Genomic DNA, 112,856 nt, shown 5'->3' with positions numbered 1-112,856 from the left:
GCGTTATGCGATCTGGCAAGCGGGGAGATCTCCCGTGCTAAGACCTATTCCGGGCTCGATTATCCCAGTCTTGAAGCCGTTGTTCAGGTCTATCTGGAAGAGCATAACGTCCAGGTAGAAGACGGCTGTATTGCCATCGCCTGTCCGATTACCGGCGACTGGGTGGCGATGACCAACCACACCTGGGCATTTTCTATCGCTGAGATGAAAAAGAACCTGGGTTTCTCGCATCTGGAAATCATTAACGATTTTACCGCGGTATCGATGGCGATCCCCATGCTAAAAGCTGAACATCTGATTCAGTTTGGCGGCGCGGAACCGGTGGAAGGCAAGCCGATTGCCGTCTACGGCGCCGGTACCGGGCTGGGCGTTGCTCATCTGGTACACGTTGATAAGCGCTGGGTGAGCCTGCCGGGTGAGGGCGGCCATGTGGATTTCGCCCCTAATAGCGAAGAGGAAGGCATTATTCTCGAAGAGCTGCGCAGCGAGCTGGGGCACGTCTCCGCTGAACGCGTCTTATCTGGACCGGGGTTGGTCAATCTTTACCATGCGATCGTGAAGTCTGACGGGCGTCTACCGGAAAATCTGCAGCCTAAAGATGTGACCGAACGCGCGCTGGCCGATACCTGCATCGATTGCCGCCGCGCGCTGTCGCTGTTTTGCGTCATTATGGGCCGATTTGGCGGTAACCTGGCGCTGACCCTCGGCACCTTTGGCGGCGTGTATATTGCTGGCGGTATCGTGCCGCGCTTCCTTGAATTCTTCAAAGCCTCCGGCTTTCGCGGCGGTTTTGAAGATAAAGGCCGATTTAAAGCCTTCGTCCAGGATATTCCGGTCTATCTGATTGTCCACGACAATCCGGGACTGCTGGGCTCCGGCGCGCACCTGCGTCAGACTCTGGGACAGATTCTGTAAGCCCCGTCTCTTACCCGAATAAAATGATTATTCGGGTAAATCCTCTACAGATGCATGAGCTGGCGAAACTCTTTCACCTTGCTGCGGCTTACCGGAACCTGAAACTCAAGGTCGCGTAGCCGCAGAATATAGGTGTTGTTGAACCAGGGTTCGATTTCGCGAATTTTGCTCAGGTTGACGCAGTACGAGCGGTGACAGCGGAAAAAGTGCGCCGTCGGTAGCTTGTTGCAGAACTCCGTGATATTCATCGGCATCACGAAGGACTCCTTGCGGGTATAAACGAACGTCATCTTTTCATGCGCTTCCGCGTAGTAAATATCGTGGATGCTGGTGACGATAATTCGTTCATCTTTAACCAGATTAATCGTGTCGTTTTCCCTGGCTGGATTGGCCGCTGCCCCGCTACCGGCGCTGACCTGCTGCTGTTGCTGCCAGGCGCCGGTCAGCTTTTGCAGCATGTTGATAATGCGCGATTCCTGGTAGGGCTTGAGAATATAATCAAACGCCTCCAGCTCAAAGGCTTCCACCGCATGCTCTTTCCACGCGGTAATAAAAACGATAAAGGGCTTATGCGCGAACTGGCTGATGTTTTGCGCCAGCAGTACGCCATCCAGAGATGGAATATTGATATCGAGAAAAATGGCGTCGACTTTGTTGTGCTGTAAAAACTTCAGCACATCCAGACCGTCGTCAAAGGTGCCAACAATCTCCATTTCGCTATGGGTGTTAATCAACCAGGTGAGCTCTTGCTGCGCGAGGAACTCATCTTCCACAATGATGACCTTCATTTTATCTCCGCTCATGACAGCAGCGACTCCGTAGCCACCTGGGGCGCGTGTTGGGTTGGCACATAGAAGGCAATTTCGGTCCCCGGCGTCAGGCGTCGGATATGCAGTCCTTCCCCGTACAGTAGCTTGACCCGGTGATGAACATTGAGTAAACCGATTTTATTTCCCGGCATTTCGTCAGCCTCTACCCTCGCTACCACCGCAGGGTCGATACCGTTCCCCGTATCGCGAACGCTAATTCGTACCCGATTCCCGCACTCATTGATGCCAATGGTCACCACGCCTTTTCCTTTGCAGGGCTGAATCCCGTGGACGATAGCATTCTCCACCAGCGGCTGAATTAGCAGGCTGGGGATCATAAAGCTGACTTCATCATCAATATCATAAATCACCGTCAGCTTGTCGCCGAAGCGAGCCTGTTCAATCGCGATGTAATCCTTGATTTGATACAGCTCCCTTTTGATATCTATCTGTTCATCATCTTTTAATTCAATGTTGTAGCGTAAATAGCGCGACAAATTAAAAATTAACTGACGCGCGGTGTCCGGATTCATGCGAATCGACGATGAAATGGCGTTCAGCGCATTAAATAAGAAATGGGGATTGATTTTGCTTTGCAGCGCCCGCAGCTCGGCTTTATTGGCCATTTCACGCAGCTGTTCAGCGCGGGAAACCTCCAGCTGCGTAGAGATGATTTGCGACAGGCCTACCGCCATTTCCTGCAATGAGGAGGTGATGCGGTGCGCGTGGCAGTAATAGATTTTTAGCGTACCGGTGACGACGCCTTTTTCCCACAGCGGAATGACCAGCATAGAGTGTATTTCCGGCGTCCGATGAGCCTCATCATTGTTTTTAATAATGATTTTTCCATAGCGGATCGCCTGTTGCGTCGTCGGGCTGATAAAGTCATCGTTATCGCGGTAGTTGATTTCCCCGACGCCGACGTAGGCCATCACGTGTTGGGTATTGGTAATCGCGACGGCATCGGCACTGATATCGCGGCGGATAATGTCGCATACCTGACGCAGGGACTCGCTGTTGACGTGGCGAAATAGCGGGAGCGTTTTGTTGGCGATGTCGAGCGCCAGTTTTGCCTGACGGGCGGCGCTGGCTTCCTTTTCCCCCTCAACGCTCTGCACCAGCAAAACGATAAAGCCGATACATACGCTGCCAAGGATCATCGGAATACCAATCTTAGACACGATGTCTATCCCCAGCGCGAATGAAGGCGCCCACACGATCACGAGAATCATGGTTAAGGTTTCGCATAGCATCCCGGCGAGGATCCCCGCTTTCCAGCGCTGGGCTTTCGGCACTTTACGACCAATAAAACCAGAGAGCAGACCGGCGACAATGCTGGTAATAAAGCAGGGAACGGCGGTGACGCCATCAATATCAATCAGGTAGCGATGTACGCCGGCGATCGCGCCGACAATTGCCCCAACCCACGGGCCGAACAGGATCCCGCCGGACATGACCGCGATAATACGCACGTTGACCAGCGATCCCTCGACCGGTACGCCTGACCAGGTGCTAAAGAGGGCAAAGAGAGAGAAGATCGCGGTAACGGCCAGCAATTCTTTAGGGGTGTGCGCGGATTTATGCAGAAGTTCACGAAACAGGCGCAGGCGAATGAGGAAAAAGAGACAAATCAGCATTAATGCCGCGCGGTCAAAAACCGCCAGCAGCATAGTAAATATTTCGTGCATGTGTGCGCCGTGTTAATCGCGAGAAAGCAACATGATAGAAAACCTCGCGGCAGAAGGCCAGCTGAAGGCATGAATAGGGAAAAGTCTTACAAATAAAAGGGGATTAATAACAAACACCCGCGATTCAATAGCGTCTACGGATGAGCAAGCATTTAAGTAAAATTAAAGATATCAGCATGTTAATTTTGATGGAGTAGGTGAGGAGAGGAAAGAACGTTGCTGCCGTATTTAGTCGTACTGATGCCCGTTTTTATCGCCAGAAATTATTTTTCTCTGCCCCTCTCGACAGCAGGAAAATTTTCGGGTTATTTTCTAAACGTGCTGCACATGCAGCAGCGTCGCTCGGACGGTCCGGGCGCTAACGTTAATCCGAGGAATCTATGGCTGAATTCAGTCCTGAACGCCGTTTTACGCGTATCGATCGTCTCCCCCCTTACGTTTTTAATATCACTGCTGAACTAAAAATGGCTGCGCGGCGCCGCGGCGAAGATATTATTGATTTCAGCATGGGTAACCCCGATGGCGCCACTCCGCCGCATATCGTTGAGAAACTCTGCACCGTTGCCCAGCGTCCCGATACCCACGGCTATTCTACTTCCCGCGGCATTCCGCGCCTGCGCCGGGCGATTTCTCGTTGGTATCAAGAGCGCTATAACGTTGAGATCGATCCGGAATCAGAAGCGATAGTCACCATTGGTTCAAAAGAGGGGCTGGCGCATCTGATGCTGGCGACGCTCGACCATGGCGATACCGTACTGGTGCCAAATCCCAGCTATCCCATCCATATTTACGGTGCGGTGATTGCCGGAGCCCAGGTACGTTCGGTACCTCTGGTCGAAGGCGTGGATTTCTTCAACGAGCTTGAGCGCGCGATTCGTGAGAGTTACCCGAAGCCGAAAATGATGATCCTCGGTTTCCCCTCCAACCCGACCGCACAGTGCGTCGAACTGGAGTTCTTTGAGAAAGTCGTGGCGCTGGCGAAGCGTTATGACGTGCTGGTGGTGCACGATCTGGCCTATGCCGATATTGTTTACGATGGCTGGAAAGCGCCCTCTATCATGCAGGTCCCCGGCGCGCGCGATGTCGCCGTCGAATTCTTTACGCTCTCTAAAAGCTATAATATGGCGGGCTGGCGTATCGGCTTTATGGTCGGTAACAAAACGTTGGTTAATGCGCTGGCGCGTATTAAAAGCTATCACGATTACGGCACTTTCACCCCTCTACAGGTTGCGGCGATTGCCGCGCTTGAAGGCGATCAGCAGTGCGTTCGCGATATTGCCGAGCAGTATAAACGTCGTCGCGATGTGCTGGTGAAAGGGTTGCATGAGGCCGGATGGATGGTGGAATGTCCGAAGGCGTCAATGTATGTCTGGGCGAAGATCCCAGAGCAGTATGCGGCGATGGGCTCACTGGAGTTTGCTAAAAAGCTGCTGCAGGATGCAAAAGTCTGCGTTTCTCCGGGCATTGGCTTTGGAGACTATGGCGATACCCATGTACGCTTCGCGTTAATTGAGAACCGCGATCGTATCCGCCAGGCGGTGCGCGGCATTAAATCGATGTTCCGTGCTGACGGGCTGCTTCCCGCATCGGCTAAGTTAACCAGCGAAAGCCACGAATAAAAAAAGGAGCCGAGAGGCTCCTTTTTTTAACACCGTTAAAGCTAGATCATCAGGGCGAAAGTACCGGCCCAAACGATGACCATAAAAGAAATGCCCATTAAGAAATATTTCACGACTCATCACTCCGCGCTCTCGGCGAGACGCCTTAAATGAATTTGCTCTTCATTGCCTGCTCAGCTATCGCTCACGAAAACGACGCTTTTTCAGCGGGCGGTAGCTGTAAATTCTGAGCGTAAACGGCTCCAGATGGCGCTAATGTACGCCTAAAAAATGAGGGAAACAAGAGCCATTTTTTTATTAATTTTTAGTTACTTACGAGTGTCGTGATTCGGCGACACATTAATTTCATTCGGTATTAAATTTCATTCTGGCGACGGTCATTAACAACAGTTTTTGTACTGATATAGTTATTTGATTTTGTGCTTTTTTTTGCCTGAATGCGGGAGGAGTTAACTATCCCGCATGAGGAGATAACGGGTTTAGCGAGCGGCTGAATCCTGATGTTGCCACTCTTGCGGGTAGCGTGCGGGAGCGAAACGCAGCGTTAAGGCCATTAAGGCCAGGACGCAGGCGGCGTGAAGCATCCAGTCGAGCTGGTAATTGCCGCTTAAACTCCGCAGCAGTCCCGACAGCCAGGGGGAAAGCCCGGCGACAATAAAGCCTACTCCCTGCATAAACGCGACCAGTCGGCCCGCAATGGCGGGGTGCCTGGCGTGATCGAGCGCCAGGACCAGACACAGCGGAAATGCGCCGCCAAGCCCAATACCGCAGCAGATGGCCCAGACAAGCGGTACCTGCTGCGGTAGCCAGATAAAACCGCAGAAGCCGACAAGCTGTAAGGCCAATGCCAGCATCAGAAGCGTTCGTCGATCCTCATGTCTGGCCAGGATGGGCAGCAGGAGCGCTCCGCCGGTCTGGCCGATGGTCATTAACGCCAGCAGGGTACCGCTGAACTGCGCGCTGTAGCCCGACTGCATATAGTAAGGCGGCAGCCAGGCAATCAGGCTGGCATAGCCGCCGTTGATCAAACCAAAATAGAGGCTAAGCGTCCACGCGCGACGATGGCGAAAAAGCGTGACCCGGGTTGTTGATGGCGTCCGGGCGGGTAACGTTCGGCTTAGCGGCCACCAGCAGAGGAGCGCGGCGGCGGCGGGTAACGCCCACCACGCAAGCGCGTGATACCAGATAGCGCTATGCTGCGCCAGCCACGGCGTGAATGCGGCGCCCAGGCCGCCGCCGCCCATCAGCGCCGCGGACCAGAGCCCCATCACCTGCGGCGTCCGACGATGAAAAAGACGCTTTATCACCGCGGGAATGAGCGCCTGAATAATACCAATGCCGATTCCGCCAAGGAGCGCGCTGCTGAGTAATAGCGCGCTCTGCGGCGCCAGTTCGCGAAGTAAAGCCCCGGCGACGATCGTTAACAGGCTGAGGGAGATACTTTGACGCTCGCTGAAATGACGGTTAATCCAGCCGCCGGCTAGCGCCAGCAGACCCATGGCGATCACCGGTAGCGCGGTGAGCAGAGAGGCAAGCGTGAAGCTCATGCCGCTTGCCTGCTGGATCTGCGGAAGGAGCGGTCCAACGGAGGTCAGCAGCGGACGCATATTGATACCGATAAGCACCAGCACCAGCAGCATCGTGCCATTACGTTGCGTCAGGTTCATCGTTGAGTAGCCGGCGTTTGTTTCGCTGTGGGGAAGGTATTGAGGCAACTCATGCCGATCTCCTGTGGCGTTTGGTAAAGAATCGCGAGCAGAGTACGTAACTTATTTCATAAGTTAAAATACTTAATTATGATTGAGTTCATTTGAATTTCTTATGGATGAATTCATGCTGCCGCGACACCTCAACTACTTCATTGCCGTTGCTGAACACGGCGGCTTTACGCGAGCGGCAGCCATCCTGCATGTTTCACAGCCGGCTTTGTCGCAGCAGATTCGACAGCTGGAAGAGACGCTGGGAGTACGGCTTTTTGATCGCAGCGGGCGCAACACTTGCCTGACGGACGCCGGCAAGGTCTGGTTAATTTATGCGCGCCGGGCTTTACGGGAACTGGCCGAGGGGCAGCGCGCGCTCCATGACGTTGAAGATTTGCAGCGCGGTACCCTACGTGTAGCGATGATGCCAACCTTTACCCATTATTTTATGGGGCCGCTGGTGGCTTCGTTTTATCAACGTTACCCGAATATAACGCTGGATATACAAGAGCTGGCGCAGAATCGAATGGAGACTCTGCTGCTCAATGATGAGCTGGATATCGGGATCGCTTTCGACGGTAGCGATTCACGGGATATTGTGTCTCAGCCGCTGCTCTCTGAAACCCTGGCGCTGGTGGTTGGCCGCTCTCATCCTCTGGCGGCGACCCGCCGTGTGGCGCTGACGGCGCTCAATCAGGCGTCACTGATTCTGCTAAGCAGCGCTTTTGCTACTCGCGAGCAAATCGATCGCGACTGCCGACAGCGCGGTATTCAACCGAAAGTGCAGATGGAGGCCAACTCGATTAGCGCAGTGCTGACCGTGGTTGAACGCACGTCGTTGGCAACCTTGCTTCCTGCTGCCATTGTTCAGGGGCGTGACGATTTAACCGCGATCGAACTCGCGCCATCATTACTGGAAAGAACCGCGTGTTTGATACAGCGAAAGGGGGCCTGGCAAAGCGCCGCGACCCGAGAGTTTATACTAATGGCACATCAGGCTGCGTCAATATTGAGCGCAGGACAGGGATTTAACGAATCGACTGAGAGAGATTTAACGTTACGTTGATTCGCTGTATATAAAGTATTTCATATACATCAGGAGCGTTTATAGAGAACGATTTTATTATGAAGCCAGATTCATCTCTGAATTCATATTGAAATGCATTTCACATTTGCTACTGCATTGCGCGCCCTGTACCTATGGCGTTGTAATGATTCATTCTGATTTAATTAAATTAAAGAAGTATTATTCGAACGTATATTCTGACGCCGGAAGATTAATGCTGCCGTAGCTGGAAACCACGCCTTCAGACCTGAGTTTATCCATAGCTCTATTAAATATTTTACTTTTTTTGTTTTCAGTCGCGTTAAGCATGTTATCGCCAAAATGGGGATTGGATTGAATGATGTGATTGATAAATTCAATGAGCAACTTATTTTGCATAATCGTTGAGGGCGTCGCTATATCTTGCTCCTCAGATAAATGTAAGGTTTTTTCAGAAAGTTCGAGAGGGCGACTGCTGATGGTATGTTCATAAATTTTCTCAATCGCCTGACTCGTGATGTAAAGCTTACTCAGCGTGATGGTTGGCCTCTCATCCTCGTCGGGTATGAAGTGGCAGAAGAGGACATTGGTGGCCGGTGATATGATGCTTATCCTCTGCTCAGTAATAATGTCTTCAGGTGTTTCTAAGATCTCCATCAAATTTCTCGTGTGGCAGTACCATAAGCCAGAGACGGAAACCCGGAGTTTTAGCTGGGTAACAGGTATACCATATTGGGCTTCCTGATTTGCTTCACTATCATTAAATTTAAAAATTTTGTTAATTTTTGAATGCCGTGACCACGATCTTTCGCTTATGCTCAACTCATCAATATTGGGGGCGTTAAGAAAATAGAGATTATTACTGCTCTGGTCATGTTGGAACGCACCTTTTAATGTTCCGTTAGTTTTACCTACTTTTATGCACAGGCTTATCGCGCCAATATCATGCCAATGAAGCAGATCTTCTATTTCACAATTCAATAGTTTTTTAGCGCGAGATATTGAACAGTATTCCAGGGGGGGAAGATTGTTTAGTTTCCATATGTTTCTTTCTTTTCTTTCCATGGTCTATATCATCTTATGAAAAATAGGGGGTTATGGTTTTCTTAAATTGACCTCTATCGACGCTGCGACGATTTAGATTCATACAAAATATTTATCAAAACAGATGTTTTATATCAAACTTTGATATTGGCGTGTTGTGTTGAATCTGGTCAGAATATTATCTCTCAAACATCCTATCAGCTTTCCTGTAATAATTAAATGTATCGCTGCTAAAAAAATTAGCCTGATCCCCTGCCTTGCAGGGAATTAATTGCTTTTGATTATTTTGTTTGTGAATTAAATTTATGGTGATTATATGAATTGCTAATAATGCAGGAAGCGGGTATTGAATCAATAAGCAGGTGATTTATTGAATGCGCAGCCTGCTCGAAAAACGTCTGTTAGCCGATGTGACTGTCGATCGGACAGACGAGGGAGCGCCGCCATGGGTCAGGCCTGTATCGTGTAACTGCTTGTTTTGATGCGGGCTCGTGCGCAAAGAATCCTGCTATATCTGCCATAAGCAAAACAGAATCTGCCCTGCGGGAGTCACGCTGGCGTACGGTGGGGAGCATATTTTGAAAGTAGGGTGGGGTTATACCCCACCCTACTGTTGTTACTTTTTCACTGCGTTTTTGGCCGCAGTTTTTGCGTTGTCGCAGGCTGCCTGGTTTTTAGCACAGGCGTCTTTGGCTGCTTTTGCTTCTTTCTGCGCATCCGCTTTCGCCGTGGACTTAGCCTGGGCGCACTGCGTCGCGTTATTCTGGCAGGCTGACTTAGCCTTTGAAACGATCTGACCATTTGCCGCGCTGGCAGCGCCACAAGCCATAAGCGCACAGATACCCAGTGCCATTGCGAGTTTTTTCATCATATCTATCCGTATAACCAATTTAGGTAAAGCAACAGGCTGTCCGCAAGTCCCGTACAGAACCCGATTCTTGTCGCAGACATCCTGCCGCAATATGAAGCGGATGGCTGAGAAGATAGCCTTTCATCCGCCATAAACCGCCGGACGCGCTGCTTTTAAGCAACGCTGATACTGAAAGAACAGCAGTTCAGCGCATCCGGCAGCGGCAAGAATACGTGACGGCAGGGATTTATCTACCGGCATTGTTTTGCGAATCGTAACGCAAGGAAACAATCAACAATGATAACTACTGTGAATGATAGGGTTTAATTTATTACATTGATTTTAAATGAATTTATATTTATTGATGGGAAGTCAGGCCAGGCAAAAATATGAAAATCGCTGCGCGAGAAAAATATTCCCCCTCGCTGGCAAGCAATGCCGTGACCCGCTCTGATGCAATTCTGACCAATAATTCAGCCAGGCTGTAGGGCGCATCAGCGTCGGGGAAAAAGATATTGCGGAAGGCGCGCGGTTCACCCAATGGGAGCCTTAAGGTGGATTAACTATAATTATCGACAGCACGGATAGTTCAGAGCGTCAGTGTGTCAAAAGCTTACGCTGGGCTTCGTAGCGAGGGGCACTCGTTATAAACGGGTAGCACAAATGGCGGGAGTGCGGAAATGGAGCGCATATGAAGATAAGAGAAGTACTGATGACTATTGCTGTGCTGTATCCGGTAGCGGGGTACTCCGCGAGTTTTGATTGTCAGAAAGCGACGCAGGCGGATGAAAAGGCTATCTGCGCTAACCGGAGCCTGAACGATATGGACGTGGCGATGGCGACGAAGTATGAGTTTCTGCGGGGGCTTTTTCCAATGGGGACGCGTGGCGAGATGATGGACGCACAAAAAACATGGCTCCATAGCCGGCAGAAATGCGGCAGCGACAGCCGCTGTTTGACGAAATCATATGAAGACCGGCTACAGCAACTTGATGAGATCTATGCAGGAATCGATAAACCTCTGTGATTCATCTGCTTCGGGGCTGGCGTTGTTCTGCGGTGGTGATGATTAAACGAATGCTGTGAACGGAGGTGAATAATTCAAAAGTGTCCCCTGCAGGAATCGAACCTGCAACTAGCCCTTAGGAGGGGCTCGTTATATCCATTTAACTAAGGGGACGAAGCGCCGGGATTATAGCGTTATTTTCGGCGCTCGTTAAGCTTGTACGGGCCAACTGCTTAATCTATAGCCATTTAGCGCTTTTTTGCCTCCTCGGCTGCACGAGCCTTCTTCTCATGACTCATGTCATTGCGAATCTGGGCATGGCTTAGTAAAGCGAAAATAAAGGTCCCGCCGCATATGTTGCCGGCAAGCGTTGGCAGAGCAAAAGGCCAGATAAATTCCTGCCACGGTAGCGTCCCGTTAAATACCAGGTAGAAAATCTCGACGCTGCCAACCACAATATGCGTGGTGTCCGCGAGGGCGATAAGCCAGGTCATCAGAATGATGACGACAATCTTTGCAGAACCTGCGGCAGGAAACATCCACACCATGGTGGCGACCAGCCAACCGGAGATAATTGCATTGGCAAACATCTCCAGCGGCGGGTTTTGCATCACCTTCAGGCTAATTTTAAGAAAGGCTTCGCGAGTGGGCTCATCGAACACAGGCATAACATCGAACGCCCAAGCCGCGATAGCGGTCCCGATTAAGTTACCTGCCAGCACAATCCCCCATAAACGTAACAGCAGGCCGATGTTGCCTGGCGTGGGTTTATGCATAATAGGCAGGACGGCGGTGACGGTGTTCTCGGTAAACAGCTGTTGGCGAGCGAGAATGACGATCACAAAACCAAAGGTATAACCAAGATTTTCCAGCAAGAAGCCGCCGGGAAGTTCGTTCAGATGGACATGGAAGATACCTTTGGCGACCAGCGAGGCCCCCATTGAAAGCCCGGCAGCAATCGCTGACCATAATAGCGCCATGGCATCGCGTTCGAGCTCTTTCTCGCCCTCCTGGCGAATCACTTCATGAGTGGCCATCGCCTGTGAAGGCAGGCGTTCTTCATCAACCTCAATTTCTTCACCATTCTGCTTTTCTTCACTCTCTACTTCAACATCCTCATTATCATGGTGAGTTTGCGGTTTCATAACTTTTCCTCAACGGCGGGTCTTTATTATAATCCTAGAGCGGTTTCGGCTGTTCGGGTCGGATAAGCTCCTAAATTCTTCACAATGACAAGATTAGCAATACGGAAATTGCAAAATGTGTATAGAATCGGGACACCAACAATGATGCTAAAAAAGGCTATGCTGAAAGCAGGCACATGCTTACGGGCGATATCTTTATGGAGGCTGCTGTCCCCCGATAACCCCCAGCGATAGCTTAAATTAACAGGGAGACACCTATGAATTTTCGCCTGTCGGCGCTTGCGCTTGGCGCCACATTGCTGGTGGGATGCGCCAGTTCTAGTTCTGGCGATCGGCCGCAGGGGCGTTCAGATCCGCTTGAAGGCTTTAACCGTACCATGTTCAACTTCAACTTCAACGTTGTCGATCCCTATGTCCTTCGCCCCGTCGCGGTGGCGTGGCGTGATTACGTTCCGCAGCCGGCGCGTAACGGGCTGAGTAATTTTACCAGCAACCTCGAAGAGCCGGCGGTAATGGTGAACTCCTTCCTGAAAGGCGATCCCTATAAAGGAATGGTGCATTTTACGCGTTTCTTCCTGAACACCATCCTTGGTATGGGTGGCCTGGTTGATGTGGCCGGGATGGCGAATCCGAAACTACAGCGCGTTGAGCCTGCCCGCTTCGGTAGCACGCTGGGTCACTATGGCGTCGGCTATGGTCCATATGTGCAACTGCCTTTCTACGGCAGCTTCACCCTGCGTGATGAGGGTGGCGATATGGCTGATGACCTGTATCCGGTTCTTTCCTGGCTGACATGGCCGATGTCTATCGGCAAATGGATGGTTGAGGGCGTTGAAACGCGCGCGCAGCTGCTGGATTCAGACGGCTTGCTCCGTCAGTCCTCCGATCCGTATATTTTAATGCGTGAAGCCTACTTCCAGCGTCACGACTTTATCGCCAACGGCGGTAAACTTTCCCCGAATGAAAACCCGAACGCGCAGGCGATTGAGGGCGATCTCAAAGATATCGATTCACAGTAACCGACGGGTAGAAAGTAAAAAGGGTGAACATGATGTTCACCCTTTTTTGTGGCTTCACATTATCAGAAACGGTAGTTGAAGTTCGCGCCGTACAGCCAGGCTTTACCTTCTGATTTAAATGTATACGGCCCTTCTGTAAATTCAACGTGCTGACCGTGCATATAAGACACACCGACGTCGACTGAGGCATCTTTATTAAAGGCGTAAGTCGTACCGGCGCTGAGCCACAGGCGATCCTGGTCCGGAATAGAGATAGAGCGATTGGAAGCCGGGACCGGGCTATCATCAAAGGCGATACCGGTACGGAAGGTCCAGTTATCGTCGTGGTAATAGGTCGTACCCAGCGCGATACGGTAGGAATCTTTAAAACCTTCGTCCTTGTAGAACAGCGTTTCACCACCGCTGGTTTTGGTCGCTTTCAGCTCCTGGAACTGGCTCCAGCTGGTGTATGCCAGGCTGTAGTGAACGGCCCATTTTGGCGCCACGCGGTTATAACCTGATACTTCCCACATTTCTGGCAGATTCAACGTCAGAGAACCGCCAATCGTGGAGCCGCCGGTGCCGTACGGCAGGCCCAGTCCCAGAGCGGAGTTGATGGGGTTAAGGGACGACGGCAGGCTGCTCTTGTAATCCCCGTCAAAATCAACTTTGACTTCAGAGCGGTAGGTTAAGCCATAGCGGTTGTTTTTATCGACTTCATATAAAATACCGGCATTCCAGCCAAAGCCCCATTCATCACCCTTCAGACGAGCAATTTGGGTGTCGCGGCTGATACCGCCGGCCTGTTGACCGATGGCCGCAGCCTGAGCCGGGGAGAGTTTGCCGGCTTTCACCATTCCCGGTAGCTGTGCGCCGATAATTTCCGGTAAATCACCCGCATAGCGCTCTAATTTTGCTCGAGCGTACACGGCGTCAAAGCCCAGACCAAAACTCCAGTGGTCGTTGAGACGATAAGCGCCGCTCAGGTTCAGGTTAAGCGTTTCGAGATCGGTGGTACCGCCCATCGAGCCCGCGGCAAAATCGTTGTTGAACTCGGTGGCTAAACCATAGTTAGAGGTCAGGGAAGCTCCCCAACCGAACTGGTCGTTAATCGGCGCCACGAAGTGCAGATTCGGCACCCATGCGGTAGGCGCAATATTGTCCTGGCTGGCGTCATTACCGATAACTGAACTACCGGTGACGTTGACATCAGGATCGACGAAAATAGCGCCGCCGGAGAAGGTTGGACGGTCGAACATCATGATTAACGCCGGGTTACGACTGGCGTTTCCCGCATCATCAGCAATAGCGCCTTCACCTGAATAGGCGCGACCAAGGCCCGATGAAGAGAATTCGTTTAGCTGAAAGCCTGCTGACCAGGCCTGGGTTGAAACGAGTGCTACAGCCACTGCAAGGGCAGATTGGGTAACGCGGGTTTTCTGGCTCATGCCCATAACCTCATAGAGTTATTTTTATTTAAACAATGTTACATGCTGTAACAGGAGCGCGAAGTGTAGGGTCTGCTTTACGACAGAGAAATCAGACCAGTGCGCTGAGTATAGGTCTGACCAGATGATATGTTGCAAGTTTGTTTATAAGTTTTTTCAATTGTGATCTAAGAAACGCGATCCAGTTGGCAAATTTGCCCGGGTACCTGTTACCCAAAGTAGGCGCTTTTTGTTTTGGATCATTTTTAAGTGTGATTTCGGTCACTTATCCCGTTTGTCGCCATTAACGACTGGAGGCAGGCATGCCCGGGGCGTAAAATACGCACATTATTTGTCTGGCACCTTGAGTGCATATACAGAGGAAATCTACGATGAGTAAATGCAGTGCTGATGAAACCCCGGTTTGCTGCTGTATGGATGTTGGCACCATTATGGACAACACCGATTGCACCGCCTCTTATAGCCGCGTGTTTGCGAACCGTGCCGAAGCCGAAGAAACGCTCGCCGCATTAAGCGAAAGAGCGCGTAACGTTGAATCAGAGCCGTGCAAAATCACCCCGACCTTTACCGACGTTGATGGCGGCGTGAAGCTGGATATCGATTTCGTGTTCAGCTGTGAAGCTGAAACCCTGATTTTCCAGCTCGGCTTGCGTTAATCCTTCCCTTAATGCCCCTCATGGCAGGGGCGTTACCTTTTCTAATCAATGTGTTTTGGCTCCCACTTTTTCGGTTCCCCGATTGGCTTAATGTAAAATATTAGTTAAAACTGTTATCAGGTCAGACCACTTTGTTTTATCGGTTAACAGGGGAGCGTTATGAGTCAGGCATTACCGCTAGTCACCCGCCAGGGCGATCGTATCGCGATAGTCAGCGGTTTACGTACTCCGTTTGCCCGACAGGCGACGGCTTTTCACGGCGTGCCGGCCGTTGATTTAGGTAAGCTGGTGGTCGGCGAAATGCTGGCTCGCAGCAACATCCCCGCGGACATAATAGACCAGCTGGTATTTGGCCAGGTGGTGCAGATGCCGGAAGCGCCGAACATCGCCCGGGAAATTGTGCTGGGGACCGGCATGAGCGTGCATACCGATGCCTACAGCGTCAGCCGCGCCTGTGCGACCAGCTTTCAGGCGGTAGCCAACGTCGCGGAAAGCCTGATGGCAGGCACTATTCGCGCGGGTATCGCCGGCGGAGCCGACTCCTCTTCCGTATTACCTATTGGCGTCAGCAAAAAACTCGCCCGAACGCTTGTTGATGCCAACAAAGCTCGCACCCTGGGACAGCGTCTGAAGCTATTTTCTCGGCTGCGTTTTCGCGACCTTCTGCCCGTACCGCCAGCGGTTGCCGAATACTCAACCGGCCTGCGGATGGGCGATACCGCCGAGCAGATGGCGAAAACGTGGGCTATCACGCGCGAACGGCAGGATGCGCTGGCGCTGCGTTCACACCAGCTTGCGGCCAGAGCCTGGGAGGAAGGTAAGCTCTCGGCAGAAGTGATGACGGCGTACACGCCGCCGTTCCGTGAGCCGCTGGAACAGGATAATAATATTCGTAAAAATTCAACCCTGGCGGATTACCAAAAGTTACGCCCGGCCTTCGATCGTCAACACGGGAGCGTAACCGCCGCGAACAGTACGCCGCTAACCGATGGGGCGGCGGCGGTGATCCTGATGACCGAATCCCGGGCTAAAGAGCTGGGCCTTGTTCCGCTGGGCTATCTGCGAAGCTACGCTTTCACCGCGATTGATGTTCGCCAGGATATGCTGCTGGGCCCGGCGTGGTCGACGCCGCTGGCGCTGGAAAGAGCGGGGCTGACGCTGGCTGATTTGACCCTGATTGATATGCATGAAGCTTTTGCCGCGCAAACGCTGGCCAACCTGCAATGTATGGCCAGCGATCGCTTTGCCCGCGAAGTGCTTGGCCGCTCTCAGGCTACCGGGGAAGTGGACGAGAGCAAATTTAATGTGCTTGGCGGCTCGATTGCCTACGGTCATCCCTTTGCCGCCACCGGCGCGCGGATGATTACCCAAACGCTGCATGAACTGCGGCGGCGCGGCGGCGGATTTGGTCTGGTCACCGCCTGCGCGGCGGGTGGGTTGGGTTCAGCGATGGTTCTGGAGGCCGAATAATGGAAACCGTATCGGCATTTACGCTTGAGGTTCGCCCGGACAATATCGCCGTCATCACCATTGACGCGCCCGGTGAAAAAATGAATACCCTGAAAGCTGAGTTCGCCAGCGAGGTACGGGGGATCATCCGCCAGATCCGCGACAATAAGGAACTGCGCGGCGCGGTGTTTATCTCGGCAAAAGCGGATAACTTTATCGCCGGGGCGGATATCAATATGATTGCCCGCTGCCATTCCGCGCAGGAAGCGGAGGCGCTTGCCCGTCAGGGCCAGCAAATCATGGCCGAGATCCACGGTCTGTCGATTCCGGTGATTGCCGCTATCCACGGCGCATGCCTGGGCGGCGGCCTTGAACTGGCGCTGGCCTGCCACGGGCGGGTATGCAGCGATGACGATAAAACCCGGCTTGGCCTCCCGGAAGTACAGCTGGGGCTGCTGCCCGGCTCTGGCGGAACTCAGCGTCTACCGCGATTAATTGGCGTCAGCGGCGCGCTGGAGATGATCCTGACCGGTAAGCAGCTTCGCCCGCGTCAGGCCCTGAAGGCAGGGCTGGTTGATGAGGTGGTGCCGCAGACTATCCTGCTGCAAACCGCGATTGAACTGGCGCTCAAAGGTCGCCCGGCAAGCCGCGCTGTTCCGGCGCGCGAACGTATTCTCGCAGGCCCGCTTGGCCGCAGCCTGCTGTTTCGTCTGGTCGCGAAAAAGACGCATCACAAAACCCAGGGGAACTACCCGGCAACTGAGCGCATTCTGCAGGTGATTGAAACCGGACTGGCGCAGGGCTGCAGCAGCGGATACGCCGAGGAGGCCCGCGCTTTTGGCGAGCTGGCGATGACGCCGCAATCGCAGGCGCTACGGTCGATTTTTTTCGCCAGCACCGATCTGAAAAAAGATCGCGGCGCGGATGCTGATCCCGTCGTGCTGCGCAGCGTGGGCATTCTGGGCGGAGGACTTATGGGGGGCGGTATCGCTTACGTCACCGCCTGCAAAGGCGGATTACCGGTACGCATAAAGGACATCCAGCCGCGCGGGATAAATCACGCACTGAAGTACAGCTGGGATCTGCTCGATAAACAGGTGCGTCGCCGCTATCTGCGCGCCAGCGAGCGCGATCGCCAGATGGGGTTAATATCCGGTTCGCTGGATTATCAGGGATTCGCACATCGCGATGTGGTGATCGAAGCGGTGTTTGAAGATCTTGCGCTCAAGCAGAAGATGGTCAGCGAAGTTGAACAGCACTGCCGCCCGGAGACGATCTTTGCTTCTAATACGTCGTCTTTACCGATCGGCGAGATCGCGGCGCATGCAAGCAGGCCGCAGCGGGTCATCGGGCTTCACTTCTTTAGCCCGGTAGACAAAATGCCGCTGGTGGAGGTGATTCCGCATAGTGGTACGGATCGGCAAACAATTGCGACGGCGGTTAAGCTGGCGAAACTGCAGGGTAAAACGCCGATTGTCGTCGCCGATAAAGCGGGCTTTTATGTTAACCGCATTCTGGCCCCCTACATAAATGAAGCCATGCGCCTTTTGCTGGAAGGCGAGCCGGTAGAGCATATTGATAACGCTTTGGTTAAATTCGGTTTTCCGGTTGGCCCTATTCAGCTCCTTGATGAAGTGGGAATCGATACCGGTACCAAAATTATCCCGGTGCTGGAGGCCGCATGGGGAGAACGTTTTAGCCCGCCTGCAAACATCATTAGTTTGATTCTGAATGACGATCGCAAAGGGAGAAAAAATAACCGGGGTTTCTATCTTTATGCGGCAAAAGGGCGTAAAAGCAAAAAACGGCCCGATCCTGCGATCTACGCTTTACTGGGTATTTCCTCACCGCAGGCGCGCTTGTCCGCGCAGCAGGTGGCGGAACGCTGCGTGATGATGATGCTTAACGAAGCGGCGCGCTGCTTCGATGAGCGAGTGGTTCGCAGCGCCCGCGATGGTGATATCGGCGCCGTATTTGGCATTGGTTTTCCGCCGTTTCTTGGCGGCCCGTTCCGCTATATGGATACCCTGGGAGCGGGGGAGGTCGCCGCGATATTGCAGCGCCTGGCTGCTCAGTACGGCCCGCGTTTTACACCATGTGACACTTTGTTACACATGGCCGAGCAGGGGGCGACCTTTTGGCCCGCTGAGGAACGTACGACCTAAGTTGTGGTCAAAGAAGGTAAATCCGGTAATGAACGGCGCTGCGCTTTGGCGATTTTGTAAGCAATAGTTGACTATACTTACGCCATTGAGGTAAAAAACAGCGTTTCATTCGTTGAATGGATCAGGCACAATGCCCGGCCACCGGGTCACCTGCGTATCGTCTACGTGGGTAAGACCGCGGTGCTTCTGGTTAACAAAAGCGGTGCAATATGCAAGTTTTTATCATGCGTCACGGCGACGCTGCCCTCGATGCAGCCAGTGACTCGGTTCGTCCATTAACCGTCTGCGGTTGCGATGAGTCTCGTCAGATGGCTACCTGGCTGAAAGGTCAAAAAGTGGATATTGAGCGGGTTCTTGTGAGTCCCTACCTGCGTGCAGAACAGACGCTGGAAATTGTTGGGGAGTGCATGAATCTGCCAAAAGATGTCGACGTGATGCCGGAACTCACGCCGTGCGGCGACGTTGGCATGGTTAGCGCTTATCTGCAGGCGCTGGCGAATGAAGGTGTGGCGACGGCGCTGGTCGTGTCTCACCTCCCTCTGGTGGGGTACCTCGTCTCAGAGCTGTGCCCGGGGGAAACTCCCCCGATGTTCACCACTTCGGCGATTGCCTGCGTCACGCTTGATGCCAGCGGCAAAGGCGAATTCAACTGGCAAATGAGCCCCTGCAATTTGAAGATGGCGAAGGCTATCTGATTCCCTCCCGGGGCTGACGTTTACGGAAGCTCCGGCGGTTGCCACTCTTCAACTTCAATCAGAACCAGCAGTGCGGCGTCTCCGCCGTACTCTTTTGGTGCCTGATGAAACGCCATAATATGCGGGTGCTGGGCCAGCCACAGCGGCGTTTGCTGTTTGAGAATATGCTTTCCATGCCCGTGCATCACGCAGGCGCAGAATACGTGCTCGCGACGGCAGGCGGCAATCAAGGCTCCCAGTTCCTGCTTGGCCTGCTGCTGGGTTAAACCGTGCAGGTCGAGAAACAGCTCCGGCGAATAATCACCCCGACGCAGTTTTTTCAGCTCAAAATGGCTGACGTCCGAGCGCACATACTTAACCGACCCTTCGGTATTCAGCAGCGGCTGAAACTCATCGGAAAAATAGTGACTGTTATCCGCCTGCTCCTGGAGCAGCTGCTTGGGTGGTACTTCAGCGATTTTTTTACGCTGCGGGCGATGAACGATGGTGTCCTGCTTAATCTGACGCGTGCCGGTCATCAGCTGCCGGAACAATGCCTGATCCTCCTCGCTTAGCGATGTTTTCTTTTTCATTACCTGATCTCATTTTTTCTTTGCCGGTAGTTTACCCGACTCGCCACGCATCCAGGCAAGGAAAACCTATTTTTCCCCCTCAGCCTGACGTAAGAATGCTGATTTATCCCCGTCTTCGTGGCAAACTAGCCGCCGAATTTATAGCAGAGCGTGCCCTGGGGGATAGCGTGGATAAAATTTTTGTTGATGAAGCCGTTAATGAGCTTCATACCATTCAGGACATGCTGCGTTGGGCGGTAAGCCGCTTCAGCGCTGCAAATATCTGGTACGGACACGGCACCGATAACCCGTGGGATGAAGCCGTACAGCTGGTGATGCCTTCACTGTATCTGCCGCTTGATATTCCGGAAGATATGCGTACCGCGCGTCTGACTTCCAGCGAAAAACATCGCATCGTTGAGCGCGTCATTCGTCGTATTAACGAGCGCATTCCGGTCGCTTATTTGACCAACAAAGCCTGGTTCTGCGGCCATGAGTTTTACGTCGATGAACGCGTGCTGGTACCGCGCTCGCCGATTGGCGAACTCATTAACAACCATTTTTCCGGCCTGATTGACCACTATCCGCAGCACATCCTTGATATGTGCACCGGCAGCGGCTGTATCGCTATCGCCTGCGCTTACGCTTTCCCGGAAGCGGAAGTCGATGCGGTGGATATTTCCCCTGACGCGCTGGCCGTTACCGAGCAGAACGTGGAAGATCACAGCTTAATTCATAACGTTACGCCGATTCGCTCCGATCTGTTCCGCGATCTGCCGAATGTGCAATACGATCTGATCGTGACCAATCCGCCGTACGTCGATGAAGAAGATATGTCCGACCTGCCGGGTGAATATCGCCATGAACCGGTCCTGGGGCTGGCTTCCGGTAGCGATGGTCTGAAGTTAACCCGCCGGATCCTCGCCTGCGCGCCGGATTATCTCAGCGATGACGGTATCCTGATTTGTGAAGTCGGTAACAGCATGGTACATCTGATGGAGCAATATCCTGACGTGCCATTTACCTGGCTGGAGTTTGAAAACGGCGGCGATGGCGTCTTTATGCTGACTAAACCGCAGCTGATTGCCGCCCGCGCGCATTTCGGTATTTATAAAGACTAAAACAACACGCAAACATAACGACAAAAACGGAGCCGTGATGGCAGGAAACACAATTGGACAACTCTTTCGCGTCACGACGTTCGGCGAGTCGCATGGCCTGGCGCTGGGCTGCATCGTTGACGGCGTGCCGCCAGGCATTCCGCTAACCGAAGCCGATCTCCAGCACGATCTCGATCGCCGTCGTCCGGGAACCTCACGCTATACCACCCAGCGCCGCGAGCCGGACCAGGTGAAGATCCTTTCCGGCGTATTCGAGGGGGTGACCACCGGGACCAGCATTGGCCTGCTGATTGAGAATACCGACCAGCGTTCTCAGGACTACGGCGCCATTAAGGACGTTTTCCGCCCGGGACACGCTGACTACACCTACGAGCAGAAATATGGCCTGCGCGACTATCGTGGCGGCGGTCGTTCCTCTGCGCGTGAAACCGCCATGCGCGTGGCCGCAGGGGCGATTGCCAAGAAATTCCTCGCCGCGAAATTTGGTATTGTGATTCGCGGTTGCCTGACCCAGATGGGCGATATCCCGCTGGCGATAAAAGCGTGGGATCAGGTAGAGCAGAACCCGTTCTTCTGCCCGGATCCGGACAAAATCGAAGCGCTTGATGAACTGATGCGCGGCCTGAAAAAAGAGGGCGACTCCATCGGGGCGAAGGTCACCGTGGTGGCCGATGGCGTACCGCCGGGACTGGGCGAGCCGGTATTCGACCGTCTCGATGCCGATATCGCGCACGCGCTGATGAGCATCAATGCGGTGAAGGGCGTGGAAATTGGCGATGGTTTTGAGGTGGTGAAGCTGCGCGGCAGCGAAAACCGCGATGAAATTACCAAAGCGGGTTTCCAGAGCAACCACGCGGGCGGCATTCTCGGCGGCATTAGCAGCGGTCAGCAGATCGTGGCGAATATCGCGCTGAAGCCGACCTCCAGCATCACCGTCCCGGGTCACACGATCAATCGCTTTGGCGAAGAAGTTGAGATGATCACCAAAGGGCGTCACGATCCTTGCGTCGGTATTCGTGCGGTACCTATTGCCGAAGCGATGCTGGCGATCGTGTTAATGGATCACTTTATGCGTCAGCGCGCGCAAAATGGCGACGTGACGACATCAATTCCACGCTGGTCATAGATGAAAAACACCGTTATCGCACTGCTGGCGCTCCTCGCCAGCGGTACCAGCCTGGCGGCGACGCCGTGGCAGAAAATTACGCAGCCCGTTAGCGGCAGCCCGCAGTCCATTGGCGCGTTTGCCAATGGCTGTATCGTTGGCGCGCAGGCGCTGCCGTTAAACGCCACCGGCTATCAGGTGATGCGTACCGATCAGAACCGCTACTTCGGCCATCCGGACCTCGTGCAGTTTATTCAGCGTCTGAGCAATCAGGCGCACAATAAAGGCATGGGAACGGTGCTGATTGGCGACATGGGTATGCCGGCCGGTGGACGCTTTAACGGCGGCCACGCCAGCCATCAGTCCGGACTGGACGTCGATATTTTTCTTCAGCTGCCGCAGGCGCGCTGGAGTTCAGCTCAGCTGCTGAAGCCGCAGGCGCTGGACCTGGTGGCCCGCGACGGCAAACGCGTAGTGCCGTCGCTGTGGAGCCCGCAAATCAGCCAGCTGATTAAGATGGCGGCGCAAGATAGCGACGTTACGCGTATTTTCGTCAACCCGGCGATTAAGCAGCAGCTGTGCCTGGATGCCGGTAGCGATCGCGACTGGCTACGCAAAGTTCGCCCATGGTTCCAGCACCGAGCGCATATGCACGTGCGCCTGCGCTGCCCGGCCGGCAGCCTCGAGTGTGAAGACCAGGCCCCGCCTCCGGCGGGCGATGGCTGCGGTGCGGAATTGCAAAGCTGGTTTGAACCCCCTAAGCCAGGATCAACCCCTCCTGTGAAGAAGACGCCGCCTCCGCTGCCGCCTTCCTGCCAGGCGCTACTGGATGAGCATATTCTTTAATGGATAGTTTTATCGACGTTTTTATGGTGTCACCGACGGTACTGGTCGTACTGTTTTTCGTGGCCATTCTGGCGGGATTTATCGATTCACTGGCGGGCGGCGGCGGGTTATTGACCGTCCCGGCCCTGATGGCGGCGGGTCTTCCCCCTGCGCAGGCGCTGGCAACGAATAAGCTGCAGGCCTGCGGCGGGTCGCTGTCCGCCTCGCTTTATTTCATCCGCCGCAAGGTGGTGAATCTGGCCGACCAGAAGCTCAATATTCTGATGACCTTTCTCGGCTCGACGGGCGGCGCGCTGCTGGTCCAGCACGTCCAGTCCGATATTCTCAAGCAGATACTGCCAATCCTGGTTATCGGCATTGGCCTCTATTTTCTGCTGATGCCGAAGCTCGGCGAAGAGGACCGGCAGCGACGTCTGTACGGTCTGCCGTTTGCCCTGGTGGCTGGTGGCTGCGTCGGTTTTTACGACGGTTTCTTTGGTCCGGGCGCCGGATCTTTTTACGCGCTGGCTTTCGTCACCCTCGCGGGGTTCAATCTGGCGAAATCGACCGCGCATGCAAAATTGCTTAACGCGACGTCTAACGTTGGCGGCCTGCTGTTGTTTATTATTGGCGGCAAGGTGATATGGGCTACCGGCTTTGTGATGCTGGCCGGGCAATTTATCGGTGCCCGCGCGGGATCGCGGCTGGTGCTGAGCAAAGGACAGTCACTGATTCGACCGATGATCGTCGTGGTGTCGGCGGTGATGAGTGCAAAACTGCTTTATGACAGCCATGGACAGGAGTTCCTCCAGTGGCTGGGGATGAACTAATGAACAGCACGCATAAATATGAACAGCTGATCGAAATCTTCGACGGCTGTTTTGCTGAAGATTTTAATACCCGTCTGATTAAAGGCGATGACGAACCGATCTATCTTCCGGCAGATGATGACGTGCCTTATAACCGTATCGTCTTTGCCCACGGCTTTTACGCCAGCGGACTGCACGAGATATCGCACTGGTGCATTGCCGGGAAGGCGCGACGTGAGCTGGTAGATTTCGGTTACTGGTACTGTCCGGACGGTCGTGACGCGATGACCCAGTCTCAATTTGAAGACGTTGAGGTGAAGCCTCAGGCGTTTGACTGGCTGTTTTGCGTGGCGGCGGGATACCCATTTAACGTCAGCTGCGACAACCTGGAAGGGGATTTTGAGCCCGACCGGATCGCTTTTCAGCGGCGCGTGCATGCCCAGGTGATGACCTATCTGGAGCAGGGGATCCCTGAGCGTCCCGCGCGTTTCATTCAGGCGCTGCAAGAATATTACCAAACGCCGCCCTTGACGGCAGAACAGTTCCCGTGGCCGGAAGACCTGCACTAAGGCCACACTTTACATACTATGAGGAAAGAAGATGATCGCGGAGTTTGAATCACGCATTCTGGCGTTAATTGATGATATGGTCGACCACGCCAGTGATGACGAACTGTTTGCCGGCGGTTATCTGCGCGGCCACCTGACGCTGGCGGTGGCCGAGCTGGAAGGAGAGGGCGAGCATACTGCGCAAGCGGTACATGACAAGGTATCCCGGAGCCTGGAAAAAGCCATCAGCGCGGGCGAACTGTCGCCGCCGGATCAGGTTCTGGTGCAGGAAATGTGGAACAGTTTGTACCAGAAGGCGATGCAGAAATAGTTCTGCCCTCCGCCAAAGCCCGGCATTCGCTCAGCCGGGCTCTATTTCCCGCAATTATTTCACCGCTTTCCCTTTCAGCAGTTTTCTTACCCACAGCCGGTTAGGATTCAGCGCCGCCAGCGTTTCTTTATCCATGGGTAATGGCTCATTGCTCATTTGCGACGCCAGAATTTCAGCCGCCAGCGGCGCGGAGCACAGGCCGCGCGAGCCCAGAGCTCCCAGCATATACAAGTTGCGGTAAACCGGCGCTTCTCCGGCCTGCTCCTGACGTTCAGCCAGAGAGGCATATTCGCGTAAGGTGGCCTCATAATCAGGCACGCTGCCGACCATCGGCAAATGATCGCGGGTTGCGCAGCGCACGCCGCTGCGGGCCTGATTAGCGCTCACGTCTACCTCCCGCGTCCATTCCGCCTGCGGGAAACAGTCAATCAGGCGCTGGCGATTCTGCTGCTGATCCTCGGCGCTAAACGTGGCCTCTGCCTGTCCGCGGTGGTAGCTTGCGCCAATGCAGTGTTGCTGATTATGCGGGTTTTGCGGCGTCAGGTAGCCGTTGTAGCACAGGACCTGGCGCAATTTCGATAGCCCTGGCGTCGTCGGAATATGGCTAACCTGACCGGCAACCGGGTACATGGGAAGATGCTCCGTCTGGCTAAAGCGGGTCAGCTGATGGCCGTTGGCCAGCACCACGACCTCGTGGTACTGCCGCTGGTTTAATTGCCAGCCGTTGTTGTCTGCGCTGAGCTCCGTGACCGGATAATCGTAGCGCACGCGCAATCCGCGAGTGGCGGCGAGGGCCAGCAGTTCAGCGGTTAACTGCTGCGGACAAAGCCAGCCGCCGGCAGGATAGGCGATGCCCCCGCAGCCGGTTTCCACACCGGTTTGTTGCGCAGTGGTTCGGGCGTCCACGGCGACGGCGATTTCCGGCGGCAGGTTAAGCGCAATCATCTGGGCGATTTTCTGCGCGCTTTTCGTATCCCAGCCCAGCTGCGTCACGCCGCACCAGTCATGATCGAACATCACCGGCAGAGCGTCATACACGCGGCGGGCGAAAGTAAATGCCGCCGGGAAGAAGCGGGCCAGGGCGGGATCGTGCTGGCTGAGCAGCGGATAGAGCGCGCCCTGGCGGTTTCCGGATGCGCCAGCAGCCGGCGCGCTGTCGGCGCAGTATAACGTTACCTGCCATCCGCGGCGCAGCAGCGCCAGCGCGAGCAGGGCGCTGGCGATCCCCCCGCCGATAATCGCGGCATCGCGCTGTTCCGTACCGCTGCGGGCAAACCACGGCGCGCGCGCGGGGATCTCCGGCGTTTCACGCATTTCGCCGGTCAGCATTTCGCGCTTGCGGCCAAAACCCTTGCGCTTCTGCATGCTGAAACCGGCCTCCTGCAGGCCGCGGCGGACAAAGCCGGCGGAGGTGAAGGTGGCCAGGGTACCGCCGGGTCTTGCCAGACGAGCCATCGCCGCAAACAGCTCCGCCGTCCACATGTCCGGGTTTTTTGCCGGGGCAAAGCCATCAAGAAACCAGGCGTCCACCTGCTGATTAAGCGAATCATCGAGCTCGTTGGTCAGTTCATTAATATCGCCAAACCACAAATCCAGCGTGACCCGCCCTTCATCCAGCAGCAGACGATGGCAGCCCGCGATGGGCAGAGGCCACTGCGCCTGCAGCTGCTCGGCCCAGGTTGCAAGCTCCGGCCAGCGCTGGTGGGCAAGGCGCAGGTCCTCCGCTTTCAGCGGAAATTTTTCGAAACTGATGAAATGTAATCTTTGCAGGGTAGCTTCTGGATTATCGCGGTGAAAAACGTCAAACGCCTGCCACAGCGTGAGGAAATTCAGGCCGGTACCGAACCCGCTTTCGGCAACCACAAAGAACGGACGTGCATGCTCAGGGAAGCGTTCCCTGAGCTGGTTTCCGTCGAGGAAAACGTAGCGCGTCTCTTCCAGACCGTTGTCATTGGAAAAGTAGACATCGTCAAAATCTCGGGAAACAGGTGTACCCTCAGCGTTGAATTCCAGGTTGGCGGGTTGTATGGCGTTTTGTTTCACGTAAGTTACTCGAATCACAAGGCGTAGAACGATCTTAACGATGTGTGCCTGAGGGCGCAAATTTATACACAAATTGGCTGATCGGACTTGTTCGGCGTACAAGTGTACGCTATTGTGCGACTCGAAACTTAATATAGTGCGACTTACAGAGGTATTGAATGAAACGTGCAGTGATTACTGGCCTGGGCATCGTTTCCAGTATTGGTAATAACCAGCAGGAAGTCCTGGCATCTCTGCGTGAAGGACGCTCCGGGATCACTTTCTCTGAAGAGTTTAAAGATTCAGGAATGCGCAGCCACGTATGGGGCAACGTCAAACTGGACACCACCGGCTTGATCGACCGTAAAGTGGTTCGTTTCATGAACGATGCCTCTATCTATTCCTATCTTTCCATGCAGCAGGCAATTGAAGATGCTGGCCTGAAAGATGAAGTCTATCAGCAAAACCCGCGCGTGGGCCTGATTGCCGGTTCTGGCGGTTCTTCTAAATCTCAGGTTTTCGGCGCTGATGCAATGCGCAGCCCGCGCGGTCTGAAAGCGGTTGGCCCCTACGTGGTGACCAAAGCGATGGCGTCCGCGGTATCCGCTTGCCTTGCAACACCGTTCAAAATCTACGGCGTGAACTACTCCATCAGCTCCGCCTGTGCGACTTCCGCACACTGCATCGGTAACGCTGTTGAACAAATCCAGCTGGGCAAACAGGACATCGTGTTTGCCGGCGGCGGCGAAGAGCTGTGCTGGGAAATGGCGTGTGAATTCGACGCGATGGGCGCGCTGTCCACCAAATACAACGAAACGCCAGAAAAAGCGTCTCGTACCTATGACACCCACCGTGATGGTTTCGTTATCGCGGGCGGCGGCGGTATGGTTGTGGTTGAAGAGCTGGAACATGCTCTGGCGCGCGGCGCGCACATCTATGCTGAAATCGTTGGCTACGGCGCAACGTCCGATGGCGCAGACATGGTTGCCCCGTCCGGTGAAGGCGCGGTTCGCTGCATGAAGATGGCGATGGACGGCGTTGATACGCCGATTGACTACCTGAACTCCCACGGTACTTCTACCCCGGTAGGCGATGTGAAGGAGCTGGGGGCGATTCGTGAAGTCTTCGGTGATAACAGCCCGGCGATCTCCGCGACCAAAGCGATGACCGGCCACTCCCTGGGCGCCGCTGGCGTACAGGAAGCTATCTACTCCCTGCTGATGCTGGAACACGGCTTTATTGCGCCGAGCATCAACATCGAAGAGATGGACGAGCAGGCAGCCGGCCTGAATATCGTGACCGAGCCGACCGAACGCGCGCTGACGACCGTGATGTCTAACAGCTTCGGCTTTGGCGGGACTAACGCCACGCTGGTCATGCGCAAATACCGCGCATAACGAACACGCTTTACAAGGGGAGCCAACGGGCTCCCTTTTTTGTATTCTTGACAGACCCCCGGGAGAAAAGGCAAACTCCTGCCACAACATTATTCTCTCAGATAATGCGTAAGCGTTTAACGTCATCCAACGCGCCTTAACCCTGATAATCAGGTGGAGAGGGCGTGGTCTCACCTCGCCTTACTCTGCGAACTGGAGTAAAGCATGTCCGCAGTCACTGAAACAAAACGCACTCCTTCAGCGAATGGTTCGCTGTTTCGGATCACGTTCGCCGTTTTTCTCACCTATATGACCGTCGGCCTGCCGCTACCGGTTATCCCTTTGTTTGTCCATCAGGAACTGGGATTTGGCAATACCATGGTTGGCGTCGCCGTCGGTATCCAGTTTCTGGCGACCGTATTAACCCGCGGCTATGCCGGCCGCCTTGCCGATCAGTACGGCGCCAAACGCTCTGTCCTGCAGGGGATGTTGGCCTGCGCGCTGGCGGGGGGCGCCTGGCTGTGCGCCGCGCTGCTGCCGGTGCCGGTCATGGCGAAGTTTGGCCTGCTGGTGCTTGGCCGTCTGATCCTGGGTTTTGGTGAAAGCCAGCTGCTCACCGGTAATTTAAGCTGGGGGATGGGGCTGGTGGGGCCCATGCGCTCCGGTAAAGTCATGTCGTGGAACGGTATGGCGATATACGGCTCTCTGGCGGCCGGGGCGCCGCTGGGGCTGCTGATCTACAGCCATTACGGCGTCGCGGCGCTGGCCTGCGTCACCATGGTGCTGCCGTTAGTGGCCTGGGCGATTAACGGCACGGTGCGTAAAATTCCTGCTCACGGCGGCGAGCGGCCGTCGCTGTGGAGCGTGGTGGGAATGATCTGGCGGCCCGGTATCGGTCTTGGCCTTCAGGGCGTCGGCTTCGCGGTAATTGGCACATTTGTCTCTTTGTATTTCGCCAGCAACGGCTGGGCGATGGCCGGTTTTACGCTGACCGCGTTTGGCGGGGCGTTTGTCCTGATGCGCGTACTGTTTGGCTGGATGCCGGACCGCTTCGGTGGGGTGAAAGTGGCCATCGTTTCGCTGCTGATTGAAGCGATAGGCCTGGCGCTGCTCTGGCAGGCGCCCAATGCCTGGATCGCGCTGGCGGGGGCGGCGCTCACCGGCTGCGGATGCTCGCTTATCTTCCCGGCGCTGGGCGTCGAGGTCGTGAAGCGGGTACCGCCGCATGTACGAGGAACGGCGCTTGGCGGCTATGCCGCGTTTCAGGATATCTCTTACGGCGTCACCGGCCCGCTTACCGGGCTGCTGGCGACGTCGTTGGGCTACTCTTCCGTCTTCCTGGCCGCGGCAATATGCGCCGTGCTGGGGATCCTGGTTAGCCTGGTGTCGCTGCGTAAGTAGCGCTTCATTCGGCCCGGCATGCGGGCCGATGATATCTCCTTAAATCACCAGCCACAGCAGGGCAAGCACCACGATAGCTGCCAGCGCGATAACCCACGGTTTTTTCAATACCAGCCACGGTGAGGCGGGAGGCGCCTGAACCGGCGGGATCGCCAGCGTCTCCTGGGCTCTGGCGACCCTGAGCACGAAAATTTTGTTGAGCAGCGTCAGCAGCTGCGCCGCGCTGAGCGGCGTTTGCGCCGTCGCGTGCCAGTGGGTTTGGGCAAAATCCATCACTCTTTGCCATTCCGCGGCTTCAAGCGGCTGTTTTAATGCGGCCTGCAGCGAGGTCAGCGTCGGCGCAGCCTGCGAACTGAGCGTTTGCCGCGCATGTAGCCAGTACGAGAGGGGAGTGAAGTGGGTCGCCGGGATCAGCTCTCCGCTCTTGACGCCGCTTAGCTCCAGCATGGATTGCCAGATAAGCTTGCTGGACTCGCCGGTGGCCGCCGCGAGTTTGGTCACCTGCTGATTGAGCGTGTTGTGCTCCGCGGGCAGCAGCGGACGATGCGTTGGCGGGCGCTGCTGCGGCTGAGGAATCGAGAGCTGGCCGCTTTGCAGGAGCTGCAGAACATTCTCCAGCTGCGGCTGGGACAAGGCATGCAGGGCGGTTTGACCGTCATGCTGACGAATATAATCGCTGACCGCCTGGCGATTGTTGCCCTGATTCAGCAGCTCGCTCAGCTGCGCCAGGATTTGCCGACGGTGATGATTTTGCTGGGCGAGGATTAGGCGCTGGTTCAGGCTGTTCTCGGCGGCGGCAAAATGGCTTGCCAGCAGCGGCGCGTCGTTTTTCAGGCTCAGATCGTGTTTTACGCAGGCCCACACTTCCGCATTTTGCTGGGATGTTAAAGCCACCAGGCGCGTAATGAGCCGCTCAAGCGCGGTACGCTGCTGAGTGGTGAGCGGAGGTTCGCCTGAGCCCGGAGGGCGATCGGACATACCTGAAACGGGTTGCGTCATGATTAATCCTTTGCGTATTGCTGTACTAAATTACTGTACTAAGGGCCGGGTGGTGATGTTCCTGGCGGGCAGATTATGGCACACTTCCCCGGTTTACTCTCGCTCTCAGACAGGTACTGAACCGTGAAAATCCTCGTTGATGAAAATATGCCCTATGCGCGCGAGCTTTTTAGCCGCCTGGGGGAAGTGAAGGCCGTTGCAGGTCGCCCTGTCCCGGTTGAAGCGCTAAATGACGCCGATGCGCTGATGGTGCGATCCGTCACCAAAGTTAACGAAGCGCTACTTTCTGGCAAAGCGATCAAATTTGTTGGCACCGCGACGGCGGGTACCGATCATGTCGATCAGGCGTGGCTACAGCAGGCGGGAATCGGTTTTTCCGCGGCGCCGGGCTGCAACGCTATCGCGGTGGTGGAATATGTGTTTTCCGCGCTGCTCATGCTGGCCGAGCGTGACGGTTTTGCGCTGGCCGACCGTACCGTCGGGATCGTGGGCGTCGGCAACGTGGGCGGGCGTCTGCAAAAACGCCTTGAGGCGCTGGGAATCAAAACGCTGCTCTGCGATCCGCCGCGCGCCGATCGCGGCGACGAGGGGGATTTCCGCTCTCTTGACGAGCTGGTGCAGGACGCGGACATTTTGACGTTCCATACCCCGCTCTATAAGGAAGGGCAGTACAAGACGCTGCACCTGGCGGATGAGGCGCTGATTCGCCGCCTGAAGCCGGGGACGATTTTAATCAACGCCTGCCGTGGTCCGGTGGTGGATAACGCCGCGCTGCTGCAGCGGCTGCAGGCCGGGCAGGCATTAAGCGTGGTGCTGGATGTCTGGGAGCCGGAGCCGGATCTGAATACCGAATTGCTCAAGCGGGTGGATATTGGTACGCCGCATATTGCCGGCTATACCCTTGAAGGCAAAGCGCGCGGTACGACGCAGGTTTTTGAGGCCTACAGCGCGTTTATTGGTCATCCACAGCAGGTGGCTCTGGACACGTTGCTACCGGCGCCGGAGTTTGGCCGCATTACGCTGCACGGGCCGCTCGATCAGGCAACGCTAAAACGGCTGGCGCATTTGGTGTATGATGTGCGCCGCGATGATGCGCCGCTGCGAAAAGTCGCGGGCGCTGCGGGCGAGTTCGACAAACTGCGCAAAAATTATCAGGAACGCCGTGAATGGTCTTCGCTGTACGTACAGTGCAGCGATGCGCAGGCGGCGACGCTGTTGCGCCAGCTGGGCTTTAACGCCGTTCATCATCCTGTTCGTTAATATCATCTTAATGCTCCTGCTGGATAATCCGGCAGGGCCGCTTTTTTCTGGAGTACACCACCATGTCTGAAGGCTGGAATATTGCCGTACTGGGCGCAACGGGCGCCGTAGGCGAAGCCCTGTTCGAAACGCTTGCCGATCGTCAGTTCCCGGTGGGGGATATTTATGCGCTGGCGCGTAGCGATAGCGCCGGTGAACATCTGCGTTTTTCGGGCAAGTCGGTTATCGTTCAGGATGCGGCGGAATTTGACTGGACCCAGGCCCAGCTGGCCTTTTTTGCCGCCGGTGTAGAGGCCTCCGCCGCGTATATCGAAGACGCCACTAACGCGGGCTGCCTGGTGATTGATTTAAGCGGTCTGTTTGCGCTGGAGCCGGATGTGCCGCTGGTGGTGCCGGATGTTAACCCGTTCGTACTGGCGGATTACCGCAATCGCAACGTTATCTCGGTCGCGAATAGCCTGACCAGCCAGCTGCTGTCGGCGTTGAAACCGTTGATCGATCGGGGCGGCCTGGCGCGTATCAGCGTGACCAGCCTGCTTTCCGCTTCCGCTCACGGTAAAAAAGCGGTCGATGCCCTCGCGGGGCAGAGCGCCAAATTGCTTAACGGTATTCCGATCGACGAAGATGATTTCTTCGGTCGTCAGCTGGCGTTCAATATGCTGCCGCTGCTGCCCGATGGTGAAGGAAGCGTGCGTGAAGAGCGCCGTATCGTCGATGAGGTCCGCAAAATCCTGCAGGATGATGGCCTGATGATCTCCGCAAACGTCGTTCAGTCGCCGGTGTTTTACGGCCATGCGCAGATGGTGAGTTTTGAAGCGCAGCGTCCACTGGCCGCCGAAGAGGCGCGCGATGCCTTTAGCCTTGGCGAAGATATCGAACTGTCCGAGGAGGGCGAGTTCCCGACGCAGGTCGGCGATGCTTCCGGTAACGCCCGCCTCTCCGTCGGCTGCGTGCATAACGACTACGGTATGCCTGAGCAGGTGCAGTTCTGGTCCGTCGCCGATAACGTCCGTTTTGGCGGCGCGCTGATGGCGGTAAAAATCGCTGAGAAGCTGGTTCAGGAGTATTTGTACTGATGTCTGAGATGGAGCAGCCGCCGGTCTACAAAATCGCGCTGGGCATCGAATACGATGGCAGCAAGTACTACGGCTGGCAGCGGCAGAACGAAGTCCGCAGCGTACAGGAGAAGCTGGAAAAGGCGCTCTCGCAGGTAGCGAACGAGCCTGTTAACGTTTTTTGCGCGGGCCGTACGGATGCCGGCGTTCACGGTACCGGTCAGGTCGTGCATTTTGAAACCCGCGCGCAGCGTCAGGATGCCGCATGGACGCTGGGCGTAAATGCGAATTTGCCCGGCGATATTGCGGTGCGCTGGGTAAAGCCGGTTCCACCGGATTTTCATGCCCGCTTCAGCGCCACGGCGCGTCGCTATCGTTATGTTATCTATAATCATCGTCTGCGACCGGCGGTATTGAGCCGCGGCGTAACCCATTATTACCTCCCGCTGGATGCAGAGCGGATGCAGCGCGCCGCTCAGTGTCTGCTGGGAGAGAATGATTTCACCTCGTTTCGTGCGGTACAGTGCCAGTCGCGCACGCCGTGGCGCAACGTGATGCATATTAACGTCACCCGTTATGGTGCATATGTGGTGGTGGACATCAAAGCGAATGCCTTTGTACATCATATGGTAAGGAACATTGTCGGCAGTCTGATGGAAGTAGGTGCCGGTAACCAGCCAGAGAGCTGGATTGCAGAACTTCTGGCGGCAAAAGACAGGACGCTTGCCGCCGCAACGGCAAAGGCGGAAGGATTGTATCTGGTGTCGGTGGACTACCCGGCCCACTACGACCTCCCGGTCATGCCGATGGGCCCGCTGTTTCTGGCGGACTAACCGGGTTATTAAGGGCTAACGCAAACTATGGACCTGATTCACTTTTTAATTGATTTTATCCTGCATATTGATGTGCATCTGGCTGAGCTGGTCGCGGAGTACGGCATTTGGGTATACGCGATTTTATTCTTGATTCTGTTCTGCGAAACCGGCCTGGTGGTCACGCCGTTCCTGCCGGGGGATTCGCTGCTGTTTGTGGCAGGCGCGCTCTCCGCGCTGCCGACCAACGATCTCAACGTGCATTTAATGGTGCTGCTGATGGTCATTGCCGCGATTGTTGGCGATGCCTTGAACTACACGATTGGCCGGCTGTTTGGCGAAAAGCTCTTCAGTAATCCCAATTCGAAAATTTTCCGCCGCAGCTACCTGGATAAGACCCATAGCTTCTACGAACGCCACGGCGGTAAGACCATCATCCTGGCCCGTTTCGTGCCGATCGTCAGAACGTTTGCGCCGTTTGTGGCGGGAATGGGGCATATGTCCTATCGTCATTTTGCGATGTATAACGTTGTTGGCGCGCTGCTGTGGGTACTGTTATTTACCTACGCGGGTTATCTGTTCGGCGATTTGCCGATCGTCCAGGAAAACCTTAAGCTGCTGATCGTGGCGATTATCGTCCTGTCCGTATTGCCGGGCGTGATTGAAGTCATCCGCCACAAGCGGGCGGCGGCGAAACAGGCGAAATAACGCGGCGACGATCTTCGGGCGGTATGCCGCCGCCCGAAGAGTGAAGTGTGAGCGGTTCGACCACTTTTTTATCCCATGTTACGGGATGTTATGATTTAATGTGCAACATTCATGGTCTGTGAGGGGCAAAAATGGCATTATGCGCCCCTTGCGACAAAACTGGCATCGACCAGGTTCAGGTAGAAAGGTTATCAATGAGCTGGATTGAACGAATTAAAAGCAATATAACCCCCACCCGTAAGGCAAGTATCCCTGAAGGTGTATGGACCAAGTGCGACAGCTGCGGTCAGGTATTGTACCGCGCAGAGCTGGAGCGCAACCTGGAGGTTTGCCCTAAGTGCGATCACCACATGCGTATGTCGGCGCGCAACCGCCTGCATAGCCTGCTGGACGAAGGTTCCCTCGTGGAGCTGGGAAGCGAGCTCGAGCCGAAAGATGTGCTGAAGTTCCGCGATTCGAAAAAGTATAAAGACCGTCTGGCGTCCGCCCAGAAAGAGACCGGCGAAAAAGACGCGCTGGTGGTCATGAAAGGCACCCTGCATGATATGCCGGTTGTTGCCGCCGCTTTCGAATTCTCCTTTATGGGTGGGTCGATGGGCTCCGTGGTCGGCGCGCGCTTTGTTCGCGCGGTTGAGCAGGCTCTGGAAGACAACTGCCCGCTGATTTGCTTCTCCGCATCCGGCGGCGCCCGTATGCAGGAAGCGCTGATGTCGCTGATGCAGATGGCGAAAACCTCCGCTGCGCTGGCGAAAATGCAGGAGCGCGGCTTGCCGTATATCTCCGTGCTGACCGACCCAACCATGGGCGGCGTGTCTGCGAGCTTTGCGATGCTGGGCGATCTCAACATCGCTGAGCCAAAAGCGCTGATCGGCTTTGCCGGCCCCCGCGTTATCGAGCAGACCGTTCGCGAGAAGCTGCCGCCGGGATTCCAGCGCAGCGAGTTCCTGATTGAGAAAGGGGCGATCGACATGATCGTACGCCGCCCGGAAATGCGTCTGAAGCTGGCCAGCATTCTGGCGAAGCTGATGAACCTTCCGGCGCCAAATCCGGAACCTGCTCACGAAGGTGAGGTGGTGCCACCGGTACCGGATCAGGAACCAGAGGCCTGATAATGCAGAGGGCAGGCCTGACGGCGCTGCCCTTTTTTTTACGCGTAGTTATCCTAACTCTTGCCGGACATCATGGAAAAACAACCTATTCCTCAGGCCACGTCGCCCCTGGCTACGTGGCTTTCTTATCTGGAACATCTGCACAGCAAAACTATCGATCTCGGGCTGGCGCGCGTCAGCGAGGTCGCGCAGCGGATGGCGGTAATGAAACCTGCGCCGTTTGTCTTTACGGTGGCGGGGACCAACGGCAAAGGCACCACCTGCCGTACCCTGGAGTCGGTGCTGATGGCGGCGGGCTATAAGGTTGGCGTTTACAGTTCGCCGCATCTGGTGCGCTACACAGAGCGGGTGCGGGTGCAGGGCGAAGAACTGGCGGAGCTCGCGCATACGACCTCTTTTGCCGAAATTGAAGCCGCGCGCGGCGAGATTTCCCTGAGCTATTTCGAGTTTGGCACCCTCTCCGCGCTGTGGCTGTTTCAGCAGGCGCGGCTGGATGTGGTGATTCTTGAGGTGGGCCTGGGCGGTCGCCTGGATGCGACCAATATCGTCGATGCTGACGTGGCGGTGGTGACCAGTATTGCCCTCGACCATACCGACTGGCTGGGGCCCGATCGCGAAAGCATCGGCCGCGAAAAGGCGGGGATTTTCCGCCCTGGTAAACCGGCTGTCGTCGGCGAACCCGATATGCCGTTGACCATTGCTGAGGTGGCGAGCGAAAAAGGGGCGCGGCTCCTGCGCCGTGACGTTGACTGGCAGTATGACGCCAGTGAACAAGGCTGGTCTTTCCGCGATCGTCAGGGGGCGTTAAGCGATCTGCCGCTGCCGCAGATCCCGCTGCCGAATGCGGCAACGGCGATTGCGGCCTTGCGCGCCAGCGGGCTTAAGGTAAACGAGCAGGCGATGCGCGATGGCGTTCAAAACGCGATGCTGCCGGGGCGTTTCCAGATAATCAGCGATGCTCCCCGGACGATCCTGGATGTTGCCCATAATCCGCATGCGGCGGCCTATCTCGCCGGGCGTCTCAAAACCTTATCGAAAACGGGGCGCGTGCTGGCGGTTATTGGTATGCTGCATGACAAGGATATCGCGGGAACGCTGGCAAATTTACAGGCCGAAGTTGACGACTGGTACTGCGCGCCGCTGGAAGGTCCGCGCGGAGCCACGGCGGAGCAGCTGCTGGAACATTTGCGCGCAGGTAAAGTCTATACTAGCGTCGCTGAGGCGTGGCATGCCGCGATGGCGGACGCCGGGCCTGAAGATACGGTGCTGGTGTGTGGTTCATTCCATACGGTGGCGCATGTAATGGAAGAAATAGACGCGGGGAGAATCGGTGGCGAGTAAGTTTCAGAACCGTTTAGTCGGGACGATTGTGCTGGTGGCGCTGGGGGTGATTATCCTGCCAGGGCTGCTGGATGGTCAGAAAAAACATTATCAGGATGAGTTTGCCGCCATTCCGCTGGTGCCAAAACCGGGGGATCGCGATGAGCCGGATATGCTGCCAGCGGCGACCCAGGCGCTGCCTTCGCAGCCTCCTGAAGGGGCGGCGGAAGAGGTGAGGGCCGGCGATGCCGCTGCGCCATCGCTGGATCCGTCGCGGATACCGGTGAACAACAACAGTTTTGATGTGGTGCAGGAGCCGGTGGTCGCACCGAAACCACAGCCGAAACCTCAGCCGAAGCCGGTAGAGAAGCCGCAACCGCAACCACAGCAGCAGCAGGTTACGGCGCAGACGCCGCCCCCTAAACCGCAGCAGCAGGCTGAAATTCCGGCGCCAACCGGTAAAGCCTATGTGGTGCAGCTTGGGGCGCTGAAGAACGCCGATAAGGTTAACGAGATTGTCGGTAAGCTGCGCGCTTCCGGCTTTAAAGTTTACACGTCGCCTTCGACGCCGGTGCAGGGTAAAATTACCCGTATTCTCGTGGGGCCGGATACCTCGAAGGATAAGCTGAAAGGTCAGCTTGGTGAGCTGAAGCAGCTTTCGGGACTTAGCGGCGTGGTCATGGGCTACAGCCCGAACTAACTCTCTCTTTTTTAAAGGAGTAGAGTGCTGAAACCCCTGTCTGACGCGCCCTGAAGAGGCGAAAGACAGTATGGCGTTGAATGTTTTTTCAGCGCCATTTTTATTTCTGTAGGGCACGGAAATCCCTACGCAAACGTTTTCTTTTTCTGTTAGAATGCGCCCCGAACCGGACGACAGGGCGTAAAATCGTGGGACGTATATGGTCTGGATTGATTACGCCATAATTGCGGTGATTGGTTTTTCCTCACTGGTTAGCCTGATCCGCGGCTTTGTTCGTGAAGCTTTATCGCTGGTAACCTGGGGATGCGCTTTCTTTGTTGCCAGTCATTACTACACTTACCTGGCTGTCTGGTTCACGGGCTTTGAAGACGAACTGGTCCGAAATGGGATTGCTATCGCGATACTGTTTATCGCAACGCTTATCGTCGGCGCTATCGTTAACTTTGTGATAGGTCAGCTGGTGGAAAAAACCGGCCTGTCGGGAACCGACAGGGTGTTAGGGATCTGCTTTGGCGCCCTGCGCGGGGTGCTAATCGTCTCGGCGATTCTGTTCTTTCTCGATAGCTTTACCGGTATGGCGAAAAGCGAAGACTGGCAAAAGTCTGAGCTTATCCCGCAGTTCAGTTTCGTTATCAGATGGTTCTTTGACTATCTGCAGAGCTCGTCAAGTTTCTTGCCCAAAGCATAAGCGTTGGGATGTAGCTTAACGAGGAAAAGACGTATGTGCGGTATTGTCGGTATCGCCGGTGTTATGCCGGTAAACCAGTCGATTTATGACGCGTTAACGGTGCTTCAGCATCGTGGCCAGGATGCCGCAGGCATCATCACCATTGATGCGAACAACTGTTTCCGTTTGCGTAAGGCGAACGGTCTGGTGAGCGACGTTTTTGAAGCTCGCCATATGCAGCGTATGCAGGGCAATATGGGTATTGGTCACGTTCGTTACCCGACGGCTGGCAGCTCCAGCGCCTCCGAGGCACAGCCTTTCTACGTCAACTCGCCGTACGGCATTACGTTGGCGCACAACGGTAACCTGACTAACGCTCACGAGCTGCGTAAAAAGCTGTTTGAAGAAAAACGCCGCCACATCAACACCACCTCTGATTCCGAAATCCTGCTCAATATCTTCGCCAGCGAGCTGGACAACTTCCGCCACTACCCGCTGGAAGCAGACAACATTTTTGCGGCGATCGCCGCCACCAACCGCCAGATTCGCGGCGCTTATGCCTGCGTGGCGATGATTATCGGTCACGGCATGGTCGCTTTCCGCGACCCGAACGGCATTCGTCCGCTGGTGCTGGGCAAGCGCGATATCGGCGATGGCCGCACCGAGTATATGGTCGCTTCGGAAAGCGTGGCGCTGGATACGCTGGGCTTTGAGTTCCTGCGCGACGTGGCGCCTGGTGAAGCGGTATATATCACCGAAAAAGGCCAGCTGTTTACTCGCCAGTGTGCGGAAAACCCGGTCAGCAACCCGTGCCTGTTCGAGTACGTCTATTTTGCGCGTCCAGACTCCTTCATCGACAAAATTTCCGTTTACAGCGCCCGCGTCAATATGGGCACGAAGCTGGGCGAGAAAATTGCCCGCGAGTGGGAAGATCTGGATATCGATGTGGTCATTCCCATTCCGGAAACCTCCTGCGATATCGCGCTGGAAATTGCCCGCATCCTCGATAAGCCGTATCGCCAGGGGTTTGTTAAAAACCGCTACGTTGGCCGTACCTTTATCATGCCGGGCCAGCAGCTGCGCCGTAAGTCCGTGCGCCGTAAGCTTAACGCCAACCGCGCCGAGTTCCGGGATAAGAACGTGCTGCTGGTGGATGACTCCATCGTGCGCGGCACCACCTCTGAGCAGATTATCGAGATGGCGCGCGAAGCCGGGGCGAAGAAAGTGTATCTGGCCTCCGCTGCGCCGGAAATTCGCTTCCCGAACGTGTATGGCATCGATATGCCAACCGCCAATGAGCTGATAGCCCACGGGCGTGAGGTAGATGAGATCCGCCAGATCATCGGCGCCGATGGCCTGATTTTCCAGGATCTGGACGATCTGATTGACGCGGTGCGCGCGGAGAATCCGGATATTCAGCAGTTTGAATGCTCGGTGTTCAACGGTATCTACGTCACTAAAGATGTCGATCAGCAGTATCTGGACTATCTCGACTCTCTGCGTAACGACGACGCGAAAGCGGTTCAGCTGCAGAATGAAGTTGAAAACTTAGAGATGCACAACGAAGGGTAATCCTCTGTTTTGCTGAGAGCCCGCGGTCTGACGGCCGCGGGCTTTTTTATTTTCTCGCGCCAAATGCGGGTCCGCGGTTGCGTCGGAGACTATAATCCGGCAAAGTCTGCGCCATTGTGTGAAAGGGGCAATCATCGTGAAGCGACTCATTATCGGTATTTCTGGCGCCAGCGGCGCGATTTACGGCGTACGCTTGCTCCAGGTTTTGCGCGAAGTTTCGGATGTCGAAACCCATCTTATTTTAAGCCAGGCCGCGCGCCAGACGCTGGCGCTGGAGACGGATTTCTCCCTGCGCGAGGTGCAGGCGTTAGCCGACGTGGTGCACGATGCCCGCGATATCGCCGCCAGCATCTCTTCCGGCTCTTTTAAAACCGCCGGGATGGTGATTTTGCCATGCTCAATGAAGACCCTCTCCGGCATCGTTCATAGCTATACCGACGGGCTGCTGACCAGGGCGGCGGACGTGGTGCTTAAAGAGCGCCGGCCGCTGGTGCTGTGCGTACGGGAAACGCCGTTCCACCTTGGCCATTTACGGCTGCTGGTCCAGGCGGCGGAAATGGGCGCGGTGATTATGCCGCCGGTTCCGGCGTTTTATCATCGCCCGAAAAGCCTGGACGATGTGATCAATCAGACGGTCAATCGCGTGATCGATCAGTTCGATATCTCTCTTCCGCAAGACCTCTTTTCCCGCTGGCAGGGCGCGTAGGGCGCACTAAGATAGTGCGCTTTGTTCACATCCGCCTCCCTGCAGTGCAATTTTGTCGCCTCGATCAAATCCTCAACATTTAATTTGTTTTTTTGCGCTGCGGCACTGCGGTTTATCCGTTATTGCTGGTATCTTCCCTTTTAAGACAAACTTGCAACCTTTATTTAACATATTTAACGCCATTTCCAGCACGCACTGAGAAAATGGCATAAAACGTGCAAGATTTTGCCGGCAGTACAAATAACAAGATAACGCATCGCATAACAACATCACGACACTTAAGGGTAACCTATGAAGAAGACGGTCCTGGCTCTCTCTTTAATGATGGGAATTTGCAGCGCCTCCAGCGCGTTCGCCGCGCTGCCGCAGAGTATCCGCATTGGCACCGATGCCACCTACGCGCCTTTCTCTTCAAAGGATGCGAAAGGGGATTTCGTGGGTTTTGACATTGATTTGGGTAACGAGCTCTGTTCGCGCATCAAAGTAAAATGCACCTGGGTCGGCAGCGATTTCGACTCCCTGATCCCGTCGCTGAAGGCCAAGAAAATCGACGCCATTATCTCTTCGCTGTCGATTACGGAAAAACGCCAGCAGGAAATCGCCTTCTCTGACAAGCTCTACGCGGCCGACTCCCGCCTGATCGCCGCCAAAGGCTCGCCGATTCAACCGACGCTGGAATCCCTCAAAGGCAAGCATGTTGGCGTACTGCAGGGCTCCACCCAGGAGGCCTATGGTAATGAACGCTGGCGCAGCCACGGCGTGGACGTTGTGGCCTATCAGAATCAGGATTTGATCTACTCAGACCTTGCTGCGGGTCGCCTGGACGCCGCGTTGCAGGATGAAGTGGCCGCCAGCGAGGGCTTCCTCAAGCAACCTGCCGGTAAAGATTTTGCCTTTGCCGGTCCTTCCGTTAAAGACAAAAAGTTCTTCGGTGATGGTACCGGCATCGGCCTGCGTAAGGACGATAGCGAGCTGAAGGCCGCGTTTGATAAAGCGCTGGCCGACATGCGTAAAGACGGCACCTACGACAAAATGGCGAAGAAATACTTCGACTTCAACGTTTACGGTGATTAAGACGCCCGCTGGCCCGGACGCCGGGCCATGCGCATCCCTTTCTGTCTGATTTTGGTGCAGCTGCGCTTTTAGCGGATCAATTTGGTGCAGGAAATTGCGCACGCGATGTTAAAAAGTGCATAGTTAAGCGTTTCCGATGCGAAAAAATTTGCTTTCCGGCGCAGAATGCTTTGCCTTACCGGGGCGAATAATGGCACGATAACTGCCGTAAGTACTTCTAATAAATCCGTTAGAATGACAGTCTGTTGAGGATAGTTATGAAAAAACTGGCGTTGTCTCTCTCTTTAGCGCTGGCCCTTTCCAGCGTTTCCACTGTATTCGCAGCCATTCCGCAAAAAGCCCGTATCGGCACCGATCCTACTTATGCCCCGTTCGAATCGAAGAATGCGCAGGGTGAACTGGTGGGTTTTGACATCGATCTGGCAAAAGAGCTCTGTAAGCGTATCAATACGCAATGTACCTTCATTGAGAACCCGCTGGACGCGCTGATCCCTTCTTTAAAAGCGAAGAAAATCGACGCCATTATGTCTTCGCTTTCGATCACCGAAAAACGCCAGCAGGAAATTGCCTTCACCGACAAACTGTACGCGGCTGATTCACGCCTGGTCGTGAAAAAAGGCAGCGATATTACGCCAGACCTCGCGAAGCTGAAAGGCAAGCGCGTCGGTGTTCTCCAGGGTACCACCCAGGAAACCTACGGCAACGAGCACTGGGCGCCAAAAGGCATTGAAATCGTTTCCTATCAGGGACAGGACAATATTTATTCCGACCTGACTGCCGGACGCATTGACGCGGCGTTCCAGGATGAAGTCGCCGCCAGCGAAGGCTTCCTCAAACAGCCTATCGGCAAGGATTATCAGTTCGGCGGTCCGTCGATTAAAGACGAGAAGCTGTTCGGCGTCGGCACCGGTATGGGGCTGCGCAAAGAGGATAACGAACTACGTGAAGCACTGAATAAAGCCTTTGCCGAGATGCGCCAGGATGGCACCTACGACAAGCTGGCGAAGAAATATTTCGATTTTAACGTGTACGGCGACTAACCATCCCGCGTACCCCGTCGCGCGTTATTTTGCGCGCGATGGTTGATGACAGACAGGGCAGACAGGGCAGACAGCATGCTGTACGGGTTTTCACAGGTTATTTTTCAGGGCGCGCTGGTCACCCTTGAGCTGGCGTTAAGCTCGGTCGTTCTGGCGGTGCTTATCGGTCTGGGGGGCGCCGGGGCGAAACTTTCCAACAATCGTCCGTTGGCGTTGATTTTTGAAGGCTATACCACCTTAATCCGCGGCGTGCCCGATCTGGTGCTGATGCTGCTGATTTTCTACGGGCTACAGATTGCGCTCAACGGCGTAACCGATGCGCTTGGCCTGGCGCAGTTTGATATCGACCCCATGGTGGCGGGGATCATCACGCTGGGCTTTATTTACGGGGCCTACTTCACCGAAACCTTTCGCGGCGCCTTCCTGGCGGTGCCAAAGGGACATATTGAAGCGGCGACGGCCTTCGGCTTTAGCGGTGGGCAAACCTTTCGTCGTATTCTGTTTCCGGCAATGATGCGCTACGCGCTGCCCGGAATCGGCAACAACTGGCAGGTTATCCTCAAAGCGACCGCGCTGGTCTCACTGCTGGGACTGGAAGATGTGGTCAAGGCAACCCAGCTGGCGGGTAAAAGCACCTGGGAGCCGTTCTACTTTGCCATCGTCTGTGGCCTGATTTATCTGGTATTTACAACGGTTTCCAATGGTGTGCTGCTGATGCTCGAACGCCGTTATTCTGTGGGCGTGAAGAGGGCCGACCTGTGATTGATATTATTCAGGAGTACTGGAAATCCCTGCTGTGGACCGACGGCTATCGCTTTACCGGCGTGGCGATTACGCTCTGGCTGCTGATCTCTTCCGTGGTGATGGGCGGCATCCTGGCGGTTTTCCTCGCCATTGGCCGAGTGTCGAGCAATAAATTTATCCAGTTCCCCATCTGGCTGTTCACCTATATCTTTCGCGGCACGCCGCTGTACGTCCAGCTGCTGGTGTTCTATTCCGGAATGTACACGCTTGAGGTCGTCAAAGGCACAGAACTGCTGAACGCCTTCTTTCGCAGCGGCCTGAACTGTACGGTGCTGGCGCTGACGTTGAATACCTGCGCCTACACCACGGAGATTTTCGCCGGGGCGATTCGTTCAGTGCCGGCAGGCGAGATAGAAGCCGCCCGGGCGTACGGTTTTTCTTCGGTCAAAATGTATCGCTGCATTATTTTGCCTTCCGCGCTGCGTATTGCGCTGCCTGCATACAGCAACGAAGTGATTCTGATGCTGCATTCCACCGCGCTGGCTTTTACCGCCACGGTGCCGGATCTGCTGAAAATTGCCCGCGATATTAACTCGGCAACCTACCAGCCGTTTACCGCCTTCGGTATTGCCGCAGTACTGTATTTAATTATCTCGTATGTGTTGATTAGCCTGTTCCGCAGGGCGGAAAAGCGCTGGCTCCAGCATATCAAACCTTCTTCGACGCACTGAGAACGCCATGTCCGACAATAAATTAAATGTAATCGATCTGCATAAACGTTACGGCGAGCATGAAGTACTGAAGGGCGTCTCACTGCGGGCGAAAGCCGGAGACGTGATCAGTATTATTGGCTCATCCGGTTCCGGGAAAAGTACCTTTTTGCGCTGTATTAACTTTCTTGAGAAGCCCAGCGAAGGGACGATCGTTGTTAACGGGCAAAACATTGGCCTGGTTCGCGATAAAGACGGCCAGTTAAAGGTTTCTGATAAAAATCAGCTACGTTTGCTACGTACTCGCCTGACGATGGTATTCCAGCATTTTAACCTGTGGAGCCATATGACGGTGCTGGAAAACGTGATGGAGGCGCCGATTCAGGTGCTGGGCCTGAGTAAACAGGAAGCGCGCGATCGGGCGGTAAAATACCTGGCGAAAGTCGGTATTGATGAACGCCAGCAGATTAAATATCCGGTTCATCTCTCCGGCGGCCAGCAGCAGCGAGTTTCCATTGCCCGCGCGCTGGCGATGGAGCCCGACGTACTGCTGTTTGATGAACCGACGTCGGCGCTTGACCCTGAACTGGTGGGCGAAGTGCTGCGGATCATGCAGCAGCTGGCGGAAGAGGGGAAAACCATGGTCGTGGTCACCCATGAAATGGGCTTTGCACGCCACGTCTCCTCGCACGTGATCTTCCTGCATCAGGGCAAAATTGAAGAAGAAGGGCATCCTGACGAGGTTTTCGGCAACCCGAAAAGCCAGCGTCTGCAGCAGTTCCTGAAGGGCTCTTTGAAGTAAACACTGTCCAGCCCCCGGCGGAACACTCTCCGTCGGGGCGGCTAACGCTCCAGCCGATACACCCAGTCGTCATAGTCAATGCCGTTCAGATGGTACGCTTTTTCGAGCACCTGAATGCGGATAAAGCCGTGTTTTTCCAGCAGACGGGAAGAGCCCGCGTTACTGCCCAGCACCCAGGCATTTATTGCGTGAACGCCGAGCTGCTGAAATCCGTAGTCGCAAATCGCTTTTAGCGCTTCACTGGCGTAACCCTTCCCCTGAGCATCAGGCAGGAGAGCGTATCCGACATCCGCTTCGTGCGGATTTTTACCGCTGATGCGCAGGCCAATATCGCCAACCGCCGCGCCGCTGGCGTCGCGCAGTACGAATACGCCCGGGTCAGCGCAGCGTGATGCAAACAGCGTCCGCAGCGCCGGCTCCTCAAGAATCTCGCCCATATAGCGCATCACTTCCGGGTCTCGCCTTAAGCGCAGGAAAAAAGGCCAGTCGGATGAGTGAAACGGAGAGAGGCGCAGGCGCGGAGTGGTGAGTATTCTCATAAAGCGGTCCATAGCGGTGGATTATTCCGCCACCTTAACATCATAAAGCGCCGGAAGGGCAATGCGTCTAAGCAACCGTCGGACAAGCCCGGGGCTGATTTCCGAAGCCGCGCAGATAGCGCAGCACGGTGGTGCTCTCCGGCGTCGCCCTCAGTTGTAGCGCCAGGTTGAGGTTATCCAGAACTGTCGCGTGGGCGACCAGCGGTGAGTCTTCGGCAAGCCGTCCTTCCATCACCAGCCAGCCCACGACGGTTTTCCAGCGCCACAGCGGGGAGTTGCCTTTAACCCGCTGTACCGGCCCGGGAAACTGACCTGAGCCTCGTGCGCCATCTTTTAATAAGGCGACGGCCTGTCGCGTCAGGCCGGTAAGTTCGGCAATATCGCTTAAACCGACCAGCGCGGAATCGACGGATTCAACCCGCGCGTTCAGAGTCGATGCGGATTCGATATCGGCAATCGCTGACAGAATAGCCTGCTCAAGAGAGTCTCTTTCGCGATCGAACTCCAGATAGACCGCCGTTCCGTAAAAACAGACCAGGGCGTCAGCGCAGCCTGCGGCATGCAGCGCATCTTCCAGACCCACGGTACGAGCAGTTACGCCGGATAGGGTGAGCGTAAAATTATACAGCGCCATGGTTTAATCCTTCTTGTGGTTAATCTGACCCGAGGCAGGCGGCTGGCAGCGGTCGACCATTCTGATAATTTGCCTGGCGTGGTTAATGGGTACCGCAGGCGTTGACCAGATGCTCATCATATGTTCCCGGTGCCGGGCTGTCCCACACATCAACCTGCCAAAACAGTGAGCGCTTTTGCCGCCAGTGATAAAAATCCAGTCTCGTGCCAGCGCGTAGTCAATAGCTGCTCTGATATGTTTATCCGGATGTTCCTTCATCAATTCGTCCTGGTAATGCTGAATAAGTTGTTGACGAATGTCAACGGTGTGATGGTGTTAAATTACACACAGGGGTTATGGCAGAGTGAAAGGCATATCACTGGAATGCGATTCACAGTTAAGGGGACACAGGACGGGTGATTTTTGCGCGCTGCGAGGCGGGTTCCATAAATTAATCAGGGAGAGCGATACTCTCCCTGATGGAGCTGGACTACCGCAGCACGTTGGCCAGCGCTTCTTCCAGATCGTACCAACGAAAGCCAAATCCGGCGGCTTCCAGGCGTTTAGGCAGCGCGCGCTGGCCGCCGAGTACCAGAACGGAAGATTCACCCATCAGCAGGCGAATGGCCGCCGCCGGGACGCGGAAAATGGCAGGGCGATTTAGCGCATGCCCCAGCGCGTGGGCGAACTGCTCGTTGCGCACAGGGTAAGGGGAAACCATATTAAACGGCCCCCGCAGGTCGTTATCCAGCAGCCAGAGAATACCGTTGACCATGTCGTCGATGTGGATCCACGCCAGATATTGCCTTCCGCTACCGATAGGGCCGCCGAGGCCAAGCTTAAAGGCCGGCGTCATTTTGGCCAGAATACCGCCTCGCGGCGCCAGCACCACGCCGGTACGCAGCAGGCAGACGCGGGTGCGATCGCTCTGCGCTTCGCAGGCGATTTGCTCCCAGCGGGCGCAAAGCTTGTGGGTAAACTCGTTGTGCGGCGGCTCCTCTTCGGTTACCACGACTTCACCGAGGTCGCCATAATAACCGGCGGCGGAGCCGCTAATCAGCACCGAGGGCGGCGTATCGCTGGCGTTGAACAGCGTGACCAGCTTTTGGGTGGTATCCCAGCGGCTGTGGCAGAGACGCTGTTTCTGCTCCGCCGTCCAGCGCTTATCGGCGATCGGCTCGCCGGCCAGATTAATGACGGCATCAATGCCGTTGAGGTTCGCCTGATGCTCGAAATCGCGCCACAGGGTGACGCGCGAATCGAGGCGGCTTTTGGCCTTTTCAGGGCTGCGCGTAGAAACCGTTACGTGATGTCCAAGCTCCAGTAGCCGGGGGATCAGATGGCGACCAATCAGGCCGGTACCGCCAGTAAGCAGAACGTTCATAGCGCCTCCCTAAGATGCGTCTAGCGCCGCCAGCTCATCGTCATGGATACCGAATCGGCGTAGCGCAGCGCATGCAGTTTATCGATCTCTACTTCAGCATATGTGACCCAGTGATGTTCGCGTGCGATGTCGAGCACATCCTGAGTTAATTTTTCCAGCAGAGAGAAGCGGTTATTCTCAATATGGCTAATAATGCGCTTGGTGATGGTGCGGTAGTTCAGCGCATCGTTAATATCTTCGCTGTTGCGTGATTTTTCCGCCGGGTAGTGGATCGCGACGTTAACCACCACGTCCTGGCGGTTGGCGATCTCTTCCTCTTTAATTCCGATAAAAGTACGCAGGCGCAGGTTCTTAATTCGAATAATGGCGTCTGGTTGAGACATGGCAGGCTTCCTCCGTGTAGTAATTTCCGCAATCATACATCAAAGCTTCCCGGGCGAGCAGGGGGTTAATGGGCTTCTGTTTTCAGAAGCGCTTCAACGGTGGCCGGGCGCTGGCGAATGCGTTCAAACCAGTTATGCACCGCCGGGAAATTGGCAAGGTCGATACGCTGGCGCTGATGGGCATTCACCCACGGCCAGCAGGCGATATCGGCGATGCTGTAGTGATTGCCGCCAAGCCAGGGACTCTCGCCAAGGCGCCGATTGAGCACGCCATACAGGCGCTGCGTTTCCACCTGATAGCGCTCAATGGCGTAGGGCACCGCCTGCGGAGCAAAGTGGTTGAAGTGATGATTTTGTCCGAGCATCGGCCCCAACCCGCCGACCTGCCAGAATAACCACTGTAGGGTGACGTGGCGCTCGCGGAGCTCGCCGCTCAGTAATTTTCCCGTTTTTTCAGCCAGATAGAGCAGGATGGCGCCGGATTCAAACAGGCTTAATGGGCCACCACCGTCGGCGGGAGCGTGGTCAACGATCGCCGGGATCTTGTTGTTGGGTGAGATCGCGAGAAACTGCGGATGAAACTGTTCCCCCTTGCCGATATCCACCCGGATGAGGCGATACGCCAGCTGCGCTTCTTCGAGGAATAACGTGATTTTGTGGCCATTAGGAGTGGGTGCGTAGTAAAAATCGATCATGAAAATTCCTCGCCGTCACAGGTCGCAAACTTTTCGAGTATAGGTGAACTGGCATCATCCGACAGGTTTGCCTCATCCTGGATGACTTTCGCCGATCGCGTTCACCCCCTGAGAAGTATGTAAGATCCTCAGCGTGGCGGTCAGTGACATCATCTGAAAGACAGGATATGTTGGCGTATCGCCCCATTACATTAGCCATTGAGGATGCTATGAGCCAGCCCGCGATTACCCTGTGGTCCGACGCCGATTTTTTCTCGCCATATGTGATGTCCGTATACGTTGCCCTGCAGGAAAAGAGCCTGCCTTTTACCCTGAAAACCGTTAACCTCGACAGCGGCGAACATTTGCAAAGCGGCTGGAAAGGCTACAGCGCGACGCGTCGCGTACCGCTGCTGGAGATCGGGGAATTCTTCCTGAGCGAATCCTCCGCGATTACCGAATATCTGGATGAGCGCTTTGCGCCCCCGGAATGGGAGCGGCTTTACCCGCATGACCTGCAAAAGCGCGCGCGGGCGCGTCAGGTGCAGGCCTGGCTGCGTAGCGATTTAATGACGATTCGCGAAGAGCGCTCCACGGACGTGGTCTTTGCCGCAGCAAAGAAACCTCCGCTCAGCGAAGCCGGGAAAAAAAGCGCCGACAAGCTGTTTGCAACGGCTGGCGTTCTGCTGTCCCATGGCGGGCAGAATCTATTTGGCGAATGGTCCATTGCCGATACCGACCTGGCGCTGATGCTCAATCGCCTGGTCCTGAACGGCGATGAGGTTCCCGCCGCGCTGGTGGATTACGCCACCTTCCAGTGGCAGCGGGCGTCGGTTCAGCGCTACGTCGCACTCTCAGCCAAACGCGCGGGCTGATAAGCGCCAGCGGTTCCGTTATCATAGCGGCATCGTAATGCGTGGAGATGAAATGTATGAAGCTGATGTTTGCCTCGGATATCCACGGCTCTCTGCCTGCCGCTGAACGCGTGCTTGCGCTGTTCGCGCGCAGTGGGGCGCAGTGGCTGGTTATCCTCGGCGATGTGCTCAATCACGGGCCGCGTAACGCCCTTCCCGAAGGCTATGCGCCGGCCCAGGTCGCGGAGGCGCTAAATAGCGTGGCGGAGCGGGTGATTGCCGTACGCGGCAACTGCGACAGCGAAGTCGATCAAATGCTGCTGCGGTTCCCCATTACCGCCCCCTGGCAGCAGGTTTTGAGCGCGCGAACCCGTCTGTTTCTGACCCACGGGCATCTGTATAGCCCCGAAAATTTGCCTCCTCTCGCCGCTGGCGATGTGCTGGCTTATGGCCATACTCATATTCCGGTTGCCGAGAAACGCGGCGAGATTTTTCTCTTCAATCCCGGCTCGGTCAGCATCCCTAAAGGGGGATTTACCGCCAGCTACGGTCTTCTGAACGAGGGGCAATTGCAGGTTTTAGCACTCGATGATAATCAGGTTATTGCAGAGGTCGCAATTTACCCGTAATTTACCCCTCAACCGTATAGACGCGCCGCAAGAGCGCTTTAAAAAGTAAGGTTTCCTGATGGCGGAACAGAATCATTTGGCAAGCACAGAATGGGTCGATATTGTTAATGAAAACAATGAGGTGATAGCACAGTCCAGCCGCGAACAAATGCGTGCGGAGTGCCTGCGTCATCGAGCGACCTACATTGTTGTTCATGATGGGATGGGCAAAATCCTGGTGCAGCGTCGTACCGAAACAAAAGATTTCCAGCCGGGTATGCTGGACGCCACCGCCGGCGGCGTGGTGCAGGCTGACGAGCAAATGCTGGAATCCGCGCGCCGTGAGGCGGAAGAAGAGCTCGGTATTGCCGGCGTGCCTTTTGCTGACCACGGGCAGTTCTACTACGAAGATAAACACTGCCGCGTCTGGGGCGGCCTGTTTAGCTGCGTATCGCACGGCCCGTTCGCGCTGCAGGAAGAAGAAGTGAGCGAAGTGTGCTGGCTGACGCCGGAAGAGATCACCGCCCGCTGCGATGAGTTCACTCCGGACTCATTAAAAGCGCTGGCGCTGTGGATGACCCGCAATGCGAATAATGAGTCAGCAAAAAGCGAAAAGCAGGAAGAGGCTGAGTAGTTTTCTAACAGCTGTCCCTCATGCATAAACTGGACGCGATGGGCTTTCTGTCGCTCCAGTTTCCCTCAGTAAGACGCTCCAGAAGGGCGCGCCCGGCTTCTATACCAATCTTATGGTGCGGTACCGCCATGGTCGTTAACGGCGGCTGGCAGACCCGGCTCACGTCGCTGTCGCCAAAACCGACGACGGCTAAATCATCCGGTACCTTTATGCGCCGACGCTGACATTCATACAGCGCTCCGCATGCCAGCTCATCGGAAACGCAAACCAGCGCATCCAGCTCCGGCCATGCCAGCAAAAACTCCGGCAGCTGTGAAGCGCCGGTGGAAAAGTTGGCGGGCAGCGCGGCGTTAATTACCCGGTTAGGCGACATATGATGGCGCAGCATGGCTTTATACCACCCCTGCAAATGCTGCTGAAAAATCCACTGTTCCTGATTGGCGCACAGCAGACCGATATTCTGATAGCCGCGGTGGATAAGCATCTCGGTCAGCTCGAACATCGCCGCTACGTTATCAATGCCAATATTCATGTCGATCGGATCGGCGCGCATTGCGCCCATCTCCACCACCGGAATCGAGGCGTTCTTCAGCCAGTGGCGTACGGTATCGCTGTGTTCAACGCTAAGCAGAATGGCGGCGGCGATGTTAGAGGCCAGCAGCGTTTCCAGCAGCTTTTCTTCCTGCTCCAGACGGTGCAGCGATTCTGCCAGCATGATTTGATACCCTGCCGGCTGTAATACCTGCTGAAGCCCGGCAAACATCGCCGAACAGCCCGCCTCTGCAAGATTTGGCACCACCATCGCGATGGTTCTTGAGGAGGCAGACGCCAGCGCGCTGGCGGCGAGATTAGGCATGTACCCTAGCTCTTGCACCGCCGCTTCGATTTTTTCACGTAGCTTATCGGAAACCTGTTCCGGCGTGCGAAGGGCGCGGGACACGGTCATGGTTCCCACACCAGCCAGCTGAGCAACATCGGCGATCGTGACTTTACCGGTACTACGCCGTTTTCGGGTTAGAGACATACATATTCCTGCTAAACAGACGTTTTTATTATCATCCATTACTTCACGTGTCAGGGAGTATACGCCTTAAACGGGCCTTTTTGCTGCGTTTTGATGGGATGATTACGAATTGATAGCGCTATCACAAATCTGAATGTTCAGCATTGGTAGCGCTATCTTTGTGATCGTTCTCGCAGATAACTATTGGCTGCTTGCATAAAGTTTGCCCATCTTTTGCTAAAAGAGGCGGGACAAAATGCTCAAGACTTGGCTCTCTGATGCCACCATCGCGCTGCGGCAAAGCGTAGAGACCTGGCCACAGGCGCTGGACATCTGCGCCCGGCCGCTGCTGAAGGCCGACGTTATCGAACCTGCCTACGTGACGGCCATCGTGGAGCAGCACCAGCGGCTCGGGCCGTACTACGTGCTGGCCCCGGGACTGGCGATGCCGCATGCGCGGCCTGAGGAGGGCGCGAAGGGCCTGGGGCTGTCGCTGTTGAAACTGCAACAAGGGGTATCGTTTGGCTCTGAGGAGTTCGACCCGGTTGATATTATCATTATGCTTGCGGCGCCGGATAAACATAGCCATATCGAAATGATTTCTGCCCTGGCGGAATTATTTTCCAGCGATGAAGATATGAATAAATTACATCAGGCAACCAATATTGAGGAGATAAAAACGATCATCGCGCGCTACTGATTCAATTTTATTATCCGGCTTATAACCCATTACGCGCCTGCGTGATGCGGACGTACTCTACCCAAAAAAGGTGATAACAATGAAAATTATGGCAATTTGCGGCTCTGGCCTGGGCAGTAGTTTTATGGTTGAGATGAATATAAAAAAAGTGCTTAAAAAACTCGATATCGAGGCCGAGGTAGAGCACTCCGATCTGTCGTCGGCAACGCCGGGCGCGGCGGATTTATTCGTGATGGCAAAAGACATTGCCGCCAGCGCCAGCGTGCCGGAAAGCCAGCTGGTGGTGATTACTAACATCATCGATATTAACGAACTCGAAGCGCAGCTGCGCGCGTGGTTCGCCAGACAATAATTATTGATAGCGAGGTGGATATGTTTATCCTTGAAACGCTGAATTTTGTTGTTGATATTCTAAAAGTACCCTCGGTGCTGGTCGGTTTAATTGCGTTAATTGGTCTGGTAGCGCAAAAGAAATCTTTCTCCGATGTCGTCAAGGGAACCATTAAAACAATTCTGGGTTTTATTGTTCTTGGCGGCGGCGCGACGGTATTAGTCGGTTCGCTGAATCCGCTGGGGGGCATGTTTGAACATGCTTTTAATATTCAGGGCATTATTCCTAATAATGAGGCGATTGTTTCTATTGCCCTGGAAAAATACGGTGCTTCAACCGCGCTGATTATGGCGTTCGGGATGGTAGCGAATATTGTGGTCGCCCGGTTTACGCGTCTGAAGTATATCTTCCTGACCGGTCACCACACTTTCTATATGGCCTGTATGATCGGCGTGATTCTTACCGTGGCGGGTTTCGAAGGCGTCGGGCTGGTCTTTACCGGCTCCCTGATCCTCGGGCTGGTGATGGCGTTCTTCCCGGCGCTGGCCCAGCGCTATATGAAACGTATTACCGGCACGGATGATATAGCTTTCGGCCATTTCGGCACCCTGGGCTATGTGCTGTCGGGTTGGATCGGTAGCGTCTGCGGTAAAGGATCGCGTTCAACTGAAGAGATGAACCTGCCGAAAAACCTGAGCTTCCTGCGCGACAGCTCCATCTCCATTTCGCTGACCATGATGATCATTTATCTGATTATGGCGGTGAGCGCGGGGCGCGAGTACGTGGAAAGCACCTTTAGCGGAGGCCAGAACTATCTGGTTTACGCCATCATTATGGCGATTACCTTCGCCGCCGGGGTGTTCATCATCCTGCAAGGGGTACGTCTGATCCTCGCGGAAATCGTGCCGGCCTTTACCGGATTTTCAGAAAAGCTGGTGCCCAACGCCCGTCCGGCGCTGGACTGCCCGGTCGTTTACCCCTACGCGCCCAACGCGGTGCTGATTGGCTTCCTGTTTAGTTTCCTCGGCGGTCTGGTCGGGCTGTTCCTCTGCGGGCAGTTTAAATGGGTGCTGATCCTGCCCGGCGTGGTGCCGCATTTCTTTACCGGCGCGACCGCAGGGGTCTTTGGCAACGCCACCGGCGGGCGGCGCGGGGCGATGATTGGCGCGTTTGCCAACGGCCTGCTGATCACCTTCCTGCCGGTGCTGCTGCTGCCGGTACTGGGGGCGATTGGCTTTGCCAACACCACTTTCTCGGATGCAGATTTCGGCGCCGTGGGTATCGTGCTGGGTAACCTGGCCCGCTACCTGTCGCCCTTTGCGATTACCGGCCTTGTTGTGGCGTTGTTTGTGCTGCTGGTGGCGTACAACGTTTTTGTGAAAAAGAAACCTGTGGGCGGCGGCGCGCAGGAGAACAGCGGAGCGAAATCATGAATGTGCAAGAAGTGACTAACCTGGCGCGGGACATTCGCGTCGCTACCCTGAAATCGCTGACGGACCTCGGTTTCGGCCACTACGGCGGCAGTATGTCGGTCGTGGAGACGCTGGCGGTACTGTACGGCGCGGTGATGAAAATTGATCCCGCGGACCCGGACTGGCCAGAGCGCGACTACTTTGTGTTATCAAAAGGTCATGCCGGCCCCGCGCTGTACAGTACGTTAGCGATTAAGGGGTATTTCCCGATGGAGGAGCTGAGCACACTAAACCAGAACGGTACGCGGCTGCCAAGCCATCCGGACCGGCTGAAAACGCGTGGGGTGGACGCCACTACGGGCTCGCTGGGGCAGGGGATTTCCATCGCCGGCGGCATGGCGCTGTCGCATAAGCTGGCGGGGCGGGCGAATCGCGTGTTCTGTATCGTTGGCGACGGCGAGCTGAATGAAGGCCAGTGCTGGGAGGCCTTTCAGTTTATTGCCCATCACCGTCTGAATAATCTGACCGTGTTTGTTGACTGGAACAAGCTACAGCTTGACGGCAGGCTGGATGAAATCATTTGCGCTTTCAACCTGGAGGATAAATTCCGCGCCTTTGGTTTTGATGTTGTCACCGTCAAAGGTGATGACATCCCCGGGCTGCTGGCCGCGGTTCAACCCGTACCTCCCGTCGATGCGCGCCCGCGCGTGGTTATTCTCGATAGCGTGAAAGGCCAGGGCGTGCCGTATCTCGAGAATCTCAGTAATAACCACCATTTACGCCTGACGGCGGAGATGAAAGAGACGCTAAACGAGACGATTCGCCAACTGGAGGCTGAACATGATTAAGGTTGCACCCGCAGGGCAAAAAGATGCCGTAGAGATGCGTAAAGTCTATGCCGGATTCGTCGCGCAGCAAATTGAAGCCAGGAGCCCGATTATCGCGCTGGAAGCGGATCTGATGAACTCCATGGCGATGGATGGCGTCGCGCGGGAGCATCCGCAGCACGTCATCAACTGCGGCATTATGGAAGCCAACGTGATCGGCACCGCCGCCGGGCTATCGTTGACCGGACGCAAGCCGTTTGTCCATACCTTTACCGCTTTCGCCAGCCGCCGCTGCTTCGACCAGCTGTTTATGTCGCTCGATTATCAGCGGAATAACGTCAAGGTGATCGCCTCTGACGCCGGGGTGACCGCCTGCCATAACGGCGGAACCCATATGTCGTTTGAAGATATGGGGATTGTGCGCGGTCTGGCCCATTCGGTGGTGCTGGAAGTGACCGATGCGGTGATGTTTGAGGATATTCTGCGGCAGCTTATCGATCTCGACGGTTTTTACTGGGTACGCACGATCCGCAAACAGGCGCCGAGCGTGTACGCGCCGGGCTCAACGTTTACCATCGGCAAAGGGAATGTGCTGCGCGAAGGCGACGACATCACCCTGATTGCCAACGGGATCATGGTGGCGGAAGCCCTTGAGGCGGCGCGTCAGCTTGAGCAGGAAGGGGTCAGCGCGGCGGTGATTGATATGTTTACCCTGAAGCCCATCGACCGCATGCTGGTGAAAAATTATGCCGAGAAAACCGGGCGTATCGTGACCTGTGAAAACCACAGTATTCATAACGGGCTGGGATCGGCGGTGGCGGAAGTACTGGTGGAGACCTGCCCGGTTCCGATGCGTCGCGTGGGGGTGAAAGAGCGCTACGGCCAGGTGGGAACACAGGAGTTTTTGCAGAAGGAGTATGGCCTGACGGCGCATGATATTGTCTCGGCGGCGCGAGAGCTGCTGTAAATAAAAAAGGCGACCATCCGGTCGCCTTTTTGCATGCAGCGGGCAGATTATGCTTGCTGCTGGGAAGACTGAATCGCGGTCAGGGCGATGGTATAGACGATATCGTCAACCAGCGCGCCACGGGACAGGTCGTTCACCGGCTTACGCATCCCTTGCAGCATCGGCCCGATGGAGATCAGGTCGGCAGAACGCTGTACGGCTTTGTAAGTGGTGTTACCGGTGTTCAGATCCGGGAAGATGAACACGGTCGCGCGGCCGGCAACCGGGGAGTTCGGCGCTTTGGATTTCGCAACGTCAGCCATGACCGCCGCATCGTACTGCAGCGGGCCGTCGATCATCAGGTCAGGACGTTTTTCCTGCGCCAGACGCGTGGCTTCGCGTACTTTCTCTACATCGCTGCCTGCGCCGGAGGTGCCGGTGGAGTAGGAGAGCATGGCCACGCGCGGTTCGATGCCGAAGGCAATTGCGGAGTCTGCGGACTGGATGGCGATTTCAGCCAGCTGTTCAGCGGTCGGATCCGGGTTGATCGCGCAGTCGCCGTAAACGTAAACCTGTTCCGGCAGCAGCATGAAGAATACGGAGGAGACCAGGGAGCTGCCCGGAGCCGTTTTGATCAGCTGCAGCGGCGGACGGATGGTGTTGGCGGTGGTGTGAACCGCGCCGGATACCAGACCGTCAACTTCGTCCTGCTCCAGCATCAGGGTGCCGAGAACCACGTTGTCTTCCAGCTGCTCGCGGGCAACCGCTTCGGTCATCCCCTTGCTCTTACGCAGCTCGACCAGGCGAGCAACGTAGCTTTCGCGAACCACTTCCGGGTCAACGATTTCAATACCGGCGCCCAGCTCTACGCCCTGAGAGGCGGCCACGCGAGTGATTTCATCCGGGTTACCCAGCAGTACGCAGGTGGCGATACCGCGCTCGGCGCAGATAGCCGCGGCTTTAACGGTACGCGGCTCGTTGCCTTCCGGCAGCACGACGCGCTTGCCTGCTTTACGCGCCAGCTCGGTAAGCTGATAGCGGAAGGCTGGCGGAGAGAGGCGACGGCTGCGCTCGGAAGTCGCGGTCAGCGATTCAATCCAGTCGGCGTTGATATAGTTAGCCACGTATTCCTGAACTTTCTCGATGCGCTCGTGATCGTCAACCGGAACTTCCAGGTTGAAGCTCTGCAGGCTCAGAGAGGTTTGCCAGGTGTTGGTGTTAACCATGAATACCGGCAGGCCGGTTGCAAACGCGCGTTCGCACAGTTTGCTGATGCGGGCGTCCATTTCGTAGCCGCCGGTCAGCAGGATAGCGCCGATTTCCACGCCGTTCATCGCGGCCAGGCAGGCGGCGACCAGAACGTCAGGACGGTCTGCGGAAGTGACCAGCAGGGAGCCTGCGCGGAAGTGTTCCAGCATGTGCGGAATGCTACGCGCACAGAAGGTGACGGACTTCACGCGACGGGTATTGATGTCGCCTTCGTTGATGATGGTGGCGTTCAGGTGATGTGCCATATCAATCGCGCGGGTGGCGATCAGATCGAAGCTCCACGGCACCGCGCCCAGAACCGGTAATGGGCTACCGCTCTGCAGCTGAGCCGGATCGATCTTCACGACTTTTGCTTTGGAAGAGTCGTCGAAGATTTCCGACAGGTCAGGGCGAGTACGGCCCTGTTCGTCAACCGGCGCATTCAGCTTGTTGACGATCACGCCGGTGACGCTGGTGTTTTTCGCGCCGCCGAAGCTGCTGCGAGTCAGCTCAATGCGCTCTTTCAGCTGTTCAGGAGTATCGGTACCCTGGGACATTACAAAAACGATTTCAGCGTTCAGCGTTTTCGCGATTTCGTAGTTCAGAGACTGGGCAAACTGATGTTTGCGGGTCGGGACCAGACCTTCAACCAGCACCACTTCCGCATCCTGCGCGTTGGCGTGGTAGTTGGCGATGATCTCTTCCATCAGCACGTCTTTCTGATTGCTGGAGAGCAGCGACTCAACGTGGCTCATCTTCAGCGGTTCTGCGGCCGGAAGGTCGGAGTTCGCGCGAATAATAGTGGTAGTCTGGTCTGGCGCATCGCCACCGGCACGCGGTTGAGCGATAGGTTTAAAGACGCTCAGACGAACGCCTTTACGTTCCATAGCACGGATAACACCGAGGCTGACGCTGGTCAGGCCTACGCTGGTTCCGGTAGGGATCAGCATGATTGTACGGGACACGATATATCCTCTTTCGTTACCGCCAGTATCAGGCGGGATACAAAACTGCACCACCAGCTTCCCGTCATACTTCAAGTTGCATGTGCGTTGGCTTTACTCGCTCACCCCAGTTACGTACTACTCGTACGCTCCTGGGGATTCTCTGCGTCGCCGCCTTCCTGCAACTCGAATTATTTAGGGTTATGGCTGGCGGTGTGGAATCAGGCGGTCAGACGGTTGGCGTCTTGCGCGATGACCAGCTCTTCGTTGGTCGGAATGACGATAGCCGGGCGAGTGCCTTCTTTGTTGATGAAGCCAGACTTGCCGAAACGGGCAGCCAGGTTGCGCTCGTGATCAACTTCAAAGCCCAGTACGCCCAGTTTGCCCAGAGACAGTTCGCGAACCATCGCGGCGTTCTCACCGATACCACCGGTGAATACGACGGCGTCCAGACGACCGTCCATCAGCGCGGTGTAGGAGCCGATATATTTCGCCAGGCGGTGGCAGTAAACGTCCATGGCACGTTTAGCGTCAGCTTTTTCCTGGTAGTTGTCTTCAACGTAGCGGCAGTCGCTGGTCACTTCGGTCAAACCGAGCAGACCGGACTCTTTGGTCAGCATTTTGTTGATGGCGTCTACGCTCATGCCCAGGGCATCGTGCAGATGGAAAATGATTGCCGGGTCGATATCGCCAGAACGCGTACCCATAACCAGACCTTCCAGCGGAGTCAGACCCATGGAAGTGTCAACGCATTTACCGTTGCGGATAGCGGAAACGGAACCACCGTTGCCCAGATGGCAGGTGATGATGTTCAGCTCTTCAACCGGTTTGTTCAGAACTTTCGCGGCTTCCTGAGTCACATAGAAGTGGCTGGTGCCGTGCGCGCCGTAGCGACGTACGCCGTGTTCTTTGTACAGGCTGTACGGCAGGGCATAGAGGTAAGATTCTTCCGGCATGGTCTGATGGAACGCGGTGTCGAACACGGCAACGTTCTTGTCTTTCAGATTAGGGAAAGATTTCAGCGCCTCAGCGATACCGATCAGGTGCGCCGGGTTGTGCAGCGGAGCGAAAGAGGCGGAGTCTTTGATTCCCTGAATCACGGAGTCATCGATAACGACGGAGCTGGTGTATTTTTCACCACCGTGAACGATGCGGTGGCCGATTGCGGTCAACTGAGCAGACAGTTCTGGTTTTTGTGCCAGAATAGTGTTAACGATAAAGTTCAGCGCTTCACTGTGAGCAGCGCCAGCGCCTAATTCGGCTTCTTGCTTGCTGCCGTCCATTTTCCATTTGATACGGGCTTCAGGAAGATGGAAACATTCTGCTAAACCAGACAGGTATTCGTCGCCGTTGACGGCATCAAGGATAGCGAATTTCAGAGAGGAGCTACCGCAGTTCAGAACCAGTACTAACTTACTCGACATGGAAGTACCTTTTATGATACGTGGCTAAAAAAACGTCAGTGTGTCACAAAGCGTAGCGCAGGATGACATCGACATTTATGATTAACATCATGCCTTGTACTGTTTTCGGGCACGATGAGAGAAGTACATTTGATTTTATGTCATTTTGCATAATTTTCAGCCGGTGGCAGAATATGCGATAATTTGACTAACCTGGTAAAAGGGTCTAACCGCCCCTCAGGTGCGCACAGAATACCTGATTGAGGCCGCCATTGCCAAAATCTTTTGAACGTTGTCATGCACAGTTGGTGTTTTGCACAAATTTTTTAAGTTTTATATGTAAAGTTGAGGTAAGCCATGTCCGGTCCCGAGAATCGCCCTGTGAGTTTTTTTGGCTTGTTTCGCCACGGGCAGCACTATGCAAAGACCTGGCCTCTGGATAAGCGCCTTGCCCCAGTGTTTATTGAAAACCGTATTATTCGCGCCACGCGCTATGCGATTCGCATCATGCCGCCGGTGGCGATTTTCACGCTGTGCTGGCAAATCGCCCTCGGCGGCCAGCTGGGCCCTGCCGTGGCTACCGCGCTGTTCGCGCTGAGTCTGCCGATGCAAGGCTTATGGTGGCTGGGTAAGCGTTCGGTAACGCCGCTGCCGCCGTCGATACTGAACTGGTTTTATGAAGTACGGGGTAAACTGCAGGAGGCGGGACAAGCGCTGACGCCGGTTGACGGCAAGCCGGATTATCAGGCTTTAGCTGACACGCTTAAGCGCGCCTTCAAACAACTGGATAAAACTTTCCTTGATGATTTGTAATTGCATCGGGAAAACGCATATAAAAGAAGGCGCATGAATTATGCGCCTTCTTTTTTCACGTCGTAAAAGTGCCACAGGAGTCAAAAATGGAAATGACCAATGCGCAGCGTCTGATTCTGTCGAATCAATACAAAATGATGACGATGCTCGATCCGGACAACGCTGAACGTTACCGCCGCCTGCAGACCATCATTGAGCGTGGATACGGGCTGCAGATGCGCGAGCTGGACCGCGAGTTTGGCCAGCTTACCGAGGAAACGTGTCGTACCATCATTGATATCATGGAGATGTATCATGCGCTGCATGTCTCCTGGACGAACCTGAAGGATGCCAGCGGAATTGACGAGCGTCGGGTCACCTTCCTCGGCTTCGACGTGGCGACCGAAGCCCGCTATCTCGGCTATGTTCGCTTTATGGTTAACGTTGAAGGGCGCTACAGCCACTTTGACGCCGGCACTCACGGTTTTAACTCCCAGACCCCGATGTGGGAAAAATACCAGCGCATGCTGAGCACCTGGCACTCCTGCCCGCGTCAGTACCATTTAAGCAGTAACGAAATTAACCAAATTATCAACGCCTGATGGAGGTTCCCGTGCAGTGTAAAGGTTTCCTGTTTGATCTTGACGGGACATTGGTCGATTCGTTGCCGGTTGTGGAGCGTTCGTGGTGCAAATGGGCGGATCGGTTCAGTATCCCTCATGATGAAGTGCTGAACTTCATTCATGGCAAACAGGCGATAACCTCGTTGCGTCATTTTCTCCCCGGCCGCAGCGAAGAGGAGATTCAGGCAGAGTTCACCCTGCTGGAAACGGTAGAAGCAACGGATACGGATGGCGTAACGGCGCTGCCGGGCGCGGTGGCGTTGCTCAGGACGCTCGATCGGGCGGGGATTCCGTGGGCGATCGTGACGTCGGGTTCGATACCCGTCGCCCACGCTCGTCATCGTGCCGCGGGGCTGCCTGAGGCGAAGGTTTTTGTTACCGCCGAGCGCGTAAAGCACGGGAAACCCGCACCGGACGCCTACCTGCTGGGGGCTGAACTGTTGGGGCTGGCGCCGGGGGATTGCGCCGTCGTGGAGGATGCGCCTGCCGGTCTGCTCGCCGGGCTGAATGCCGGCTGTCGCACCATCGCGGTCAATGTGCCCGCCGATGCGCCGCGTCTTGATGAAGCGGATTTAGTATTAACGACGCTGGAGAGCCTGCAGGTTGAACGCCTGCCTGACGGCAACGTGAATATTATCCTTAAAGATTAATCTCATGATTTAGCCCCGCGCCGGCGGGGCTTTTTTATGCCAGACTTCCAACTCCATCTTCTGACAAGGATAAGTTGTGAACGGTGAATTGATTTGGGTGTTATCTCTTCTTGCCGTAGCCGTCGTGCTCTTTGCCACCGGAAAAGTGCGCATGGACGCTATCGCATTGCTGGTGATTGTCGCTTTCGTCCTCAGCGACACTTTAACGCTCAGCGAGGCCTTCTCCGGTTTTAGCGATCCTAACGTTATTCTTATTGCCGCGCTTTTTATTATTGGCGATGGGCTGGTGCGCACCGGGGTCGCCACCAAAATGGGCTCCTGGCTGGTGAAGGTTGCCGGGAACAGCGAAACCAAAATGCTGGTCTATTTGATGTTAACCGTTGCCGGATTAGGGGCGTTTATGAGCTCGACCGGCGTGGTGGCCATTTTTATCCCCGTGGTGCTCAGCGTGTCGATGCGCATGAACACCTCCCCTTCGCGGTTGATGATGCCGCTCAGTTTTGCCGGACTTATCAGCGGGATGATGACCCTGGTGGCCACACCGCCCAACCTGGTCGTTAACAGCGAACTTTTACGCGAAGGGCTGCAAGGATTCAGCTTTTTTAGCGTTACGCCGATAGGTCTGGTGGTGCTGGTTCTGGGCGTTTTCTATATGCTGGTGATGCGCTTTATGCTCAAAGGGGAAGAGGGCGAGCAAGCGCGAGATGGCCGAAAAAGAAGCACCTTCCGCGATCTCATTAAAGATTATCATCTCACGGGGCGCGCGCGCCGCCTGGCCATACGCCCCGGCTCGCCGATGATTGGCCAGCGCCTGGACGACCTGAAGCTACGCGAGCGCTACGGGGCGAACGTTATCGGCGTTGAGCGCTGGCGGCGCTTTCGACGGGTTATCGTTAACGTTAACGGCGTATCGGAATTCCGCGCCCGCGACGTCTTGCTGATCGATATGTCGGCCTCAGACGTGGATTTACGCCAGTTCTGCGGCGAGCAGATGCTCGAACCGATGGTGCTGCGCGGCGAATATTTTTCCGATCAGGCGCTGGACGTGGGGATGGCGGAAGTCTCTCTGATCCCGGATTCAGAACTGATTGGCAAGTCGGTGCGCGAAATCGCTTTTCGTACCCGTTTTGATTTGAACATCGTGGGGCTGAAACGCGATGGCAAAGCCCTTGACGGCGCGGTGACCGATGAAGCCTTGCAGCTTGGCGATATCATGCTGGTGGTGGGCAACTGGCGGCAGATAGCGCTGCTGGCTAAGCGGGGCCGTGACTTTGTGGTGCTGAATATGCCCATCGAGGTCAACGACGCCTCGCCGGCGCACAGCCAGGCGCCGCACGCGATTTTCTGTCTGGTGCTGATGGTCGCACTGATGCTGACTGACGAAATTCCTAACCCTATAGCGGCCATCATTGCCTGCCTGCTGATGGGGAAATTCCGCTGTATTAACGCCGAGAGCGCCTATAAAGCTATCCACTGGCCGAGCATTATCTTGATTGTCGGAATGATGCCTTTTGCTCTGGCGCTGCAGAAAACCGGCGGCGTGGATCTGGTGGTTCAGGGACTCATGGATGTGGCGGGGAGCAAAGGACCGTACCTGATGCTTGGCTGCCTGTTCGTAATGTGCGCGGCTATCGGCCTGTTTATTTCCAATACCGCCACCGCGGTGCTGATGGCGCCCATTGCGCTGGCCGCGGCAAAGTCGATGGGCGTTTCGCCTTATCCCTTTGCGATGGTGGTCGCCATGGCGGCCTCGGCGGCGTTTATGACCCCGGTATCGTCGCCGGTGAACACCCTGGTGCTGGGGCCGGGGAAATATTCATTCAGCGATTTTGTCAAAATCGGCGTGCCGTTCACCCTCCTGGTGATGGTGGTGTGCGTCCTGCTGATCCCGGTGCTGTTTCCGTTCTGATTCAGCGGCATCCTTCCCCGGTCAGGCTGACGCTGGCCGGGGAAGTGTGGGGTTATAAAGGCGAATCCTGGCTGATTTCATCGAGGGAAAGATGGAAGCTCGGGACGAACACCTGCATAAAGTAGTCCATCTCTGCGCTGCGGCGCGATTCCAGCGTTTTCTCAAGGCGGCCTTTGGCCAGCAGAAATTCATTGTTCCCCGCCGATAGCTCTTCCAGACACTTCAGGTAGGCGCAAAGCGCATCCGCCTGCTTGACAAGGGATTTTTCCTCTTCGCTGTAGTGATGTTCATCGATCAGCGGTTCAAAAATGTCGCGCAGTTCATCAGGAACCATATCGACCAGCTTCTGCTGGGCGATTTTTTCGATGGCTTTGTACTCTTGCGCGATCTGCGAATTGAAATATTTTACCGGCGTCGGCAGGTCGCCGGTCAGGACTTCCGAGGCATCGTGATACATCGCCAGCAGCGCGATGCGTTCGGCGTTAACCCGGCCGCCGAATTTACGATTTTTGATCGCCGCCAGCGCATGGGCCACCATCGCGACCTGTAAGCTGTGTTCGGAGACGTTTTCGGTGCGCACATTACGCATCAGCGGCCAGCGGTTGATCAGTTTCAGGCGGGAGAGGTGGGCAAAGAAATGACTCTGACTCATAGGAACCCTTAATCAGTTACGACGTCGGGTGCCATTGTGCGCAGGGATTGCCGCCGGATGCAAATCCCGGCGGCTGGACAGATAAAATCAGAGCTGGTGGTAGCCGGAAAGGAAACGCCCGAAACGGGTAATTGCCATTTCAAGATCGTCTTCGCGCGGAAGGGTCACAATACGCACGTGGTCCGGCCACGGCCAGTTAAAGGCGGTACCCTGAACCAGCAGGACTTTCTCCTGCAGCAGAAAATCGAGCACCATCTTCTGGTCATCGTGAATATTAAAGCGTTTAGCGTCGATTTTCGGGAACATATACAGCGCGCCTTTCGGCTTAGTGCACGAGACGCCCGGAATGTCGTTAATCAGCTCCCAGGCGCGATTACGCTGTTCATACAAGCGTCCGCCGGGAACAATAAATTCGCTGATGCTCTGATAGCCGCCGAGAGCGGTTTGGATCGCATGCTGGGCCGGGACGTTGGCGCACAGGCGCATAGAGGCCAGCATCTCCAGGCCTTCGATATAGCCTTTTGCGTGTTTCTTCGGCCCGTTCAGCACCATCCAGCCCTGGCGGAAGCCGGCAACGCGGTAGGTTTTTGACAGGCCGTTAAAGGTAACGGTGAGTAGATCCGGGGCCAGCGGCGCAATTGAGTGGTGCTGCGCTTCATCGTAGAGGATCTTATCGTAGATCTCATCGGCGAAAATAATCAGGTTATGCTGGCGGGCGATCTCGACGATCTCCATCAGCAGCTCTTTTGAGTACACCGCGCCGGTTGGGTTATTCGGGTTGATAATCACGATGCCGCGGGTACGCGGGGTGATTTTCGCGCGGATATCGTCGAGGTCCGGGAACCAGTCGGAAGACTCATCGCAAAGATAGTGCACCGCTTTACCGCTGGAAAGCGCGACCGCGGCGGTCCACAGCGGATAATCCGGCGCCGGGACCAGCATTTCATCGCCGCTGTTCAGCAGCGCCTGCATGGCCTGGACGATAAGCTCCGAAACGCCGTTACCAATATAGATATCTTCGACCGTCACATCACGCATACCGCGGGCCTGGTAATGCTGCATGATGGCCTTACGGGCGGAATAGAGGCCCTTTGAATCGCTGTAGCCCTGCGAGGTAGGGAGATTGCGGATAACGTCAACGAGGATCTCGTCAGGCGCGTCAAAGCCAAACGGCGCTGGGTTGCCGATGTTCAGCTTCAGGACTTTATTGCCTTCTTCTTCAAGGCGTTTCGCCTCTTTCAGAACCGGGCCGCGGATGTCGTAACAGACGTTATCTAACTTGCTGGATTTTTCGATGGGGGACATGAACCTTGACCTTTTAGCTGTTATCGCCACTCCCTGCCGTGGAAGTCAGCACGGAATAATGTACTCCGCCTCCCCGCTGTTTTGAAGGGTTAACAGGAGAAGATTTTGCTATTCATCGCTTTTTGGTTTAATCAATTTGTCTGGTGAGCTGCGCTTTTGTTTATACATTACACCTTTAATACTTTTATTGATGGTCTTATATTGTGCCTGGTGGTGTTTTGGCGAACGTTTATCTGGTTTGTTGATTTAAAGAGGACCGGCGCTTGTTTTTTGCGCGTAAAACGAATCATCGTCTGGTGAACGTTTAATTCACAATACGCTGAAGGTTGTAACAACTTTGCTAGATATTTTTAATGAAAGTATTTAATAGCTAAATGAGTTTTATTTTATGCAAGGAATATTCTTAGATCTGTTAATTTAATTAAAGTGCTGACCAGCATTTAAAGTGGCCTGAGATAATACTGATTAACGCTTATAAATATTGTGGTTTTCGGTTAGAATATCGCCGTTAATACCGACATATGGCTATGCCAGGTAGCTTATTTCTTTATTAATACATTGTTATTGCAGGTTTTTGTTCTGCCTGAGCCCGATGGCAAGGTTTGTCGCCGGTGAGGATGCAGACAATGGTCATTGACGGCTATTTTTTGCGTTACATCACAAAAACAAATGCGTCGTAATTAAAAGCGCTTAGGCGTACGAGCAAAATATTACTCTGAAATTCCGCGCATTTGCTGCGGATGAGTGCTTTCTAATGCAATAACGTTCGTCCAGTTGTTCATCCGTCCGTCTCTGGCGGGTAACGCGAAGCTTAAGGATTAGCCGGAAGCCTGGAGCACAGCATCAACAAGGCAGGTAAGCATTAGCCGCCTGAATGTGAAGCAAATATGATAAATGAAAATCGTTCGATACTAAATTTAGACCTCGATCTCTTGAGAACCTTTGTTGCCGTCGCCGATCTCAGTACCTTTGCCGCTGCCGCCGTCGCGGTGCGCCGGACCCAGTCAGCGGTGAGCCAGCAGATGCAGCGGCTGGAGCAGCTGGTTGGCAAAGAGCTTTTTGCTCGCCACGGGCGCAATAAGCTTCTGACCGAGCAGGGCATTCAGCTGCTGGGCTATGCGCGGAAAATTCTGCGCTTTAATGATGAAGCCTGTATGTCGCTCATGTTTGGCAGCCTGCAGGGAACGCTGACCGTCGGAGCCTCTGATGAGACGGCGGATACCATTTTACCGTGCCTGTTAAACCGGATTGGTAGTTTTTATCCCAGGCTGACGCTGGAAATCAAAGTCCTCAAACACCTTGATATCGTCGATATGCTGAAGAGCGGGGCAATCGATCTTGCGCTGACGACCCGACAAACCAAGGGTTCTGACATGCTGACGCTGCGCACGTCGCCAACGCTGTGGTACTGCGCAGCGGATTATGTCCTCCCTCAGGGCGAGTCTGTCCCGCTTGTTTTGCTGGATGCCCCGGATCCGTTTCGGGAAGAGATCGTTGAGGTACTCAACGCCGCCGGCGTTGCGTGGCATCTTTCCCATGCGGCAAGCTCAATGGCGGGGGTGAAGGCGGCGGTGAAAGCCGGGCTTGGCGTGACCGCGCAGCCGGTAGAGATGATGAGCCCCGAATTTCGCGTACCGGGCCGGAGTGACGGTTTACCCGTACTGCCGGATACCCGCTACATGCTGAACTGCAATCCGCAGAAGGCAAGCGAGCTGACGCAGGCCATTTTTCAGTCGTTGAGCGCAGAGTACCAGCCGTGGTCAACGCAACGCGTTTATACTCCCGAAGGGGGAGATAATTCCCTTATTTCCTGAGCGGGAAAAGCTAACAAACATCACAAAAACTGGTAACAAAATGTAAGTGTAAAAACGAACCCCAGACGTGTGAAATTGCCGCTGCGGTTCGTTTTTTTCAAATTTTATTGATTAATAGAAACTTTTGTTGATTTCTTTTGAGCTAAATCAGTAGGTTAGATCCGCTCCTCCTCTCATTTCTCGACTTTTCTCTGCACTTTCAATACTTCCTGCTAATGTTAAAAAACCATCTGGTTTGTTGCTGTTTTCTTGGTTGAATTAACAAAAGCGTGTCGCAGATCAAGAAAATACCCCTCCTTAGGGGGAGGAATCGTGTCTGAATCCTGTCAAAATAGGCGGGCCATTTTGATTTACGGCGGAAACGGACACGATTCAACAACACTAAAGCCGAACAGTATGCAAGGTTATTCCGCATGAAAGGGCATTTAATGTTAATGAAAAAAATCCAATGTAAATTAATGTTGTGAAAACTTTTGTTAAAGTTGACAAAAGGTTAATGAAAGGAGTAAAAAGCCACCGCAACTGGCCTTCCACATCACCCAGGGACGCTTTTTTGCACGGCTATTTTTTTATTCCTCCCCGTGAAACGCTGTGGCGTTCATCTGCCAGTAAGAGCAGAGGGTTTTAGCGCTACACTTTTTTGGTTAAGCAATGCGTATGTCAACATCCACTGAAGTCATCGCTCATCATTGGGCATTCGCTATATTTCTCATCATCGCTATCGGCCTGTGCTGCCTGATGCTCGTCGGCGGCTGGTACCTTGGCGGACGCGCGCGCGCGCGAAGCAAGAACACGCCGTTTGAATCCGGGATCGACTCCGTCGGTTCGGCTCGCTTACGTCTTTCTGCGAAGTTTTATCTGGTTGCCATGTTCTTCGTTATCTTCGACGTGGAAGCCCTGTATCTCTACGCATGGTCGACTTCTATCCGTGAAAGCGGCTGGGTCGGCTTTGTGGAAGCCGCAATTTTCATTTTAGTGCTACTGGCTGGTCTGGTTTACCTCGTTCGTATCGGCGCACTGGACTGGACGCCTGCGCGCTCCCGTCGCACGCTGGTTAACCCGGAAACAGACAGTCCCACTAACCGTCATACGCAGTAAAAGCGAGGCAATAAGATGGATTATACGCTCACCCGCATCGATCCTAACGGTGAGAACGACCGTTACCCCCTGCAAAAACAGGAGATCGTAACCGACCCCCTGGAGCAAGAAGTCAATAAAAGCGTGTATATGGGGAAACTCGAACACGCCTTGCATGACATGGTGAACTGGGGCCGTAAGAACTCAATCTGGCCTTACAACTTCGGCCTTTCTTGCTGCTACGTGGAAATGGTGACGTCATTCACCGCGGTGCATGACGTTGCGCGCTTTGGTGCAGAAGTATTACGTGCCTCCCCGCGTCAGGCTGACCTGATGGTGGTTGCCGGCACCTGCTTTACCAAAATGGCGCCGGTCATTCAGCGTCTTTATGACCAGATGCTGGAGCCGAAGTGGGTTATCTCGATGGGCGCATGCGCCAACTCCGGCGGAATGTACGATATTTACTCTGTCGTCCAGGGCGTGGATAAGTTTATTCCGGTCGATGTTTACATCCCGGGCTGCCCGCCGCGTCCGGAAGCTTATATGCAGGCGCTGATGCTGCTGCAGGAATCCATTGGTAAAGAACGCCGTCCCCTCTCGTGGGTGGTTGGCGATCAGGGCGTGTACCGCGCCAATATGCAGTCGGAACGCGAGCGTAAACGCGGCGAACGTATTGCAGTGACCAATCTGCGGACTCCGGACGAGATTTAACTTGCGCCTGCGGGCGGGATAAAAACTTCGCAAATCAATCTACTACAGCGCGAAGCCTCGCCGGCAGTCACCACGGACCTTTTGCAATGGTGAACAATATGACCGATTTAACCGCGCATGACGCCGCACCAGCCTGGCAAACCCGCGATCACCTTGATGACCCGGTGATCGGCGAACTGCGCAACCGTTTTGGGCCGGATGCCTTTACCGTTCAGCCAACCCGCACCGGCGTTCCGGTGGTTTGGGTGAAGCGTGAACAGCTGCTTGAGGTGGGTGATTTCCTGAAGAAATTGCCGAAGCCTTACGTGATGCTGTTTGACCTGCACGGCATGGATGAACGTCTGCGCACGCACCGCGACGGTTTACCCGCCGCGGATTTTTCCGTTTTCTATCATCTGATTTCCATAGACCGCAACCGCGACATCATGCTCAAGGTTGCCTTGTCTGAAAACGATCTGCATCTGCCGACCTTCACCAAACTGTTCCCTAACGCCAACTGGTATGAGCGTGAAACCTGGGAGATGTTTGGCGTGACCTTCGATGGTCACCCGAACCTGCGCCGCATCATGATGCCGCCGACCTGGGAAGGTCACCCGCTGCGTAAAGACTACCCGGCGCGCGCCACCGAATTTGACCCGTTTGAGCTGACCAAAGCCAAACAGGATCTGGAAATGGAAGCGCTGACCTTCAAACCGGAAGAGTGGGGCATGAAGCGCGGGACCGAAAACGAGGACTTCATGTTCCTTAACCTCGGCCCGAACCACCCCTCCGCTCACGGTGCGTTCCGTATTATTCTGCAGCTTGATGGCGAAGAGATCATCGACTGCGTGCCAGATATCGGCTACCACCACCGCGGCGCCGAGAAAATGGGCGAGCGCCAGTCCTGGCACAGCTACATTCCGTATACCGACCGTATTGAATATCTCGGCGGCTGCGTTAACGAAATGCCTTACGTGCTGGCGGTTGAGAAACTGGCGGGGATAACCGTGCCGGATCGCGTCAACGTGATCCGCGTGATGCTCTCCGAGCTGTTCCGTATCAACAGCCATCTGCTGTACATCTCCACCTTTATTCAGGACGTCGGGGCGATGACGCCGGTGTTCTTTGCCTTTACCGACCGTCAAAAGATCTACGATCTGGTGGAAGCGATTACCGGTTTCCGTATGCACCCGGCCTGGTTCCGTATCGGCGGCGTCGCGCACGACCTGCCCCGCGGCTGGGATCGCCTGCTGCGCGAATTCCTCGAGTGGATGCCGAAGCGTCTGGATTCCTATGAGAAAGCCGCGCTGCGCAACACCATCCTCATCGGTCGTTCGAAAGGGGTTGCCGCCTACAACGCGAAAGAGGCGCTGGAGTGGGGCACCACCGGCGCGGGCCTGCGCGCGACCGGCATCGGCTTCGACGTACGTAAATGGCGTCCCTATTCTGGCTACGAAAACTTCGACTTTGAGATCCCGACCGGCGGTGGCGTCTCCGACTGCTACACCCGCGTGATGCTGAAAGTGGAAGAGCTGCGCCAGAGCCTGCGCATTCTTCAGCAGTGCCTCGATAACATGCCGGAAGGCCCGTTCAAGGCGGATCATCCGCTGACGACGCCACCGCCAAAAGAGCGCACGCTGCAGCATATCGAAACCCTGATTACGCACTTCCTACAGGTTTCCTGGGGCCCGGTCATGCCGGCGCAAGAATCCTTCCAGATGATTGAAGCGACCAAGGGTATTAACAGTTACTACCTGACCAGCGACGGCAGCACCATGAGCTACCGTACCCGCGTGCGCACGCCAAGCTTCGCGCACCTGCAGCAGATCCCGGCCGCTATTCGCGGCAGTCTGGTCTCCGACCTGATTGTCTATCTGGGTAGTATCGATTTTGTTATGTCAGACGTGGACCGCTAATTATGCACGAGAATCAACAACCACAAACCGAGGCTTTTGAGCTGAGTGCGGCAGAGCGTGAGGCGATTGAGCACGAGAAGCACCACTACGAAGACCCGCGTGCGGCGTCCATTGAAGCGCTGAAGATCGTTCAGAAGCAGCGCGGCTGGGTGCCGGACGGCGCGATCTACGCTATCGCCGATGTGCTGGGGATCCCGGCCAGCGACGTAGAAGGCGTTGCGACCTTCTACAGCCAGATTTTCCGCCAGCCGGTGGGCCGTCACGTGATTCGCTACTGCGACAGCGTGGTGTGCCACATCACCGGGTTCCAGGGCATTCAGTCGGCGATTGAGAAGAAGCTGGATATCAAACCGGGTCAAACCACCTTTGATGGCCGCTTCACCCTGCTGCCGACCTGCTGCCTGGGCAACTGCGACAAGGGGCCGACCATGATGATTGATGAGGACACTCACAGTTATCTGACGCCGGAAGCGATTCCTGACCTCCTGGAGCGGTATAAATGAAAACCATTATTCGTACTGCCGAAACCCATCCGTTAACCTGGCGTCTGCGCGACGACAAACAGCCGGTATGGCTGGATGAATACCAGAGTAAAAACGGCTACGCCGGGGCGCGTAAAGCGCTCTCCGGCATGGCGCCGGATGAAATCGTCACTGCGGTAAAAGACGCTGGCCTGAAAGGGCGCGGCGGCGCGGGCTTTTCCACCGGTCTGAAGTGGAGCCTGATGCCGAAAGACGAGTCCATGAACATCCGTTACCTGCTGTGTAACGCCGATGAAATGGAGCCGGGCACCTATAAAGACCGCCTGCTGATGGAACAGCTGCCGCACCTGCTGGTGGAAGGCATGCTGATCTCCGCGTTCGCGCTGAAAGCCTGGCGCGGCTATATCTTCCTGCGCGGCGAATATATCGAAGCGGCGCAGCATCTGCGCCGGGCCATTGCCGAAGCGACCGAAGCGGGCCTGTTGGGTAAAAATATCCTTGGCACCGGTTTTGACTTCGAACTGTTTGTGCACACCGGGGCAGGGCGCTATATCTGCGGCGAAGAAACCGCACTGATTAACTCCCTCGAAGGCCGCCGCGCCAACCCACGTTCGAAGCCGCCGTTCCCGGCCAGCTCGGGCGTCTGGGGCAAACCGACCTGCGTAAACAACGTTGAAACCCTGTGCAACGTCCCGGCGATTCTGGCCAACGGCGTCGAGTGGTATCAGAACATTTCGACCAGTAAAGACGCCGGCACCAAGCTGATGGGTTTCTCCGGCCGCGTGAAGAATCCGGGCGTCTGGGAGCTGCCGTTCGGCACCACCGCGCGCGAGATCCTCGAAGAGTACGCGGGCGGCATGCGCGATGGCCTGAAGTTCAAAGCCTGGCAGCCGGGCGGCGCGGGCACCGACTTCCTGACCGAAGCGCATCTCGACCTGCCGATGGAGTTCGAAAGCATTGGTAAAGCGGGCAGCCGTCTGGGCACCGCGCTGGCGATGGCGGTTGACCATGAGATTGGCATGGTGCCGCTGGTACGCAACCTGGAAGAGTTCTTTGCCCGTGAGTCCTGCGGCTGGTGCACGCCTTGCCGTGACGGTCTGCCGTGGAGCGTGAAAATTCTGCGCGCTCTCGAGCGCGGCGAAGGCCAGCCGGGGGATATCGAGACGCTTGAGCAACTGTGTCGATTCCTCGGTCCGGGTAAAACCTTCTGCGCGCACGCGCCGGGTGCGGTTGAGCCGCTACAGAGCGCGATTAAATATTTCCGCGAAGAATTCGAAGCTGGCATTAAACAGCAGTTCAGCAATACCCATGCAATCAACGGGATTCAGCCGAACCTGCTTAAGACGCGCTGGTAATCTAAAGGTTTTTTTATTTTGGAAGCACGCTAATGGCTACGATTCATGTAGACGGCAAAGAGTACGAGGTCAACGGAGCGGACAACCTGTTAGAAGCTTGTCTCTCTCTGGGTCTTGATATTCCTTACTTTTGCTGGCATCCGGCGCTGGGAAGCGTTGGTGCTTGCCGCCAGTGTGCGGTGAAGCAATATCAGAACGCGGAAGACACGCGTGGCCGCCTGGTGATGTCCTGTATGACACCGGCATCCGACGGCACTTTTATTTCCATCGACGACGCAGAAGCGAAGCAGTTCCGCGAAAGCGTAGTTGAGTGGCTGATGACCAACCACCCGCACGACTGTCCGGTATGCGAAGAGGGCGGCAACTGCCACTTACAGGATATGACCGTAATGACCGGTCATAGCTTCCGTCGCTACCGCTTTACCAAGCGTACCCACCGCAACCAGGATCTGGGGCCGTTCATCTCTCACGAAATGAACCGCTGCATCGCCTGCTACCGCTGCGTTCGCTACTACAAAGACTATGCCGACGGTACCGACCTGGGCGTCTACGGCGCTCACGACAACGTCTACTTTGGCCGTCCGGAAGACGGTACGCTGGAAAGCGAGTTCTCCGGTAACCTGGTGGAAGTCTGTCCGACCGGCGTCTTTACCGATAAAACGCACTCCGAGCGCTATAACCGTAAGTGGGACATGCAGTTTGCGCCAAGCATCTGCCAGCAGTGTTCCATCGGCTGTAACATCAGCCCCGGCGAGCGCTACGGCGAACTGCGTCGTATCGAAAACCGTTATAACGGTACCGTTAACCGTTACTTCCTCTGCGACCGCGGTCGTTTCGGCTATGGCTATGTCAATCTGAAAGATCGTCCGCGTCAGCCGGTTCAGCGCCGCGGCGACGATCTGATCACCCTCAACGCCGAACAGGCGATGCAGGGGGCGGCAGATATCCTGCGCCAGTCGAAGAAGGTAATTGGTATCGGCTCCCCGCGCGCCAGCATTGAAAGCAACTTTGCGCTGCGCGAGCTGGTCGGCGCCGAAAACTTCTATACCGGCATCGCGAAGGGCGAACAAGCGCGCCTGCAGATGATGCTGAAAGTGCTGCGCGAAGGCGGTATTCATACCCCGGCGCTGCGCGAGATCGAATCCTACGATGCGGTGCTGATCCTCGGTGAGGACATCACCCAGACCGGCGCGCGTATCGCGCTGGCGGTGCGTCAGGCGGTGAAAGGCAAAGCGCGTGAAATGGCGGCGGCGCAGAAAGTCGCCGACTGGCAGATCGCCGCGATCCTTAACATCGGCCAGCGCGCGAAGCATCCGCTGTTCGTGACCAATATCGACGACACGCGTCTTGATGATATCGCCGCATGGACCTACCGCGCGCCGGTGGAAGATCAGGCGCGTCTTGGCTTCGCCATCGCCCACGCGCTGGACGATAGCGCGCCGGCGGTCGAAGGGCTGAGCAGCGAGCTGAAAGGCAAAATCGACGTGATCGTTCAGGCGTTAGCCGGAGCGAAAAAACCGCTGATTGTTTCCGGAACCAACGCCGGCAGCATCGAGGTGATTCAGGCCGCCGCGAACGTGGCGAAAGCCCTGAAAGGCCGCGGCGCTGACGTTGGCGTGACCATGGTCGCCCGGGCAGTGAACAGCGTAGGCCTCGGGATGATCGGCGGCGGCTCGCTTGAAGAGGCGCTGAGCGAACTGGAGACCGGTAACGCCGATGCGGTTATCGTGCTGGAAAACGACCTGCACCGCCACGCTTCAGCCGCCCGCGTTGACGCGGCGCTGGCGAAAGCGCCGCTGGTCATGGTGGTTGACCATCAGCGTACCGCGATTATGGAAAAAGCGCATCTGGTGCTCTCCGCGGCAAGCTTCGCGGAAAGCGACGGTACCGTGGTCAACAACGAAGGTCGCGCCCAGCGCTTCTTCCAGGTTTACGACCCGGCCTACTACGACGCGAAAACCGTGATGCTGGAAAGCTGGCGCTGGCTGCACTCATTGCACAGCACCGTTAACAATCGCCAGGTTGACTGGACGCAGCTGGACCACGTGATTGACGCCGCCATTGCCGCGCTGCCGCAGCTGGCCGGTATCAAAGACGCCGCGCCGGATGCGACCTTCCGCATTCGCGGTCAGAAGCTGGCCCGTGAACCGCACCGCTATAGCGGTCGTACGGCGATGCGCGCCAACATCAGCGTGCATGAACCCCGTCAGCCGCAGGATAAAGACACCATGTTTGCCTTCTCCATGGAAGGGAACAACCAGCCGTCCGCGCCGCGCTCGCAAATTCCCTTTGCCTGGGCTCCGGGCTGGAACTCCCCGCAGGCGTGGAACAAGTTCCAGGATGAAGTGGGCGGTAAACTGCGCCACGGCGATCCGGGCGTGCGTCTGATTGAAGCCTCCGCCAGCGGTCTTGAGTACTTTACCGCGGTACCGGCAAGCTTCCAGGCTGAAGAAGGGAAATGGCGTATCGCGCCTTACTACCATCTGTTCGGCAGCGACGAGCTGTCGCAGCGTGCTCCGGTATTCCAGAGCCGCATGCCGCAGCCATACGTTAAGCTGAACCCGGCAGATGCCGCGAAGCTTGGCGTGAACGAAGGGGCGATGGTTTCCTTCAGCGTTGATGGCCAGGCGCTTAGCCTGCCGCTGGTAATCTCGGCGGGGCTGACGGCAGGGCAGGTTGGCTTACCGATGGGCATGCCAGGGATTGCGCCGGTGCTGACCGGAGCGCGTATTGATACTCTGCAGGAGGCGAAAGCATGAGTTGGTTAACTCCCGATCTCATCGACATTCTGTTAGGCATCCTTAAAGCGGTGGTGATTCTGCTGGTGGTGGTGACCTGCGGCGCGTTTATGAGCTTTGGCGAACGTCGTCTGCTGGGCCTGTTCCAGAACCGTTACGGGCCTAACCGCGTGGGCTGGGGCGGTTCGCTGCAGCTCGTCGCCGACATGATCAAAATGTTCTTTAAAGAGGACTGGGTTCCGCGCTTCTCGGATCGCGTGATCTTTACTCTGGCGCCGGTGATTGCCTTTACTTCGCTGCTGCTGGCCTTCGCCATTGTGCCGGTCAGCCCGACGTGGGTGGTGGCCGATCTGAACATCGGGATCCTGTTCTTCCTGATGATGGCAGGTCTGGCGGTCTATGCGGTGCTGTTCGCCGGCTGGTCGAGCAACAACAAATACTCGCTGCTTGGCGCGATGCGTGCTTCTGCCCAGACCCTGAGCTACGAAGTGTTCCTCGGGCTTTCCCTGATGGGCGTGGTGGCGCAGGCCGGTTCATTCAACATGACCGATATCGTCAACAACCAGGCGCATCTGTGGAACGTCATCCCTCAGTTCTTCGGCTTCGTGACCTTTGCGATTGCGGGCGTAGCGGTATGTCACCGTCACCCGTTTGACCAACCGGAAGCGGAACAGGAGCTGGCTGACGGTTATCACATCGAATACTCCGGCATGAAGTTCGGTCTGTTCTTCGTCGGTGAATATATCGGGATTGTTACCGTATCGGCGCTGATTGTGACGCTGTTCTTCGGCGGCTGGAATGGCCCATGGTTACCTCCTTTCATCTGGTTCGCGCTGAAAACCGCGTTCTTTATGATGATGTTCATTTTGATCCGCGCATCATTACCGCGTCCGCGCTATGACCAGGTAATGTCCTTTGGCTGGAAGGTATGCCTGCCGTTAACGCTGATCAACTTGTTGGTAACGGCGGCTGTCATTCTCTGGCAGGCGCAATAAGGGGTGAATTGACCATGACCTTAAAAGAATTATTGGTAGGGTTTGGCACCCAGGTCCGCAGTATCTGCATGATCGGGATGCACGCCTTTGCCAAACGTGAAACTCGGATGTACCCGGAAGAGCCGGTATATCTGCCGCCGCGCTACCGTGGCCGCATCGTGCTGACGCGCGATCCGGACGGCGAAGAGCGCTGTGTTGCCTGTAACCTGTGTGCGGTAGCCTGTCCGGTAGGCTGTATCTCTCTGCAAAAAGCGGAGACCAAAGACGGCCGCTGGTACCCGGAGTTTTTCCGCATCAACTTCTCGCGCTGCATTTTCTGCGGCCTGTGCGAAGAAGCGTGCCCGACCACGGCGATTCAGTTGACCCCGGACTTTGAGCTGGGCGAATACAAACGTCAGGATCTGGTGTACGAAAAAGAGGATCTGCTGATTTCCGGTCCGGGTAAATACCCGGAATATAACTTCTACCGGATGGCGGGTATGGCAATCGACGGCAAAGATAAGGGCGAAGCAGAGAACGAAGCTAAGCCTATCGACGTCAAGAGCCTGTTACCGTAAGGAGAGGGCAATGGAATTCGCTTTTTATATCTGTGGCCTGATAGCCATCCTCGCAACCCTGCGGGTGATCACCCACACCAATCCGGTGCACGCGCTGCTGTACCTGATCATTTCGCTGTTGGCGATCGCCGGGGTGTTCTTCTCCTTAGGGGCTTATTTCGCCGGTGCGCTGGAAATTATCGTCTACGCCGGGGCCATCATGGTGCTGTTCGTGTTCGTGGTGATGATGCTCAACCTGGGCGGCAGCGAAATCGAGCAGGAGCGCCAGTGGCTGAAACCTGGGATCTGGATCGGTCCGGCCATTCTCGCAGCGGTACTGCTGGTGGTTATCGTTTACGCCATCCTTGGTATTAACGATCAGGGTATCGACGGCGCGGCGATTAACGCCAAAGAGGTCGGTATTGCGCTGTTTGGTCCGTACGTTCTGGCGGTGGAGCTGGCCTCCATGCTGCTGCTCGCGGGCCTGGTTGTTGCCTTCCATATCGGCCGTGAAGAGCGCGTCGGGGAAGTGCTGAGCAACCGTCCGAACGACAGCGATAAAAGAAAAACGGAGGAACACGCATGATCCCCTTAACACATGGACTGATCCTCGCCTCTGTCCTGTTTGTCCTCGGCCTGACGGGGCTGGTCATCCGCCGCAATCTGCTGTTTATGCTGATTAGCCTGGAGATCATGATCAATGCCGCGGCGCTGGCTTTCGTGGTTGCAGGGAGCTACTGGGGCCAGACCGATGGCCAGATAATGTATATCCTCGCCATCACCCTCGCCGCCGCGGAAGCGAGTATCGGCCTGGCGCTGCTGCTGCAGCTCCATCGTCGTCGCCAGAACCTGAACATCGATTCAGTAAGTGAGTTGCGCGGATGAACATGCTTGCCTTAACCATTCTTTTGCCATTGATTGGCTTTGTTTTGCTGGCCTTCTCTCGCGGCCGCTGGTCGGAAAACTTATCCGCCACCGTGGGGGTAGGCTCGGTAGGCCTGGCGGCGCTGGTCACGGCGTTTGTCGGCGTTGACTTCTTCGCCAACGGCAAACAGGCGGTCAGCGTGCCGCTGTGGACCTGGATGTCGGTGGGCGACTTCAACGTCGGCTTCAACCTGGTGCTGGACGGTCTCTCTCTGACCATGCTGTCCGTGGTGACCGGCGTCGGCTTCCTGATCCATATGTTCGCCTCCTGGTACATGCGCGGCGAAGAGGGCTACTCTCGCTTCTTCGCCTATACCAACCTGTTTATCGCCAGCATGGTGGTTCTGGTGCTCGCTGATAACCTGCTGCTGATGTATCTTGGCTGGGAAGGCGTGGGCCTGTGCTCCTATCTGCTGATCGGCTTCTACTACACCGATCCGAAGAACGGCGCGGCGGCGATGAAAGCCTTTGTGGTGACCCGCGTCGGCGACGTGTTCCTGGCGTTCGCGCTGTTCATTCTCTACAACGAGCTGGGCACCCTGAACTTCCGCGAAATGGTCGAACTGGCGCCTGCGCACTTCGAAGCCGGTAATAACATGCTGTGGTGGGCAACCCTGATGCTGCTGGGCGGCGCGGTGGGTAAATCTGCGCAGCTGCCGTTGCAGACCTGGCTTGCGGACGCGATGGCCGGTCCAACCCCGGTCTCCGCGCTGATCCACGCCGCCACCATGGTGACCGCCGGCGTCTACCTGATTGCGCGTACCCATGGCCTGTTCCTGATGACCCCGGAAATTCTGCATCTGGTGGGTATCGTCGGAGCGGTAACGCTGGTGCTGGCAGGCTTCGCCGCGCTGGTGCAGACCGATATCAAACGCGTGCTCGCGTATTCCACCATGAGCCAGATTGGCTACATGTTCCTCGCGCTCGGCGTGCAGGCGTGGGATGCGGCGATTTTCCATCTGATGACCCATGCGTTCTTTAAAGCGCTGCTGTTCCTGTCGTCCGGTTCGGTGATTCTGGCCTGCCACCACGAACAGAATATCTTCAAGATGGGCGGCCTGCGTAAGTCTATTCCGCTGGTATACGTCTGCTTCCTGGTGGGGGGCGCGGCGCTGTCCGCGCTGCCGCTGGTGACGGCAGGCTTCTTCAGTAAGGATGAGATTCTGGCGGGCGCGATGGCGAACGGTCATCTGAATCTGATGGTTGCCGGCCTGGTCGGGGCGTTTATGACTTCCCTGTACACCTTCCGTATGATTTTCATCGTGTTCCACGGCAAAGAACAAATTCACGCTCACGCAGGGAAGGGGATTACCCATCATCTGCCGCTGATTGTGCTGCTGGTGCTCTCGACCTTCGTTGGCGCGCTGATTGTGCCGCCGCTGGAAGGCGTACTGCCGCAGACCACCGAGCTTGAACACGGACGCGTCATGACGCTGGAAATTGCCTCCGGGGTGATTGCTATCGCCGGTATTCTGATTGCCGCCTGGCTGTGGCTGGGTAAACGCACGCTGGTGACGTCGATTGCCAACAGCGCGCCGGGTCGTCTGCTCGGTACCTGGTGGTACAACGCCTGGGGCTTTGACTGGCTGTATGACAAAGTGTTCGTTAAGCCGTTCCTCGGCGTGGCGTGGCTGCTGAAGAGCGACCCGCTGAATGCCCTGATGAACATTCCGGCGATCCTTTCCCGCTTCGCAGGCAAAGGCCTGGTGGTGAGCGAGAACGGCTATCTGCGCTGGTATGTGGCTTCTATGGGCATCGGCGCTGTCGTGGTGCTGGCGCTGCTGATGGTATTGCGTTGAGTTTGAGGATTGTGGGCGTTGTCGGTTAACCCGACTTACAAGCAGTAGGCCCGGCAAGCATAGCGCTGCCGGGCAATAACACCCGCAATCCGAAGTGAATTTTCTGTGAGAATTCGTTGAAAATCGGTCCTGAACGGGACTTTAACAAGGAATAAAGATCGCCATGTTATTACCCTGGCTAATATTAATTCCCTTCATCGGCGGCTTCCTGTGCTGGCAGACTGAACGCTTTGGCGTGAAGATGCCGCGCTGGATCGCGCTGATCACTATGGGATTGACGTTTCTGCTTGGCCTGCAGTTGTGGATGCAGGGCGGCTATTCTCTCACGCAATCTACCGGTATTCCGCAGTGGCAGTCGGAATTCGTGATGCCGTGGATCCCGCGATTCGGGATTAGCATTCATCTGGCTATCGACGGTCTGTCGCTGCTGATGGTGGTGCTGACCGGGCTGCTGGGCGTGCTGGCGGTGCTCTGTTCATGGCGCGAAATCGAGAAATATCAGGGGTTTTTCCATCTTAACCTGATGTGGATCCTGGGCGGCGTGATCGGCGTATTCCTGGCTATCGACCTGTTCCTGTTCTTCTTCTTCTGGGAAATGATGCTGGTGCCGATGTACTTCCTGATCGCGCTGTGGGGCCATAAGGCTTCCGACGGTAAAACGCGTATCACGGCGGCAACCAAGTTCTTCATTTATACCCAGGCGAGCGGTCTGGTGATGCTGATATCCATCCTGGCGCTGGCGTTTGTTCACTTCAACGCTACCGGCGTATGGACCTTCAACTATGAAGAGCTGCTGAAGACGCCGATGTCCCACGGCGTGGAATACCTGCTGATGCTGGGCTTCTTTATCGCTTTCGCGGTAAAAATGCCGGTGGTTCCGCTGCACGGCTGGCTGCCGGATGCGCACTCTCAGGCGCCGACCGCGGGTTCCGTTGACCTCGCGGGGATCCTGTTGAAAACCGCGGCCTACGGCCTGCTGCGCTTTGCGCTGCCGCTGTTCCCGAACGCTTCCGCCGAATTTGCCCCCATCGCGATGTGGCTGGGCGTCATCGGTATCTTCTACGGCGCGTGGATGGCCTTCAGCCAGTACGATATCAAGCGTCTGATTGCTTACACCTCCGTTTCCCACATGGGCTTCGTGCTGATTGCTATCTACACCGGCAGCCAGCTGGCTTATCAGGGCGCGGTGATTCAGATGATTGCTCACGGTCTGTCCGCTGCCGGCCTGTTTATTCTTTGCGGTCAGCTTTACGAGCGTCTGCATACGCGCGATATGCGTCAGATGGGCGGTCTGTGGAGCAAGATCAAGTGGCTGCCTGCGCTGTCGATGTTCTTTGCGGTCGCGACCCTCGGGATGCCGGGTACCGGTAACTTCGTCGGCGAATTTATGATTCTGTTCGGCAGCTATAAAACCGTGCCGGTGATTACCGTTATTTCGACCTTTGGTCTGGTGTTCGCTTCCGTGTACTCGCTGTCGATGCTGCATCGCGCGTACTTTGGTAAAGCAAAAAGCGAAATCGCCGCGAAAGCGCTGCCGGGAATGTCCCTGCGTGAACTGTCGATCATCCTGCTGCTGGTCGTTCTGCTGGTGCTGCTGGGCTTCTTCCCGCAGCCGATTCTGGACACCTCGCACTCTGCGATGAGCAACATTCAGCAGTGGTTTGTTAATTCTGTTTCTACTACAAGGCCGTAATTCGCCATGACAATAACTCCACAACAACTGATCGCACTGCTACCGCTGCTGATCGTCGGCTTGACGGTGGTGGTTGTGATGCTCTCCATTGCGTGGCGACGCAATCATTTCCTCAATGCCACGCTGTCGGTTCTCGGCCTGAACGCCGCGCTGATATCACTCTGGTTCGTGGGTCAGAACGGAGCGATGGACGTCACGCCGCTGATTCGCGTTGACGGTTACGCGATGCTCTATACCGGGCTGGTGCTGCTGGCGAGCCTCGCCACCTGTACTTTCGCCTACCCGTGGCTTGAGGGTTACAAGGACAACAAAGAAGAGTTCTATCTTCTGGTGCTGATCGCCGCGCTGGGCGGTATTCTGCTGGCGGGCGCTAACCATCTGGCGGCGCTGTTCCTCGGCATTGAGCTGATTTCGCTGCCGCTGTTCGGCCTGGTGGGCTACGCCTTCCGCCAGAAACGTTCGCTGGAAGCCAGTATCAAATATACGATTCTGTCCGCCGTTGCCTCTTCGTTTCTGCTGTTCGGTATGGCGCTGGTGTATGCCAACTCCGGTAACCTCTCCTTCCTGGCGCTCGGTAAGAGCCTGACGGATGGCATGCTGCACGAGCCGCTGCTGCTGGCTGGTCTCGGTCTGATGATTGTCGGTCTCGGCTTTAAGCTGTCGCTGGTGCCGTTCCATCTGTGGACGCCGGACGTATACCAGGGCGCGCCTGCTCCGGTTTCCACCTTCCTGGCGACCGCCAGTAAAATCGCCATCTTTGGCGTGGTCATGCGCCTGTTCCTCTATATGCCGGTGGGCGACAGCGAGGCGGTACGCGTGGTGCTGGGCCTGATCGCCTTTGCTTCGATTATCTTCGGGAACCTGATGGCCCTGAGCCAGACCAATATTAAACGTCTGCTCGGCTACTCTTCCATTTCTCATCTTGGCTATCTGCTGGTGGCGCTGATTGCTCTGCAGAGCGGTGAGATGTCGATGGAAGCGGTGGGCGTTTATCTGGCAGGGTACCTGTTCAGCAGCCTCGGCGCGTTCGGCGTGGTGAGCCTGATGTCCAGCCCGTACCGCGGCCCGGATGCCGATTCGCTCTACTCCTACCGTGGCCTGTTCTGGCATCGTCCGATTCTGTCGGCGGTAATGACGGTGATGATGCTGTCTCTTGCCGGTATTCCGATGACGCTGGGCTTTATCGGTAAGTTCTACGTGCTGGCGGTGGGTGTGCATGCGCACCTGTGGTGGCTGGTCGGCGCGGTAGTGGTGGGTTCAGCGATTGGCCTCTACTACTACCTGCGCGTGGCGGTAAGCCTCTATCTGAGCGCGCCGGAGAAACTGAATCGCGATGCGCCGTCTAACTGGCAGTACAGCGCCGGAGGCATCGTGGTGCTCATCTCCGCGCTGCTGGTGCTGGTGCTGGGCGTTTGGCCGCAGCCGCTCATCAGCATCGTACAATTGGCTACGCCGCTGATGTAATGCTATCTTTAGCCAGAGAAAAGGATCGCTTCGGCGGTCCTTTTTTTATCTACGCAAAAGCGCCAGGCGCTTTCTTTACTCTTTTTCGTATTATTCATGCTTTTTATCATATTAATCTCACTTTACGTTTCCACTCATCCTCTTATTTTCCGTACTATTATTACTACGCACGCTATTGTGTTTTGTAGATGGAGAAAGTGAATGAAAACAAGACGTAAGCATTTGACTGTCGGGGAGGTTCAGCGTTTGGTTGAAGCGGCCAGGCGGGGAGCAAACCCGGAGCGCGATGTCTGTTTACTGTGGATGTGTTTTAATCATGGTTGTCGAGTGAGCGAAATTCGTCACTGGAAGCTCTCTGATATCGATATTCAAAGCGGGGTCATTTATATTCGTCGACTGAAGAACGGCTTTTCAACCACTCATCCTATTTATAAACAAGAGGTAAAGGTACTCAACGAATGGCTGCGCGTGCGTGATAATTATCCCGGAAATAATTCTGGCTGGCTCTTTCTGTCACGAAATGGCCAGCCTTTATCCCGGCAGAGAATATACCAGATGATGAAGAACCTGAGCCTCGTCGCCCAGCTGGAAATCAACGCGCATCCGCATATGCTGCGCCACGCATGCGGTTTCGCGCTGGCTAATAAGGGGGTGGATACGCGATTAATTCAGGACTTTCTTGGACACCGGAATATTCAGCACACGGTTATCTATACAGCCAGTAACGATGCGAGGTTTAGAGAAGTTTGGTAAACGGAATAGTCATTTTGTATCAAACTGACTCCTATGCTATCCACAGGTAGTAACAATGTCAATTTATGATTAACAATATTTTTTACTATTATTTTCATATAGTTATATTAAGTATAGGTGTCATTTATTTTTTAATTGTTTTAATTGGCTTTATGTATGGTTTGTTCCGCCTCTCATTCTTTAGCTTTTTATCGTGTTTATTGGGATTTTTCCTGATAAATATGAAATCAAAAACGCCTTCCCTGGCAATTTATATTCTAATTAATTGAAGTGGTCATATTGATACATAATGACCACTTCAAAATATTATATCCATTTCATGGGTCAATGTTTTGTTGCGTTATTAATATCAAACGTAAATAAAAGGATGCGCAGGGTATTGCGCTTATAAGTTAATGCATCGACTGCATTGAAAAGGATAAATCATGAAAAAAACATTACTTGCTGCTGTTGTCGCCGGTTGCGCGGCGTTCTCTGGTGCTGCGCTGGCGGATGACGGTCAGGTGAAGTTTATCGGCGATATTATCGATGCGGGCTGCGACGTGGTGAACGACCTGTCCAACCCGCTGGAAGTTCAGATGGGGCAGATTGCCAAGACCGCGTTTAGCGGTACGGGGTCTACTGCGGCTGAACAGAATTTCGCGATTAAACTGGAAAACTGCCCGACTACCGTCACCAAAGCATCGGTACTGTTCTCCGGCGCTAACGTCAACGGTGATAATGATAAACTGCAGCTGACCGGAGCGGGTACCGATCCTGCCGTTGCCGAAGGCGTGGCCCTGCAGCTGGTTGACGCCAGCAGCAACGCGACGCTGCCGCTCTATACGCGTTCTGCCAGCCTGACCATCCCCGCTACCGGCAATATCGATCTGCCGTTCCGCGTCCGTTATATCCAGACTGAAAGCACTATCGTTGCGGGTAAAGCTGACGGTACAGCCAACTTTACCATCAGCTATAACTAATTTTCCGTCTATATGACAGTGTTAGCGAGCCCTATGTGGCTCGCTTTTCCAGGGAGCTGGAGATGCAAAAATACCTGAAAGTGCTAATAGCTGGATGGCTGTTGGTCGGCGCTGCGGCGCATGCGGGCGTGGTGACCGGCGGTACTCGTCTGATTTATCCCGGCGGTAAAAAAGAGTCCTCACTGAGCGTAACTAATAATGATGCTACGCCTTATCTCATTCAAAGCTGGGTTGAAAGTAATAAGGGCGCAGCCCCTTTTCTGTTAACGCCGCCTTTATTTCGCCTTGAGGGCGAGCAGCAAACCCGACTGCGGGTAATTTACAGCGGCGGCTTACCGGAAAATAAAGAAAGTATGTTCTGGATGAACATCAAAGCGATTCCCTCCTCGCAGGCTAAAGCCGGCGCCAATACCCTACAGATCGCTATCAAAACGCGCATCAAATTAATTTATCGACCTAAATCCGTTGAGGGAACGCCGGAGATGGTGACGGAGCAGCTTCGCTGGACGCGCAGCGGCAATACGCTACAGGTCATGAATCCCACCGCCTTTTATATGAATTTTGCCGAGGTCAAAGTGGGGGGCGCCGAAGTTAAAGAGGCCAATTGGGTGGGGCCAGGGGAAACGGCGCGCTTTCAACTGCCGGGCGTCAGCGCGGGCGCTTTGCAGTGGAAACTGATTAACGATTATGGCGGTACCGGCGCGCTGCACCACGCGACTTTGTAGAGGCTTTCAGGCCAGGGAGTTCCAGGGAAAATGAAAAATAATCATAATAAATGGCGGCTTAACCGGATAGCCGGCGCTCTGGCCGTTGCGCTGCTACCGCTGTGTGAAGATGTCCTGGCGCGGGAGGTTTTTAACCCGGCCCTGTTGGAAATGGACGGCCCGCATACGGGCGTCAGGGATTTATCCGCTTACGAGCAGGCTGGCGGACAGCTGCCGGGGACCTATCGGGTAGATATTTATCTTAATAACGTTTTTATGGACACCCGCGATGTGGTTTTTCAGCAGAGCAAAGGGCCGGGAATAACGGAATTACAGCCTTGCCTGACGGTAGACGATTTGGCCGAATGGGGCGTGCGCGTCTCCCAATTTCCAGAGCTGGGCCGCAGATCGCCCGGCTGCGCGGATATCAGCGTGATACCGCAGGCAAAATCTGATTTTCGCTTCAGCCTGCAGCGCCTGCTATTGAGCTTCCCGCAGGCGGCGGTGACCAGCGCCGCCCGCGGCTGGGTGGATCCGAAACAGTGGGATGAGGGGGTGCCGGCGATCCTGCTGAATTACTCCTTTAGCGGGGCAAATAACTGGTCACGTCAGAACGATACGCCGGACAGCGATAATCAATACGTTAACCTGCGCCCCGGTATCAACGTCGGGCCGTGGCGTTTACGTAACTACACGACCTGGTCGCGCAGCAGCAGCGGGGGAGAGTCCAGCAATAGTTGGGACACGGTTTATACCTATGCGCAGCGCAACATCAAATCGCTACAGGGGGTGATGACGCTGGGCGATAGCAGCACGGACGCCGACGTTTTTGAGGGCGTTCCCTTCCGCGGGGCGATGCTGGCTTCCGATGATGATATGCTGCCGGAAAGCCTGCGCGGCTACGCGCCCGTCGTTCGCGGGATTGCGCGCACTAATGCTCAGGTCATTATTCGCCAGAACGGCTATGAGATTTACCAGACCTACGTTGCGCCTGGCGCTTTTGAAATTACCGATATGTACCCGACCGGCGGCTCGGGTGATTTAGCCGTCACCATCAAAGAGGCGGACGGCAGCGAGCAGAACCTGATCGTACCTTACGCTTCGCTCCCTGTCCTGCAGCGCGAAGGGCGGCTGAAATATAGCATGACCTCCGGCGTGTATCGCGCCTACGACAACAGCATTGACGAAACGCCCCTCACGCAGGCGACGGCAATCTACGGCTTGCCCTGGGGGTTAACCCTGTACGGCGGCGGCCAGTTTAGCAGTAAGTACCAGTCGGTGGCGCTGGGAATGGGGAAAAACCTCGGTGAACTGGGCGCCGTATCGACCGATATCATCCAGGCCTGGTCGACCCGACAGGATAAAGATAAAGAGAGCGGGCAGTCGGTACGTCTGCGTTACAGCAAAGACCTCCCGGGCCTGGGGACTAACGTAAGCCTGGCGGGATATCGCTATGCGACCAGCGGTTACTGGGATATGCAGGAAGTGCTGGATACCTATCGGGATGACAACTACACGCCTTCTATTGAACGGAGGCGCAACCGCGGGGAGGTGACGATCAGCCAGAGCCTTGGCGAAGAAATGGGGTCGCTGTCGCTGAGCTATATTCGCGAAGATTACTGGAATACCGGCCGCACTATGGAGTCAGTGGGCGTCGGATACAACAATAGCTGGCGCGGCATCAGCTATAGCATGAACTACAGCTATAACCGCAATACGACCGACCAGAACACCGGTAAGCGTAATGATGAAGACCACCTTTTTGCCCTGAGCATCAGCGTGCCTTTGGGGGAATGGCTACCGAAGCCGGTTTATGCCAACTACTCCCTGAACAGCAGCAAAAATGGCTCCACCAGCAACAATCTGGGCCTCTCCGGCACCTTGCTGGAGCGTAATAACCTGAGCTGGAGCGTGCAGGAAGGCTACACCAGCCAGGGAAGAGGGGAGAGCGGCAGCGTCAATGCGGACTGGCGTGCAACCTATGCTGAACTTACCGGCGGCTATAGTCATGATAAATACAGCCATCGGCTGAACTACGCTCTGCGCGGCGGAGCGCTGGTACATGAAAACGGCCTGACGCTGGGGCAGCCTTTCGGCGAAACCGTCGCTCTCATCAAGGCGCCCGGCGCCGCCGGCGTCGGCGTGAATAGCCAGACAGGGGTCAGAACCGACTGGCGAGGCTATACCGTCGTGCCTTACGCCTCGCCGTATCGTAAGAATATCCTGACGCTCGATACCACAACGATGCCGGACGATGTCGACCTCGAGTTGGCGACGCAGACGGTCGTGCCTACCCGTGGGGCGGTGGTTCGCGCAAATTATGCCACCAGCGTGGGTAACCGGGTACTGATGACGGTACGCCTGGAGAACGGGCAACCCCTGCCTTTCGGGGCCATGGTCAGCGTCCCCGGGGCGGCATCCTCTGAGCAGGCGTTTATCGTTGGCGATGGCGGACAGGTCTACCTGACCGGACTGGAATCTAACGGCGTACTCAACGTGAAGTGGGGCTCCGGGACGCAAGACCGCTGCCAGATCCACTATGCGCTGCCGTCAGCAAAAGAACTTACCGGCATTATTGTGGCCCAGGCGCAATGCCGATAATCGAAAGGATGCAGAGACAATGAAACGATTTTCATGGGGAATATTAGCGGGCCTGACGGCGCTGGCGATCTCGCCGCAGGCGATGGCGGCAACCGGGTGGTGTCAGAATACCGGTAATGGCGGGGCGCCTTTTCAGGACAGCTTTTCATTTATTGAAAGCTTTACTAATCCCTCACAAAATCAGGCCGGAATGGAGTTTTCCCGTTTGTACCACTGGAGTACCGGGGGAACCTACAAGGCAAAGTGTGACTGTGATAACGCCAGCGGGGTGACGTATTTTAAAGCCACGGTGCCAGGCCTTACCGCGACGCAAAGCCGCAACGGATTAAATTATTACCAGCTAAATAAATACCTGGAAATTGCCACCGAGTTATTTATTGCAGGGGGCGTGAATAAGTATATTCCTACGCCGATTGAGGATAAGAGTAATCAGAATAATCAAGGTTTTGCCTGTAATCCCGGTGGCTCCATTTTTGACACAGGGTCACTGGGATATATTTCGCTTTATTTTACCCGGCCTTTTGTTGGCCAGGTGACGATCCCTCCGACGGTTATCCTGAGTGTTTACGGGACGCGAAAAACGGGCAGCTACAGCGGTATCCCCCTGACGCAAATTTCAATGAGCGGGTCGGTAACGGTTCCGCAGTCCTGCGAGATTAATACCGGTAAAGCGATTAATATTGATTTTGAGGATATTGCCGCCAACCATTTTAAAACCGCGGGCCAGATGCCGAAGGGCTTCTCTCCACATGTTGTTAATATGACGGTGGCCTGTACCAATATTTCCGCCGGGGTAAAAATCGCGCTGTCGTTCCAGGGGATGGCGGATACTAACGATAGCACTGCGCTGGCGACCACCAATCGCGATATTGCGGTGCGCATTGAAAATATTACCGGCGTCAAAATACCGGTCATTTCAGGTCTGCTGCCGGTCAATTTTAATTACCCGAGTCAGACCGGGGACACCACTATGAAAATTTATCCGATTAATACCACCGGGAATTTACCCAGCGGCGGAGGCTTTACCGCTACGGCAACCATTCAGGCAGAAATTGAATAGCAGGAGTAGATAATGAAAAAGACGCTATGGCTGGCATTATTGCTGCCTGTTTTTTCATCCTCGGGCGGGATCCCTTTGAATATTACCGGCAATATTTATTATCTCCCCTGTGACGTCAGTACCGACACGAAGTATCAAGAGGTTAATTTTGGCCCGCTCCTGAATATTGACTTTCAAACGGCCGGCAACGCTTCAGAGTGGAAATCCTTTTACCTGAATGTCGAAAACTGCCCGGCGGGGACAACAAAAGCAACGGTAAAATTTGACGGCGTTATCGACGTTGATGATGCCAGACATTTTGCCAATATGGCCGCCAGCGATGCGGCGCAGAATATCGCACTGCAAATCACCAGTAGCGATCACTCTACTCTTTATAAAAATCAGGACCAGATGAGTATTGCTATCGACGGCAGTACCGGGAAAGGCGTATTCCCGCTGGCTGCCCGTTTATATTCAACCCGGGGTGGAGCAACGGTGGGTAAATTTGAGTCTATTGTACAGCTGACATTTACCTATCAGTAATTTTATAGTCAAATGGATGAAAAGGAATAACGTATGCAGGTAGATACGGAATATCTTAGCGTCAAGGACGTTGAGCGTCTGGTACTTGCTGCACATTATTGTGCGCACCCGGAAAGAAATAGCTGCATGATCCAGATGTGTTTTTTGCACGGTTGTCGGATTAACGAAATTACCGCCTTGACCTTGCGGGATGTCGACCTGTCGCGAAAACGGGTTTATATTCGCCGGGCGCGTCACGGTATCTCTGGGTATCATCCCTTACAACCCAAAGAAATTATCTCATTACAGCGCTGGCTACTGGCCAGAGAGTGTTACCCGGCTCATAACGATTTGCTGTTTATCTCTTCCCGGGGCAATCAGATGACGCGCCAGCGTTTTTATCAAATTATTCGCGAGTGCTGCGAGCTGGCGAAGCTGAAGCAAAATATTCATCCCAGGATGCTGCGCCACGCGTGCGGCTATGAGCTGGGAAAAAAAGGAATTGATGACGACTCGATCCAGGATTACCTGGGCTATCGCAATTTAAAATCTATTCTGCGTTATAACAGCTACGCTGAAGAGTAATGGCTGGCGTATTCGCGGCGTCTCTCTGCCGCGGTACGCCGCTTTTTTATTCTACGCTATACGCCATGAAATCTTCCGCCAGTACGGTAGACGGAAATATCTCTCTGCACTCTGCCAGCAGACGCTGGCAGCCTTCAGCGTCATAGCGAGAGCTAAAGTGGGTGGCGATAAGCGTGCCGACGCCCGCGTCGCGCGCCAGCGCCGCCGTTTGCTGGCTGGTTGAATGCCCGCGGCTGTTCGCTTTTTCCGCCATCGCCTGTTCGAGCGTCACCTCGTGAACCATGACATCCACGCCGCAGGCCAGCTCCCGCGCCGCCTCGCAGGGGGCGGTATCGCCGAAAATAGCCAGCTTCTTACCCGGCGTTGCCGGGCCAAGGTAGCGGCTGCCGTCAATCCGCCTTCCATCTTCCAGCTCAACCGTTAATCCCTGTTTTAAGCGCTGAAATAACGGACCGGGAGGCACGCCTTCGGCGATAAGCTGCGCGGCGTCAAGGGTGCCCGGCTTATCATGCTGTTCGATACGATAGCCGTAGCATTCGACCGGGTGGTTGAGCGGCCAGGCGGTGACCCGGAAGCCGGCTTCATCGAGCACCAGTCCCGGCCCGACTTCGATAATCGTCAGCGGGTAATCGGTCCAGGAACCGCTGAGGCGCAGCGCGGTTTCCACGAACGCTTTAAGTCCTTTCGGTCCGTACAGCGTCAGCGGCAGAGAATTACCCTGCATCGAGCGGCTGCACAGCAGGCCGGGGAGACCGAAGAGATGATCGCCATGTAAATGCGTAATAAAAATCTTATTCAGCTTGCCGGGATGATAAGGGGTACGCAGAAACTGATGCTGAGTTCCCTCCCCGCAGTCGAACAGCCACATCTCAGCCATTGTTGGCTGTTGCAAATTCAGCACTATCGACGTCATATTACGCGTACGGGTAGGCACGCCAGCGGATGTCCCCAAAAAGAGTAATTCCATCGTCCAGTGTCCTTAGGGCGTGAGTCAAAAAACAAAGTATACCCGTCATACTTCAAGTTGCATGTGTGTTGGCTGCACTCGTTCACCCCAGTTACTTACTCATGTAAGCTCCAGGGGATTCGCTCGCTGGCCGCCTTCATGCCACTTGAATTATTTAGGGTTAAAATTAATTAAGGAAGCGCAGATGATTACATGGCAGGATCTTCACCACGGTGAACTGACCGTCCCACAGCTCTACGCCGTGCTGAAATTACGCTGTGCGGTGTTCGTTGTCGAACAAACCTGCGCCTATCAGGACGTCGACGGCGACGATCTGGTGGGGGAGAATCGCCATCTTCTCGGCTGGCGCGGCGATGAGCTGGTAGCCTACGCGCGCATTCTCAAGAGCGATGATGAGTTTGAACCGGTGGTGATTGGCCGGGTGATTGTCAGCCAGGCGGTACGCGGCGAGAAGCTGGGCTATCAGCTGATGGAACAGGCGCTGGCCAGCTGCCGGCAACACTGGCCGCAAAAGGCTATCTATCTTGGCGCCCAGGCGCACCTGCAAAAATTCTACGCCAGCTTCGGTTTTGTGCCGGTGACTGAGGTTTACGACGAGGACGGCATCGACCATATCGGCATGGCGTTCGAAATCGCCACCCACTAACCGCCGCGCTAATTAAAAACCGCTCCCTCATCGTGGGTACTGCTATTCCTCAGTAGTACCCCGTATAATGTGGGGTTTTTACTCCGTGGAGGTTTGCGTGCTGTCTGTATCCACCGCGCTGGAAAGCCTGTATCGCTGCCTGGATGAAGCGTTCCCGCCATCGCCCGGCACGCGAATTTTCGATGTCCCCTTCGCGCTGAATGACGCATTTGATCCCCTTCTGTGGTGCACGCATCAGCCGCAGTGGCCGCAGTTCTACTGGCAGCAGCGCAGCGGCGATGAAGAGCTGGCCGCGCTGGGGGCGGTGCAAATCTTTGCTTCCCTTGAGCAGGCGCACGCTTTTTTGCGCCAGCAGGGGCGTGAAGATCTGCGAATTTGCGGCCTTAACGCCTTTCATCCTCAGCAGGGTCTGTTGATCTTGCCGAGGCTGGAGTGGCGTCGGCTGGGCGGCAGCGCCACGCTACGCCTGGTGTTATATAGCGAGACCTCGCTCCGTGACGATGCCCGTGCGGCACGTGAATTTCTCGATTCGCTGGTGGCGAAACAGGCGCAGGCTACCGCGATGCCCTCTCTGCTGAGCGAACAGCATTTCCCGGCTTATCCGCAGTGGAGAGAGCTGATTGCGCAGGCGACGCAGGCGATAGCGGCGGGGGAGATGGATAAAGTGGTGCTGGCTCGCGCCACCGATTTGCACTTCGCCGCTCCGTTAAACGCCGGAGCGATTATGGCGGCCAGCCGCCGCAGCAACCTTAACTGCTTCCACTTCATGATGGTCTTTAACGCGCAAGAGGCCTTTATGGGGTCTACGCCGGAACGGCTGTGGCGGCGTCGCGGGGCGCTGCTGCGTACCGAAGCGCTGGCGGGAACCGTTGCCAGCCATGCGGACGATCGCCAGGCGCAGCGTTTGGGTAACTGGCTGATGGCCGACGATAAGAACCAGCGCGAAAATATGCTGGTGGTGGAGGATATCTGTCAGCGGATGCAAGGGGAGACCCGCGCGCTGGAAGTCCTGCCGCCGCAGATTGTCCGTTTGCGGAAAGTACAGCATCTCCGGTGCTGTATTTGGGCCGAGCTGGAGAAGCCTGACGATGCCCGCTGCCTTCATCAGCTCCAGCCCACGGCGGCGGTTGCTGGTTTACCGCGCCGGGTTGCGCTGGATTTTATCACCCGTAATGAGCTTTTTACCCGCGGCTGGTATGCAGGCTCCGCCGGCTATCTGTCGCTGGCGCAAAGCGAATTTTGCGTTTCTCTGCGTTCGGCGAAAATCGAACAGCGTACGCTCAGACTCTACGCCGGTGCGGGGATCGTCAGCGGTTCCGACCCGGAGCAGGAGTGGCAGGAAATTGAAAATAAAGCCGCGGGATTGCGTTCGTTACTGCTGTCAGAAGTATAGAGAAAACGATGCATATCAAAACGGCAACAGTTTGCTTTATCTATACTTAGCCTCAATATTTGATACTGGACAAATTCATGTCTGTAAGCGCATTTAACCGACGCTGGGCGGCGGTGATCCTTGAAGCATTGACGCGCCACGGCGTGCAGCATATCTGCATTGCGCCCGGATCGCGCTCGACACCTTTAACCCTGGCGGCGGCGGAAAACCGCGCATTTATTCACCATACCCACTTTGATGAACGCGGCCTCGGCCATCTGGCGTTAGGGCTGGCGAAAGCCAGCGGTCAGCCGGTGGCGGTGATTGTGACCTCCGGTACCGCGACGGCTAACCTCTATCCGGCGCTGATTGAAGCCGGGCTGACCGGTGAAAAACTCATTTTACTGACCGCCGACCGGCCGCCGGAGCTGATTGACTGCGGCGCGAATCAGGCGATTCGCCAGCCGGGCATGTTTGCTTCGCACCCGTCGCAGACGCTATCCCTGCCGCGTCCGTCGCAGGATATCTCCGCCCGCTGGCTGGTCTCGACCCTCGACCAGGCGCTCGGCGCGCTGCACTGCGGCGGCGTTCATATTAACTGCCCGTTTGCCGAACCGCTGTATGGCGATATGGACGACACCGGCGCCGAGTGGCAGCAGCAGCTCGGCGACTGGTGGCAGAGCGACAAGCCCTGGCTGCGTCACTCTCTGCATCTGGAAAGTGAAAAGCAGCGCGACTGGTTTTTCTGGCGGCAGAAACGCGGCGTGGTGGTCGCCGGGCGGATGAGCGCGGAAGAGGGCGTCAAGGTGGCCGAGTGGGCGAAGACCCTCGGCTGGCCGCTGATTGGCGATGTGCTCTCGCAAACCGGGCAGCCGCTCCCCTGCGCCGACCTGTGGCTGGGCAACGGCAAGGCGGTCAGTGAACTGGCGCAGGCGCAAATCGTTGTTCAACTGGGCAGCAGCCTGACCAGCAAACGCGTTTTGCAGTGGCAGGCCACCTGCGAACCCGAAGAGTACTGGCTGGTGGATAATTTGCCGGGGCGACTGGATCCCGCCCAGCATCGCGGTCGCCGGCTGGTGTGCGCCATCGACCGCTGGCTTGAACAGCATCCGGCGGAAAAACGACAGCCGTGGCCCACCGTCATTCCCGAGCTTTCGCGCCAGGCATGGCAGGCGGCGGTCGCCAGCAGCGAGGATTTCGGCGAAGCCCAGCTGGCGCAGCGAATCCGGCGCTATCTGCCGGAACAGGGCCAGCTGTTTGTCGGCAACAGCCTGGTGGTGCGCTTAATTGACGCGCTGTCGCAGCTACCGGCAGGTTACCCGGTCTACAGCAATCGCGGGGCCAGCGGAATAGACGGCCTGCTGGCGACGGCGGCCGGGGTGCAGCGCGCCAGCGCGCGTCCGACGCTGGCTATCGTCGGCGATCTTTCGGCGCTTTACGATCTCAACTCGCTGGCCCTGCTGCGTCAGGCCTCCGCGCCGCTGGTGCTGATTGTCGTCAACAATAACGGCGGGCAGATTTTTTCCCTGCTGCCCACGCCGCAGGAGCAGCGCAGCCAGTTCTATCTGATGCCGCAGAATATCCATTTCGCGCACGCGGCGGCGATGTTCAATCTGACTTACCATCGCCCTGCGGACTGGAATGAGCTGGAGCAGGTGCTGGACGTTGCCTGGCGAGGACCCGGCGCGACGTTGATTGAGCTGGCGGTTAATGAAACCGACGGTACGCAAACGCTTCAGCAGCTGCTGGCGCAGGTGAGTCAGCTATGACGCTGCACGCGGTGGCTGAAAGCGGCCTGCCGGGCTATCCCTGGCTGGTCTTTTTGCACGGTTTTGCCGGGGATAGTCATGAGTGGCGCACGGTGGGGCAGGCGTTTGGCGCGTATCCGCGTCTCTATATTGACCTGCCTGGCCACGGCGGTTCGGCGCATATCGCCGTAAACCATTTTGCCGATGTCAGCGAGTTGATTAAGAATACGCTTAATAGTTACAACATACTTAAGTACTGGCTGGTGGGATACTCCCTCGGCGGACGGGTGGCGATGTTCTATGTCAGCCAGCCGCGCGAAGGGCTCTGCGGGCTGGTCGTCGAGGGGGGGCATCCGGGCCTGGGGGATGATAACCAGCGTAGGCTGCGCCGGCACAGCGATGCCGCCTGGGCTGAACGCTTTCGCCGCGAGCCGCTGACCCAGGTCTTTGCCGACTGGTATCAGCAGCCGGTCTTCGCTTCCCTGGACGCAGCGCAGCGGGCGGCTCTGGTTGCGCTACGCAGCCGCAATAACGGCGGAGCGTTGGCGGCGATGCTGCAGGCCAGCTCGCTGGCGGAACAACCCGATCTGCGCGCGTCGTTACGGGCGCGCGATTTCCCTTTTCATTATCTTTGCGGCGAACGCGACGGCAAGTTTCGCGCCATCGCCGATGAACTCTCCGCCACCGCGCACGTGATTAATCATGCCGGACACAACGCGCATCGGGAAAACCCCGATGCTGTCGTGGCTTGTCTGGCGCAGTTTTTAGCGAGTTAACCGAAGGACACTTTATGATCTCTCTTGATGAAGCCATGCTTTACGCCCCGATTGAATGGCAGGACTGCTCCGAAGGCTACACCGACATTCGTTACCAAAAATCGGCGGACGGGATTGCCAAAATTACTATCAACCGCCCGCAGGTACGCAACGCTTTCCGCCCGCTGACCGTCAAAGAGATGATTCAGGCGCTGGCGGATGCCCGCTATGACGACAATATTGGCGTCATCGTTCTGACCGGTGAAGGCGATAAAGCGTTTTGCGCCGGCGGCGATCAGAAAGTCCGCGGCGACTACGGCGGCTACCAGGATGATTCCGGCGTTCATCACCTCAACGTTCTCGATTTTCAGCGCCAGATCCGCACCTGCCCGAAACCGGTGGTGGCGATGGTGGCGGGGTACTCCATCGGCGGCGGCCACGTCCTGCATATGATGTGCGATCTGACTATCGCGGCGGAAAATGCCATCTTCGGCCAGACCGGCCCGAAAGTCGGCTCTTTCGACGGCGGCTGGGGCGCCTCCTATATGGCGCGCATCGTCGGGCAGAAAAAAGCCCGTGAGATCTGGTTCCTGTGCCGGCAGTACGACGCGCAGCAGGCGCTGGATATGGGGCTGGTGAATACCGTGGTGCCGCTGGCGGACCTGGAAAAAGAGACCGTGCGCTGGTGCCGGGAAATGCTGCAGAACAGCCCGATGGCGCTGCGCTGCCTGAAGGCGGCGCTGAACGCCGACTGCGACGGCCAGGCGGGACTGCAGGAGCTGGCGGGTAACGCCACCATGCTGTTTTACATGACCGAAGAGGGTCAGGAAGGGCGCAACGCTTTCAATCAGAAGCGCCAGCCGGACTTCAGCAAATTTAAACGGAATCCGTAATGCGGCAGGCGCAGGTCTACCGCTGGCAGCTACCGATGGACGCGGGAGTGGTGCTGCGTGAACGGCGGTTAAAAACCCGCGATGGTTTGCTTCTGCGCCTGCGCGACGGCGAGCGCGAAGGCTGGGGGGAAATATCTCCCCTGCCCGGATTCAGCCTGGAAACGCTGGATGAGGCGCAGGCTGCGCTGCTGGCGTGGGCGAGCGCCTGGCGCGATGGCGAAGAGGGCGCGTTGCCAACGCCGCCGTCGGCGGCTTTCGGGGCGAGCTGCGCAATGGCGGAACTGTGCGGCGAGCTGCCGCAGGCGGCGGACTATCGCGCGGCGCCGCTCTGCGCCGGCGATCCGGACGAGCTGTTCGCCAGGCTTTCGCTGATGCCCGGCGAAAAAGTCGCCAAGGTCAAAGTCGGCCTGTATGAGGCGGTGCGCGACGGCATGGTGGTCAACCTGCTGCTGGAGGCGATTCCCGATCTGACGCTACGCCTCGACGCTAATCGCGCCTGGACGCCGCTGAAAGCGCAGCAGTTTGCCAAATACGTGAATCCACACTATCGCAGCCGCATCGCCTTTCTCGAAGAACCCTGTAAAAACCGCGATGATTCGCGCGCTTTTGCCCAACAAACGGGTATTGCTATCGCCTGGGATGAGAGCCTGCGCGAGGCGGACTTTACCTTTGCCGCCGAGCCGGGGCTGCGGGCGGTGGTGATTAAACCGACGTTGACCGGCAGTCTGCAAAAAGTGCGGCAGCAGGTGGCGCAGGCGCATGCCCTGGGGCTAACGGCGGTCATCAGTTCCGCCATTGAGTCGAGCCTTGGCCTGACGCAGCTGGCGCGAATCGCCGCCTGGCTGACCCCGGACACGATCCCCGGTCTGGACACGCTGAGCCTGATGCGTGCCCAGCTGGTGCGCCGTTGGCCGGAAAGCGAGCTGCCGTGTCTGAACGTTGATGAGCTGGAACCGCTGCTGTGACCTTTAGCGACTGGCCCTGGCGCCACTGGAGGCGGCTGAGGGAAGAGGCTCAGCCGCTGCGCCTGAACGAGCGGCGGCTAAGCTGGCGGGAACTGTGCGCGCAAATTGATGCGCTGGCGGGGGGATTTCACGCCCAGGGCGTTCGCGACGGCGATGGCGTGCTGCTTCGCGCTTACAACCAGCCCGATGCTCTGCTGGCGTGGCTGGCCCTCCTGCAGTGCGGCGCGCGCGTCCTGCCGCTGAATCCGCAGCTGCCTGCTCCTCTGTTGGTGGAACTGCTGCCGTCTCTGGGACTGCGCCACGCGCTGGTGCTAAACGGCGGCGACCTTCCGGTGGCGCTTAATCCATTAGCGTTGCGCGCCGGCGACGGCGTGCACGCGGTCGCCTGGCGAGAAGATCGTATCGCGTCCATGACACTAACCTCGGGGTCGACGGGACTACCGAAAGCGGCGGTGCACGCTTTTCGCGCCCATCTTGCCAGCGCAGAGGGCGTGCTGGCGATGATACCCTTTGCGCCGCAGGACGACTGGCTGCTGTCGCTACCGCTGTTTCACGTTTCCGGCCAGGGGATTCTCTGGCGCTGGCTGTTAGCTGGCGCAGGCCTGACGGTACGCGACAAGCAGCCGCTGGAACAGGCGTTACGCGGCTGTACCCATGCCTCTCTGGTGCCGACCCAGCTCTGGCGCCTGCTCAGCGGCGACGCCGAGGTGTCGTTGAAAGCGGTTCTGCTCGGCGGCGCGGCGATCCCGGTGGCGCTAACCGAGCAGGCCGGTAAGCGCGGTATTCGCTGCTGGTGCGGCTACGGCCTCACCGAGTTTGCCTCCACGGTATGCGCTAAGGAGGCGGACGGCCTGGCGGATGTCGGGCAGCCGCTGCCGGGGCGCGAAGTGCGGATTGTCGATGGCGAAGTGTGGCTGCGGTCGGACAGCATCGCCGCAGGCTACTGGCGCGATGGGCAAATGGTCCCCCTCGCTAATGCCGACGGCTGGTTCGCCACTCGCGATCGGGGCCGGCTGGAGCACGGCAGGCTGACTATCCTCGGACGAGTGGACAACCTCTTTTTTAGCGGCGGAGAAGGTATTCAGCCGGAAGAAGTGGAGCGGGTGATTGGCGCTCATCCGTGGATTACGCAAGTTTTCATCGTGCCGCAGGATGATGCGGAGTTTGGCCAGCGGCCGGTGGCGGTGGTGGAGTGCGGCGAGCATGACGACCCGTCCGCGCTGGCGGGCTGGTGCGCCGATAAGCTGGCGCGCTTTCAGCAGCCGGTGCGCTGGCTGCGGCTGCCTGAATCGCTGAAAACCGGCGGAATTAAAATTTCCCGCCGGGCGCTACGTGACTGGGTCAACCAGCAGGCGATGCCCGACTCAGACGCGCTGGACGTTCAGTAGCTGCTTCGTATGCCAGCGGCCCAGCGCTAAAACGGTGGTCAGCGCGCCGAGCAGGGCGCAAAACATATCCGACTGGGTATCCCAGGGATCGCCCTGGGTGCCGAGAAACTCATCAGCGCCCTGTCCCAGCGCCAGCGCCGCCCACCATTCGATCAGTTCATAGACGGCGCTAATCGCCAGCGCAATACAGCAGACCACGAAACCGAGCATTTTTCGCCCGTGAACGTAGCCGCCGCGCAGCAGAATCTCCCGCGCCGCCAGCGCCGGCACCAGCCCCTGGAAAAAGTGCCCCAGCTTGTCATAGGGGTTACGGCTCAGTCCCAACCACGCCTGGACGTCAAAGCCGATGGGCACTTTCGCGTAGGTGTACATACCGCCGACCATCAAAATGATGGCATGGAAGAAAATCAGCGTGTAAAGCAGCGGCGTCAGCGGATAGCGCGAGCGCGTGGCCAGCAAAAGCGGAACGATGATAATCACCGGCGTCACTTCCATCAGCCAGGTGAGCTTATCCCCTGCGCTGATACCGGTGTAAACAAGTATCAGGGCCAGCGCCAGCGCGGCGAATGTTAACCCCGAACGGGATGCGGCGACGGTCATAACGGATCACCAGAAAGTTAAAACGATAACTATCAGGCAGATGTGGTGGAAATTCAACGTATAGCGTCATTGGCGGCGCTGAGCGACCGCCAATGACGTTGAGCATCAGGAAGAGGGCAGGTCGCCCTGCGTATTAAGCTGGCGCTTCCGCCAGTACCGCAGCAGCGGAGGGACAACAATCACCGCGATGGCCAGAAACAGAAGCGTTTTCGTTACGCCGCTTTGCCACAGAATCGCAACGTTGCCGTTGCTGATGGACAGCGCGCGGCGCAGGTTCTGCTCCAGCATCTCTCCCAGCACAAACCCTAAGATCAGCGGCGACATCGGGAAGTGCATTTTACGCATAATGTAGCCCAGCACTCCCAGCCCAACCATCAACAGCAGGTCGAAGGTGGTGCTGTGCACCGCGTAGACGCCGACCGCGGACACGGCGGCGATGGCCGGGGCCAGAAACCATAGCGGAATCGTCAGCATGCGGGTGAACAGGCCGATCAGCGGAATGTTCATAATCAGCAGCATCACGTTGGCGATGAGCAGCGCGGCAATTAACCCCCAGACGATATCCGGCTGTTCGGTAAACATCGCCGGTCCCGGCGTGATGTTGTAGAGGGTCAGGGCGCCCATCATCACCGCGGTGGTCCCGGAGCCGGGGACGCCGAGCGTGAGCATCGGAATAAACGAGCCGCAGGCGGAGGCGTTGTTCGCCGCTTCCGGCGCCGCGACGCCGCGAATATCGCCCTTGCCGAAGGTAGCGCTATTGCCGCTGAGCTTTTTCTCGGTCATATAGGTGATGGCGCTGGCAATGGTCGCCCCTGCGCCCGGCAGAATGCCGACAAAGAAACCCACCACCGATGAGCGCAGGGTCGCGCCCACGCACTGGCCCGCCTCTTTGGCGTTAAACAGCATGCGTCCGGTTTTCCGTACCAGCTTCTGCCCGCCGCTGGTGCTCTCCAGCATCAGCAAAATCTCCGAAACCGAAAAGAGCCCAATCACCACCACGATAAACTGCACGCCGTCGGAAAGATGAACGCTGTCGAACGTGAAGCGGTACACGCCGGTATTGGCATCAACGCCCACCGTCGCCAGCCCTAAACCGATTAACGCGGCGAGAAATGACTTCAGCGGATTTTCCGCCATCATGCTGCCAAGGCAGGCGATGGCAAAAATCATCAGGGCGAAATATTCCGCCGGGCCGAACGCCAGCGACCACTGCGCCAGCACCGGGGCGAACAGGATGATCCCGCCGATAGCGATCGTTGAACCCACAAAGGAGCTCACGGCAGAGATCGACAGCGCTACGCCGCCGCGCCCCTGCTGCGCCATCGGATAACCGTCGAGAGCGGTCATAATGGCGGCGGCATCACCGGGTACGTTAAGCAGGATAGACGAAATGCGCCCGCCGTATTCACAACCAATATAGACCGTAGCCAGCAGGATTAGCGCTGATTCCGCGGGCAGGTGCAGAGCAAAGGCCAGCGGCAGTAAGATCGCGACACCGTTAATCGGGCCCAGACCCGGCAGGAGACCGACGATAGTGCCAACAAAGCAGCCAATTAGCGCGATGGTCAGGTTGCCCGGCGTCATGGCAACGGCGAAGCCCTGTGATAAATAAATCCAGATATCCATAACCTTCTCCGTTAACTCAACCAAACGCCGAGCGGCAGGGTGACATCAAGCAGGGCGTCAAAGACGTACCACAGCGCGATGCCCATCGCGACGCCGGCTACCCCGGCGGCGGGCAGGGTGGCGCCAAACAGCAGGCCAAACGCGGCGGTCAGCAGCGCGGTGGCCAGAGGAAAACCCAGCCATTCAAAACCCCACGCATAGATCCCCAGCGCAACCACCATGGTTAATAGTCGTTGTAAAACCCGGCGCCCGGGCCACGTGATGGCGTCGGGCCGACGCAGAAGCAGCAAAACAGAGCATGCCAGCATCAGGCCGATAATGCCGACCGGGAAAGGGCGTGGGCCGACGGGTTCATAGGCGTATTCGCTGTGAATTTGCCAGGCGATAAACATTCCACCCGCGCAGAGCAGCAGCCACACTCCGGCAAAAATACGATCGCTCATCGCAACCTCCGTAAATTATTTGGCCAGGCCAAAGGATTTCGCCTGCAGGCGATACGCTTCCACCTGTTGTTTAACGTAGGCGTCCAGTTCCTTACCGTTCATATTGAATTCGAACAGGCCGCGCAGCTCGCGCTGCTTTTTGAACGCGTCGGTCTGCTGCAATTTCGTGAACTCATCCACCCACCACTGATAGTCGGCGTCGCTGACTTTCGGACCCACGAAGAAGCCGCGAATAATCGGCCAGACCAGGTCATAGCCCTGCTCTTTGGCGGTCGGCACATCGGCGAGGTCACCCGGCAGCCTTTCGTTAGCGAACACTGCCAGCACGCGGATTTTATTGCCCTGGAGATAAGGCACCATTTCGCTGAGATCGCCGGAGACCGCCTGTACGTGATTGCCCAGCAGCGCGGTGACCGGTTCGCCGCCGCCCTCAAACGCCACGTAGCGCATTTTGTGCGGATCGACGTTGGCTTTTTGCGCCAGCAGCGCCGCTTTCATCCAGTCCTGGCTACCAATGGAGGCGCCGGCGCCGATGACGATACTGGCGGGATTTTTTTCCATCGCCGCCATAAACGACGGCAGGTCTTTCCACGGCGAGTCGGTGCGGACGGCGATCATGCCGTAATCGGTGCCGACGCTGGCCAGCCAGCGCACATCATCCACGCCGTAGCGGCCAAACTTGCCCTGCGCCAGGTTGAGCAGCGAGCCGCCGGAGAACGCGACCACGGTACCGGGTTCGCCGGGGCGCTGGGCGACGATCGCGTTGTAGGCCACAGCGCCTACGCCGCCGGGCATGTAGGTGACGCGCATCGGTTTTTCGATGGCGCCGGTTTCCATCAGGCTGACCTGGATCAGCTTGCAGGTGAGGTCGAAGCCGCCGCCGGGCTTGGCGGGCGCGATACATTCGGTACGGGAAGGCGCCTCGGCGGCCAGGGCAGAGGCGGTTAAAAGGCATAATGCAATGGCGCCAGCACGGCGCAGGAATGGCATATTCATAAGCTTCCTCAGTCAGATACAGGAGACGTTTTTTTAATTATGTGAACCGGCATGTGGCTATTCGGTTGCGTGATTGTTAAAACAATTACCTTTCATTTCCCTTTCAATGCGGCAGCAACTTTTCAGGATGTGATATGCGTCTCTTACTGGCAGAAGATAACCGTGAGCTGGCTCACTGGCTGGAGAAAGCGCTGGTGCAGGGCGGGTTTGCCGTGGACTGCGTATTGGATGGTCGCGCGGCCGATCATCTGCTGCAAAGCGAAAAATATGCGCTGGCGGTGCTGGATATTGGCATGCCGGGACTCGACGGTCTGGAGGTGGTGCAGCGCCTGCGAAAGCGCGGGCAGACCCTTCCCGTCTTGCTACTCACTGCCCGCAGCGCGGTGGCGGATCGGGTTAAAGGGCTGAACGTCGGCGCCGATGACTATTTGCCGAAACCTTTTGAGCTTGAAGAGCTGGATGCCAGGCTGCGCGCGCTGCTGCGGCGTAGCGAAGGCCAGGTGCATGAGGTTCAGCAGATCGGCGCGCTGGAATATCGCGATGAAGGCTATTTTTTACTCTGCGGACAAACGCTGTCGTTGACGCCGCGCGAGCAGGCGCTGCTGACGGTGCTGATGTTTCGCCGTACGCGGCCGGTGTCGCGCCAGCAGCTGTTTGAACAGGTTTTCAGCCTGAACGATGACGTCAGCCCGGAAAGCATCGAGCTGTATATCCATCGTCTGCGTAAGAAACTTCAGGAGAGCAACGTGCGTATCGTGACCCTGCGCGGCCTGGGCTACGTGCTGGAGCTCGCTCATGAGGTGGGGTAAACCGCAGTCGTTATTCGCTCAACTGTTGCTGTTTCTCGGCCTGCCGCTGGTTTTGCTATGGGGGCTGTCGGCGTTCAATAGCTACGTCAGCGCTCTGCAGGCGGCAACCCAGGCTTACGATCGCACGCTGCTTTCATCCGCCCGCACGGTGGCGGAACGCCTGGTGGTTCGCCGCGGTAGGCTGGAGGTGAATGTCCCCTGGGTGGTGCTGGACAGCTTCGAGCTGAATATGAACGATCGGCTGTACTATAAGGTACTCGATCCCGAGAAGCGGGTGATTTCCGGTTTTGACGACCTGCCATCGATGCCGCCATCGACCTCTCGAACCGAGCTCTATCCGGCGCTGGCGTGGTTTTATCATACTGAATATCGCGGTCAGGCTATCCGCGTGGCGCGCCTGCTGCAGCCGGTTAACGAAGGCGGCGTTGTCGGCATGGCGGAAATCTACATCGCCGAAACGCTGCAGTCGCGGCGCTGGCTGGCGGGACAGCTGCTGTTTTCATCATGGATCTCGCAGGGGCTATTAGTGCTGTTGACGCTGGTGCTCACCGGCTGGCTGCTGCGCCGCGTGCTGCGGCCGATGCGCCGGCTTTCGGCGCTCATGGTGCGGCGCGAACCCGGCCTGCTGACGCCGCTGCCGGAGCTGCTGCCGTGGTCGGAAACCCGTCTGCTGATCGTGGCCTTTAACCGCTATATCGACCGGTTACGGGTGATGATCTCCCGCCAGGAGCGCTTTAGCGCCGACGCGTCGCATCAGCTCAAAACGCCGTTAGCGGTGTTGAAAACGCAGGCCTCAGTGGCGCTGGCGAGCGGCGATCCCCGGCTGTGGCGAGAGAGCCTGGAGGCGATGAGCGGCACGCTTGACAGTACGATTCTGCTTACCGAACGCCTGCTGCAGCTGGCTACCATCAAACGGAAAGAGCAGGGCGAGCACGCGTTCCCGCCGGTGGACCTGCATGAGATCGTCCACAACAGCTGTTTTTCGCGTCTTCAGCAGGCGCGGAGCAAGGCTATCGATCTCGGCTATGAGGGGGAACCCTCGACGGTGACCATTGCCGGCGATGGCGTGCTGTTGAGCGAGCTGTGCGCGAATCTGCTGGATAACGCGATTCGCTATACGCCGCAGGGCGGTATCGTCACGGTCAGCCTGCATCGTGACGGAGAGGCGGTGCTGCTGGAGGTCGAAGACAGCGGGCCGGGGATCGATGATGCGCAGATTCAGCAGGCGCTCATGCCGTTCCATCGTCTGGAAAACGTGGGTGACAACCCCGGCGCCGGGCTCGGACTGGCGCTGGTCAGCGATATTGCGCGCCTGCACCGCAGCCATCCGCAGCTGCTGCGTAGCGAAACGCTGGGCGGGCTGAAGGTCAGGCTGCGCTTTTTGCGCGCTTGTTCAGAGTAGGCCTTTCAGGGTGAGCGTCCTGCGGGTCGCCGCGTTCAAATCATAGTGGGGAAGATCTTCTGCCTTCACCCAGGCGTAGTCCTGAAACTCCTCGTTGATCGTCACTTCGCGATTGGCGCTGATGCAGTCGAAGATCAGGTAAATCATATAAATCTCTTCCCGGCGGCCATCGGCGTAGGTTTTAACCCGGATATCGTCGCTAAAGGTCCACGGCGTAATCTGGGTCAGCTGCAGATTTTCGCCCAGCTCCTCGCGAATTTCTCGCCGCAGCGCCTCTTCAATGCGCTCGCCTGGCTCGACGCCGCCGCCGGAGAGCGCCCACTGGCCGGGAAATACGCCGCGATCGTCGGCCATTTTGCACAGCAGATAGTGGCCTTCATGTTGAATGAGCGGGCAGACGATAGTCCTTTGACGCATGATTTCTCCTTACTGATGACAGGGATAACTAACGGGAAGGCCCAGTTTGCGAGCCGCCTCGGCAAACCGCAAGCGAAAACGCGCGGCGAACGCGTGCGGTGGTAGGGTGAGCGTAGGTTAACGGGTCAGGGGCCATCATGGAACAGATAGCAAGCCACTCACCGCACGATGCGGTGTTTAAACATCTTTTGTCCCAACGGGCAACGGCGCGCGATTTTTTGTCTATTCATTTGCCGAAGCATTTGCGGGAACAGTGCGATCTGCGAACGCTGCAGCTGGAATCCGGCAGTTTTATTGAAGAGGACCTACGCGCAAGCCATTCGGATATTCTTTATTCGCTAAAAACCCAGCACGGAGAGGGGTACATCTACATTCTTATTGAGCATCAAAGCTCTCCCGACAGGCATATGGCGTTTCGCCTGATGCGATACGCCATCGCGGCCATGCAGCGCCACCTTGATAAAGGGCATCATCAGCTGCCGCTGGTTATTCCTCTGCTATTTTATCACGGCAGGATCGCTCCTTACCCGTACTCGACGCGCTGGCTGGATGATTTCCCTCAGCCAGAGGTGGCCGAGCGGCTGTATAGCCAGCGTTTTCCACTGATAGACGTCACGGTGATTCCTGACGATCGGCTTGTGCAGCACCGCCGTGTCGCTATGCTGGAACTGCTGCAAAAACATATCCGCCAGCGGGATTTGATGGACATTTCTGAGCAACTGGTCAGGATATTATCCTTGGGATACACTACGCGTCGGCAGTTTAAAACTTTGCTGAATTATATGCTTCAGGCGGGCAACGCCGCCGATCCGGTGGCCTTTTTACGCAAGCTCGCGCAAAAGACGCCACTCAAGCCGCATAAGGAGACGCTGATGAATATTGCTCATTTTCTGGAAGAGCGTGGCCGTAAAGAGGGGGTCCTTCAGGGAATGAAGGCGGGGATAGAAAAAGGTTTACGAAAGGGTCGACAGGAAGGCCGGAATGAAGGCCGACAAGAAGGCCGGCATCAAGGACAGCAGGAGGCGACGCAACGCATTGCTCAGGCGATGCTGGATGATGGGCTTGAGCCCTCTCAGGTCGCAAAGCTAACCGGTTTGTCGCTGCGGCAGCTCGCTAAGCTTCAGCACTAAGCGCGTTTAAAAACCGTAAAATGGCAGCCGCAAGGGCTGCCATCAGCATTACTCTCCGTGCTTTAAGGCTTTCAGCGCCGCAGCCACGCCCGCGCCGTAGTCGGGGTGGACTTCACTGAACAGGCCAATTTGTCGCTGCTGAATAAACTCAGGGATATCCCGCATATCATTGGCGATACGCTGGAACATACGCTGATGTTCCTCTTCGCTTAATAGCTCAAACAGCCTGCGCGGCTGGCTGAAGTAGTCGTTATCTTCCCGATGATTCCAGTGGGCCGCCGCGCCTTCAAGGCTTAAAGGCGGCTCGCTAAAGTCCGGCTGTTCCTGAAACGCGCCAAAGCTGTTGGGTTCATAGGTGACGCCGTTGCCGCTATTGCCGTCAACGCGCATCGCGCCGTCGCGGTGGTAGTTATGGAACGGGCAGCGCGGCGCATTGACCGGAATTTGATGATGGTTGACGCCCAGACGATAGCGCTGGGTATCGCCGTAGGAGAACAGCCGTCCCTGCAGCATGCGATCCGGAGAGAAGCCGATCCCGGGCACCACGTTGGCCGGATTCATCGCGACCTGCTCAACTTCTGCGAAGTAGTTGTCCGGGTTGCGGTTGAGCTCCAGCACGCCGACTTCCATCAGCGGATAATCAGCGTGCGGCCAGATTTTGGTCAGATCGAAGGGGTTATAAGGGACCCGGCTGGCGTCCGCTTCCGGCATGATCTGCACGTAGAAGGTCCAGCGCGGGAAATCGCCTTTTTCAATCGATTCATAGAGATCGCGCTGCGAACTCTCGCGGTCCTCTGCCACCAGGCGTTTCGCTTCATCATCCATCAGGTTGGCGATCCCCTGCTGGGATTTGAAGTGGAATTTCACCCAAAAACGTTCGTTATCGGCATTAATAAAGCTGAACGCGTGGCTGCCGAAACCGTGCATATGGCGATAGGAACGCGGGAGGCCGCGGTCGCTGAAATCAATCGTTAACTGATGCAGCGTTTCCGGCAGCAGGGAGAAAAAGTCCCATTTCCAGGTGGGGTTACGCAGGTTGGTGCGCGGGTCGCGCTTCACGACGTGGTTAAGGTCGGGAAACTTCAGCGGGTCGCGAAGGTAGAAAATGGGCGTATTGTTGCCCACCAGATCCCAGTTGCCTTCTTCGGTATAAAACTTGATCGAGAAACCGCGAATATCGCGCTCGGCGTCAGCGGCGCCGCGTTCTCCGGCGACGGTTGAGAAGCGCAGGAACAGATCGGTGGTTTTACCGATTTCGGCAAACAGTTTTGCGCGGGTATAGCGGGTGATATCGCGGGTAATGGTCAGTTTACCGTAAGCGCCGGAGCCTTTAGCGTGCATTCGGCGTTCCGGGATAACCTCACGGTCGAAGTGGGCCAGTTTTTCCAGAAACCAGACATCCTGCAGCAGCATCGGGCCGCGCGGGCCTGCGGTGACGACATTGTTATTATCGACAACCGGGGCGCCGGCGGCGGTGGTTAATCCTTTTTTGCTCATCTTTATCTCCTGACAAAGTTTTATGTAACTTATTCATCTCTTTGCGACGACGAAATAAGCTGGAGCCTATTTGTATAATAAAGGCTGAGACCCAGCAATTTGACCCTGACTATTGAATTGATATCTGAGACCGTTAACAAGGCTCCCGAAGCAACTGGTTACAATCACGCGGTAAAAGCGCGCTATAACGCATTGATTCCTTAAAACGGAGCAGTACAATTTCGCGGTTTTTTGGGATTTTCTTATTATTATTTTCTGGATAGATAAAAATGAAAAAAAGCATATTTATGGCCCTGGCCGGCATGATGTTCGTCTCGACGGCGGCAAATGCGATCAGCGTCAGCGGGCAGGCCGGCGAGCACTACACTAACCTTGGCGTCGGATTCGGTACGGAATCGACCGGCCTGGCGGTAACCGGCAACTGGCTGCACAATGATGACGACGGCGATGCGGCGGGGCTGGGATTGGGCCTGAACATTCCCTTGGGGCCATTCTTGGCCACCGTGGGCGGAAAAGGCGTTTACACCAACCCGAACAATGGCGATGAAGGCTACGCGGCGGCGGTTGGCGGCGGTCTGCAGTGGAAAATCGGCGACAGCTTCCGTCTGTTCGGCGAATACTATTACTCTCCCGATTCACTCTCCAGCGGTATCGACAGCTATCAGGAAGCCAATGCCGGCGCGCGCTTTACTATTATGCGTCCTCTGAGCATCGAAGCCGGTTACCGCTACCTTAACCTGGCGGGTAAAGACGGCAACCGCGATAACGCGGTCGCGGACGGTCCGTACGTCGGCGTCAACGCCAGCTTCTAATCTCTCCGGCGCGGTATTCCGCCGCGCCTGATTTTCAGGCTTTTTCACCAGCCGCTTTGCGATATAGTATTTCTACTTATCAGGCTGGAGTTCACAATGTTAAACGTGGAAATGCTGTCCACCGGCGATGAAGTGCTGCATGGGCAAATCATCGACACCAATGCCGCGTGGCTGGCGGATTTCTTTTTTAATCAAGGATTACCCTTAAAGCGTCGCCATACCGTGGGTGACGACCTCGACTCCCTGGTGGCGATTTTACGCGAGCGCAGCGAACACGCTGACGTGCTGATCGTTAACGGCGGCCTGGGGCCGACCAGCGACGATTTGAGCGCGCTGGCCGCGGCGACGGCCAAAGGCGAAGGGTTAATTCTGCACGAAGATTGGCTGGAAACCATGACCCGTTTCTTTGCCGAGCGCGGAAGACCCATGGCCGCCAGCAATCGTAAACAGGCGGAAATTCCCCAAAGCGCCGAGATGATCAACAACCCGGTCGGGACCGCATGCGGTTTTGCTGTGCAGCTAAACCGCTGCCTGATGTTTTTTACTCCCGGCGTGCCTTCCGAATTTAAGGTGATGGTTGAACAGGAAATCTTACCGCGCCTGCGCGAACGTTTCCCGCTATCCGCTGCGCCGCTGTGTTTGCGCCTGACCACCTTCGGCCGTTCCGAAAGCGAACTGGCGCAGAGCCTCGACCATCTGCAGCTGCCACCGGGCGTCGTGATGGGCTATCGCTCCTCAATGCCGATTATCGAACTGAAGCTGACCGGGCCTGCCGAACAGCGCGAGGCGATGCTGGCGCTGTGGCCGGAAGTGCAGAAGGTGGCCGGAGAGAGCATGATTTTCGAAGGTACCGAAGGCCTGCCTGCGCAGATCGCCCGTCGCCTGCAGCAGCGTCAGCTAAGCCTGACGCTGAGTGAGCAGTTTACCGGTGGTCTGCTGGCGCTACAGCTTTCTCGCGTCAACGCTCCGCTGTTGGCCAGCGAAGTCATTCCGGCGCAGGAGGAGACCCTGGCGCAGTCTGCGCGCTGGGCGGCGGAACGGCGCGAAAAACACTTTGCCGGCCTGGCGCTGGCGGTGAGTGGTCAGGAGAGCGATCACCTGAACTTTGCGCTTTCCACGCCGGACGGCACCCACGCGCTGCGGGTGAAATTCACCACCAACCGCCACAGCCTCCAGGTGCGTCAGGAAGTGTGCGCGATGATGGCCCTCAACATGCTGCGCCGCTGGCTGAACGGCCAGCCGGTGGCCGGTGAACACGGCTGGATTAACGTCGTCGAATCTCTCTCAGCGTAAACCCACCTCCGCGTCGGGAGCCCCTCCCGGCGCGCGATGAGTCCAGCCTGTTGTACTTGCTTTAAAATATTCTGTGCACTATCTCGCATTTTTCTCCCTCTGAACGTCCACCCGGCTGGAATAGCGTCGTCATTTGAAGTCGCTCACAATTTACACGCCCGACAACCGCAACACTGATTCCAGTATTCAGGATTGGAGTCCAGTATGTTGGAATCAAGCAAAGTCCCGGCGCTGACCCGCGCCATTGATATTCTCAATCTGATCGCCCGCATCGGCCCCTGCAGCGCGGCGACCATTATTGACGAACTGGGTATTCCGAAAAGCACCGCCTATCTGCTGCTGGGAGAGCTGAAAAAACAGCGCTTCCTCAGCATGGATAATCAGGATAACTACTGCCTGTGGACCAAGCTGGTTGAGCTGGCCGGGCAGGCGCTGAGCAAAATGGACCTGCGCGAACTGGCGCGCCCGCGCCTGACGCAGCTGATGGATCAGTGCGGGCTGCTCTGCCACCTGGGCATCATCGACAGCGGCAACGCCTACTACATTCTGAAGATTGAATCCCCGGCCACCATCAGCGTGCGTTCGCACGAAGGTAAGAGCCTGTCGTTATATCGTTCCGGCATTGGTAAATGCCTGCTGGCCTGGCAGCCCGAGCGGGTTCAGGAGTCGATTATCAGCGAGCTGCAGTGGGAGCGGGCGACGCCAACCACCATCACCAGCGCCCAACAGCTTCGTGATGAACTGGGCCGTATTCGCGCCCGCGGCTGGAGCTTCGATAACGGCGAAGACTATCCCGACGTTCGCTGCGTGGCGGCGCCGGTTTTTAATGCCAATAACGAGCTGACCGCCGCCATTTCCGTGGTGGGTACCCGTCTGCAAATCAATGAAGACAATCGCGATTACCTCGCCGGTAGGGCGATTGCCTGCGCCAAAGATATTTCCCGTCTGCTGGGGTGGAAAAGCCCCTTCGAACAACAAGCCTCATAATAAGGAGAAGATCATGACCCTACCGAAAATTAAACACGTCCGCGCCTGGTTTATCGGCGGTGCTACCGCAGAGAAAGGCGCTGGCGGCGGCGATTATCATGACCAGGGGGCGAATCACTGGATTGACGATCATATCGCCACGCCGATGAGCAAATATAAACAGTATGAACAGTCCCGCCAGTCGTTTGGCATCAACGTTCTCGGCACGCTGATCGTTGAGGTCGAAGCCGAAAACGGGCAGACCGGCTTTGCGGTATCGACCGCCGGCGAAATGGGCTGCTTTATCGTGGAAAAACACCTCAACCGCTTTATCGAAGGCAAGTGCGTCAGCGATATCAAACTGATCCATGACCAGATGCTCAACGCCACCCTGTACTACTCCGGATCCGGCGGCCTGGTGATGAATACGATTTCCTGCGTCGACCTGGCGCTGTGGGATCTGTTCGGCAAAGTGGTGGGATTACCGGTATACAAACTGCTGGGCGGCGCGGTACGCGATGAAATTCAGTTCTACGCCACCGGGGCGCGTCCGGACCTGGCGAAAGAGATGGGCTTTATTGGCGGCAAGATGCCGACCCACTGGGGGCCGCACGATGGCGACGCGGGGATCCGCAAAGATGCCGCCATGGTGGCCGATATGCGCGAAAAGTGCGGCCCGGACTTTTGGCTGATGCTGGACTGCTGGATGAGCCAGGACGTTAACTACGCCACTAAACTGGCCCACGCCTGCGCGCCCTCTAATCTTAAGTGGATCGAAGAGTGCCTGCCGCCACAGCAGTATGAAGGCTATCGCGAGCTGAAACGCAATGCCCCGGCCGGCATGATGGTCACCAGCGGCGAGCACCACGGTACGCTGCAATCCTTCCGCACGCTGTCGGAAACCGGCATCGATATTATGCAGCCTGACGTAGGCTGGTGCGGCGGCCTGACCACGCTGGTGGAGATTGCGGCGATCGCCAAATCGCGCGGCCAGCTGGTGGTGCCGCACGGCTCGTCGGTCTATTCGCATCATGCGGTTATTACCTTTACCAACACGCCGTTCAGCGAATTCCTGATGACCAGCCCGGACTGCTCAACGATGCGTCCGCAGTTTGACCCGATTCTGGTTGATGAGCCGGTACCGGTGGACGGGCGCATTCATAAAACCGTTCTGGATAAACCGGGCTTCGGCGTTGAGCTGAACCGCGACTGCAACCTGAAACGTCCTTATAGCCACTGATCCCGTCGTGCCGCACAGCGTTGATGTGCGGCCTATTGTTGAGGATATTACGATGAGCAACGCCTTGCTTGAGAGCGTGGTGAAGAAAAACCGCGCCCGTTTGATCCCCTTTATGCTGGCGCTGTACGTGCTGGCGTTTCTTGACCGTTCGAATATCGGCTTTGCCAAAGAGACCTACCAGTTGGATACCGGTCTGAGCAACGAAGCCTATGCGCTGGGGGCAGGGATTTTCTTTGTGGTGTACGCCTTTCTCGGGGTGCCCGCTAACCTGCTGATGCGCAAATTCGGCGCAAGAAAGTGGATCGGCTGCACCACCTTGCTGTGGGGGCTTCTCTCCGCGGCGATGGCGTGGGCGGATACCGAAGCGAAGTTTCTGCTGGTGCGCACCCTGCTGGGCGCCGCGGAAGCGGGCTTCTTCCCGGGCATGATCTACCTGACGTCCCAGTGGTTTCCGCAGCAGAACCGCGCCAGCATTATGGGGCTGTTTTATATGGGCGCGCCGCTGGCGCTGACCCTCGGGTCGCCGCTCTCCGGCGCGCTGCTGGAAATGCATGGTTTTATGGGGCATCCCGGCTGGTTCTGGATGTTTATCATTGAGGGGCTGCTGGCGGTCGGCGCGGGGTTCTTCACCTTCTTCTGGCTCGACGATACGCCGCAAAAGGCGCGCTTCCTGAGCGCTGCCGAAAAACAGGCGTTAATCAGCGAGCTGGCCAGCGAAGAGCAGAAAAAGGTGACCTCGCGTTTGTCCGATGCGCTGCGCAACGGCCGCGTCTGGCAGCTGGCGATTATCTATCTCACCATTCAGGTGGCGGTTTACGGCCTGATCTTCTTCCTGCCAACCCAGGTTGCCGCGCTGCTCGGCACCAAGGTGGGGTTCGTGGCGTCGGTGGTGACCGCGATCCCGTGGGTGGCGGCGCTGTTCGGTACCTGGCTGATTCCGCGCTACTCCGACCGCACCGGCGAGCGGCGTAATGTGGCGGCATTCACCCTGCTGGCGGCGGCAATTGGCATTGCGGTCTCCGGGCTGGTGTCGCCGGTGCTGGCGATTATCGCGCTGTGCGTTGCCGCCGTCGGCGTCATTGCCGTGCAGCCGGTCTTCTGGACCATGCCGACGCAGCTGTTGTCCGGTACGGCGCTGGCCGCTGGCATCGGCTTTGTGAACCTGTTCGGCGCTATCGGCGGGTTTCTGGCGCCCATTATCCGCGTCCA

109 protein-coding genes and 1 tRNA gene (2 of these 110 cut by a window edge) are annotated in these 112,856 nt (G+C 56.3%); 80 read left to right on the top strand and 30 right to left on the bottom strand.

What is annotated here, in order from left to right; genetic code table 11:
- Positions 1-915, top strand: the 3' portion of a protein-coding gene (gene glk, locus ABLU88_RS05485) for a glucokinase (RefSeq protein ID WP_004852938.1). The gene continues 51 nt to the left of window position 1, outside the view; the window shows 915 of its 966 coding nt (coding positions 52-966); its start codon lies beyond the left edge, outside the window; the stop codon is at positions 913-915.
- Between the two features lie 44 nt (positions 916-959).
- Here glk and ABLU88_RS05480 read toward each other — a convergent pair whose 3' ends face one another.
- On the bottom strand, positions 960-1,703 hold the full coding sequence (locus ABLU88_RS05480; RefSeq protein WP_014230298.1) for a LytTR family DNA-binding domain-containing protein: 744 nt from the start codon (positions 1,701-1,703) through the stop codon (positions 960-962).
- Positions 1,704-1,714: 11 nt separating this feature from the next.
- Positions 1,715-3,394 (bottom strand): sensor histidine kinase, encoded by a 1,680-nt coding sequence (locus ABLU88_RS05475; RefSeq protein ID WP_161506375.1) that lies wholly within the window; start codon positions 3,392-3,394, stop codon positions 1,715-1,717.
- A gap of 398 nt (positions 3,395-3,792) precedes the next feature.
- Here ABLU88_RS05475 and alaC point away from each other — a divergent pair, with 398 nt between their 5' ends.
- A complete protein-coding gene (alaC, locus tag ABLU88_RS05470; RefSeq protein WP_009654875.1) occupies positions 3,793-5,031 on the top strand; it encodes an alanine transaminase in 1,239 nt (412 codons plus the stop codon).
- Positions 5,032-5,072: 41 nt separating this feature from the next.
- On the opposite strand, the gene ypdK is transcribed toward alaC, so the two are convergent.
- Together ypdK and ABLU88_RS05460 are read right to left on the bottom strand one after the other, a co-directional pair.
- Positions 5,073-5,144, bottom strand: a complete 72-nt coding sequence (gene ypdK / locus ABLU88_RS05465) for a membrane protein YpdK (protein ID WP_077777854.1) — start codon at positions 5,142-5,144, stop codon at positions 5,073-5,075.
- 366 nt (positions 5,145-5,510) lie between these two features.
- Entirely contained in the window at positions 5,511-6,698 is a 1,188-nt protein-coding gene (locus ABLU88_RS05460; protein ID WP_025106648.1) for a cyanate transporter, read from the bottom strand.
- Positions 6,699-6,864: 166 nt separating this feature from the next.
- Here ABLU88_RS05460 and cynR point away from each other — a divergent pair, with 166 nt between their 5' ends.
- The gene (cynR, locus tag ABLU88_RS05455) at positions 6,865-7,797 is read left to right on the top strand and encodes a transcriptional regulator CynR (RefSeq protein ID WP_025106649.1); all 933 of its coding nucleotides are present in this window, start codon (positions 6,865-6,867) and stop codon (positions 7,795-7,797) included.
- Between the two features lie 180 nt (positions 7,798-7,977).
- On the opposite strand, the gene ABLU88_RS05450 is transcribed toward cynR, so the two are convergent.
- Together ABLU88_RS05450 and ABLU88_RS05445 are read right to left on the bottom strand one after the other, a co-directional pair.
- Positions 7,978-8,841 carry a hypothetical protein gene (locus ABLU88_RS05450; RefSeq protein WP_025106650.1) on the bottom strand — a complete coding sequence of 288 codons (864 nt, stop codon included), beginning with the start codon at positions 8,839-8,841 and terminating at the stop codon, positions 7,978-7,980.
- A 595-nt stretch (positions 8,842-9,436) separates the two neighbouring features.
- Positions 9,437-9,691, bottom strand: a complete 255-nt coding sequence (locus tag ABLU88_RS05445) for a hypothetical protein (RefSeq protein ID WP_048260644.1) — start codon at positions 9,689-9,691, stop codon at positions 9,437-9,439.
- A gap of 670 nt (positions 9,692-10,361) precedes the next feature.
- On the opposite strand from ABLU88_RS05445, the gene ABLU88_RS05440 reads away from it, so the two are divergent.
- Positions 10,362-10,697, top strand: coding sequence for a lysozyme inhibitor LprI family protein (locus tag ABLU88_RS05440; RefSeq protein ID WP_033836713.1), 336 nt, complete (start codon positions 10,362-10,364; stop codon positions 10,695-10,697).
- Between the two features lie 81 nt (positions 10,698-10,778).
- Here ABLU88_RS05440 and ABLU88_RS05435 read toward each other — a convergent pair.
- Positions 10,779-10,850 (bottom strand) — tRNA-Arg (locus ABLU88_RS05435).
- A gap of 74 nt (positions 10,851-10,924) precedes the next feature.
- Positions 10,925-11,821: a formate/nitrite transporter family protein gene (locus tag ABLU88_RS05430; RefSeq protein WP_032694845.1), complete on the bottom strand. Its 897-nt coding sequence runs from the start codon at positions 11,819-11,821 to the stop codon at positions 10,925-10,927.
- A gap of 257 nt (positions 11,822-12,078) precedes the next feature.
- On the opposite strand from ABLU88_RS05430, the gene mlaA reads away from it, so the two are divergent.
- Positions 12,079-12,840 carry a phospholipid-binding lipoprotein MlaA gene (gene mlaA / locus ABLU88_RS05425; RefSeq protein ID WP_014230289.1) on the top strand — a complete coding sequence of 254 codons (762 nt, stop codon included), beginning with the start codon at positions 12,079-12,081 and terminating at the stop codon, positions 12,838-12,840.
- 62 nt (positions 12,841-12,902) lie between these two features.
- On the opposite strand, the gene fadL is transcribed toward mlaA, so the two are convergent.
- Positions 12,903-14,267 (bottom strand): long-chain fatty acid transporter FadL, encoded by a 1,365-nt coding sequence (gene fadL, locus ABLU88_RS05420; RefSeq protein WP_348836203.1) that lies wholly within the window; start codon positions 14,265-14,267, stop codon positions 12,903-12,905.
- A 371-nt stretch (positions 14,268-14,638) separates the two neighbouring features.
- On the opposite strand from fadL, the gene ABLU88_RS05415 reads away from it, so the two are divergent.
- From ABLU88_RS05415 to sixA, 4 genes are all read left to right on the top strand, one after another.
- Positions 14,639-14,923 carry a DUF406 family protein gene (locus ABLU88_RS05415; protein WP_014230287.1) on the top strand — a complete coding sequence of 95 codons (285 nt, stop codon included), beginning with the start codon at positions 14,639-14,641 and terminating at the stop codon, positions 14,921-14,923.
- A gap of 159 nt (positions 14,924-15,082) precedes the next feature.
- Positions 15,083-16,393, top strand: a complete 1,311-nt coding sequence (fadI, locus tag ABLU88_RS05410; RefSeq protein ID WP_025106653.1) for an acetyl-CoA C-acyltransferase FadI — start codon at positions 15,083-15,085, stop codon at positions 16,391-16,393.
- Positions 16,393-18,537 carry a fatty acid oxidation complex subunit alpha FadJ gene (gene fadJ, locus ABLU88_RS05405; protein WP_348836202.1) on the top strand — a complete coding sequence of 715 codons (2,145 nt, stop codon included), beginning with the start codon at positions 16,393-16,395 and terminating at the stop codon, positions 18,535-18,537. The genes fadI and fadJ overlap by 1 nt, the downstream gene beginning before the upstream one ends.
- 209 nt (positions 18,538-18,746) lie before the next feature.
- Positions 18,747-19,232: a phosphohistidine phosphatase SixA gene (gene sixA / locus ABLU88_RS05400; protein WP_014230284.1), complete on the top strand. Its 486-nt coding sequence runs from the start codon at positions 18,747-18,749 to the stop codon at positions 19,230-19,232.
- Positions 19,233-19,252: 20 nt separating this feature from the next.
- Here sixA and smrB read toward each other — a convergent pair whose 3' ends face one another.
- Positions 19,253-19,804: an endonuclease SmrB gene (gene smrB / locus ABLU88_RS05395; RefSeq protein WP_348836201.1), complete on the bottom strand. Its 552-nt coding sequence runs from the start codon at positions 19,802-19,804 to the stop codon at positions 19,253-19,255.
- Positions 19,805-19,971: 167 nt separating this feature from the next.
- Between smrB and prmB the strand changes: the two genes are divergently transcribed.
- Genes prmB through ABLU88_RS05365 form a run of 6 tightly spaced genes read left to right on the top strand, consistent with a single transcriptional unit; the run spans position 19,972 to position 24,522 of the window.
- Positions 19,972-20,904 (top strand): 50S ribosomal protein L3 N(5)-glutamine methyltransferase, encoded by a 933-nt coding sequence (gene prmB, locus ABLU88_RS05390; protein ID WP_348836200.1) that lies wholly within the window; start codon positions 19,972-19,974, stop codon positions 20,902-20,904.
- 37 nt (positions 20,905-20,941) lie between these two features.
- Complete coding sequence (gene aroC / locus ABLU88_RS05385; protein ID WP_014230282.1) at positions 20,942-22,030, top strand: chorismate synthase; 1,089 nt, start codon at positions 20,942-20,944, stop codon at positions 22,028-22,030.
- The gene (gene mepA, locus ABLU88_RS05380) at positions 22,031-22,855 is read left to right on the top strand and encodes a penicillin-insensitive murein endopeptidase (protein ID WP_032750757.1); all 825 of its coding nucleotides are present in this window, start codon (positions 22,031-22,033) and stop codon (positions 22,853-22,855) included.
- Positions 22,855-23,664: a sulfite exporter TauE/SafE family protein gene (locus tag ABLU88_RS05375; RefSeq protein WP_014230280.1), complete on the top strand. Its 810-nt coding sequence runs from the start codon at positions 22,855-22,857 to the stop codon at positions 23,662-23,664. Before mepA ends, ABLU88_RS05375 begins: the two co-directional genes overlap by 1 nt.
- Positions 23,664-24,212, top strand: coding sequence for an elongation factor P hydroxylase (locus ABLU88_RS05370; RefSeq protein ID WP_014230279.1), 549 nt, complete (start codon positions 23,664-23,666; stop codon positions 24,210-24,212). The genes ABLU88_RS05375 and ABLU88_RS05370 overlap by 1 nt, the downstream gene beginning before the upstream one ends.
- 31 nt (positions 24,213-24,243) lie before the next feature.
- On the top strand, positions 24,244-24,522 hold the full coding sequence (locus ABLU88_RS05365) for a YfcL family protein (protein ID WP_014230278.1): 279 nt from the start codon (positions 24,244-24,246) through the stop codon (positions 24,520-24,522).
- A 54-nt stretch (positions 24,523-24,576) separates the two neighbouring features.
- Here the strand turns inward: ABLU88_RS05365 and mnmC are convergent, their stop codons facing one another.
- A complete protein-coding gene (gene mnmC, locus ABLU88_RS05360; protein ID WP_348836199.1) occupies positions 24,577-26,565 on the bottom strand; it encodes a bifunctional tRNA (5-methylaminomethyl-2-thiouridine)(34)-methyltransferase MnmD/FAD-dependent 5-carboxymethylaminomethyl-2-thiouridine(34) oxidoreductase MnmC in 1,989 nt (662 codons plus the stop codon).
- A 158-nt stretch (positions 26,566-26,723) separates the two neighbouring features.
- Here mnmC and fabB point away from each other — a divergent pair, with 158 nt between their 5' ends.
- Together fabB and ABLU88_RS05350 are read left to right on the top strand one after the other, a co-directional pair.
- The gene (fabB, locus tag ABLU88_RS05355) at positions 26,724-27,941 is read left to right on the top strand and encodes a beta-ketoacyl-ACP synthase I (RefSeq protein WP_014230276.1); all 1,218 of its coding nucleotides are present in this window, start codon (positions 26,724-26,726) and stop codon (positions 27,939-27,941) included.
- A gap of 204 nt (positions 27,942-28,145) precedes the next feature.
- On the top strand, positions 28,146-29,321 hold the full coding sequence (locus tag ABLU88_RS05350; RefSeq protein WP_348836198.1) for an MFS transporter: 1,176 nt from the start codon (positions 28,146-28,148) through the stop codon (positions 29,319-29,321).
- A gap of 39 nt (positions 29,322-29,360) precedes the next feature.
- Here the strand turns inward: ABLU88_RS05350 and flk are convergent, their stop codons facing one another.
- On the bottom strand, positions 29,361-30,320 hold the full coding sequence (gene flk / locus ABLU88_RS05345) for a flagella biosynthesis regulator Flk (RefSeq protein WP_025106658.1): 960 nt from the start codon (positions 30,318-30,320) through the stop codon (positions 29,361-29,363).
- Between the two features lie 123 nt (positions 30,321-30,443).
- Between flk and pdxB the strand changes: the two genes are divergently transcribed.
- The 15 genes from pdxB (at position 30,444) to hisP (ending at position 44,599) form a co-directional block, all read left to right on the top strand.
- On the top strand, positions 30,444-31,580 hold the full coding sequence (pdxB, locus tag ABLU88_RS05340; RefSeq protein WP_009654654.1) for a 4-phosphoerythronate dehydrogenase PdxB: 1,137 nt from the start codon (positions 30,444-30,446) through the stop codon (positions 31,578-31,580).
- A 62-nt stretch (positions 31,581-31,642) separates the two neighbouring features.
- Positions 31,643-32,656, top strand: coding sequence for an aspartate-semialdehyde dehydrogenase (locus tag ABLU88_RS05335; RefSeq protein ID WP_025106660.1), 1,014 nt, complete (start codon positions 31,643-31,645; stop codon positions 32,654-32,656).
- A complete protein-coding gene (gene truA / locus ABLU88_RS05330; RefSeq protein WP_009654666.1) occupies positions 32,656-33,468 on the top strand; it encodes a tRNA pseudouridine(38-40) synthase TruA in 813 nt (270 codons plus the stop codon). Before ABLU88_RS05335 ends, truA begins: the two co-directional genes overlap by 1 nt.
- Before the next feature lie 27 nt (positions 33,469-33,495).
- Complete coding sequence (locus tag ABLU88_RS05325; protein WP_004123217.1) at positions 33,496-34,155, top strand: DedA family protein; 660 nt, start codon at positions 33,496-33,498, stop codon at positions 34,153-34,155.
- Positions 34,156-34,349: 194 nt separating this feature from the next.
- Positions 34,350-35,264 (top strand): acetyl-CoA carboxylase, carboxyltransferase subunit beta, encoded by a 915-nt coding sequence (accD, locus tag ABLU88_RS05320; protein WP_004870882.1) that lies wholly within the window; start codon positions 34,350-34,352, stop codon positions 35,262-35,264.
- A gap of 72 nt (positions 35,265-35,336) precedes the next feature.
- Positions 35,337-36,605, top strand: a complete 1,269-nt coding sequence (gene folC, locus ABLU88_RS05315; RefSeq protein WP_348836197.1) for a bifunctional tetrahydrofolate synthase/dihydrofolate synthase — start codon at positions 35,337-35,339, stop codon at positions 36,603-36,605.
- On the top strand, positions 36,595-37,284 hold the full coding sequence (gene dedD / locus ABLU88_RS05310) for a cell division protein DedD (protein ID WP_025106662.1): 690 nt from the start codon (positions 36,595-36,597) through the stop codon (positions 37,282-37,284). Before folC ends, dedD begins: the two co-directional genes overlap by 11 nt.
- Before the next feature lie 199 nt (positions 37,285-37,483).
- Positions 37,484-37,972 carry a colicin V production protein gene (gene cvpA / locus ABLU88_RS05305; RefSeq protein ID WP_004104143.1) on the top strand — a complete coding sequence of 163 codons (489 nt, stop codon included), beginning with the start codon at positions 37,484-37,486 and terminating at the stop codon, positions 37,970-37,972.
- A 33-nt stretch (positions 37,973-38,005) separates the two neighbouring features.
- Positions 38,006-39,523, top strand: coding sequence for an amidophosphoribosyltransferase (gene purF, locus ABLU88_RS05300; protein WP_004123211.1), 1,518 nt, complete (start codon positions 38,006-38,008; stop codon positions 39,521-39,523).
- 136 nt (positions 39,524-39,659) lie between these two features.
- Positions 39,660-40,229 carry a UbiX family flavin prenyltransferase gene (locus ABLU88_RS05295; RefSeq protein ID WP_004852887.1) on the top strand — a complete coding sequence of 190 codons (570 nt, stop codon included), beginning with the start codon at positions 39,660-39,662 and terminating at the stop codon, positions 40,227-40,229.
- A 291-nt stretch (positions 40,230-40,520) separates the two neighbouring features.
- A complete protein-coding gene (gene argT / locus ABLU88_RS05290) occupies positions 40,521-41,303 on the top strand; it encodes a lysine/arginine/ornithine ABC transporter substrate-binding protein ArgT (protein ID WP_014230270.1) in 783 nt (260 codons plus the stop codon).
- 257 nt (positions 41,304-41,560) lie between these two features.
- On the top strand, positions 41,561-42,343 hold the full coding sequence (gene hisJ / locus ABLU88_RS05285; RefSeq protein WP_348836196.1) for a histidine ABC transporter substrate-binding protein HisJ: 783 nt from the start codon (positions 41,561-41,563) through the stop codon (positions 42,341-42,343).
- Positions 42,344-42,418: 75 nt separating this feature from the next.
- Positions 42,419-43,105 carry a histidine ABC transporter permease HisQ gene (locus ABLU88_RS05280; protein ID WP_348836205.1) on the top strand — a complete coding sequence of 229 codons (687 nt, stop codon included), beginning with the start codon at positions 42,419-42,421 and terminating at the stop codon, positions 43,103-43,105.
- Entirely contained in the window at positions 43,102-43,818 is a 717-nt protein-coding gene (gene hisM, locus ABLU88_RS05275) for a histidine ABC transporter permease HisM (protein WP_004852883.1), read from the top strand. Before ABLU88_RS05280 ends, hisM begins: the two co-directional genes overlap by 4 nt.
- A 7-nt stretch (positions 43,819-43,825) precedes the next feature.
- On the top strand, positions 43,826-44,599 hold the full coding sequence (hisP, locus tag ABLU88_RS05270) for a histidine ABC transporter ATP-binding protein HisP (RefSeq protein WP_004852881.1): 774 nt from the start codon (positions 43,826-43,828) through the stop codon (positions 44,597-44,599).
- 41 nt (positions 44,600-44,640) lie between these two features.
- Here the strand turns inward: hisP and ABLU88_RS05265 are convergent, their stop codons facing one another.
- The 6 genes from ABLU88_RS05265 to yfcG form a co-directional block, all read right to left on the bottom strand.
- A complete protein-coding gene (locus tag ABLU88_RS05265) occupies positions 44,641-45,138 on the bottom strand; it encodes a GNAT family N-acetyltransferase (RefSeq protein WP_071957318.1) in 498 nt (165 codons plus the stop codon).
- A 67-nt stretch (positions 45,139-45,205) separates the two neighbouring features.
- Positions 45,206-45,772 (bottom strand): hypothetical protein, encoded by a 567-nt coding sequence (locus tag ABLU88_RS05260; protein ID WP_049079440.1) that lies wholly within the window; start codon positions 45,770-45,772, stop codon positions 45,206-45,208.
- A gap of 3 nt (positions 45,773-45,775) precedes the next feature.
- Positions 45,776-46,030, bottom strand: coding sequence for a hypothetical protein (locus ABLU88_RS05255; protein WP_032720494.1), 255 nt, complete (start codon positions 46,028-46,030; stop codon positions 45,776-45,778).
- Between the two features lie 211 nt (positions 46,031-46,241).
- Positions 46,242-47,135 (bottom strand): TIGR01777 family oxidoreductase, encoded by an 894-nt coding sequence (locus tag ABLU88_RS05250; protein ID WP_025106667.1) that lies wholly within the window; start codon positions 47,133-47,135, stop codon positions 46,242-46,244.
- Between the two features lie 20 nt (positions 47,136-47,155).
- Positions 47,156-47,518, bottom strand: a complete 363-nt coding sequence (gene folX / locus ABLU88_RS05245; protein WP_004104107.1) for a dihydroneopterin triphosphate 2'-epimerase — start codon at positions 47,516-47,518, stop codon at positions 47,156-47,158.
- Positions 47,519-47,583: 65 nt separating this feature from the next.
- On the bottom strand, positions 47,584-48,213 hold the full coding sequence (gene yfcG, locus ABLU88_RS05240) for a GSH-dependent disulfide bond oxidoreductase (RefSeq protein WP_025106668.1): 630 nt from the start codon (positions 48,211-48,213) through the stop codon (positions 47,584-47,586).
- A 209-nt stretch (positions 48,214-48,422) separates the two neighbouring features.
- On the opposite strand from yfcG, the gene yfcF reads away from it, so the two are divergent.
- Genes yfcF through yfcD form a run of 3 tightly spaced genes read left to right on the top strand, consistent with a single transcriptional unit; the run spans position 48,423 to position 50,288 of the window.
- Positions 48,423-49,067, top strand: a complete 645-nt coding sequence (yfcF, locus tag ABLU88_RS05235; RefSeq protein WP_014230263.1) for a glutathione transferase — start codon at positions 48,423-48,425, stop codon at positions 49,065-49,067.
- Positions 49,068-49,123: 56 nt separating this feature from the next.
- Complete coding sequence (gene yfcE / locus ABLU88_RS05230) at positions 49,124-49,675, top strand: phosphodiesterase (RefSeq protein ID WP_014230262.1); 552 nt, start codon at positions 49,124-49,126, stop codon at positions 49,673-49,675.
- 58 nt (positions 49,676-49,733) lie between these two features.
- Positions 49,734-50,288: an NUDIX hydrolase YfcD gene (yfcD, locus tag ABLU88_RS05225; protein WP_004852867.1), complete on the top strand. Its 555-nt coding sequence runs from the start codon at positions 49,734-49,736 to the stop codon at positions 50,286-50,288.
- Between the two features lie 4 nt (positions 50,289-50,292).
- Here yfcD and ABLU88_RS05220 read toward each other — a convergent pair whose 3' ends face one another.
- Positions 50,293-51,312, bottom strand: coding sequence for a LacI family DNA-binding transcriptional regulator (locus tag ABLU88_RS05220; protein WP_004852866.1), 1,020 nt, complete (start codon positions 51,310-51,312; stop codon positions 50,293-50,295).
- 235 nt (positions 51,313-51,547) lie between these two features.
- Between ABLU88_RS05220 and ABLU88_RS05215 the strand changes: the two genes are divergently transcribed.
- The 5 genes from ABLU88_RS05215 to ABLU88_RS05195 all read left to right on the top strand — a co-directional run bounded on the left by ABLU88_RS05215 (position 51,548) and on the right by ABLU88_RS05195 (position 55,528).
- Positions 51,548-51,991: a PTS sugar transporter subunit IIA gene (locus ABLU88_RS05215; protein ID WP_032750745.1), complete on the top strand. Its 444-nt coding sequence runs from the start codon at positions 51,548-51,550 to the stop codon at positions 51,989-51,991.
- A 79-nt stretch (positions 51,992-52,070) separates the two neighbouring features.
- Entirely contained in the window at positions 52,071-52,343 is a 273-nt protein-coding gene (locus ABLU88_RS05210; protein WP_004870916.1) for a PTS sugar transporter subunit IIB, read from the top strand.
- 20 nt (positions 52,344-52,363) lie between these two features.
- Positions 52,364-53,755, top strand: coding sequence for a PTS ascorbate transporter subunit IIC (locus tag ABLU88_RS05205; protein ID WP_004852862.1), 1,392 nt, complete (start codon positions 52,364-52,366; stop codon positions 53,753-53,755).
- Positions 53,752-54,582: a transketolase gene (locus ABLU88_RS05200; RefSeq protein WP_014230259.1), complete on the top strand. Its 831-nt coding sequence runs from the start codon at positions 53,752-53,754 to the stop codon at positions 54,580-54,582. Before ABLU88_RS05205 ends, ABLU88_RS05200 begins: the two co-directional genes overlap by 4 nt.
- Positions 54,575-55,528, top strand: a complete 954-nt coding sequence (locus ABLU88_RS05195; RefSeq protein ID WP_348836195.1) for a transketolase family protein — start codon at positions 54,575-54,577, stop codon at positions 55,526-55,528. Before ABLU88_RS05200 ends, ABLU88_RS05195 begins: the two co-directional genes overlap by 8 nt.
- A 47-nt stretch (positions 55,529-55,575) precedes the next feature.
- Here the strand turns inward: ABLU88_RS05195 and pta are convergent, their stop codons facing one another.
- Both pta and ackA read right to left on the bottom strand, forming a co-directional pair.
- The gene (gene pta, locus ABLU88_RS05190) at positions 55,576-57,720 is read right to left on the bottom strand and encodes a phosphate acetyltransferase (RefSeq protein WP_014230257.1); all 2,145 of its coding nucleotides are present in this window, start codon (positions 57,718-57,720) and stop codon (positions 55,576-55,578) included.
- Positions 57,721-57,920: 200 nt separating this feature from the next.
- A complete protein-coding gene (ackA, locus tag ABLU88_RS05185) occupies positions 57,921-59,123 on the bottom strand; it encodes an acetate kinase (protein WP_004123156.1) in 1,203 nt (400 codons plus the stop codon).
- 336 nt (positions 59,124-59,459) lie between these two features.
- Between ackA and yfbV the strand changes: the two genes are divergently transcribed.
- The 4 genes from yfbV (at position 59,460) to ABLU88_RS05165 (ending at position 63,076) form a co-directional block, all read left to right on the top strand.
- Positions 59,460-59,915 carry a terminus macrodomain insulation protein YfbV gene (gene yfbV / locus ABLU88_RS05180; protein ID WP_004104090.1) on the top strand — a complete coding sequence of 152 codons (456 nt, stop codon included), beginning with the start codon at positions 59,460-59,462 and terminating at the stop codon, positions 59,913-59,915.
- A gap of 86 nt (positions 59,916-60,001) precedes the next feature.
- Complete coding sequence (locus ABLU88_RS05175; RefSeq protein WP_004123152.1) at positions 60,002-60,496, top strand: YfbU family protein; 495 nt, start codon at positions 60,002-60,004, stop codon at positions 60,494-60,496.
- Between the two features lie 11 nt (positions 60,497-60,507).
- The gene (locus ABLU88_RS05170; RefSeq protein WP_009654668.1) at positions 60,508-61,167 is read left to right on the top strand and encodes a sugar phosphatase; all 660 of its coding nucleotides are present in this window, start codon (positions 60,508-60,510) and stop codon (positions 61,165-61,167) included.
- 76 nt (positions 61,168-61,243) lie between these two features.
- A complete protein-coding gene (locus tag ABLU88_RS05165) occupies positions 61,244-63,076 on the top strand; it encodes an SLC13 family permease (protein ID WP_014230256.1) in 1,833 nt (610 codons plus the stop codon).
- 52 nt (positions 63,077-63,128) lie between these two features.
- Here ABLU88_RS05165 and yfbR read toward each other — a convergent pair whose 3' ends face one another.
- Positions 63,129-63,728: a 5'-deoxynucleotidase gene (gene yfbR / locus ABLU88_RS05160; protein ID WP_004852850.1), complete on the bottom strand. Its 600-nt coding sequence runs from the start codon at positions 63,726-63,728 to the stop codon at positions 63,129-63,131.
- An 87-nt stretch (positions 63,729-63,815) separates the two neighbouring features.
- Positions 63,816-65,033 (bottom strand): alanine transaminase AlaA, encoded by a 1,218-nt coding sequence (alaA, locus tag ABLU88_RS05155; RefSeq protein WP_004852849.1) that lies wholly within the window; start codon positions 65,031-65,033, stop codon positions 63,816-63,818.
- 887 nt (positions 65,034-65,920) lie between these two features.
- Here alaA and ABLU88_RS05150 point away from each other — a divergent pair.
- The 21 genes from ABLU88_RS05150 (at position 65,921) to ABLU88_RS05050 (ending at position 89,682) form a co-directional block, all read left to right on the top strand.
- Positions 65,921-66,847, top strand: a complete 927-nt coding sequence (locus ABLU88_RS05150) for a LysR family transcriptional regulator (RefSeq protein WP_014839121.1) — start codon at positions 65,921-65,923, stop codon at positions 66,845-66,847.
- 651 nt (positions 66,848-67,498) lie between these two features.
- Positions 67,499-67,945 (top strand): NADH-quinone oxidoreductase subunit NuoA, encoded by a 447-nt coding sequence (nuoA, locus tag ABLU88_RS05145; protein WP_004123140.1) that lies wholly within the window; start codon positions 67,499-67,501, stop codon positions 67,943-67,945.
- Positions 67,946-67,960: 15 nt separating this feature from the next.
- Complete coding sequence (gene nuoB, locus ABLU88_RS05140) at positions 67,961-68,635, top strand: NADH-quinone oxidoreductase subunit NuoB (protein ID WP_002913178.1); 675 nt, start codon at positions 67,961-67,963, stop codon at positions 68,633-68,635.
- 86 nt (positions 68,636-68,721) lie between these two features.
- The gene (gene nuoC / locus ABLU88_RS05135; protein WP_004104077.1) at positions 68,722-70,530 is read left to right on the top strand and encodes an NADH-quinone oxidoreductase subunit C/D; all 1,809 of its coding nucleotides are present in this window, start codon (positions 68,722-68,724) and stop codon (positions 70,528-70,530) included.
- A 2-nt stretch (positions 70,531-70,532) separates the two neighbouring features.
- Positions 70,533-71,033 (top strand): NADH-quinone oxidoreductase subunit NuoE, encoded by a 501-nt coding sequence (gene nuoE / locus ABLU88_RS05130; protein ID WP_004104075.1) that lies wholly within the window; start codon positions 70,533-70,535, stop codon positions 71,031-71,033.
- Positions 71,030-72,367, top strand: a complete 1,338-nt coding sequence (gene nuoF, locus ABLU88_RS05125; protein WP_004852841.1) for an NADH-quinone oxidoreductase subunit NuoF — start codon at positions 71,030-71,032, stop codon at positions 72,365-72,367. Before nuoE ends, nuoF begins: the two co-directional genes overlap by 4 nt.
- 32 nt (positions 72,368-72,399) lie before the next feature.
- Complete coding sequence (gene nuoG / locus ABLU88_RS05120) at positions 72,400-75,126, top strand: NADH-quinone oxidoreductase subunit NuoG (protein WP_025106677.1); 2,727 nt, start codon at positions 72,400-72,402, stop codon at positions 75,124-75,126.
- Complete coding sequence (nuoH, locus tag ABLU88_RS05115) at positions 75,123-76,100, top strand: NADH-quinone oxidoreductase subunit NuoH (protein WP_004104068.1); 978 nt, start codon at positions 75,123-75,125, stop codon at positions 76,098-76,100. The genes nuoG and nuoH overlap by 4 nt, the downstream gene beginning before the upstream one ends.
- Before the next feature lie 14 nt (positions 76,101-76,114).
- Positions 76,115-76,657, top strand: coding sequence for an NADH-quinone oxidoreductase subunit NuoI (nuoI, locus tag ABLU88_RS05110; RefSeq protein WP_004104066.1), 543 nt, complete (start codon positions 76,115-76,117; stop codon positions 76,655-76,657).
- Positions 76,658-76,667: 10 nt separating this feature from the next.
- A complete protein-coding gene (gene nuoJ / locus ABLU88_RS05105; RefSeq protein ID WP_014230252.1) occupies positions 76,668-77,222 on the top strand; it encodes an NADH-quinone oxidoreductase subunit J in 555 nt (184 codons plus the stop codon).
- A complete protein-coding gene (gene nuoK / locus ABLU88_RS05100; RefSeq protein ID WP_004104062.1) occupies positions 77,219-77,521 on the top strand; it encodes an NADH-quinone oxidoreductase subunit NuoK in 303 nt (100 codons plus the stop codon). Before nuoJ ends, nuoK begins: the two co-directional genes overlap by 4 nt.
- Positions 77,518-79,359: an NADH-quinone oxidoreductase subunit L gene (gene nuoL, locus ABLU88_RS05095; protein ID WP_025106678.1), complete on the top strand. Its 1,842-nt coding sequence runs from the start codon at positions 77,518-77,520 to the stop codon at positions 79,357-79,359. Before nuoK ends, nuoL begins: the two co-directional genes overlap by 4 nt.
- 163 nt (positions 79,360-79,522) lie before the next feature.
- Complete coding sequence (nuoM, locus tag ABLU88_RS05090; protein ID WP_004104059.1) at positions 79,523-81,052, top strand: NADH-quinone oxidoreductase subunit M; 1,530 nt, start codon at positions 79,523-79,525, stop codon at positions 81,050-81,052.
- A gap of 6 nt (positions 81,053-81,058) precedes the next feature.
- Entirely contained in the window at positions 81,059-82,516 is a 1,458-nt protein-coding gene (gene nuoN / locus ABLU88_RS05085; protein WP_004852828.1) for an NADH-quinone oxidoreductase subunit NuoN, read from the top strand.
- Between the two features lie 201 nt (positions 82,517-82,717).
- Entirely contained in the window at positions 82,718-83,269 is a 552-nt protein-coding gene (locus ABLU88_RS05080; protein WP_025106679.1) for a tyrosine-type DNA invertase, read from the top strand.
- A 425-nt stretch (positions 83,270-83,694) separates the two neighbouring features.
- Entirely contained in the window at positions 83,695-84,231 is a 537-nt protein-coding gene (locus ABLU88_RS05075) for a fimbrial protein (protein WP_014230249.1), read from the top strand.
- 62 nt (positions 84,232-84,293) lie between these two features.
- Complete coding sequence (locus ABLU88_RS05070) at positions 84,294-84,956, top strand: molecular chaperone (RefSeq protein ID WP_048260671.1); 663 nt, start codon at positions 84,294-84,296, stop codon at positions 84,954-84,956.
- 30 nt (positions 84,957-84,986) lie between these two features.
- Positions 84,987-87,536, top strand: coding sequence for a fimbria/pilus outer membrane usher protein (locus ABLU88_RS05065; RefSeq protein WP_224266003.1), 2,550 nt, complete (start codon positions 84,987-84,989; stop codon positions 87,534-87,536).
- Positions 87,537-87,555: 19 nt separating this feature from the next.
- A complete protein-coding gene (locus tag ABLU88_RS05060; protein ID WP_049083351.1) occupies positions 87,556-88,596 on the top strand; it encodes a fimbrial protein in 1,041 nt (346 codons plus the stop codon).
- Positions 88,597-88,608: 12 nt separating this feature from the next.
- Entirely contained in the window at positions 88,609-89,118 is a 510-nt protein-coding gene (locus tag ABLU88_RS05055) for a fimbrial protein (RefSeq protein ID WP_025106683.1), read from the top strand.
- Positions 89,119-89,151: 33 nt separating this feature from the next.
- Complete coding sequence (locus ABLU88_RS05050) at positions 89,152-89,682, top strand: tyrosine-type recombinase/integrase (RefSeq protein WP_025106684.1); 531 nt, start codon at positions 89,152-89,154, stop codon at positions 89,680-89,682.
- Positions 89,683-89,728: 46 nt separating this feature from the next.
- Here the strand turns inward: ABLU88_RS05050 and rnz are convergent, their stop codons facing one another.
- Positions 89,729-90,649 carry a ribonuclease Z gene (gene rnz / locus ABLU88_RS05045; RefSeq protein WP_014230243.1) on the bottom strand — a complete coding sequence of 307 codons (921 nt, stop codon included), beginning with the start codon at positions 90,647-90,649 and terminating at the stop codon, positions 89,729-89,731.
- A 184-nt stretch (positions 90,650-90,833) separates the two neighbouring features.
- Here rnz and ABLU88_RS05040 point away from each other — a divergent pair, with 184 nt between their 5' ends.
- From ABLU88_RS05040 to menE, 7 genes are all read left to right on the top strand, one after another.
- Positions 90,834-91,295, top strand: coding sequence for a GNAT family N-acetyltransferase (locus ABLU88_RS05040; protein ID WP_004852808.1), 462 nt, complete (start codon positions 90,834-90,836; stop codon positions 91,293-91,295).
- Between the two features lie 97 nt (positions 91,296-91,392).
- Positions 91,393-92,688, top strand: coding sequence for an isochorismate synthase MenF (menF, locus tag ABLU88_RS05035; RefSeq protein WP_348836194.1), 1,296 nt, complete (start codon positions 91,393-91,395; stop codon positions 92,686-92,688).
- Between the two features lie 77 nt (positions 92,689-92,765).
- The gene (menD, locus tag ABLU88_RS05030) at positions 92,766-94,436 is read left to right on the top strand and encodes a 2-succinyl-5-enolpyruvyl-6-hydroxy-3-cyclohexene-1-carboxylic-acid synthase (protein ID WP_265801539.1); all 1,671 of its coding nucleotides are present in this window, start codon (positions 92,766-92,768) and stop codon (positions 94,434-94,436) included.
- Entirely contained in the window at positions 94,433-95,191 is a 759-nt protein-coding gene (gene menH, locus ABLU88_RS05025) for a 2-succinyl-6-hydroxy-2,4-cyclohexadiene-1-carboxylate synthase (RefSeq protein ID WP_102802939.1), read from the top strand. The genes menD and menH overlap by 4 nt, the downstream gene beginning before the upstream one ends.
- Positions 95,192-95,205: 14 nt before the next feature.
- Positions 95,206-96,063: a 1,4-dihydroxy-2-naphthoyl-CoA synthase gene (menB, locus tag ABLU88_RS05020; protein ID WP_004123101.1), complete on the top strand. Its 858-nt coding sequence runs from the start codon at positions 95,206-95,208 to the stop codon at positions 96,061-96,063.
- Positions 96,063-97,028, top strand: coding sequence for an o-succinylbenzoate synthase (gene menC / locus ABLU88_RS05015; protein ID WP_348836193.1), 966 nt, complete (start codon positions 96,063-96,065; stop codon positions 97,026-97,028). Before menB ends, menC begins: the two co-directional genes overlap by 1 nt.
- Positions 97,025-98,416 carry an o-succinylbenzoate--CoA ligase gene (gene menE / locus ABLU88_RS05010; protein WP_201993017.1) on the top strand — a complete coding sequence of 464 codons (1,392 nt, stop codon included), beginning with the start codon at positions 97,025-97,027 and terminating at the stop codon, positions 98,414-98,416. Before menC ends, menE begins: the two co-directional genes overlap by 4 nt.
- Here menE and ABLU88_RS05005 read toward each other — a convergent pair.
- The 4 genes from ABLU88_RS05005 to ABLU88_RS04990 form a co-directional block, all read right to left on the bottom strand.
- The gene (locus tag ABLU88_RS05005) at positions 98,393-99,016 is read right to left on the bottom strand and encodes a DUF2238 domain-containing protein (protein WP_064357806.1); all 624 of its coding nucleotides are present in this window, start codon (positions 99,014-99,016) and stop codon (positions 98,393-98,395) included. The genes menE and ABLU88_RS05005 overlap by 24 nt on opposite strands.
- A 105-nt stretch (positions 99,017-99,121) precedes the next feature.
- Positions 99,122-100,642 carry a tripartite tricarboxylate transporter permease gene (locus ABLU88_RS05000; RefSeq protein WP_014230236.1) on the bottom strand — a complete coding sequence of 507 codons (1,521 nt, stop codon included), beginning with the start codon at positions 100,640-100,642 and terminating at the stop codon, positions 99,122-99,124.
- A gap of 11 nt (positions 100,643-100,653) precedes the next feature.
- Positions 100,654-101,085 carry a tripartite tricarboxylate transporter TctB family protein gene (locus tag ABLU88_RS04995; RefSeq protein ID WP_025106692.1) on the bottom strand — a complete coding sequence of 144 codons (432 nt, stop codon included), beginning with the start codon at positions 101,083-101,085 and terminating at the stop codon, positions 100,654-100,656.
- Between the two features lie 15 nt (positions 101,086-101,100).
- Positions 101,101-102,075 (bottom strand): tripartite tricarboxylate transporter substrate binding protein, encoded by a 975-nt coding sequence (locus tag ABLU88_RS04990; RefSeq protein WP_170873299.1) that lies wholly within the window; start codon positions 102,073-102,075, stop codon positions 101,101-101,103.
- A 140-nt stretch (positions 102,076-102,215) separates the two neighbouring features.
- On the opposite strand from ABLU88_RS04990, the gene tctD reads away from it, so the two are divergent.
- Together tctD and ABLU88_RS04980 are read left to right on the top strand one after the other, a co-directional pair.
- Positions 102,216-102,890 carry a transcriptional regulator TctD gene (tctD, locus tag ABLU88_RS04985; protein ID WP_014230233.1) on the top strand — a complete coding sequence of 225 codons (675 nt, stop codon included), beginning with the start codon at positions 102,216-102,218 and terminating at the stop codon, positions 102,888-102,890.
- Entirely contained in the window at positions 102,877-104,292 is a 1,416-nt protein-coding gene (locus tag ABLU88_RS04980) for a sensor histidine kinase (RefSeq protein ID WP_014230232.1), read from the top strand. The genes tctD and ABLU88_RS04980 overlap by 14 nt, the downstream gene beginning before the upstream one ends.
- Here the strand turns inward: ABLU88_RS04980 and nudI are convergent.
- Positions 104,284-104,709, bottom strand: coding sequence for a nucleoside triphosphatase NudI (nudI, locus tag ABLU88_RS04975; protein WP_221841640.1), 426 nt, complete (start codon positions 104,707-104,709; stop codon positions 104,284-104,286). The genes ABLU88_RS04980 and nudI overlap by 9 nt on opposite strands.
- Positions 104,710-104,846: 137 nt before the next feature.
- Here nudI and ABLU88_RS04970 point away from each other — a divergent pair, with 137 nt between their 5' ends.
- A complete protein-coding gene (locus tag ABLU88_RS04970) occupies positions 104,847-105,839 on the top strand; it encodes an Rpn family recombination-promoting nuclease/putative transposase (RefSeq protein WP_064404443.1) in 993 nt (330 codons plus the stop codon).
- A 48-nt stretch (positions 105,840-105,887) separates the two neighbouring features.
- Here ABLU88_RS04970 and ABLU88_RS04965 read toward each other — a convergent pair whose 3' ends face one another.
- Positions 105,888-107,336: a catalase gene (locus ABLU88_RS04965; RefSeq protein ID WP_032750700.1), complete on the bottom strand. Its 1,449-nt coding sequence runs from the start codon at positions 107,334-107,336 to the stop codon at positions 105,888-105,890.
- Between the two features lie 269 nt (positions 107,337-107,605).
- Here ABLU88_RS04965 and ABLU88_RS04960 point away from each other — a divergent pair, with 269 nt between their 5' ends.
- The 5 genes from ABLU88_RS04960 to ABLU88_RS04940 all read left to right on the top strand — a co-directional run.
- Entirely contained in the window at positions 107,606-108,148 is a 543-nt protein-coding gene (locus ABLU88_RS04960) for a YfaZ family outer membrane protein (RefSeq protein WP_004123076.1), read from the top strand.
- Between the two features lie 96 nt (positions 108,149-108,244).
- On the top strand, positions 108,245-109,441 hold the full coding sequence (locus ABLU88_RS04955; RefSeq protein ID WP_032750698.1) for a nicotinamide mononucleotide deamidase-related protein YfaY: 1,197 nt from the start codon (positions 108,245-108,247) through the stop codon (positions 109,439-109,441).
- Positions 109,442-109,645: 204 nt separating this feature from the next.
- Positions 109,646-110,428, top strand: a complete 783-nt coding sequence (locus ABLU88_RS04950; protein ID WP_004852774.1) for an IclR family transcriptional regulator — start codon at positions 109,646-109,648, stop codon at positions 110,426-110,428.
- 13 nt (positions 110,429-110,441) lie between these two features.
- Positions 110,442-111,647 (top strand): L-rhamnonate dehydratase, encoded by a 1,206-nt coding sequence (gene rhmD, locus ABLU88_RS04945; RefSeq protein WP_049083375.1) that lies wholly within the window; start codon positions 110,442-110,444, stop codon positions 111,645-111,647.
- Positions 111,648-111,699: 52 nt separating this feature from the next.
- A protein-coding gene (locus ABLU88_RS04940; protein ID WP_004852770.1) for an MFS transporter crosses the window boundary here: on the top strand, positions 111,700-112,856 show its 5' portion. The gene runs 133 nt beyond the window's last position; the window shows 1,157 of its 1,290 coding nt (coding positions 1-1,157); it begins with the start codon at positions 111,700-111,702; its stop codon lies beyond the right edge, outside the window.

It is taken from the genome of Klebsiella sp. GW_Kp182 (assembly GCF_040062275.1).
Taxonomy (GTDB): Bacteria; Pseudomonadota; Gammaproteobacteria; order Enterobacterales; family Enterobacteriaceae; genus Klebsiella; species Klebsiella michiganensis.
Note: the sequence above shows the minus strand (reverse complement) of the source record. Positions and strands in the feature narration are given on the sequence as shown.

What these genes read in the sequence shown, in the direction of transcription:
- ABLU88_RS05480 (WP_014230298.1), bottom strand. Translation starts at nt 1,703, where the DNA reads ATGAAGGTCATCATTGTGGAAGATGAGTTCCTCGCGCAGCAAGAGCTC.
- ABLU88_RS05475 (WP_161506375.1), bottom strand. Translation starts at nt 3,394, where the DNA reads ATGCTGCTGGCGGTTTTTGACCGCGCGGCATTAATGCTGATTTGTCTC.
- alaC (WP_009654875.1), top strand. Translation starts at nt 3,793, where the DNA reads ATGGCTGAATTCAGTCCTGAACGCCGTTTTACGCGTATCGATCGTCTC.
- ABLU88_RS05460 (WP_025106648.1), bottom strand. Translation starts at nt 6,698, where the DNA reads ATGAACCTGACGCAACGTAATGGCACGATGCTGCTGGTGCTGGTGCTT.
- cynR (WP_025106649.1), top strand. Translation starts at nt 6,865, where the DNA reads ATGCTGCCGCGACACCTCAACTACTTCATTGCCGTTGCTGAACACGGC.
- ABLU88_RS05450 (WP_025106650.1), bottom strand. Translation starts at nt 8,841, where the DNA reads ATGGAAAGAAAAGAAAGAAACATATGGAAACTAAACAATCTTCCCCCC.
- ABLU88_RS05445 (WP_048260644.1), bottom strand. Translation starts at nt 9,691, where the DNA reads ATGATGAAAAAACTCGCAATGGCACTGGGTATCTGTGCGCTTATGGCT.
- ABLU88_RS05440 (WP_033836713.1), top strand. Translation starts at nt 10,362, where the DNA reads ATGAAGATAAGAGAAGTACTGATGACTATTGCTGTGCTGTATCCGGTA.
- ABLU88_RS05430 (WP_032694845.1), bottom strand. Translation starts at nt 11,821, where the DNA reads ATGAAACCGCAAACTCACCATGATAATGAGGATGTTGAAGTAGAGAGT.
- mlaA (WP_014230289.1), top strand. Translation starts at nt 12,079, where the DNA reads ATGAATTTTCGCCTGTCGGCGCTTGCGCTTGGCGCCACATTGCTGGTG.
- fadL (WP_348836203.1), bottom strand. Translation starts at nt 14,267, where the DNA reads ATGAGCCAGAAAACCCGCGTTACCCAATCTGCCCTTGCAGTGGCTGTA.
- ABLU88_RS05415 (WP_014230287.1), top strand. Translation starts at nt 14,639, where the DNA reads ATGAGTAAATGCAGTGCTGATGAAACCCCGGTTTGCTGCTGTATGGAT.
- fadI (WP_025106653.1), top strand. Translation starts at nt 15,083, where the DNA reads ATGAGTCAGGCATTACCGCTAGTCACCCGCCAGGGCGATCGTATCGCG.
- fadJ (WP_348836202.1), top strand. Translation starts at nt 16,393, where the DNA reads ATGGAAACCGTATCGGCATTTACGCTTGAGGTTCGCCCGGACAATATC.
- sixA (WP_014230284.1), top strand. Translation starts at nt 18,747, where the DNA reads ATGCAAGTTTTTATCATGCGTCACGGCGACGCTGCCCTCGATGCAGCC.
- smrB (WP_348836201.1), bottom strand. Translation starts at nt 19,804, where the DNA reads ATGAAAAAGAAAACATCGCTAAGCGAGGAGGATCAGGCATTGTTCCGG.
- aroC (WP_014230282.1), top strand. Translation starts at nt 20,942, where the DNA reads ATGGCAGGAAACACAATTGGACAACTCTTTCGCGTCACGACGTTCGGC.
- mepA (WP_032750757.1), top strand. Translation starts at nt 22,031, where the DNA reads ATGAAAAACACCGTTATCGCACTGCTGGCGCTCCTCGCCAGCGGTACC.
- ABLU88_RS05375 (WP_014230280.1), top strand. Translation starts at nt 22,855, where the DNA reads ATGGATAGTTTTATCGACGTTTTTATGGTGTCACCGACGGTACTGGTC.
- ABLU88_RS05370 (WP_014230279.1), top strand. Translation starts at nt 23,664, where the DNA reads ATGAACAGCACGCATAAATATGAACAGCTGATCGAAATCTTCGACGGC.
- ABLU88_RS05365 (WP_014230278.1), top strand. Translation starts at nt 24,244, where the DNA reads ATGATCGCGGAGTTTGAATCACGCATTCTGGCGTTAATTGATGATATG.
- fabB (WP_014230276.1), top strand. Translation starts at nt 26,724, where the DNA reads ATGAAACGTGCAGTGATTACTGGCCTGGGCATCGTTTCCAGTATTGGT.
- ABLU88_RS05350 (WP_348836198.1), top strand. Translation starts at nt 28,146, where the DNA reads ATGTCCGCAGTCACTGAAACAAAACGCACTCCTTCAGCGAATGGTTCG.
- flk (WP_025106658.1), bottom strand. Translation starts at nt 30,320, where the DNA reads ATGACGCAACCCGTTTCAGGTATGTCCGATCGCCCTCCGGGCTCAGGC.
- ABLU88_RS05335 (WP_025106660.1), top strand. Translation starts at nt 31,643, where the DNA reads ATGTCTGAAGGCTGGAATATTGCCGTACTGGGCGCAACGGGCGCCGTA.
- truA (WP_009654666.1), top strand. Translation starts at nt 32,656, where the DNA reads ATGTCTGAGATGGAGCAGCCGCCGGTCTACAAAATCGCGCTGGGCATC.
- ABLU88_RS05325 (WP_004123217.1), top strand. Translation starts at nt 33,496, where the DNA reads ATGGACCTGATTCACTTTTTAATTGATTTTATCCTGCATATTGATGTG.
- accD (WP_004870882.1), top strand. Translation starts at nt 34,350, where the DNA reads ATGAGCTGGATTGAACGAATTAAAAGCAATATAACCCCCACCCGTAAG.
- folC (WP_348836197.1), top strand. Translation starts at nt 35,337, where the DNA reads ATGGAAAAACAACCTATTCCTCAGGCCACGTCGCCCCTGGCTACGTGG.
- cvpA (WP_004104143.1), top strand. Translation starts at nt 37,484, where the DNA reads ATGGTCTGGATTGATTACGCCATAATTGCGGTGATTGGTTTTTCCTCA.
- purF (WP_004123211.1), top strand. Translation starts at nt 38,006, where the DNA reads ATGTGCGGTATTGTCGGTATCGCCGGTGTTATGCCGGTAAACCAGTCG.
- argT (WP_014230270.1), top strand. Translation starts at nt 40,521, where the DNA reads ATGAAGAAGACGGTCCTGGCTCTCTCTTTAATGATGGGAATTTGCAGC.
- hisJ (WP_348836196.1), top strand. Translation starts at nt 41,561, where the DNA reads ATGAAAAAACTGGCGTTGTCTCTCTCTTTAGCGCTGGCCCTTTCCAGC.
- ABLU88_RS05280 (WP_348836205.1), top strand. Translation starts at nt 42,419, where the DNA reads ATGCTGTACGGGTTTTCACAGGTTATTTTTCAGGGCGCGCTGGTCACC.
- hisP (WP_004852881.1), top strand. Translation starts at nt 43,826, where the DNA reads ATGTCCGACAATAAATTAAATGTAATCGATCTGCATAAACGTTACGGC.
- ABLU88_RS05265 (WP_071957318.1), bottom strand. Translation starts at nt 45,138, where the DNA reads ATGAGAATACTCACCACTCCGCGCCTGCGCCTCTCTCCGTTTCACTCA.
- ABLU88_RS05260 (WP_049079440.1), bottom strand. Translation starts at nt 45,772, where the DNA reads ATGGCGCTGTATAATTTTACGCTCACCCTATCCGGCGTAACTGCTCGT.
- ABLU88_RS05255 (WP_032720494.1), bottom strand. Translation starts at nt 46,030, where the DNA reads ATGAAGGAACATCCGGATAAACATATCAGAGCAGCTATTGACTACGCG.
- ABLU88_RS05250 (WP_025106667.1), bottom strand. Translation starts at nt 47,135, where the DNA reads ATGAACGTTCTGCTTACTGGCGGTACCGGCCTGATTGGTCGCCATCTG.
- folX (WP_004104107.1), bottom strand. Translation starts at nt 47,518, where the DNA reads ATGTCTCAACCAGACGCCATTATTCGAATTAAGAACCTGCGCCTGCGT.
- yfcG (WP_025106668.1), bottom strand. Translation starts at nt 48,213, where the DNA reads ATGATCGATTTTTACTACGCACCCACTCCTAATGGCCACAAAATCACG.
- yfcF (WP_014230263.1), top strand. Translation starts at nt 48,423, where the DNA reads ATGAGCCAGCCCGCGATTACCCTGTGGTCCGACGCCGATTTTTTCTCG.
- yfcE (WP_014230262.1), top strand. Translation starts at nt 49,124, where the DNA reads ATGAAGCTGATGTTTGCCTCGGATATCCACGGCTCTCTGCCTGCCGCT.
- yfcD (WP_004852867.1), top strand. Translation starts at nt 49,734, where the DNA reads ATGGCGGAACAGAATCATTTGGCAAGCACAGAATGGGTCGATATTGTT.
- ABLU88_RS05220 (WP_004852866.1), bottom strand. Translation starts at nt 51,312, where the DNA reads ATGTCTCTAACCCGAAAACGGCGTAGTACCGGTAAAGTCACGATCGCC.
- ABLU88_RS05215 (WP_032750745.1), top strand. Translation starts at nt 51,548, where the DNA reads ATGCTCAAGACTTGGCTCTCTGATGCCACCATCGCGCTGCGGCAAAGC.
- ABLU88_RS05210 (WP_004870916.1), top strand. Translation starts at nt 52,071, where the DNA reads ATGAAAATTATGGCAATTTGCGGCTCTGGCCTGGGCAGTAGTTTTATG.
- ABLU88_RS05205 (WP_004852862.1), top strand. Translation starts at nt 52,364, where the DNA reads ATGTTTATCCTTGAAACGCTGAATTTTGTTGTTGATATTCTAAAAGTA.
- ABLU88_RS05200 (WP_014230259.1), top strand. Translation starts at nt 53,752, where the DNA reads ATGAATGTGCAAGAAGTGACTAACCTGGCGCGGGACATTCGCGTCGCT.
- ABLU88_RS05195 (WP_348836195.1), top strand. Translation starts at nt 54,575, where the DNA reads ATGATTAAGGTTGCACCCGCAGGGCAAAAAGATGCCGTAGAGATGCGT.
- ackA (WP_004123156.1), bottom strand. Translation starts at nt 59,123, where the DNA reads ATGTCGAGTAAGTTAGTACTGGTTCTGAACTGCGGTAGCTCCTCTCTG.
- yfbV (WP_004104090.1), top strand. Translation starts at nt 59,460, where the DNA reads ATGTCCGGTCCCGAGAATCGCCCTGTGAGTTTTTTTGGCTTGTTTCGC.
- ABLU88_RS05175 (WP_004123152.1), top strand. Translation starts at nt 60,002, where the DNA reads ATGGAAATGACCAATGCGCAGCGTCTGATTCTGTCGAATCAATACAAA.
- yfbR (WP_004852850.1), bottom strand. Translation starts at nt 63,728, where the DNA reads ATGAGTCAGAGTCATTTCTTTGCCCACCTCTCCCGCCTGAAACTGATC.
- alaA (WP_004852849.1), bottom strand. Translation starts at nt 65,033, where the DNA reads ATGTCCCCCATCGAAAAATCCAGCAAGTTAGATAACGTCTGTTACGAC.
- ABLU88_RS05150 (WP_014839121.1), top strand. Translation starts at nt 65,921, where the DNA reads ATGATAAATGAAAATCGTTCGATACTAAATTTAGACCTCGATCTCTTG.
- nuoA (WP_004123140.1), top strand. Translation starts at nt 67,499, where the DNA reads ATGCGTATGTCAACATCCACTGAAGTCATCGCTCATCATTGGGCATTC.
- nuoB (WP_002913178.1), top strand. Translation starts at nt 67,961, where the DNA reads ATGGATTATACGCTCACCCGCATCGATCCTAACGGTGAGAACGACCGT.
- nuoC (WP_004104077.1), top strand. Translation starts at nt 68,722, where the DNA reads ATGGTGAACAATATGACCGATTTAACCGCGCATGACGCCGCACCAGCC.
- nuoE (WP_004104075.1), top strand. Translation starts at nt 70,533, where the DNA reads ATGCACGAGAATCAACAACCACAAACCGAGGCTTTTGAGCTGAGTGCG.
- nuoF (WP_004852841.1), top strand. Translation starts at nt 71,030, where the DNA reads ATGAAAACCATTATTCGTACTGCCGAAACCCATCCGTTAACCTGGCGT.
- nuoG (WP_025106677.1), top strand. Translation starts at nt 72,400, where the DNA reads ATGGCTACGATTCATGTAGACGGCAAAGAGTACGAGGTCAACGGAGCG.
- nuoH (WP_004104068.1), top strand. Translation starts at nt 75,123, where the DNA reads ATGAGTTGGTTAACTCCCGATCTCATCGACATTCTGTTAGGCATCCTT.
- nuoI (WP_004104066.1), top strand. Translation starts at nt 76,115, where the DNA reads ATGACCTTAAAAGAATTATTGGTAGGGTTTGGCACCCAGGTCCGCAGT.
- nuoJ (WP_014230252.1), top strand. Translation starts at nt 76,668, where the DNA reads ATGGAATTCGCTTTTTATATCTGTGGCCTGATAGCCATCCTCGCAACC.
- nuoK (WP_004104062.1), top strand. Translation starts at nt 77,219, where the DNA reads ATGATCCCCTTAACACATGGACTGATCCTCGCCTCTGTCCTGTTTGTC.
- nuoL (WP_025106678.1), top strand. Translation starts at nt 77,518, where the DNA reads ATGAACATGCTTGCCTTAACCATTCTTTTGCCATTGATTGGCTTTGTT.
- nuoM (WP_004104059.1), top strand. Translation starts at nt 79,523, where the DNA reads ATGTTATTACCCTGGCTAATATTAATTCCCTTCATCGGCGGCTTCCTG.
- nuoN (WP_004852828.1), top strand. Translation starts at nt 81,059, where the DNA reads ATGACAATAACTCCACAACAACTGATCGCACTGCTACCGCTGCTGATC.
- ABLU88_RS05080 (WP_025106679.1), top strand. Translation starts at nt 82,718, where the DNA reads ATGAAAACAAGACGTAAGCATTTGACTGTCGGGGAGGTTCAGCGTTTG.
- ABLU88_RS05075 (WP_014230249.1), top strand. Translation starts at nt 83,695, where the DNA reads ATGAAAAAAACATTACTTGCTGCTGTTGTCGCCGGTTGCGCGGCGTTC.
- ABLU88_RS05070 (WP_048260671.1), top strand. Translation starts at nt 84,294, where the DNA reads ATGCAAAAATACCTGAAAGTGCTAATAGCTGGATGGCTGTTGGTCGGC.
- ABLU88_RS05065 (WP_224266003.1), top strand. Translation starts at nt 84,987, where the DNA reads ATGAAAAATAATCATAATAAATGGCGGCTTAACCGGATAGCCGGCGCT.
- ABLU88_RS05060 (WP_049083351.1), top strand. Translation starts at nt 87,556, where the DNA reads ATGAAACGATTTTCATGGGGAATATTAGCGGGCCTGACGGCGCTGGCG.
- ABLU88_RS05055 (WP_025106683.1), top strand. Translation starts at nt 88,609, where the DNA reads ATGAAAAAGACGCTATGGCTGGCATTATTGCTGCCTGTTTTTTCATCC.
- ABLU88_RS05050 (WP_025106684.1), top strand. Translation starts at nt 89,152, where the DNA reads ATGCAGGTAGATACGGAATATCTTAGCGTCAAGGACGTTGAGCGTCTG.
- rnz (WP_014230243.1), bottom strand. Translation starts at nt 90,649, where the DNA reads ATGGAATTACTCTTTTTGGGGACATCCGCTGGCGTGCCTACCCGTACG.
- ABLU88_RS05040 (WP_004852808.1), top strand. Translation starts at nt 90,834, where the DNA reads ATGATTACATGGCAGGATCTTCACCACGGTGAACTGACCGTCCCACAG.
- menD (WP_265801539.1), top strand. Translation starts at nt 92,766, where the DNA reads ATGTCTGTAAGCGCATTTAACCGACGCTGGGCGGCGGTGATCCTTGAA.
- menH (WP_102802939.1), top strand. Translation starts at nt 94,433, where the DNA reads ATGACGCTGCACGCGGTGGCTGAAAGCGGCCTGCCGGGCTATCCCTGG.
- menB (WP_004123101.1), top strand. Translation starts at nt 95,206, where the DNA reads ATGATCTCTCTTGATGAAGCCATGCTTTACGCCCCGATTGAATGGCAG.
- menC (WP_348836193.1), top strand. Translation starts at nt 96,063, where the DNA reads ATGCGGCAGGCGCAGGTCTACCGCTGGCAGCTACCGATGGACGCGGGA.
- ABLU88_RS05005 (WP_064357806.1), bottom strand. Translation starts at nt 99,016, where the DNA reads ATGACCGTCGCCGCATCCCGTTCGGGGTTAACATTCGCCGCGCTGGCG.
- ABLU88_RS05000 (WP_014230236.1), bottom strand. Translation starts at nt 100,642, where the DNA reads ATGGATATCTGGATTTATTTATCACAGGGCTTCGCCGTTGCCATGACG.
- ABLU88_RS04995 (WP_025106692.1), bottom strand. Translation starts at nt 101,085, where the DNA reads ATGAGCGATCGTATTTTTGCCGGAGTGTGGCTGCTGCTCTGCGCGGGT.
- ABLU88_RS04990 (WP_170873299.1), bottom strand. Translation starts at nt 102,075, where the DNA reads ATGCCATTCCTGCGCCGTGCTGGCGCCATTGCATTATGCCTTTTAACC.
- tctD (WP_014230233.1), top strand. Translation starts at nt 102,216, where the DNA reads ATGCGTCTCTTACTGGCAGAAGATAACCGTGAGCTGGCTCACTGGCTG.
- ABLU88_RS04980 (WP_014230232.1), top strand. Translation starts at nt 102,877, where the DNA reads ATGAGGTGGGGTAAACCGCAGTCGTTATTCGCTCAACTGTTGCTGTTT.
- nudI (WP_221841640.1), bottom strand. Translation starts at nt 104,709, where the DNA reads ATGCGTCAAAGGACTATCGTCTGCCCGCTCATTCAACATGAAGGCCAC.
- ABLU88_RS04970 (WP_064404443.1), top strand. Translation starts at nt 104,847, where the DNA reads ATGGAACAGATAGCAAGCCACTCACCGCACGATGCGGTGTTTAAACAT.
- ABLU88_RS04965 (WP_032750700.1), bottom strand. Translation starts at nt 107,336, where the DNA reads ATGAGCAAAAAAGGATTAACCACCGCCGCCGGCGCCCCGGTTGTCGAT.
- ABLU88_RS04960 (WP_004123076.1), top strand. Translation starts at nt 107,606, where the DNA reads ATGAAAAAAAGCATATTTATGGCCCTGGCCGGCATGATGTTCGTCTCG.
- ABLU88_RS04955 (WP_032750698.1), top strand. Translation starts at nt 108,245, where the DNA reads ATGTTAAACGTGGAAATGCTGTCCACCGGCGATGAAGTGCTGCATGGG.
- ABLU88_RS04950 (WP_004852774.1), top strand. Translation starts at nt 109,646, where the DNA reads ATGTTGGAATCAAGCAAAGTCCCGGCGCTGACCCGCGCCATTGATATT.
- rhmD (WP_049083375.1), top strand. Translation starts at nt 110,442, where the DNA reads ATGACCCTACCGAAAATTAAACACGTCCGCGCCTGGTTTATCGGCGGT.